Source organism: Pleionea sp. WD8-19 (assembly GCF_055326765.1).
On sequence record NZ_JBUZOU010000019.1, the window covers coordinates 1 to 89,547 of the forward strand.

Sequence of the window (89,547 nt, forward strand, 5' to 3'; positions counted from 1 at the left end):
ACCGGTCAGCGCCTTACCTGATTGAAGTTGTTCTAATGCTTTATTAAAGTCGAATTCTTGAGTCATAGGTCATTCCTGTTTTTAACAGTTTACTGAAATGACACAGATTTCTAAACACTACCTGCGATTCGGCGTGGCAATATCGGTCGACCGATAAAATACTCGTTATCGGATAATTGATCATTCCCTTGTCGCGGTGAACCTTCGGTAATACCTTGACTGTTAGCCAGATTAAAAACGCTCAGATTTATTCGTAACGAATCGGTTTCATGCCATTGCCAGGTGTATCCAAGATCCAAACGTAACAAATGAAAACCATCGAGCTTTACCGTATTGCCATCGTTAGCGTAGTTACTGCCATGATAATTATGCAACAACGCAAAACTCCAAACATCGTCATCGTAAAGTAAACCGGAGTTAACCAACAGCTTTGGTTTTCGTCTTAATTCGTTACCCACCACTTGTGGATCGGCCTGATATTGCGTGAGCTCATGCTGCTGGTACGTCATGTTTCCTGCCACTTTATAAAATTCGCTAAGGTTAAACTCACTTACTAACTCGATACCCCAAGCTTTAGTGGACTGCGTGATCACCAATTCTTCGATTCCACCGCTACCATCATTCACAAAATCCACACTTCGTCGATCGTCAAGATCAGTAAAAAAAAGCGCCGCGCTACCCGACGTATTTGTTGTAAAAAACTTTAGACCCAACTCACCTTGCTGGATTATTTCACCTTGGTAACTTTGTGGATTGCCCTGTTCGTCAAAACGAACGCTTCTCAATTCAGGAAAAAAATAACCGCGAGACAAATTACCATAAAGATTTAAATGCTCCGTTAAACGATAAAGTGAAGCTACGGATAGGGCAAATTCAGTAGTGGCAACATTACCACGCTCAAACTCACCATTGCCGGCATACACCCCACGTAAATCGGGTGCTAACTCAGGCGCCATAGAAAGCTCATGAAATGCTTTGCCTTCTTTCTCTACTTTACCTTCAATACGCTCTAAACGAGCGCCCACATCGAAAATCCAATGCCCATCGTCCATTTGATCAGCAATAAAAATGGCCTTCTTTTTTGCGCTAGCCTTATTGTTACTGTAATCAATACCGGTACCCGTGATGCCGTCTCGCGCAACAATCACTTGAGTACCAGGCGTGCCACTTAATGTTCCATCCACATCGTTAACGGTAAGATTAATCAGCCGGGGTCGATTATTAAACTCGGCCAAATAGCGCGTTAAAACATTTTGATCACGCGCTTGGCTATTAGAGTAAAACGTTCCCATCACCCAATCATGATGAAAACTTCCATAAAGAAAACTTTTTGAATAATTAAGTTCCAGTGAAAAGTCCGTCACCGGTCGGTTTCTATCTAAAATACGATTTGCAAACACACGATAATTCGCAGGCACCAACTCGCCATTGTCAGTAAATCTAAATTGGGCATTAGCACTATCACCAAGATTTCTTGCGAAGAGAAAGTCATTCAAAGACTCTGGCACATTGACAATGCCGTCACCATCCAAAAACAAATTAAACTGGTGCTTATAGTGCGCATACTTCGTTTTCAAATTTAACGTCGAATCGTTTCCAACTTCATTTTCCAGATTAAACGCTAACATCCCACCTTTGGTTACGACACCATCACCAATCGGCGATCGATAATTACCACTCTTAGCTGAGTACGTTATATTTTGAACCTGATCCGTTTGTAAACTGTACACCGTTTGCCCATCGTTTCCTGGCACTCGCTTTTGCGTTTGGCCATTTAACGGTAATGGCAAATAAAACTGAACCTGATCGTCGATGAATTGATAATGCAGTGTCCAGTTGCTAGAGCCATCCGTATACAATCGATTGATGTTTCCTCTCAGTTGTCCTCCTTTCGACGACAACCCAGTATCTATAGGTCCGTCGTCGTTACGAAACGTACCTGACGTTGTGTAAAAATAATTATCGGCTTTAAGTGGTCCACTTAGAACAAAAGCGCCTTTTACACGACCGAACCCTGCCACTTCCGATTCAATGTGCGCTTGCGAAGTATCTTCTCCTTTTTTAGAGATATAGTGAATTAAACCAGCAACGGAGCCAGGACCAAATAAATTAGAAGTACCACCACGTACAAATTCAATGTGGGAGATGCCAGGATCATTACGAAAATAAACGTCATAAGCAGAAGAGTTTAAACCGAAAATACTGAGTGCCGGCGTTCCGTCAATAAGAATGGGGGTAAATTGATATTGTCCCGCCGAAGGTAATCCACGCACTTGTAAGTTAACCGCGACTTCACCACCACCACCTTCAACTTTAACTCCCGGCACATAACGCAAAATATCCGCTTGACTGCTGAAAGACAGCCTTTCCAGATCTCTGGAGTAAATTTGCGTTGCCGATTGCGGCGTATCCGAAAGCAGTCGCTCTTTACGCGTACCAGTAATAACCAAAACAGGCTCTTTTGGCTCCACTTTATTTTTCTTAACTTTTGACTCAGCAGTAACCTTAGTACTGATCAAAGTAAAAAATACTAACAGCAATCCCAACAAAGAGAATGCATTCATTGACGATGACTTTTTGCCCAAGAGAGTGCCAATTATAGTTGAAAATCCTGTCTCGCGATTCCTCGACTATAATCAACTATGTTTTGCAGCAATCTGATGCCTATCCATGGGTTGATGTAATGATATAAAGTCATGTTCTTAAAACTCACTAAAGTTATAACTTTTTTGATAATCAACGCTTACTTGAGTTCTTTTGCTGATGAGCCTCTGGTATTTCTATCGACTCAGTTGAATCCACCGCAAGAGGCAGAAAAGATGCGAAATGTGATATTGCGCGAATTTCATACCCAAGTGCAATATTTACCTTATTCTCATCGTCGAGTTTTTCAAGAGCTTGCGATACCCAATAAAAGCTTTGTTACCCCGCCTTCATTGCTGGGCGGATTGCACGGTGATTTTGTCGATCTTCCCGTTCAAGATGCATTAGAAGACTTGTCATTTTTCTTTCACGAAAACCAAAACGACAACATCAATCCACAACTGCTAGGTCTTGGTCGTGCTGAAGACGGCAAGCAATTTTATCTTCCCTGGATGCACGCCACCTATATCATGGTTACTAACAGAAAAGCATTAAAGTATTTACCTGAGGGTGTTGAACTTGAACGAATAACCTATGAGCACCTGAAACAATGGGCAAGTAATATCAAACAGCATACCGGCAAAGAGTTAATCGGTTTTCCTATTGGTCCCCGCGGCTTAATGTTTCGCTTTTTGCAAGGTTATCTTTACCCCTCCTTTACCGGTCACAGTGTACAAAACTTCAAATCGTCAGAAGCGATTACCATGTGGCAGTGGTTTTCTGATTTCTGGCCTTTAGTCAATCACCGATCACTTACCTTTAACGAAATGTCGGAGCCCCTGCTTTCAGAAGAAGTGTGGATTGCCTGGGACCACACCGCAAGGTTGAGCCATGTATTTAATCAAAAACCCAAGGACTTTATTGCCTTTCCCGCGCCAATAGGTCCGAAAGGACGTGGCTATTTGACCGTATTGGCGGGTCTGGCAATACCTAAAAGTGCAACGCATAAAAAAAATGCAATAGAGTTGATCAATTATCTCCTGCAACCCAAAAAGCAAGTTGAAATGCTTCAATCGTTAGGTTTTTTCTCAGTTTTAATGAATATTGACAGTAACCTACTTGATGAAGGATTGGCATCAATGCAAAAAGCCACACAATTACAATCCAGCGATGAAAACGTGATAACCGGTTTAACGCCTGTGGGCTTAAATAAGCTAGAACAAGAGTTTAATATGCGCTATATGCTGACCTTTACTCGGATCATTTTACGAAAAAAGAACATCGCTCTCGTACTCGAACATCAAAGCCAGGCCATTTCTGACCTACTAGAAAAGGCAGCGATACCCTGCTGGCCACCAGATTCCAGCTTGCAAAAGCCCTGTAAGGTAAAATCGCATTGAAAGTTCGAGAAAATACAAGAGGAAGTTCTCGTTATTTATTGGAGTTTTTGTTAATCGTTTTTCTGGTCATAGTCCTAAGCTTTGGCTGGCACACTTGGCGTACAGTTACTCACATGGAAAGTGCGATACCATTAGAAACTTTAAGTCAACAACGCTACCAGGTAGGGCTCATTCAATCACTCTCGTATTTGACTTCGGTACTCAATGATCTGCGTGCAGAGCCAACCACAGAAAATCAAGTAAATTTTTCCGTAACGCTAGATATCACACAAGCAACACTCTATCGATTCAAACAACTTAAAGGCGAGCAATTTGCGCAAACATTACAAGCTCCTCTTAACGAAGCCGAAAGAATTATTCATGAATTAGTTCGACTTGAAGACGCTCATACAATGCTATCGGTCGATCAAGCCGTTGTTTTTAATGTGCGACTGACTGACGTAATCGTTGCTTTAAGCAGTATCTATTTACGAAATAACGAAAATGCTCTCAATATTTTGAATATTCAAGTTGCGCAAATTAATAAGTTAAGAACCAGCTTGGCTGTTGCGCTAATCATTATCACTTTATTTTTACTGACCATTGCGTACTTTGTGAGGAAGCAAAAGATAACGATTGCACAGCTAACAGAAGCGCGTTCCGATCTCGAAGAGTCCAAGCAATGGTTAGAACTCACCATGGAACAACTAAAGGAAAGCCAAGAAGAATTAAAACGACTCGCCAATTATGACGTTTTAACCGGTTTACCGTCTGTCCGATTGGGTAAAGACAGGCTTTCAAATGCATTAGCCTTTGCCAAACGTCATAATTGCATGATTGCATTGATGTTTCTCGATCTTGACGGCTTTAAAGCGGTGAACGACAACTACGGACATGAAATCGGTGACAGGCTGTTAAAAGAAGTCGCAAACCGAATCTCTCGCTGCATTCGCGAATCCGATACAGCCGCCAGAATCGGTGGTGATGAATTTATAGTCATACTTACGGAAATAACAGAAAAGTCAGCCGTTGAACCTATCGCATCACACCTTATCGAATCAATCTCTCATCCATTGAAATTGAACAACATCGTTATTTCCGTTGGCACCAGTATCGGAATTGCTTTATACCCGGAACACGGCGAACAACCGGAAGAGCTGTTAAAGGCCGCGGATAAAGCCATGTACGACGTAAAAAAATTTGGAAAAAATAACTTTAGGTTTGCAGAGTAATTTCAGAGCGTGACCGCTAAGCTTTCTGCAGAAGAATCAATCAACTATTGCACTTTAAACAGCCTTACTAACATTCATCAAAAGAAATAACAATCGTTCGCAATGCATTAACCGCTTCTATTCGATTTTTAACCATCAACTTTTCGAATATGTTATGAAGATGTCGCTTTACCGTCCCTTCTTCAATGAACAATTTTCGAGCTATACATTTGTTGCTCAGCCCAGTTGACACCAATCGCATGACTTGAACTTCACGAGTCGTCAGGCAATGCTTCACTGTCGTCGAATTGGTCATATTAAGTTTCCATTGAGTTTTTAAAGTCCATAAAAGTTGGCATCGAAAAGGGTTTTAGAAAAGTGAATCTGCGTAAATATCAGCTTCACTTAAGTGAAATGAGCCTAAATTTGAGATAAATGTAAAATATTACAGTTTTATAATGTGATTTTTCACATTATTTTTTGAATCGATATTGATAGGATTTTTTTTGGATAAAGTCGACCATCTTTAAAAACCAGATAACACAAATAATGCAGTACATCATTAAAGATTTAGTTGTTGATGTTTTAAACAAGAGTATTACTTACAACGGTTCAGAAATCACATGCTCAGAACTGACTTTTAATCTACTTTTGCTATTTTTTGAAAGGAATCATGAGTTATTGAGTCATGGCGAAATAATAAGCTCGTTGTGGCCTGGCGTATGTATAAGTGATGACAACTTAAAGCAACGCGTTCGTTTATTAAGAAGTACAATCCCTAGTGAGCTCTGTACAGAAATCCATATTGAAACGGTTCGAGGTAAAGGTTACCGTTGCGTTGCACGCTCACTGTCAGTAAAGAGTGCAAATAAACCAAACTCAATCTATTTTACTCCCGCTGTAGGTATATCGCTTATTATTATTTTGTCTTCAGTCGCTTTATTTCTGCTTCACCACGATAAAAATAACGCGATGCCCCTGCAAAAGAGTTCAAATTGGAGTCTTTTGTTCGAAAAGACTATCGTCCCGAAGGAAAAAAGCCTGGCTTTTTGCCTCGATGGGAAAGACGATTATTTAGATATTCATAATGCAGAAATGTTAAATGTCGACGAAAATGATTTTTCCATTTTTGCTTGGATAAGGTCCACAGGAGAAAAATACCAAATCATTATTGATAAACGATTCGAAAATAAAGTGAGCGAAACGAAAGGCTATGTTTTTTATCTCGAACATGGCTACTTAGCGCTTCAACTCGCAGATGGCATTGGTTCCTGGTACTGCGGATTTCACGAGAACTCCTCTTGCAGTAATTATATATCAAATATCAATGTCGTAGACTCCCAATGGCATCATGTTGGTGTTACCGTCGACCGAGACAGTGAGCAAGGTATCAAATTCTATCTTGATGGCGTTGTTCGTGACTATCGTGATCCTAGACGACGACAACTATCATTAAATAATAGTTCGATTGCGCGCATAGGTAGTCGCTCTTCATACACGACAGGTCTCTTTAAAGGAGAGATTGCTTCAGTCTCTTTCTATGATTATGAAGTATCAACTATGCAGGCACAGTCAATGTATCAAAGGGGAAACCGTCGTAGCTGCGAAAAATCATAGTTTATGAACAGCGGCATATTAATATGTATCGTTCGATACATTGTTGAACTTGTCTATAAACCTTACGCTTTCTCTACTTCAAGTGAAGTGATTGTTTTACAATTTTAGAGGAGCGTAAATTATGAAATTTTTTAAACCATTGTTACTATCCGGTTCACTCATTGCATCATTTGTAGCATCAGCTGCAACAAGTGAAATTGAACCAAGACCAACACCAACTTGCTACGACTGTGTTCAACATAATATTTCAACTCAAGCGCAGTGTACTCAAAACACACGTAACCCTACTTATCAAGCAGCATGGCATCAAGGGTTAAACACCAATGTCGATAATGATATGCTGGGTGGCGATATTGCAGCATATAAAATCAAATGGTCGAACGGTAGCTGGTCTCACTGGTATGTACCCGGTGTTAATGATATTGATCATAAGGTCAATAAAAACAACTCAGCAACTGACAACACCATGCGACGTATTTGGTCTTATTTCTACGATCACACTCACATGTATATCGTCTGTAAATAGTTCGGACTAATGAGAATGAGAGCGCGATTAAATGCTCTCATTCAATAAACCGTCATAAATATTAATGTTGCCAAAGACTATTATGCTCCTCAATCCAGTTCAGCAATCTCACATAAAGATTTAAAGACACAATATTAGGAACTGCATCACCTTTCAAATTCGCAATTATCAATAAACCGAAAGATACGTTTGTTTTTTAAACAGCAAAATTTGTTAATTGTTCGGTTAATTTCTATTCTTTGGGTGTGCCTATGTAGGTAAAGCGCTACTCCTGTTATTCCTGTTGTTACCAGTGCCGAACTTTCTACAAAAGCCAGAATAATAATTGATCCAACAAACCACATTAATAGCAATTCAATAACGCTGTGATTGAAATTGCTTTTAATCACCACTTTCAATATTTAGGTGCCTTATGAAAAAACTAACTTTAATATTGATTGTAGTTGGGTGTTTTTCGCTGTCTTCATCCTTGTTTTCACAATCCTCTAAACTCAATAACTTAGCTCCACATCAACAAAACGTATGGATTACAATAGGTAACGATGCCGTAAAGAAGTTATCAACCCATAAACATAAATTGATTACCACTTTTCCAAACTTAACGAAGAGCATGGATGCAAATGTAACGATTGCATCACTTACTGAGCAAGATATAGGCGAACTGAGTAAGTTCATGCACGACCACTTTAATCGATGCGGTGGTTTTATTTTTCACCAAACTCAACAAGATGCGGAAAATTATTTAAAGCAAAGTTTACAAGTAACGCAAGCAATACAAGTCAATTACACCATTAATAATCCCAATGGTGTCGCTGCTTTACTTGGTGAGTTAAGCGAGCCCAATTTAACCGCTACCGTTAACTCTTTATCAGCCTATAACAATCGTTATTACCGCACACAATCTGGCGTTGATTCCGCCAATTGGATCCATCAGCAATGGTCGAACATTGCTGCTTCACGGCCCGATATTTCAGTTGAACTCTTCAGCCATAATAACTGGGCTCAACCGTCGGTTATCGCTACGGTCACCGGCACGACCAATAGCGACGAAGTGGTGGTCATTGGCGGGCATTTGGATTCGATCAATTCGTCAAGCCCAACAAATGGCAGAGCACCGGGGGCCGATGACAATGCTTCGGGTATTTCAGTGATTACCGAAACGCTTCGCGCCTTAGTGGCCAGCGATTACAAACCCGCGAGAACGGTGAAATTTATGGGTTATGCAGCCGAAGAGGTAGGGCTGCGTGGTTCTCAAGAAATTGCGCAACAACACAACAGTCAAAATATTAATGTCGTGGGTGTGGTGCAATTTGATATGACCGGATATCGAGGCACCGCTAACAAAGACATCGTCTTTATGACGGATTACACCAACGCCGCGCAAAATAACTTTATGATGCAGTTAATTGATACTTATTTGACGGATGTTCAATACGGTACCAGTCGTTGCGGCTATGGCTGTTCCGACCATGCTTCCTGGCACAATCAGGGATTCGCAGCTTCCATGCCTTTCGAGTCGAACATGAGCGACTACAACTCATCGATTCACACGTCTAACGATAGCAGTTTCGACTCGTCTCACGCGTATAATTTTGTTCGATTATCCGCAACTTATTTAGCGGAACTCGCCAAAGGCGGCAACGATGATAATCCACCGCCTCCACCACCGGACGATGATGTTCTAGAAAATAACGTACCGGTTACCGGATTAGCCGCGACGCAAGGCAACGATCTTCGATACACCATGGAAGTCCCTCAAGGTGCAAACAACATCAGCTTTACGATTCAAGGTGGTAGTGGCGATGCCGATCTTTACGTGCGCTTTGGTTCTCCGCCGACCGACAGTACTTACGATTGTCGCCCTTATCGCAATGGTAACAACGAAACCTGTTCCGACTCACAAAGCGGCGGCACCTATCATATTCGGGTAAAAGCCTATACCAGCTTTAGTGATGTTACATTAACAGGTAGCTATTCAACTGGAGGCGGGAGCAATGAACCGATAGACGAAACCCACAGCAACATTAATTTAGCGCAAGGGGCTTGGCAGTATTTTACGGTGGATCTTAACGCGGGTTACTCTAATTTAACCGTGTCGATTTCGGGCGGCAATGGCGACGCCGACCTTTACGTGCGGCATAATGCACAACCGACTACGAGCAGCTACGATTGTCGACCCTATCGTTGGGGGAACAGCGAAACTTGTAGTTTTGATAATCCGGCGGCGGGAACCTGGCATGTGGGTATTCGGGGTTATTCGAGTTCTTCAGGTGTTACTTTGAATATTCAGGGTACTCCTTGAAGGCAGTTTATTGATTTTTAGTTTGGGCAGGGTGTGTTGTTGCGCACTCTGCCGGCTATTCAGTAATGATTTCATTTTATACCAATGAAGTCATGTAACGCATAACCTCAACCCTAGCACCTTATATACAAGCAGCAAAATATCCAATCTTAGAGCGACTTTTTAAACTTCTATTCGCTGGATGCGAGCCAGAAAATATGACGGACACTTCATGTCGAAATAATCGTAAAATATCGACATATTAACTTTACATGTCGATGCCATCGACATGTCAATAACATGAAATTACTTACTCTAGCCGAATTTTAAAGCTTTATTGAGTTCAAAATAGACAACCCTTCGGACATAACCATGAAAATATTTGCGATTAGTATTTCGGCGCAATTCGGGAATCATAGTTTTAATGCTTCCACGCTGAAAAAAGGAAGCATTTTATAAAACTATTGAAAAGTGAATTTTCGCTGTCCTTTACCATAGGCTAACCGTTACAACGCATCTTCCTTAACCTTAAAAACAGAAAAACTCAGTGCAGGTAGCATAACCTGTTGTTCATTAATCTTTCCTTTACCATATAACTGAGCTAACGAACCTAAGTGACTCAAGTATGATTGTGCTTCATCACCCAAATTAAATACCAGTAAATACCGCTCGTCATTCAATTGTCTAGTAAACACAAAAAGTCCACTATCTTCGCTAAAGTACTGGATAAATTGTTCACCTCGACGCAAAGCTTTGTGCTGTTGATAAATTAATGCGTATTCTTTTAATGACTGATAGATAGGATGCGATGAATCAAAATTATCTGCGGCTGTCGTTTTATCGGTACCAATTAAGTTATTGTCGTTATAGCTTGGTGTTTGCGATGGCATCATATCTTCACGCGCACCGCGATCACCCCCATCACCGGTAAAGCCTTGTTCATCACCGTAATAAATGACCGGTATACCACGCGTAAAAAACATGAGCGCATGAGCCAACTTCATTCGTTGAAGTAATTCTTCATCGTTGGCATTAGGCATTGCCTGTTGTAACGCAAAGCCTAGTCGCCCCACATCATGATTACTGACAAAGTTCATCAACAGGTCGGGGCGTTTATAAAGCTTATCTTGCTCAAATAATTCATTTAGATTGCGACTGCCTTTTTGTTCAACTAACACATCTCTCGCTCGAAACTGGAAAGCAAAGTCGAGCACCGAAGGCATTTTTCCTTCGTTGGTGTAGTAGCTGAGTAATTTTGGGTCGCCAGAATACACTTCACCAAAAACAAAAAAGTTAGGGATACCCTGTGCTTTGGCAAAAGATTCTATGGCAGGTACAAACTCTTGCCAGAACTCTATATTGACATGCTTTACAGTATCGATGCGAAATCCATCCGGCTTAAACTCAGCAATTAAATCAGTGAATATTTTTATCATACCCTTGACGACTTCCGGATTGTCGGTATCAATATCATCCAATCCCGAAAAATCACCATAAAGCGAATTTTCGCCGGTCCAGGTGCTATCGCCTTGATTGTGATAATACTCGGGATTATTCAACCACTGCGGTGACTTTATATTTTCATTGCCGTCGGGAATAAAGGGTGTATAGCTGTTGCCAGATTGCTTTTCTACTAACCTACGATAAGGACAGAGTTGTTCGTCAGTACTGAATAAAGGCTTGTCGGGTGTATGACACTCACGGTACTTGATCACATCGGCGGTGTGATTGGTAATAATATCGAAAAATACTTTTATGTTTTTGCTGTGTGCGGTATCGATAAACGACTTAAGGTCTTCATTGGTTCCCAGATGCGGATCAACCTGGGTAAAATCAATTGGCCAGTAACCGTGATAGCCGGCCGAATCCCCCTGCACCGCCTGATTGCGTAAAATCGGTGTCAACCAAATCGCAGTAATGCCCATTTCTTTTAAATAGTCGATTCGACGAGTTAATCCTTTTAAATCACCACCGTGATAATGTCCACTGCTTGTGGGATCAAACCCACCGGAAGAAATTGCGATGGATTTCGAACCTTCATCGTTCGATGGGTCACCATTATCAAAACGATCCGGCAGTACAAAGTAAAAAACATCATCACGAATATCACGACTCAAGTAGTGAGAGACAGTGATTTTTTCTCGAGAATTCACATTATCAGCCAGCTCACCGGGTTCTACAGTCGGCTGTCTTACTTCACAGGCAGACAATATAAGAAGCAAGGCACCTACCATTACTCTTAACGACAATAGGATGTTTTGATATTTCATGTCAGTTTCCGGATGTTTACAGCAATCCGATAACATACACTCGAATTTGGTGATCTTAAAGCAGCAAATCAATGACTACGTATGCATTGGTTTCATTGCCATTTAGCCAATGCGTGTTTCAGCACATATCAGATGCCACTCTGATGTCCTAAAAATATCAGAGTCAATCGACTAAGAGTATTTTTGGTGAATGAAAGTTCCAATACATCGAATGAATTTTGTAAAGCAATGTAATGGCTTTGTAAATATTGAAAACCCGCGTCAAATTTATGAACTATTTCAAAATCCTACTCTCTATTGAACACAAATAAGAGTACAGAAAATGTGCACAAGCTATTCAGCATAAAAAAACATTCGTGTCTTTGGAGCAGGCCATGAACAATCATTATCAAAACAAATACGTATTCAGAACACCGCTATTTTTTATCTCTATCATCAATTTACTTTTGTTGGGTTGCAGTGACTCCAATGACAGCGTTGGCAGTGGCTACCTTCAAGTATATAACGCATCTGGTAACGCACCTGCTTTGTTTATCACGGTTGACCAGGACGACAATGATGACTTTGTCGCTTCAACCAAAGGCGGAATCAGTTACGGTGAAGTCTCTGGATATATTGAATATGACAGCGATAATTACAACATCGATTTTTCATGGCAAGATGAAGCCGATACCAGCGATCTTGAAGTGTTGTTCGAAGAGGATATTTTTATAAGCAGCGATTATATTCGTCTTTTCGTTGTTTCCGAAGACATTAATTCTCCCAACGTTTTGCAGTTTAATATACCAATAATTGATGATGACAATGATACGGATGAAGCACTCTTCAATCTGCGTATTTTAAATATGCATCACAGCTCCGATGACATTCGACTGTATTATTCCGACACCGACGAGACATTTAACGAAGCCATTTTACTAAGCCAGAACAGTTATACAGAGTTATCCGACAACATGAAAATGAATCAGGATACGTATATCTTCTACATTTCCTCATCAAACAGCGATGAAGTATTGTACCAATCCGACGAAATCACCTTTGCAAACACGTCGCAATACATCCTATCTGTCCGGCAAAATAATGGTGCTGGTAGCTCGCCCTATATCATCGATAAAATTTCAACTTTTGCAGATTCTTTTTCCGACGTTGATGCCGAAAGTCAATTTCGAGTGTATAACGGTATCGCACCTCACGATCAAATACCTCACTATAACTTTTTGATCGATTTAGAAGTGGATGAAATTGACCATTCACCAGAAGTCACACAACTGGCAAAAGGTGCGTTCAGTGAACCTGTACCAATCGCTTTTGGCGATTACGGATTAAGTTTGTTAACATCCCACTCTAATGAAGTATTGATTAAAAATCATTTACTAAGCCTGGAACCCAACAGCGATAAAACCGCATTTTTCTACTTGATGGAACAAGCCGTGGATGACGATGGCGATGGTGATGTCGACGAAGACGGTGATGGTGAAGTAGATGAGTACGAAGTTACGATCAACTCATTGGTCGTGAATAACAGCAACAGTGAGAATATTTATTATCATCAAATTAAAATTATCAATCTGGTAGACGACTACGATTCCGTTAACGTCTATTTTGTAAAAAATGACGAAACCATTGACTCCGCAAGCTATCAAGCCAATGTTTCCTATGTCGATGAAAAGTCAGTATTACTGCGAAACAATACGTATCGTGTTCACGTTATCGGTACCGAGGACAGTAGCGAATTGGTATTGGCACAAAGCAACCTAACGCTTAACACAGAGAGTAAAGATCTGTTTTTAATCTTCGAAGAAGATCCGGTAACGTCTTCCGGATACAACATACAGTTTACCCCTCAACAACCTTAAACATATTTAGATGAGCCAACGACTCACCAGTCGTTGGCTGTATCTTAAAATCGACTTTTTCGTAATTTAATAAAACGGTGATTTGCGCCTTCTAGGCACAAAGGTATAGTCATGCTTTCATTTAACATTAAATCGAATTTTTACTTAATTGCTTGCTGTACAGGCGTAAGCCTTTACGCTGGTAACTTACCCACTTCGTATCAAGTGGTTGATCTCGGTGCATTGGAACGAGTGTACGATAATGGTCAACAAAATCAGGGACACTCCTATGGATACGCATTAAATGAAAATAATCGAATTGTAGGCACGTCAGTAGGCGCTTTTAGTTACTACGTTAATCGATACGATAACTATGGGAATCTTATCGATACAGAATTGCAGCAAACGGATATTTATCAGGGAACGGTTTTTGACGTTGATTCACTGCTTGTAACGTCTTTATTACCAAACGATGGCTTGTTTGGGATAGGAATGAGTAACATAGGGACTTACGCCGTCGATATCAATAATGATGGTATGATTACTGGATACGGTTACACCCGCGATTCCGAAAATGATTTTAACACCGATTGTTTTTCTGCCGATGATGAAACGTGCGTAGAGCGTAAACGCACGTTTTACGGACGTGATAAAGCAAGTTTGCAATACATCAATGCTTTTTATCGTAACGATCACCCGCTTGACGACACTATTCCTGAGTTTACCGACAATACCCCTTTTGCTATTAACGATAATTGGATAGTTGGTAGCGCACTGAAAGTGACTGGAAAAAATGAAGTCGAAGGCAACTTTGTGATATCGGCCACCGCTGAACGCGGTTTACTGTACAATCTGACAAATCAGCAGGTTACTTTTGTCGAGCCTTTGGATCCAAGTCATTCTGCCGAATCGAAAGTCTTTGATATTAACACCAATGGTCAGTTTGTCGGCTCCAGTCACGCACTTAGTGGCAATCACCGAGTGCTGCGTGCCATAATGGGGTCAACGGGTAGTGAGCATTTAACCGAAGTGAGCGGACTATCCGGTTCTACCTACGCAACTTTTTGGGGAATTAATAATACCGGTACGTTTGCTGTAGGTCATTCAAACACTAGCAGTAATCTCGAAAGTTTAACCGCTTTCATTTACAACATTAACGGGCAAACAACTCGAAGTATTGGTTACTTGGATGATGACTTACCCTATTCGGAGGCGTTTGCCGTAAACAACGACAATCTAGTCGTTGGTACAGCAAAAGCGACGGCAAACCCAACCAGTTTCAATGCGTTTATTTACAACATTGATGATCTCAACAGTAACGCAATCGACCTCAACACAATGATCGATTGCAATAGCGGCTGGATTTTATCGCAAGCACGCGACATTAATGATCAAGGTTACATTACCGGAACGGGAACATTAACTGAAATACATTCTGATGGCAGTAAGGTCGGCGCCGTTCATGCATTTTTATTGATTCCCCGCGGTACACGCGCCAATCAAAACTGTAACAGTGAAACCGTTAGTGAAACGACATCAGGTGGCGCAACTTGGTGGTTACTGTTTGGATTGTGCTTGTTTATTCCGCGGCAACGTCGTCAAACGAATAGAGATTAACTTTCAAGAAACGTTTTCGGATCGATAGACTCGTTAACAAGTACTTCCGGTTCGACAACAATATTTTTCGACAGCAGTTGTTTGGTCACCATAAACTCTTTTGGCCGGTTAATGCAGTCGGCGGCGATCAATTTTTTATCCCGTAAATACCAGGCAACAAAACTGCGACCTCGTGTATGATCACCACGAATCAACACTTGATCGTAGCCCAAATTCAAACCGGCAATTTGTAATTTGATATCGTATTGATCCGACCAAAACCAAGGGTGCGACGCGTACTCAATGGATTGACCGCAAATTGACGCCGCTGCCGTTTTCGCCTGCTCCATCGCATTGGGTACTGACTCGAGACGCAATCGTTTACCTAATAAGGCGTTGGGATGATTGGTGCAGTCACCGGCAGCCACAATATCCGCATCTTCCGTTTGTGCGAACTCATTGACCCAAATACCGTTATCGGTTTTTAATCCAGCCTGTGCCGCCAATTCTTCATTGGGTTGCACACCAATACCGACAATGATCAGATCAGCGGAATAAGTTTTACCATCGGAACACGCGACTTGGCGAACATGGTCATCACCGATAAATTCAGCCACCTGTTTATTGACAACAATGTCAACACCCTCTTCCCGATGTACGCGAGTGAAAAATTCTGAAACCTGCTCCGCTGTGACACGTTGTAACACGCGCCCGGCTGTTTCAATTATCGTGACGTTATGACCTGATTTGTTTAGCGCGGCAGCGGCTTCAAGGCCGATGTAACCACCACCCACAATGACAATATTTTTTGCACGCGGCAACTCTGCTTTAATGGCATTCACATCGGCATAATTGCGCAAATAATGAATGCCTTTTAAATCCGCACCGGGAACGTTTAATTGTCGCACACGTGCGCCAGTGCAAAGCGCTAATTTGTCGTAAGGTTCTACGTGCCCATCCAGCAAGGTGACCGATTGCTCACGACGATTAATTTGTTTAACCGGACGATTAAACAAAAACTCAATATTCTGTTTTGGATAAAACGCAGGGGGACGCAGGTAAATGTTTTCCAGAGCTTGTTCACCTGCCAGTAGGGTTTTAGAAAGTGGCGGCCGATGATAGGGAAAAGGCGCTTCGTCGCTGATGACCTTAATCGCACCCTGCCAGCCCATTTGTCGTAAACAAACCGCGAGATGAGTTCCGGCGTGACTGCCACCCACAATGACGCAAACTGGCTTTGACATAATTACATCCCTTTCGGTACAGAGCTAGATTAATACTGAGATTCTGGCATGCGCACAATCATCCCATCCATCTCTTCCGTTACAAAAATCTGGCAACTCAGTCGACTGTTCGATGCTGGATTATTCGCTACTGACAGTAACTCTTTTTCCATACCGTCGGCGGTACCGGTTTTATCCAAATAAGCTTCGTCGACGTAAACATGGCATGTGGCACAGGAACAACACCCGCCACATTCGGCAAGAATGCCATCAATCATATTTTCCATGGCACCTTCCATGATCGATTTACCGACGGCTACTTCCGCTTCAAATTCGTTTCCGGCGTGATCTATGTATTTTATTAACGGCATAAGTTTCCTCAAACTCATCTGCAACTGATTCAAAACGTGCCGTATTCTAACCGACTCGGCTCATACAGGCCATTGAGAGTCATCCATGATACCGGATAGACTGCTGTGCGAATCCTCACGCACCTTTTTAGTGCATCAATCTCGTAACCGTCTAATTTGGTGCATGCCACTTCCCTTTTTAAGCAGCTTTTCTATACTCTATTGCACTCCTGCCAGCGCTGTACGGTTTTTTGAGCCCCAAAATGGGGATTGGCACAAGGCTTGCTTAATGCTCGACAACAATTTTTATCCATTCAGACTTACAACCGGAGAACACCATGTCCGTAGAAAATGTGCTTAAGCTCATTCAAGAAAACGAGGTTAAATTCGTTGATTTACGCTTTACCGATACCAAGGGTAAAGAACAACACGTCTCTATTCCCGCCAAATTGGTCGACGCTGACTTTTTAAACGAAGGTAAAATGTTCGATGGCTCTTCCATCGCCGGCTGGAAAGGAATTAACGAATCTGACATGGTGTTAATGCCTGATACCGAAACAGCAACCATGGACCCTTTCTGTGAAGATCCGACATTAAATATTACTTGCGATATCTTAGAACCTGCCACCATGCAAGGCTACGATCGCGATCCTCGGTCGATTGCCCGCCGTGCCGAAGAATATTTGAAATCTACCGGTTTAGGAGATGAAGCCTACTTTGGTCCTGAACCCGAATTCTTCTTGTTTGAAGACGTGCGTTTCCAAACCGACATGTCCGGCTCTTTCTTCAAAGTCGACTGTGAAGAAGCCGCTTGGAATTCAGGTAAAGGCTACGAAGAAGGTAACTTTGGTCATCGTCCACGTGTAAAAGGCGGTTACTTCCCCGTTCCTCCGGTCGACTCTTCACAAGATTTGCGTTCGCAAATGTGTCAAATCATGGAAGAAATGGGCCTTGAAATCGAAGCTCATCACCATGAAGTCGCCACCGCCGGACAAAATGAAATCGCCACCAAATTTAACACTTTGGTAAAGAAAGCAGACGAGATTCAAAAATATAAATACGTCGTGCATAACGTCGCTCATGCTTACGGTAAAACAGCGACATTCATGCCGAAACCACTGGTTGGCGATAATGGAAGCGGCATGCACGTGCATCAGTCGTTCAGCAAAAACGGCGAAAACGTTTTCGCCGGTAATAAGTACGGTGGTCTTTCAGAAGAAGCGTTGTACTACATTGGTGGTATCATCAAACACGCGCGTGCGTTAAATGCGATCGCTAACGCTTCTACGAACAGCTATAAGCGTTTGGTCCCAGGATTTGAAGCACCGGTCATGCTTGCTTATTCCGCAAGAAACCGTTCCGCGTCCATTCGTATTCCTCATGTAACGTCTGCAAAAGCTCGTCGAATTGAAGTTCGATTCGGAGACCCAACGGCAAACCCTTACCTTTGCTTCGCCGCTATGTTAATGGCCGGTCTTGACGGAATTAAGAACAAAATTCACCCTGGCGACGCAATGGATAAAGATCTCTACGATCTGCCTCCAGAAGAAGCAAAAGAGATCCCAACGGTTGCTTCATCACTGGAAATGGCCTTGAATGCACTGGATCAAGACCGAGCGTTCTTAACTGAAGGCGGCGTGTTCAGCGACGACTTCATTGATTCATACATCAAGTTAAAGCGCGAAGAAGTTCAGCGTTTACAAATGACTACCCATCCGGTTGAGTTTGATATGTACTACAGCGTGTAACAAGATCCACTATGATAAAAAAGCCCGATCCGAGTATCGGGCTTTTTTTATAGCAAACTTACCTTATGATCGAATAGTCTAAGCAGTATCGTCGAGAAATATTGAAAGAGGTCATTATGAAAACATCGACTTTGTTCTGGATGTGTATTTTCAGCCTACTGGCATTACCCGTTTCTGCCACAGAGGAAAAACAGCAAGAAGGAGATACTTCGACAACGAAAAAAGTTTACCGTTGGGTCGATGAAAATGGCAAAGTGCATTACAGCGACGAACCACGCGAAAATGCCACGGAAATGACGATTCGTGATGTAAAAACAGTGAATTCCGTTGTTCCATCAAAAGGCCGAGAATTATTGCAACCCAAATCCGTTCCGACTCCCACCTCCGCTAAGGATTTCAAGTACACACAGTTTACGATTACGGCTCCAACCAACGACGAATCATTTTATGCCAATGATGGTATTGTCAAAGTTTCACTGTCCATTTCACCACCCATGCGCGATACCGATACCATCAATGTAAGAGTCAATGGCGAACTTAAACTGGAAAAAATCAAAGGCGCGAGCTTTCAGTTGAATGACTTAGAAAGAGGCACCTACAGCTTGTCTGTTGAACTCAAAGACAAAGACGGACAGCTATTAAAGTCCGATAGCTCGACATTTCACTTGTTAAAGCACAGCCGATTGAATCGAAAAAATTAAACCGTCCGTCATTAAAACGGCACCAATATGGTGCGCCTGGATATCAATGAACTATAATGGTGCAATGAAACCTTCCATTACAGCAGAAATCCAACAGCTGCTCCAAACCTCTGTGATCGTGATCGACGAAGCGATGACGTTGGTTTGGCTCAATGATGCGGCCGAAGCTCTGTTGGGTCACAGTTTGCGTCGCCTTAAAGCACAACCTTTGTTGGCGACGTTGGTCGCCGGCGACTTAACAGAAGACTTACTGCGTCAGTGCTTCACTCATAAAGGGCAGTGGCTGCTGGAAGATGCTACCCTGGTGACAACGCAAGCAGAATGGCCAGGTTGCCATATTTCTCTTAACTATCAACAACTTGATCGTCAACCAGTCGTACTGTTGGAAATCATGTGTGCTCGTGAACAACTCGGTATTCGTAAAGAATACCAGCTGCTCGATCAAAACAAAGTCAGCCTGTCGATGGTGCGAAACTTGGCACACGAAATTAAAAATCCACTCAGCGGACTGCGAGGTGCAGCGCAGTTGTTATCACGTAAAGTTCCTGAAGAACTTGAGCGCTTTACCCAAGTCATCGTTGCCGAAGCCGACCGTCTACAAACACTGGTCGATCGCATGCTGACACCGGCCAAAGTTGAAGCCCCTAAACCCACCAACATTCATCAAATCACAGAGCGCGCCGTAGACTTTATTGCGCTTCAAGCTGAGCCGAAACTGAAACTGGTACGCGACTACGATCCCAGCCTACCGCAAATGCACATTGCCCCAGAGCAAGTGTATCAAGCGTTATTGAACCTGATGAAAAATGCACTAGAGGCCTTGCAAAATGAAAGCGACCGCCCTAAACACACTTCACCTCCTCATCTCATCATACGCACTCGGGCGGTCCACCAACATTCGATTGGCCCCAAACAATATCGCTTAATGGCCCGCATTGATGTCGAAGATAACGGTCCCGGAATCAGTGATGAATTGAAAGACGTTATCTTTTTTCCGACCATCAGTGGCAAACAAAGCAGCGGTCTTGGCCTGGGAATTGCACAGTCGCTGATACGACAAAACCAAGGCATTATCGAGTTCGACTCCAGCCCCGGCCGGACCTGCTTTTCGATCTTTCTGCCTATCAGCCCAATAAGCGAAGAACCAACCGATGACTAACCAAGCGCCCGTTTTAGTGATCGACGACGACAATTCCATCCGCTGGGTATTAACCGAAGCGCTGGAAGATGAAGGCTTTCAGGTACGTACAGCATCCGACGCTCAACAAGCACGAGCATTGCTGCAACATCAGCAATTCAGTGTCGTGTTGAGTGACATTCGAATGCCTGGTGATGACGGCTTTGTTTTATTAAAAGAGCTAAAACAAGCACACAACGACTTACCAGTGATCATCATGACGGCACACTCCGATCTGGAAAGTGCCGTTAACGCCTACGAATACGGTGCTTTCGATTACTTACCCAAACCCTTCGATGTCGATCAAGCGATTGAACTGGTACAACGAGCGGCGCAAAGCCATTCGCAGGAAGTTGAGAGTAAAGAATCGGGAAACCTGGCGAACACACCCGCGATTATCGGAGAAGCACCCGCTATGCAGGAGGTGTTTCGCGCCATTGGTCGCCTGTCACGTTCCAATATTTCGGTATTAATTAACGGCGCTTCAGGCACCGGTAAAGAACTGGTTGCCAGAGCTTTGCACCAACACAGTCGAAGAGCTCAAGGACCTTTTGTCGCACTGAATATGGCAGCAATTCCGAAAGACTTGATCGAATCGGAACTTTTCGGCCATGAAAAAGGAGCATTCACCGGTGCTTCACAACGCTACCTCGGCCGGTTTGAGCAAGCGGAACAAGGCACCCTTTTTCTGGACGAAATTGGCGATATGCCACTGGAAACTCAGACTCGGTTATTGCGTGTTTTATCGGAAGGTTCGTTTTACCGGGTCGGCGGCACTCAGCCGGTGCGCGCTAATGTAAGGGTGATTGCAGCAACCCATCAGGATTTGGCAGCGTTGGTGGACAAAGGAGTATTCCGTGAAGACCTGTTCCATCGCATTAATGTGATCCGAATTCAATTACCTGAATTAAAAGATCGCATTTCCGATATTCCGTTACTGACCCAACACTTTCTCAGCGAAGCTGCTAAAGAACTGGAAGCCGAGCCCAAACAATTAACACGCGAAGCTGAGGCACAACTGATGCAATACCATTGGCCCGGCAATGTACGCCAATTGGAAAACGTTTGTCGCTGGCTGATGGTCATGTCTTCTGGTCGAGAAATCCTGGCTACTGATTTACCGCCCGAAATTCGGCACAGCCGAAACGATCCTTCAACTGACCCCACAACAACCGCTCTCAACTGGCAACAGGCTTTAAAACAGTCGTTAATGTTGAAAGTAGAAGGTGGAGATAAACACGCTCTGGAAAATGTTCAAGACGAACTGGAACACATTCTGATAGAACTAGCACTGAAAATCAGTGGTGGCCACAAACAAGATGCTGCCAAAATGCTTGGCTGGGGTCGTAACACCATCACCCGAAAACAAAAGAAATATAAAACCTGAACACATTTATCATGACATTACGTAGGATGTGGTGGAGCGCAGCGTAACCCATCGGAAATAAATGTTCTAAGTTCTAAGTTTTAAAATTCCAGGTCGAATTTATTGGTATAATCCCTAACCTCTTAAAACTCAGCGCTTGTACCTAAAACCTCATAAGCCCATGCTAAACATTGTCCTTTACCAACCCGAAATTCCACCGAACACCGGTAACATCATTCGCCTATGCGCCAACACGGGCTTTCAGCTGCACTTAATCAAACCTCTCGGATTCGAGTTGGATGATAAGCGCATGCGTCGCGCAGGACTCGACTATCATGAATGGGCCCATGTAAAAATTCACGAAGACTACCAAACGTTTCTCGACAGCGAACAACCTCAAACGCTATACGCTGCGTCCACCAAAGGAACCCAGCGTTACGATCGCGCTCCCTTTAAAGCAGGCGATTATTTGATGTTTGGTCCAGAAACCCGCGGCTTGCCGCCGAACATTCGAGAAAGTCTGCCAAAAGACTGTGTACTGCGTTTGCCAATGAAAGCAGACAGCCGTAGCCTCAACCTTTCCAACAGCGTCGCTATTTTTGTGTTTGAAGCCTGGCGACAGTTGGAGTTCGATGGTTGCCAATAACGCGCTACTTCTCTTTTCAATCGAGATTGAAGCCATCCTATTTTATATTGAAGCCTCCAAAGTCTGACCAATTGTTCAGCTGTTTCTGGCATAATGACTCACCCGTAAAAATACGGCACAATGAACCTAAATCTCCGACCAGCATAACTTTATGAATTCGACCCCATTAATCGAAGTTTACCTCGACAATAACGCGACCACACCCGTTCTTGAAGTCGCCGCCAAAGCGGCGCAAGATGCCATGCAAAGCATCTACGGTAACCCCAGCAGTACTCATATTACCGGGTTAAAAGCCCGTTACATTCTCGACTCCAGTCGAGAGGTAGCCAAAAAAGTTCTGGGGGCAGGTGAAGGCGCTGTCATATTTCTCAGTGGTGCAACAGAAGGCATTCAAACAGCGATATTTTCGGCTTTGTGTCAGGTAAAGCAGAGAATCCAGCAAGAAAGTCGCGATAAGTTCCAATACTTACTTTACGGAGCGACAGAACATAAAGCAGTACCCAATTCATTGGCGCATTGGAATAAAATCCTCGAAATAGGCGCCGAACCACTGGCCATACCGGTTGATGAAAACGGTAAGCTCGATTACGACTTTATCCGTCAACATCTCGATAAAGCCGCGATGATCTGTACGATGGCGGTCAATAATGAAACTGGGGTTATGCAAAACCTTGGCGAACTGGATCAATTGATCCGACAGAATAATCCCGATGTTCTATGGATGGTCGACAGCGTACAAGCCCTTGGTAAGCTCCCATTAAACCTGGCACAAACCAGCATCGATTATGCTCCGTTCAGTGGCCACAAGCTCTATGCACCAAAAGGCATTGGTATGTTGTACGTGCGTAAGGGCGCGCCACTTACCCCCTTCATCGCTGGAGGTGGACAGGAACATGGCCTACGCTCGGGCACCGAAAACCTGCCCGGCGTCGCAGCGTTTGGCGCCATACTGAAGCAACTGCATCAGCCCAACTGCAAATTGTTTCAAGACAGCGACACTTTGCTTAGATACCGCTCTCAATTGGTGGATACATTAAAACAGGCATTTCCAGGTGTAGTTTTTAATATGCCTTTCGACTCTACCGTTCCGACAACCCTTAACTTTTCCATTAAAGATTTTCCCAGTAAGGAAATTCTCGATCTTTTTGATGCCGCTCAAATTCGCGTCAGTTCCGGATCGGCTTGTAGTTCAGGTGTCACACGCAGTTATGTATTAGACGCAATGGGCGTACCCGCCTGGCGCTCCGAGTCGGCCATTCGCATGTCTTTTGGTCCAGCAACCACGCAAGCAGAAATCGACCAAGCCTGTCAGCGAATTTTGCAAGCGGCCGATGCGCTAACGCAATCCTGTTTGATCTTGAACAGTCTTGACGTTGATATGAACTCACCGCGTCAGAATGGATTAATTCAACTGAAGAAAGACGCATCCTGTATCTGGATTTATGCCGATGCCGGTTCCAAATCCTGCATCATCATCGACCCGGTGGAAGAATTAGGAGAACGTCTGGAAAAATTCGTGAAGTGTCAAGGCTATCAAGTAAAAGCGATCCTCGACACTCATTCACACGCCGACCACGAGTCCTGCCGGGTGATGTTACAGCAAATCTTGCGCAATCACCTTGCGTACAACATCGACGAATACGACGAGTTGGGCTGGCCGAAACAGACCTCGTTATCCGTTACCCTCGATAACGGCACATCAGTTCCTGCAATAACCCTAAGCGATAATCTATTGCTGGCAAAACTTGCAACACCCGGCCATACCAGCGACAGTCACAGTTATTTATTAGGCCGTACCGATAACCGACGACTCTCTAAACAACACATTAAGTTTGCATTTGTTGGCGATACCGTTTTAATTGGAGGGTTAGGAAGAACCAATTTTAGCACCAGCTCCAGCGAACAACTTTACGACAGTATTTTAACGCTGCACCAGGTATTGGGTGGCAAATCACTGTTGTGCACCGCTCACGATTACAACAATCAGTTTTCGACCACGTTTGCAACAGAAACCGAACACAATGCGATGTTGCACGAAGTGTTAAGTGGTCACATGGCAAAAAGTGATTTTGCTCATCAAAAAAAGCAATTGGATAAGCAACTTAATGATCAAGTGGGACATGAAATACTTTGCGGTGTCATCAATAACAACTGCAGCTTAGAAGGACTGCACCTGATGCCCGAAGAGCTAGGCGAGTATTTGCAAAATAACCCGAAAGTTCGTTTACTTGATGTGCGTGAAGCACACGAATACCAGTTGTTTCACGACTGGAGTAAACTCAATTTAACACAACAACCGGAAAATGTTCCGCTATCAAAAATGACCGCGTTTATTGGTGAGTTGTTGCAAGAAGATAATGCCGAACAACAAGAGTTATTGTTTGTCTGTCGTAGCGGAGCCCGAAGTGCACGCGTTGCAGAGACATTTCGACGGCTCGGCTTTACAAAAACCCGGCACATTTCCGGTGGTGTCGCACTGAGCTGCTGCTAAAATCAACATTTACGCTTGTAATACGTTAAAAATACAGGACGCTGCCTCAAAGAAGCGTCCATAAAAACAAACCTGGGAAATTACATGAAACGCATTATTTTCGCTTTCGTCCTCCTTGGACTGTCACAAACGTTTTACGCAGAAAAACTCACGCCTGAACGAATTTACTCATCCCCTTCATTAAATGGTGAATCCTTACAAGGTGTGCAACTCTCGCCCGATGGCAGTCGGGTAACTTTTCTAAAAGGCAAACAAGAAGATTACGAACGACTCGATCTCTGGGAGTACCACATTGCCAGTGGTGAAACACGGTTACTCTTTGACTCGGATGATTTGCATCAGGGTAAAGAGCAGCTTTCTGATGAAGAAAAAGCACGGCGCGAAAGACTGCGACTGAGTGGTACCGGCATAGTCAGCTACCAATGGTCGAACGATGGAAAAGCACTGCTTTTTCCATTAGCGGGTGATATTTATTACTGGCGCGTTGGTAACCCGAAAGCGGAGAAAATCATCAATACACCGGCCTTTGAAACCGACATAAAGTTTTCCCCAAAAGGTAATTTCATTTCCTATATTCGCGAACAAAATCTGTATATTTACGACCTCAAGAAAAAATCCGAAAAGCAAATCACCAAAGCTGGAGCGGGTCCGGTAAAGTTCGGTATGGCCGAATTTGTAGCGCAAGAAGAAATGAATCGCATGACCGGTTATTGGTGGTCACCCGATGAAAGTAAAATTGCTTTTACCAAAGTCGATGAAACACCCGTCGAAGAAGTCACTCGCAGCGAAATTTACGCTGAAAACATCAAGTTAATTAAACAGCGTTATCCATTTGCGGGAAAGAATAACGTACTCATTGAACTGGGTATCATCGAAATCGCGAACAGTCAGTTCAAGTGGATCGATTTGGGCGAAAACAAAGACATTTATCTTGCTCGTGTTAATTGGACCCAAGACAGTAATCAGCTCACCTACCAATGGCAGAATCGCGACCAAAAGCGTTTAGAGTTACGCCAGGTTTCTTGGCCGTCTTTAGAAAAAAAACTGCTATTAACAGAAACCAGCGATACCTGGATCAATCTACACGATGATCTTTTCTTTTTAAAAGATGGACAACACTTCGTCTGGGCATCGGAGCGCGATGGCTTCAAGCACCTTTATCTGTATCGGAACGACGGACAATTAAAACATCAAGTAACGCAAGGCGATTGGGTGGTCGATAAGATAGAGCATATCGATGAACATGAGCAAAAAGTTTTCTTTACCGGCCGTAAAGATACGGCGGTTGAACGACACTTATATTCCGTATCGTTGCAAGGTGGTGACATTGAAAAAATATCGCGTCGCAGTGGCTTTCATACCATAAGCTTCGCAAAAGATGGAAAAAGCTATATCGATAACTTCTCAACCATCAATACACCGCCCCAGGTATCATTGCATGATACGCAAGGGAAACGACTGACCTGGCTCGCGGAAAACCGACTCAACAAAGAACACCCTCTCTACCCTTATTTGTCGGACTGGATCAAGCCCAGCTTTGGAAATATCAAAACAGACGACGGTACCAAACTCTATTATCGTTTATACAAACCGGCAAACTTTAATTCTAAGAAGAAATATCCGGCAATTGTTTATCTTTATGGAGGGCCTCATGCTCAACTGGTAACCAATCGCTGGTCTCGCATGTTGCCTCAATACCTAGCACAGCAAGGCTATGCGGTATTTACATTAGACAATCGAGGCTCCAATTATCGAGGCAAAGCCTTTGAAGATCCCATCTATCGAGCTATGGGAACGATCGAGGTAAACGATCAAGTTGAAGGTGTGAAGTTTCTGCACTCCTTGGGCTGGATAGACAAAGACAAAATTGGTGTTCACGGACACAGTTATGGTGGTTATTTGACCTTAATGTCACTGTTTAAAGCTCCAGAGTACTTTAAAGCTGGCGTATCAGGCGCTCCGGTAACCGACTGGCGGCTGTACGACACACATTACACCGAGCGCTACATGGGCAACCCTGAAAAAGATGTGGTGGCTTACGAAAAATCATCGGTATTTCCTTACGCCAAGAACTTAAAAGTACCGTTATTAATTTATCATGGTATGGCTGATGATAACGTACTGTTCAAAAACAGCACCAAACTTTACAAGTTACTGCAAGACAATAATCTGCCTTTTTTTGTAATGGACTACCCTGGTAAAAAACACGGAATTCGGGGCAAAAAGACCAGTATGCACCGGATGAATATGATCCGGCACTTTTTTGATTTACACTTTAATATCAAGCGCTAACTCGATCGCTTGCCGAAAGTTGAGCAACGCTCCACTTTCGGCATCACTTCTCGCTATCTCAAGCAACGTACTTCTTGTATATCCCACTTGAAATAACAGGTCAGTAAACTAAGCTTTTGTTATTCCAATAAGTGGAGACTATAAACCATGAAGAAAATACTCATCGGCTTAATGCTATGCTGTTTACTGCCTTCATACGCCAACGCTGAAACCATGTCCGAGACCAAAGCAACGGCATTGGCGCTCATTAAGTTTATTACTTTTGACGCTCGATTTCATAAACGAGCCAGCAACATACTCATTCATGTGATAGCGGATCCGGAGTTAGCGAAAGAACTGCACAAATATCGAGGCTCTGCCAGCTTACCGCCCTACATTGTTTACACGTCAGACACGTTACCGGAAAATTTGCCCGACATTCTCGTTATTGGTAGTGATAAAGATGTAAAATCCAAACTCGAATACACGTCAAAAAATAGCGTTTTGAGTTTAACGCGCAGTAAATCAGCTTTTAACCAGGGGACATCGGTAGGAATACTGACTGAAAATAATAAAATTGTGATTAAGCTGAATATTGCACAGTCTCTCGAAGAGGGCTCCAATTGGCAATTCGATTACTCAAAGTTAAGCACTCTTTCATTAGAGTTTCGCAAAGGAAACTGAAAAAAGAAACGGGCCTGCAATGGCCCGTTAGCTTACTTTTTAATGCCTTCAATATGCAATTCTAACCAAACATCACCAAAATCTTTCTTAAAATTAAAGTCTGACATGGCAATTTTTGTTGTTCCGGAAAAGCCCGCACGGTAGCCTCCCCAAGGGTCATCGCCTTCACCAATTTTTTTTGCATCAATGGTTATACTTTTCGTAACGCCGTGTAAAGTGAAGTCACCAACAACCTCAATTTTTCCATCGCCTTTCTCTTTAATTTTAGTGCTGACAAAGGTCGCTTGAGGGTATTTTGAGGCGTCCAAAAAATCATCACTTTTTAAATGCTTGTCACGATCGGCATGGTTAGAGTCAAGGCTGCGGGTATCAATCGTAACAGACACTTTAGATGCATCAGGATTTTTTGCATCGTATGAAAATTTTCCTTCAAACTTATTGAAGCGACCGGTTAGCCAAGAAAAGCCAAGATGCTTGGCTTTAAAATTGATCGAGGCATGTGCACCTTTATTGTCGATCACATAGTCTGCGGCTACAGCACTTAAGCTGAATAAAGATGAGGCAATCAACAGTGTTAACGTCTTTCTCATGAAATATCTCCTGTAAAGTTTTAAGTTTTAAGTTTTAAGTTTTAAGTTTTAAGTTTTAAGTTTTAAGTTTTAAAATCAAGATTACAGCATGCGCTTCAAAGTGTTGTCTTTATCGATAAAATGATGCTTCAAAGCACCGGCTATGTGCAATACCACTAAACCGATCAAGCTGTACGCCAACCATTTGTGAATCACTCCCGCTGTATCTTCCTGGTTACTGATTAACTCGCCCAGCGCTGGCACGGCAAACCAGTTGAATACTTCAATAGCCCGACCATCGGCCGTAGAGATCAAGTAACCACTCAAAAACAGGCAAAACAATAACAAATACATAAGCCAATGAGTCAAATGCGCCGTTATTTTTTCCCAGGTATGATGATTGGGTAAAGCAGAAGGCCTCGGATTAACAAGCCGCCAAACAAATCGAAAAACCATCACCACAACCAATAACAGGCCCACACTCTTGTGGTAGTGAGGTGCATCACGATACCAACTGCTGTAATAATCCAGCTCAACCATCCACAACCCCAGGGCAAATAGACCGATGACCGCCACCGCAACTAGCCAGTGGATCAGCTTGGTCATCCAACCGTAGGTGTCAGCTGTGTTTTTTAACATAAGCAAGTAAGGTAAGACATTGATACTTGCAGTTTACTTAAATTTTTTCGATAGGTAAGTAAAGATTTTCGATTTAATGTGTCGAATTATTCGATAGGATAAAACTTTGAACGCCAGGTTACTGAGATACGCACCTGTTTCGATACTTACATCTACTTTAATTATATTGATAAGTTTCGCAAAACCGATAAAATCAAACGCATTTTATTACTTTAGGAGATACTCAGAGCGCCTCATTTATCGAAAACTGGAAGAATCCGATATAGAGTCATGGGAAGAATTTTTTATTGATAACCCTAACACTCCTTATCTTGGCATTCCCAAAGAACTGAGCATTGACGAAATGCCGCGCAAATGGATTGAAATTCAATGGGAACGCTATCAGCAATCGGGGTTTGGCGGACTAGCAGCCATATGTAAAACGTCGGGAGACTTTATTGGAGTCGCTGGGCTTTTGAAAAAGGAAATCAACAACCAAACGGAATATGAAATATCCTACTCACTACTGCCCAAATACTGGCGAAAAGGCTATGGATATGAAATGGCGAATGCCATGAAGCGTTTCGCAAAACGACACAAAATTCATCCACGAGTAATATCCATTATTCATCAGGACAATGTCGGTTCGATTGAAGTAGCCAAAAAAAATGGAATGATTTATTTATTTGACGTTGAATATGCAGAGATGCCTTGCGTGGTTTATGGCGCCAATACCTGAAGCTAACCACTTTGGCTCTGAATATTATTTTGCTATTGTTATCAACCTCGATAAAGTGGCAGAACTTCGAATGGAGTATTGAAAAAGCATTTCTTCGCTAGCTTAAAACCACACCATCATAGCCCGCTTTGTGCTACTCAATAGACAATCCCAAGTTGCCACAGATTGAACCTTCTCCAACAAATTTAAATGACGGTGACACTTTTCGCCAAATTGCGTGGTCGATCAGGATTCACCCCTTGCTTAATTGAAAGATAATAGGCTAACAACTGACAAGGAATAATACCTGCGATACTCATTAATTCAGTATCGACTTTCGGTAATGCCAGCGTAAAATCAAAAATGGGATTATGGGCTTGTCCAATCCCGATAATCGTGCCACCTCTGGCTTTTACTTCCGAGGCAATAGCTACCATATAGTTTTCGTTTTCTTCATCGACAAAACAAATAACAGGCGCATCCTTTTCAATCAACGCCAGTACGCCGTGTTTTAATTCGCCAGCACAGAATGCTTCTGCATGTATATAACTGGCTTCTTTTATATTTAATGCGCCTATTTTCGCTGCCGCCAGGTATTTCCCCTGACCGAGCAAGTAAACGTGTTCGCTATTAATTGCGTCGGCTATTTCGATAAAGTCATTTAAGCCGTCTGCACTAAAATAACGACTTAATGGATTCACAATCGAGGCAATTTGTCCTCGCGCATTGGGAAAATCACCGTTCAAAGCTTGCACAAACAAATAACCAAAAACCAGTTGCGATGTTCCCGACTTGGTTGATAACACACAAACTTCCGGACCGCACTGACTGAAAAAGGCAAAGTCCGACAATCGACTCAACATGGCACCCACCATATTCACAACGCTGGCAATCACAACACCTTTGTTTTTCGCTGCCTGCACCAGGCGTAACGTATCAGCCGTTTCACCACTTTGGCTAATTGCCAGCAATACATCGCCTTTTTCCATTTGGCTTAAAAAACCTTCACCTTCATAAGCAGGCACACAGGTGACTTTAATAGAGGTTGAATGTCTTATCATCCAACCTACTTGTTCACCCACAAAATAGGCAGCACCCGCACCGGTAATATACAAATGCTGCGCATCACGAACAGTCTTCACTAATTGCTCCATCTGCAAACAATCGATTTGCGCCGCCTGATTGACAGTACGCCACTGCTCACAAATTTCTTTTAACATAAAATGGGGATATTCCTGTTTATCCACCAAAGGTTGATCCGTTGCCAATTGTTGCCAATGGCATTCGACCAAGGCATTTGTTTTTAAGTCGAACAGTTGCGTTTGCGATTGCTCACAAATCAACATTTGACGCTCGTCGACCAATAAACATTCTTGCGTATGGTTTGCAAAAGCGTTGCAGTCCGAGGCTAAAAAAATACCATCCTCTTTTCTTCCCGCAACCAAAGGAGAACCATTACGTATGCCGATTAATAATGCGCTATCCGTTGCAAGCAACACCAAGGTATTGTGTCCACTCAACCGGTTAAAGGCTGCGGCTAACGCTTCCGCATAATGACTCGCTCTTTCTTGACTTGATGATGCTGCCAGATACTTTTCAACCAAACGTAAAATAACTTCCGTATCGGTCTCACTGTAGAAGTTCACGCCTTCGCTGAGTAATTCATATTTCAACGATTGGAAATTTTCCACTACACCGTTATGGACCAATGCAAAACGGCCGCATGTCGATATATGCGGATGACAATTGGTTAAATTCACACGACCATGGGTCGCCCAACGGGTATGGCCGAGTGCATAGGACACATCAAACTGAAATTGATCCGCATCAGCGGTTTGCAACGAATCCAAAGACTTAAACGTTTCCAGCCGTTGCTCCACCGGAAACGCAACACCCCAGGAGTCGTACCCGCGATATTCCATACGCTGTAACCCAACAACGACATCACCCAATGACCGATTACTGCCCAAATAGCCAAATACACCACACATTTGTCACTTCTCCACTGACAATTTATTGATATTTATCTAAACCACGAAATTTCCTCCAATTAAAAGTATCTGATTAAATACAGGTAATTAGGAAGCTTGCAGAATCCTACCGAACTGATAGGCTTGCTAACAGATCATTTGTCAGCAATAAATTGACAATTTAATGCACGAGAAAAATGTATGAATATCAAGCAGGTTTTGGCTCAGCTGGATTTTGATGAAAAAGAAGTGGATATTTATTGCGCGCTATTGTCGCTGGGCTCCGCTTCGATCCGAGAAATAGCCGACAAAGCTCAGATTAACCGAGGCACTACTCATGAGCTGTTAAAGCGCATGAACAAACGCGGTATTGTGACCTATTTACCTAAAGGAAAAAGGCGTCACTTTTGCGCGGAGGAACCGGAAAAGTTAATGACTTTGGCATCAGAAAAGCAGGAGTCGTTACGTCATGCTTCGCTGCAACTGGCCAACGATATTATTCCCAGTTTAAATCGGCTTAAGCCAGACTCCAACTCGCCCAAAGTTACCTATTACGAAGGCGATGATGGCATCGAAAGCGTCTTAAAAGACATATTAAAAACTGCGGAAAAAAGTCCTAATCGCAGTTACAACGTATATTCTTCAAAAGCGATACGTCAGTACCTTTATCGCCCCTTCCCTAACTACACCATGCAACGTGTAAAACGCAACATACGAGTCAAAGCCATCGCGATCGGTCCCGGAGGCGAGCAAGCTCCTTTATCGGAACGGAAATGGATAGGCGACAACAACAGTGGTGCACAAGCCAGTTATGTCGCCATTTATCCACCAAAATGCGCGATGATTTCTTTGCAAGAAGGAAATTATCCAACGGCAGTCGTTATTGATTCCAGAGCCATCAGCGAAGCCATGAATGTGTCGTTTGAAACCCTATGGAGGCTGTTATGAGTGAATGTTTACCGTCAATTAACTGCACTCATTTCATACAACATTCGGTCACACGTTTCCTACATTGCGAAATGTCTCTTGAAACGTTAGGATAGCGCACTAAAACAATCCATAATAAAATCAATATGTCATTTTTAAATGTAAAATGCATTGCTGTTCAATATACACTCCTTACTTTTTTTAGCGTTGCCTCTCATTTTACCTTTGCAAAAGAGTTAGCTATTACATTCGATGACTCTCCACGTTCAGCAAACGGCTACTTTGATGGAAAAACCCGAGCGAATCGATTAATTAAAGAGCTTAAAGAACACAACGTTCCGCAAGTTGCGTTTTTCTCCGTCAGCAATAAATTGGATGAAGAAGGAATAGCTCGGCTTAAACTCTACAACGACGCTGGGCATGTTATTGCCAACCATACCCATAGTCACCCCGATATCAATAAACTTTCCCTAAAAAACTACTCCAATAATATTATTCTTGCCGATAATGCACTTAAACAATTTAAGAACTTTCAAAAGCTATTTCGTTTTCCCTTTTTAAGAGAAGGCGACACTTTGGAAAAACGCGATAGCATTAGACATTTATTAAAAACAAAAGATTATATTAACGCTTACGTCACATTAAACAACTACGACTGGTACATGGAAAATCTGTTTCAAAAAGCCATTAAAAATAAAACAGGTATAAATTTTAAAGACTTTAGTCGCTTTTACGTTCAGGTCTTAATGGAAAGCATCGAGTACTACGATCAAATGGCCATTAAACATATCGGACGGTCACCAAAACACGTACTCCTTTTGCACGAAATGGATATTTCTGCACTTTTTATTGGTGATTTAGTCGATCATCTTAGAAACAAAGGTTGGATAATTATTACTCCAGATGAAGCTTATACTGACGATATTGCACAATATCAAACAGAAAACCTATTCAAATTCAACCCTGGCCGTATTGGTGAAATAGCAAAAGATAAAGGCCAGCGTAAAGGCTTGTGGCACAAAAGTCTGGATGAAAAATACTTGGATAATCTATTCCAGAAAATGGTGCTTAATAACGAAAAAGTCGTGAGTGCTCCATGATTTTATATACGCTTCAAAAATTTGTATTTACACTCATGTTATCTGCACTTTGTTTGAATGCGATTGCACTTGATAAGTCGAGTGTAGCAAAAAACATTCAACCGGAACCTGAGAAGTTTATCGCATATAAACAGAAAAAGCTGGCTTTTACCCACGCAACATTGATTGATGGCTCTGGCACAAAGGCTCAAACGAACCAAACCGTTTTGATCGAAAATGGCCGATTTTCTGCGATTGGTAAAAGTAACAAAATTCGCGTACCGAGTGATTTTTCGGTGGTTAATTTGAAAAACAAAACGCTTATTCCTGGCCTAGTTGGTGTCCATAATCACATGCATATACCGGGTCAGCCATTCGATGGCGACACCATCGCCAAACTTTATCTAGCGGCAGGCTTAACTACCATTCAAACGTGCGGTTCGGCGTATCCGGAAGAAGAGCTGGCTTTAAAGCGTAGCATTGACCAGTTGAGTGATTTAGGCCCTGAAATTGTAACCAGTGGTCCCTACTTTGATGGTCCTAACGGAAATCCTCATATGATCAGGACTACAGAAAAAAGTGACATTAAAGACATCGTAAGGAACTGGACACAAGCTGGCTCAAGGTGGTTTAAAGTGTATCGACATATTGAACCCAATCAGCTAAAACACATTATTGACATCGCACATACTGAAGGGGCTTTGGTAACCGGACACCTTTGCTCTGTGACCTTTGAAGAAGCTGTAAACATGGGTATCGACGGTATTCAACATGGACTCAATAGCGCAAGTGACTTTAGGACCAATAAAGAATACGGCAAATGCAACGGCGGACGTGAGTATATGGATCAATTGGATATTGTGAGTGAACGCGTTAAAAATCTGCACCAATTAATGATCGACAAACAAGTCTTCCTTACTTCTACATTATCCATATTTGAGTCCAGCATTTCTCACCGTTCAACAACAGATAAACGCAGCATAGAACTGATGTCCGACTCAACGAAAGCGCGTTATTTTAATCAGTTAGAAAAAAAACGAAATCTGAAGGACATCAAACGAGAAGAAAGACTTAAACGCATTATGGCCTTTGAATATCAGTTTTTCAAAATGGGCGGACTGCTGGGAAGCGGAGTAGACGCAGGTCGATTTGTACTGCCTGGTTTTGGTGATCAAAGAAATTTTGAACTCTTTTTGGAAGCAGGTTTTACAACCGAAGAAGCGGTTCAAATTTTAACGGGTAACGGAGCCAAAATTCTTCGTCGAAATGATATAGGTACGATAAAAACGGGCAATCGAGCAGACTTTGTTGTTTTAGACGGTGATTTAACAAAAGACAGTCGTGTTATTCAAATGGTTGATACGGTGTTTAAAGCAGGTTTAGGCTACGACTCTCAGTTAATGGTTGAGAGCTTAAAAGGCAAAGTAGGTATTTAGCTCGCAATCGGGATGAGTTATACGCTTAATTTTATAGTGATTTAGCAGACTCAATCGCTACAATTAACCTAAAGCAATCGGTGAGTTCACTAATTCCTATTCGCTTTTAAGAATAAATACCTCTTTCTGATCAAGATAATCCGTAAGAAAAACAACGATAGCCACAAGCAAACTCACACCAATAAAGGGAATGGATAACCCGTGCAGTTTTGACGCGACAAGCTCCAAGGAATTCGCAAGATACACGACCAGCACAGCAAAACCTAACACAGTAGCAGCCCAGAATATTACTTTTTCCAGGCCAGCACTTTCTTTTCGTTTACGGGCCAGCATCACAACTTGCTCCGCAAAGTTACCAGGAATGGTTGGCACCGGTGAATCCTGAATCGCGGCATAAATTCTCTGGTAATCTCGCGCGGAACCGGTAACCTTCGACTTTGCAACATTAAGCTTTTCGGCGTCCTGCTGGAATTGGGTTTCACGTTCAATCGTCTGCTTGTTCAAAACGAATCTCCAAATCGTGCATATAACTTTTTACGTAATTGCAGCCGAGCACGAAATAAGTGGCTTTTGATAGTCCCTTCGGGTAAGTCGATAATTTCAGTCATTTCTGTAATCGACAGTTCATTGAAATGATAGAGCGTTAACAAGGTGCGTTCGAGCGGAGAGAGTTCTTTCAGCAGCTCTTCGACTCGACGATTCAACTGTTCATCACTGATTGTTAGCTCCAGCGCTTTATCAGAATCTGGAATGTTTTCGAATACTTCAGAATTCACTTCTGGAAATAACGGCAGTTGCTGTTTTTGTAGGTAACGCACCGCAATGTTGTAGGCAATACGACCTATCCAAGTGGATAAAGCGCTTTTAAATTGAAACTGATGCAATTGCTGGTGCACTTTTAAAAACACCTCCTGACAGAGTTCACGAGTATCTTCCGGGTGTTGTACCATGCGATAAATAAGATGCCAAATAAGCGACTGATGTGCTTGAACCAGTTTTTTAAATGCTCCGGGGTGATCAGCAAGTACATTGGCTACCAACTCTTGATCAAGTGACGAAGACAAAACAGTTCTTTCTCCAAGAATTAAGCATGGTGTAATGTTTCCTTAGATACAGGTACTGGGTCTATCGGTATTCGACCCACAGTGCAGAACTGTCGATTTACGTTTAACTCATTGTCACATGCAGTCATACATCAAAAAAGGTTCCTTACCTTTATTTTGAGTGATTGTTATAGTTTGATGCGTTACTTTGCCAACCGGTTGCAAAAAAGTTAAACGATTTTACAAAAATTGCAACCAATACTCCTATTTTGGTATCTGTTATGATAATTGCCTCAACCAATGGAAAAGCTTATGGAAGAAATTATATCCTTGTTAATACCCATAGTAGGCTTTGTATGCTTGCTGGGTATTATTAAAATCGTTACCGACAGTCGTTTGCGCCGACGATTAGCAGAGACCAATGCCAGCGATGACGTGGTTAAAAGCATGCTGGATGCCGATAAAGCTGTCCGACGCGAAAGCACCTTAAAATGGGGTATTGTCTCGGTAACGTTAGGTACCGCATTTGTCATTGTCGATATTCTTGGGCTTGGTCCGGAGTCGCCGTCCACTTATGGGGTATTAATTATTGCTGCAGGCATCGGATTGTTATCGTTTTATAAATTAGCACGATCTCATTAATCTGCACTTGCCTTTTGAATTCACCCTCTTTTATTGGAGCGTTTTGGCAAAAATGCTGAACGCTCTGTAGAGCGGTAGTAAGCTATCTCTCCCCTTACTTAGTTCAGCCAACTAAAAGTTGCTCACTTTCTAGCGTTTAAATCCTACCTCTTCACTATGGTTTGCAAAAAATTGCAACCGATAAGTTTCCGAACGCATCTAAATCAATCAACAATTAATATTATTAAATGAAATGCCGATTAAAGGAGCTTTACATGAATCAAACCGTTCTCATCGTGTTTGTGCTTGCATTGATGCCCGTCTATGTAACCGCACAGTCGTTACCCGGTTCATTACAGATAAACAACGTTACGATAATCGATCCTGAAAGCCGAAGTATCAAAACCAACCATTCGGTTTTCATCGAAGGTGATCGTATTAAATTCATCGTTCCATCCAACCGCGAAGTTCCCTTCAATGCCAACACACATATTGATGGGAAAGGAAAGTTTCTTATACCTGGTTTCCTAGACATGCACGTGCATTTAGCGCATCCTCATTTTTCGAAATCGTCGCTTACATTAATGCTCGCTAATGGAATTACTGGCGTTCGTGAAATGACCGGCGATTGCTGGGAACCCAAAGGCGAAGTGTTTGCCTGCGCAGATGACTATCGAAAATTACAAAAAGAAATTGAATCGGGAGGTGTCTTCGGCCCAAGGATCTTATCACTATCCAGTGCTATCGTTCGGGGACCAATATCGCGGACACCACCTCACGTTCCGGAAGGCGCTGCTGATTTTGCAACACCTGCCAATCCCTCACAAGCCATAAAACTGGTTGAATATCTGTCAAAACGAAACATTGATTTTATTAAAGTTTACAACCACCTCGATAAAGAGACTTACCTTGCGATACTTCAAGAAGCAAAGAAGCATAATATGCAAGTTGCAGGACATATTCCCCTTTCAACCGATGTTTTAACGGCAGTCAGCAACGGCCACAAAGCGATTGAGCATGCGAAAGCACTTGCTTACGACTGCAGTCGTTATGGCGTCACTTACCGGCATAATATGAACAAACTGCTGACAGATTCTGACGACGAACTTCCAACAGAGACTGAGTTATTAAATCAAGTGATGGAAACGTTTCAACCTCAGCATTGTAATGCTCTACTCAAGCAACTTGCGAAATACCAAGTCTGGTATGTACCAACCCATGAAACACGAGAAATGGACGCATTGGCTACATTGGCTACCTATCGTAATGACAGTCGCCTGGATTATATTCCATCGCAACTCAAGGGCTTTTGGTACAACGATTTAGCCAACACGGCCAATGCCACTGAATCCGAAGCGACGATTTATCAATCGTTTTATCAACATGGTTTAACCTTAACCGGATTAGCTCACAAAGCGGGTGTGAAAATTCTCGTCGGCACAGACAGCAACGACACCATGTCCTTTCCTGGCTTTAGCTTTCACGATGAACTCGTGCACTTATCCAAGGCAGGAATGTCGAATATGGAAATTCTTCGTTCTGCAACCACTCTTGCTGCAGAATTTTTAAACCTATCCGATTTTGGCGGAGTCACCAAAGGCAAATACGCTGATCTCATTTTACTAAATCGTAATCCGTTAAAAGACATTCGAAACTCATTATCCATTGATACGGTTATCTTTAACGGAAAAGCGATTCAGCGCTCACAACTTGACGCAGCACTGACAAATATTAAAAACTCAGTAATAGATGAAAAGCAAATAAAACACTCAATTAAAGTCAATGAAAATATTCTCAACCAATACGCTGGACGTTACGAAGTCCCCTCTTCCAAACTCATGATAACCGTTATCCCTAGTGAAAATGGTATCAAGGCCGAAGCGAAGGGTATGCCGATAATTGACTTTTATCCTGAATCAGACTCTTTATTTTTTATGAAAGAAGATGATACTAAATTTGAATTTGTTCGAGATGGGCAAAAGGTAATTGGACTGAGAGTGATTTGGAAAAATGGTAAATCTGAGTTGGCACCACGAGTCAAAGACCTTTAAACTGTGAAGCTTTATTCGCTTAAATGTCTCGATGTAAAAAAATTATCAAAGATACTTTATGCATTAAACTGAGAAGTGTTAGATGAGACGATTGTCAAAATAGGGTTCAACATTAAATGCACCTAAAGTTTGGGTAAGGAGTCCAGAGCCCTAAAAAGCCAATAAAACTTATCGTGTTGAATCCGTATCGTTCCATCAATCGCTTCGACTTTTACAGATTTTCACATAATCCAACAAATAGACTACAGATCGGCGCCTAATGTAGAAGTAGTATTATTCGAACAATAAATGCCTAAAGGAGAGCAAAATGTTCAAGCCTGTTGTGGTAATCTTGTCTTTGATACTATTGGGCTGCGAGCCTATCGACTCTGAGGATTCAATGACCGTGAGCCATACCCATGATTTTGATAACAATACTTTTCGAGCTGAGATAGTGCTGCAAGATAGTTTTCAGCAACCAACCCATATTTTTAATGTAAACGATGATATTCACCTTCAATATCGACTTACAAATATATCCGATACAGAACAAACATTAACATTTAGTAGCGGCCAACGTATTTCATCGCTAGTCACCGAAAACAATAATGTAAAGTTAAATATTGATTCAATGTTTGTGTATATTCAAGTACTCGGAGATGAAAAGTTTGCGGCTGGTGAGACCAAAGCATTCGACCTTAATTTTCGCGCAGATGCTTTAGGCTCTGGAAGTTATCGACTGATAGGCTCTGCGTCACTTGCGGATGTTGAGGCTGAATTTATTCGCAGTAATCCAGACAACCAATTCGTTGACGGAATGGACTTTACCATACAGCCATAGCGAGTGAAAAACCTCTTCTCAACTTCAATATTCGAGCTTTGGCACAGATTATCTGTACCAAAGCTCGAAAGTATAACCAACACAGCCTCTATGAAGCGTTTGATCGATTATTACCATTGACCATTTGATACAAGGCTGGCAATACAAACAGTGTTAATATGGTTGACGTGATAATACCTCCGATGACAACTGTCGCTAGTGGCCTTTGCACTTCGGCACCGGTTCCGGTGTTCAATGCCATGGGTACGAATCCAAGACTGGCGACTAATGCCGTCATCAGCACTGGACGCAAACGAATCACCGCGCCATCAATAATCGAAGCTATCAGCTCACCACTTTGATGCCAGCGCTTTCGAATAAATGCAACCATCACCAAACCATTTAAAACAGCGACGCCGGATAGCGCAATAAACCCCACGCCTGCCGAAATCGACAAGGGCATATCACGTAACCAAAGTGAAAAGACCCCGCCGGTTAATGCTAATGGCACACCCGTAAAAATAATCAAAGCATCTTTTAACGATCCAAAGGCAACCATTAAAATGCCTAGTATGATCACCAAAGTAATGGGCACCACAATAGACAATCGTACGCTTGCGGACTCCATTTGTTCAAAAGTGCCACCATAATCTAACCAATACCCACTGGGCAATTGGATATCCGTATTTATACGTTGTTTCATTTCTTCGACAAAAGAACCAAGATCACGCTCTCGCACATTAGCGGTTACGACGACTCGACGCTTGCCATTTTCACGGCTGATTTGAGCAGGCGCTGGGTTTTGTTCGATTGAAGCAACTTCCCCCAACGGAATATAACCTCCTGAAGGTAAAGGGATCGGTAATGTTTCAAATCGATCAATATCATTTCGCAGTGGCTCTGGTAATCGAATGGTAAGCGAAAATCGCCTATCCCCTTCATAAATTAAACCCACATCTTCGCCGCCAATACCGGTAGCTAACATTTGCTGCAAGTTCTCAACATTTAAACCGTATCGAGCCAATTTCGTTCGTCTGGGTTTAATGGTTATCATTGGCAATCCGGAAACTTGCTCAACTCGCGCATCGGCGGCTCCGTCAACTCGTTCGACTACCATTAAAATTTTGTCGGCGATACGTTTCAATTGCTCCAGGTCGTCACCAAATACTTTAATGCCCAAGTCTGAACGAACACCGGAAATCAACTCGTTAAAGCGCATTTGAATCGGTTGCGTAAATTCGTAATTATTACCTGGAATTTTCTTTATTTTACGCTCAATCAACTCGATCAGTTCCTGCTTAGGCATGTCTGGATTACGCCAAGAATTGCGAGGCTTTAATAGCACAAACGTATCCGCTACATTTGGCGGCATGGGATCAGTCGCAATATCTGGCGTACCGATTTTTGAAAACACTTTTTTCACTTCTGGAACTGTTGACAATTCCGCTTCAAGAATTTGCTGCATCCGTACCGACTGCTGAAGGCTGGTTCCTGGAATACGCATGGCATGCAAGGCAATATCGCCTTCATCAAGTTGTGGTATAAACTCGGAACCCAACGTTGTCATTAAACCGACAGAAGCAACGACAATCATTATCGCAAACGAAATAACTGCTAAACGAAACCGAATAGCCCATTCCAACAAAGGACGATACAAGGATTTGCTGGCACTTATGAACGAATTTTCTTTTTCGCTCACTTTCCCTTTTACGAATACCGCAACCATAGCGGGAACCAATGTCAGCGACACGACCATCGCAGCCAGCAACGCCATGACAACCGTTATCGCCATAGGATGAAACATTTTTCCTTCAATACCGGTTAACGTAAAAATGGGAATGTACACGACTGTTATAATGGTCACGCCAAACAGAGCCGGACGAATCACTTCCGTGGTCGCTTCATAAACCACTTGCAATCGATTTTGCAAAGTCAACAATCCACCATTGCGGGTTTGCGATTGTGATAGCCGCCGAACGCAGTTTTCAACAATGATCACGGCACCGTCTACTATCAATCCAAAATCGAGCGCGCCCAAACTCATCAAATTTGCGGAAATCCCAGCTTGTACCATACCGCTAATGGTAACCATCATTGACAAAGGGATCACTGCCGCAGTAATTAATGCCGCACGAAAATTACCAAGTAACAAAAATAGAATCGCGATAACTAACAGCGCACCTTCCATTAAGTTTTTTTGTACGGTACGAATGGTTTTATTGACCAGTTCCGTACGGTCATAAACCGTTTCTGTGTAAATACCATCCGGCAAGGTTGCTTGAATGGCATCGAGTTTTAACGCCAGTTCTTTTGCTACTTGCTGCGCGTTTTCACCGACTAGCATCATTGCTGTTCCCAATACGGCTTCTTTACCATCACTGGTTGCAGCACCGGAACGAAGTTCCTTTCCAATGGCCACTTCGGCTACATCTTTCACACGAATAGGCGCGGTACCGTGTTGGCCAATTACGACATTTTCAATATCTTCAATGTTTTGTAATTGGCCAGGTGCACGAATTAATAATTGTTCGCCATTGTGCTCGATAAACCCAGCACCTCGATTGTCATTGTTCGCTTTCAGTGCTCGAGAAACATCGAAAAGAGAGACTTGATGCTCTAGCAACTGTTTCGGATCCGGCAATACATGATACTTTTTGTCGAAGCCACCGACGGTATTAATTTCCACAACACCAAAAACTTGAGACAACTGGGGTTTAATGATCCAATCCTGGATTTCACGCAATGCAGTCGTATCGAAGGGCTTGCCATTGTCTTGCACCGCATCCGGCTTTGCTTCAACGGTGTACATAAAGATTTCACCGAGCCCAGTTGCAATAGGCCCCATTGTCGCTTCAATACCGGTGGGTAATTTATTTTTAATAACGCCGAGTCGCTCATCAATAAGATTACGCGCAAAATAAATATCCGTACCTTCTTCAAATACAGCCGTGACTTGCGACAAGCCGTAACGCGACAGCGACCGAGTGTATTCCAATTTGGGCAAACCATAGAGCGCCGTCTCAATCGGAAAAGTAATGCGTTGTTCCGTTTCCAGAGGTGAGTAGCCAGGTGCCTCGGTATTTATTTGAACTTGCACATTGGTAATATCAGGTACAGCATCTATCGGTAATTTTTGATACTGCCAAATCCCCATCACCATCAGAATGAGGATAAAACTGATCATCACGAAACGCCGCTCTATGGCAAGGCGTACAATAGAATTTATCACGTTCGCCTCCTTTAATGAGCGTGTCCGGCACCGAATTTTTCAATATCGGCTTTGATTAAAAAACTGTTATCGACCACATAGGTTTCACCCAGCTGGAGTCCAGATAAAATTTCCACATAGTCATGGTCACGTTGCCCTAGCACCACCGGCCGGGCTTTGAACTCGTTACCCAATTTTACAAACACCACCGGTTTATCATTGATGATCTGTACGGCTCGATTCTCGACTCGAACTAAAACACGCTTCGTTTCAACAGAAATATCGGCACTGACCAAATCACCGGGTGTATGTCGATTGTCACGATTATCAAAAGCGACCCGAGCAAGTAAATAGGGCTCGCCAGAAGGCCCTGGAATAAGGTGATGAATTTTCGATACGATGGTTTTATCATCATCCATGACACGAACAGTTTGGTCGCTTTGCACTAACTTTCGTTGGTTGTGAAACACTTTTAATTCCGCCCATAATGACTGATTGTTCAATAAGTTGAACAAAGGTTTATCGTTCGTCACCTCGCCAACATTCACCATCCGATGTTGAATCATGCCTGCAATCGGCGCCTTGATAGAATAAGTTTGTAAACTGTCATTCGATTCGATGGTGGCTAACACATCTCCGGCATTCACGTGATCGCCAATATTGACGTTTACGGAACGCACTACGCCAGGAAATCGCGCTTTAATATTCGCAATGTGCTCAGGAGACGCTTGCAGTCGCCCAAAAACCTGAAGGCGTTTTTCGATAAGTCCGCCACTGGCTTGTGCAAACGTCAATCCATTTTTCCGCGCCATTGCATCGTCGATCACAATGCGATTTTCGTCATGTGCTTCCGATTCTTGGTGATGGTCATGATCGGCCGAAGCAAAAACCGTTGACATCGCTGATAACCAGATACCGATAAAAAGAATAAGTTGATTCGATTTCATTTTACTTTCCCAAATACGTTGAAGCTTGTCCGAAGTAAGCATCTTTTGACAATGGCTGAGCCGTGATTTGCTCAATCAGTGTTTGATTACGTAACACCTGAGTCGCGGCATCAATCAGAAATTGACGAGCTGATAGCAGCTCTTTTTGAGCAACCAGCCATTCCAGATAACTGTATCGACCACGCTCGTAAGCTTGTTTTGTTTGCGTGAGTGATTCCTTTAATGCTGGTAAAACAACCTTCTGAAGTTGTGAGACAACATCAAATTGCTGTTGTCGAATTTGATAGGCTTGATATAAGCGTGTTTTCAAATTGAGTCTCTGCGTTTTTCGTTGCAATAGAACTTGGTCACGTGATGCCATTGCCGCTGTAGTTTGTCCTTGATTACGTTTTTCAGAAAACAGTGGCATAGAAAAGCCAACGGTCAATGCCGCGTCGTTCGATTCTTGAAATTGTTTAACACCAATCTGCCAACGAACATCGCTATCGGACTGACTTTGAATTAACCTTAGCTCCGCCTCTCGTAAACGATATTCGTTTGCATAAATATTAAGAAACGGGCTTTGTTCTAACTGTTGAAATAACTCCTCGAAAGGTTTTACACTCGCAAACAAAAATAAGTCACCATCGACTTCATGAAAGTCGACCTGTTCCGCCCCCCAAAAGTTTGCTAGAGCTCTCTTTTGGCTTTTCCATTGAGCAAGAATTGCAGACTCTTCTAATTGCGCTCGAGACAATGCCGCTTGTGCACGTGTCGCTTCTGCGGCAAAAGCAGCGCCTTTATTAACGCGCTTTTGTACAACCGACAAAGTATCGGTGGCAAATTGAGTTGCTTGCTGAGCCAACTTAAATTGCTCTTGCAATGACAATACGCTAATAAAGGTTTGTGTGGCTTCACCCAATACGTCTAGCGCGCGAACTTGCCGCTGAACTTCAGCTAAATCGTATTGCGATTGAACGACTTGAGTACGTTTTTCCCGCTTATCACCGAGTTCAATCACGGACGATAAAGTCAGCGTAAACTCCGTTTGTTCTACTTCAGAAAAATGACCGCTGCCGAGAAAATCATCAGCGGAAAAACTCAGTTCGTACGCCGGATCCTGGTCGGCAGCTTGTTTTAAGCCTTTCAGTTGACGAGATACTAAATCAAAAGCTCGTAGTTCCGGATTTTGCTTCAGAATACGTTGCATCACGGCTTTTAACGAAAGGGATTGTTGCGTGGGCATTGCGGCTTGTGACGATGAAAGAGTAATACAGAAAAGACTCACACCGAATAACGCCATAGCCCACAAACGCTGCCCAATTGTAGCGTTGCGAAATAAAAAAAGCATATTATTTTCCTATTAAATTCGAAAAATTAACAATGAGTAAACTGTGGAAATTTTGATTTGGCGCTAAGCCGATGGGGGGCGATAAATACTCTCGGGACTTTTACGAATATAGGAAGTAATTGTTGAAAATAAGGAAGTTACTTGATGGTTAAATACAGATTCTAAACCGACTGTGATCAGGCTAATGTGTGGCGCGTGGCAATGATGACAGTTATCACATTGCTGCTCGACATTTTCGCCGGTTTCTACAGCGTCTGGCGGTTCATCGATAGGGTTATTATGGAGTGTAACGGAGCCGTGGTGAATGCCTTCAATTTGAGACTCTCCAAAGTGCAGATCCAACTCTGCCAGCTCTTGTGTTACCACTAAAGATTGCACCAGTATTAACGCTACGGTCAATACAGCAACAAAATCTCTAAAGGTCGAGCGATAGTGGGTCATAGGTAAATAATTGGGTGTTCAATAAAGTCCATACATTAAAATACTATTCAATCAGGTATTTTAACGTGCAGCTATAATAGCTTAATCGTTTGCTGATTACCAGATGCAGGCAATACATACTCACGCATACCAATCCGAAACGTTTCAAAGAACGCGCTCTTATGTCCGTTACTCTAATACGATTGCTCGCGAGAAAATAACCAATAGCTCGAACATAAAAACATTATCGCGCAATGCCACCGGGTCGAATGCCATCCTTCAAAGAGAAATAATCGCCAACGGAACCTACGACCATCTCATTTCTATCGGCGTTTAATAGTTTCCGAAGTGAATACAACGAGTTGAGCCCAGTGCAATGCGCACCAATCATTTTTGTCATACCAAATAGCTTCAGCTTTTCAGCAACCCATTGCAGGTGTTCGTCACTTGCGTTGACCAAATGGAAACCACCGATTGCAGTATCTACTTTTCCGGGATGAATTTTCGAAACAATATGTTCCATGGTATTTATGATTCCGGCGTGTCCACATCCAGAGACCAAAATAAATCCATCTTGGGTATCGACCACCAGCGAGAGATCTTCCGGGATATTGTCTTCTACAATGCCATTTTCTGTTTCAATACGGCCACTTCTTCCCCAATTTTTCTCTGGATGCGTTCGTGAGACATTTCCGGTTAACCACACGCCTGGAAAGATTTCCTGTGCATCAGAGTATTCAAAAAATCGTACACCATCCTCCTGCAATATTATTTTCATCACCGCCATTTTATTTTCGCGATTAATGCGATTACTGAAAATACCTCGTCCTACATGAACTTTCGACAATGCTTTTGAGTTTTTTACTTTCAGTGCCTTGCGCAATGTTAATATGCCACCGGTATGATCACCATGATTATGACTTAAAATGACATCTTCAACGTCGGACAAATCAATTCTTAGTTCACGAGCATTTTGCAAAACCGTTTCGGGCCGATTTCCGGTATCGAAGAGTATTTTTCTTCCGTCCACTTCTATTAAGGCAGAATAACCCCACTCACCGATCCCGCGATTGGCCAGCATAGTGGAAAGTGTTGTGACTTTTAAATTAGAAACTTTATGAAATTTGTTCTGCTCGGAAGCATACAGGTTTGAAATAAAACTCGTCAAAAATATAAAAGGGAGTAACTGCTTAATCATAAGTTGTCCATTTTTCAGTTCTTTTACAGGCAGTGTAAAGGTAGGTACCGGCCTCATTCAATTCAAAAATCGCGACAATTTATTAACCGATGCAGCAAATGCTCAAATTATCAGCAATATACTATCTAACCTCAACTTAGGATTTGCCTCCGATAGTTGAGAAAATGGTAAAAAAACCAAACCTCCTGCAAATACATCCGTCATAATCCCCATATGAACAATGAACAACAACTAATAATTCAGGCAAAAGCCGGTGATTTGGGGGCTTTTCAGCAACTTGTCGAGGCATACAGTCACAAGTTGTATCACTGTGCCTATCGTATATTGAACGATCAAGGGCATGCAGAAGATTGTGTGCAAGAGGTGTTTGTAAAGGTGTACCAGAAACTCGATACCTTCGATAAACGCTCCAAGTTATCCACCTGGTTGTATTCCGTTACGGTCAATTCCGCCATCGATTTGCAGCGCAAACTCGCCAGACACAACCACCAAGAAATGCCCGAGTATGAGCAGATCACCGATACGCAAGGTGAGACACCTGAAAAAAGCCATTGGCGAACGAGTCTTGGCCAAACCATACAAAAAGCGCTGCATCAACTCTGTGATGATGTGCGTTTGGCTTTTCTACTACGGCACTATGAAGGCCATAGCATCGAAGAAATCAGCGAGATACTCGACATCAATCCAAACACCGTTAAGAACCGGATTTTCCGTGCCGTTTCACGTTTAAAAGAAATTCTACATCCCAAGATGGATGAACTTCAGGTAGACCATTATGAATCTCATCAATAACGAACAATTGATACTTTATTACTACAACGAACTGAATTCGCAAGACGCCGCAAAAGTACGTCTTGCATTATCAACGTATGACGTTTTGCAGCAAGAGTACAATGAACTCTGCAATGTGCTTGATCAGAGCAAACAATTGCCAATACCCGCTCCCGGTAAACAGTTGAATCAAAATATTATGGCTGCCGTTCATCAAGTCGCCACAATAGAAAAAGTCGCAACTAAAACACAAACAAACAAATCCTCTCAACCTTGGTGGCTATTTTTCGGGCAGCCCAATCTGGCGATGGCATGCGCGGTAATGTTAGTTGCTGTAACAGTATTTTTACTCGGCCGCTGGTCTGTGCCCGATTTACCGAGCGAACAATTGGCTAATCACGATTCCAAAATGCCCACATTAAACGCAGAAGCCAGCCAGAGAATATTACTCTCCAATGTCAGCCAGCACTTAGAATCGAGCGATCGGTTACTCACTTTAGTCAGTAACGGTAATGGCGATTTGCCAGAACAAATCGAAAGCCGACGCCAGTTGATTGAAGAGCTGGTAGCGCTTAATCGACTTTATCGCCGATTGGCTGAACATGCTGGCGACTTAAGACTGGCGAATACCTTACAAAGTGTGGAGTCAATTTTAATCGAACTTGAAAACACTCCGGTAAATTCCAATAGCATGGATAAAAAGAGCGAACTGGAAAGCATTCGTGGACGCCTTGAAGATTCCGATCTGTTGTTTCAACTGCGTGTGACCAATAAAACAATCAAAAACAATCTTATTTAAACCAAACCTGAAGAAACAAGCGCCCGTCTTAATGTTGAAGGCAAAACAAAAGTATTGAAAAAGGTGATAGGTATGATGAGAAAACACTTTGCTAGCAACACGATGATTTCACTGGCCGTTGCAGCCGCACTTTCAATATCGGTTGCGGCGGCTACAAAAGACGAACTCTACAATCAAGGACAACAACAACTCGATCAAAAAAACTGGTCAGCCGCGCAAGAGTCGTTTAAAAAAATCATTAACCAGAAAAGTGATAAATCGGATGCTGCACTCTATTGGTTAGCCTACGCGCAATACAAGGAAAACCAAAGCCAACAAGCGATAAAATCATTAGAACAGTTAACGCAAAGTTATCCGGAAAGCCGCTGGATAGACGACGCCGAAGCACTACTGGTCGAAATTCATGATAAACACGGCGACACTTTACCGGTCACCGATGATGAGATGAAATTATACGCTATTGATTCCTTACTTCATTCTTCGCCAGAAAAAGCAACCGCAATGCTGGAAAAAATCATAAACGGCGATCACTCCATTAGAATTAAAAAACGAGCGCTGTTTGTATTGAGTCAAACCAACAGTCCGGAAGCATTTAATGTATTAGCCAATCTTGCAAAAGATAAAGACAATAATGCATTAAAACTTTACGCCATTGATACGCTCGCCCTATCGGGTTCAGAATCCGCAGCAAAGGTACTGGAAGACGTTTACCAGTCTTCTCAAAATGCTGAAGTAAAAGTTAAAGTGCTTAAAAGCTTTATGGTTTCGGGTAATAGTGATCGATTGTTGAAAATAGCCACTGCCGAAATAGATGAGGCACTCAAAAGCGAAGCCATCAAACTGTTAGGTGTTATGAATAAACCCCAACTGCTAGCCTCTTTGTATTCGAACAGCAACTTTAAGGATTACAAGCAACAAATAGTAAAGGGGCTTGCCATCAGCAATGCGGCAGACGAGATCATTAATATTATTAATAACGAAAAAGATGAGGAACTGAGATTACAGGCAGTTGAGTTAATGGGCATTATGAGCCAAGAGAAAAGTGGTGAATACCTGGTTAATCTGTATCAGAAAAATAGCAGTGAAGCGGTAAAAGAAAAAGTAATTAAAGCACTTTTTGTACAATCGAATGCCAAGTCACTTATTGCAATTATTAAGCAGGAACAATCCCCGTCGTTAAAACGAGAGGCATTAAAAAAGCTTTCCATGATGAATGCCGACGAAGCCGTTGATTTTTTACATCAAAATATTAATTAAGGAGTTGATGATGAGTAATTCAATTGCAATGCTATTACGGACGGGTTTCATTTCATGTTTAAGTTTGACCTCAATTTTAGTTAACGCAGAATCAGATAATAAAACTCAATCCTTTACCGTAAGTAAATCCTTGCGAGAAACTATCAACACCCTTCCGGGTAGCGAGGAGCAATGGCTAAAGTATCAGGTAGAGATGGAACCCAACAATGGAACGCCCTGTTGCTTTACCAGTTCAGGAAACATGGGATGCAGTCTGGACGATTTAAGCGAAAGTCGTAATGCACTTATTTCTGGCATAACGCATTTGGAAAATCAACCGGACTCAAAACTGCTAACACTTTACATTAAACAGAAAAACGGTACGCCAGAACAACTTTTTTACGTAGGGGAAGCCTGCCCGGTTCATATTGGAAATCAATCAGTGGTAGAGCTTACTCAAGTTTCTAATCGAGCCAGCGTCGATTACCTTTCCAACTGGGTACAAGAGAGTCATCAGGATGAGCAACGCAAGCTATCACAAGCTGCATTATCAACCATTGCTTTACATAAAGGAGACACGGCGCAAAATAAGCTAGAATCCCTGACGAACACTGCGAATAAATCCATCCGTCACAATGCCATTTTCTGGTTAGGTGCAGCACGTAACCTGGCGGGTTATAACGCCTTAAAAATAATACTGGAAGACAACCATCGTCCGATAAATGATCGTACTCATGCAGTATTTGCATTAAGTGAAAACAGTTCGCCCGATGCCATGAATTACTTGATAGCACTTGCGGAAAATAGTGATATTGAAAAACTACAAGGCGAAGCTTTATTCTGGCTGGCTCAAAAGCAACATCCCAAAGCGTTAAACGCCATCAAACGGGTGGTTGATAAAACAGGTTCCAAATACATTCAGAAAAAAGCGGTTTTCGCGCTATCGCAACTGGATTCGGATGAAAGCTGGCAGCTACTTAATTCTTATGCGACGAAACATCGGTCTGAAGTAGTTCAAAAAGAAGCCATTTTCTGGTTGTCACAAAATAAAGATCGACAAGCGCTGAGTACACTTCTTGAAATTGCTCAAAGTAAAAATACTCAAAAGATTCGAAAAGCCGCAGTGTTCTCTATCTCTCAGCTTGAGAACGAAGATGCAACGGAAGGCTTGATAAAGTTAATAGAAAGTAAAGAAAATCGATCAATTAGCAAGAAAGCGCTGTTTTGGCTTGGCCAGTCTGAGGACCCAAAGGCGACGAGTTATTTGGAAAGCGTGTTGACGGCTAGTATTGATTAATCAAGATGTTTGCCTCACCGGTGAATAAAAATGGGAGAGGCAATTTGTGTATGAATTATTAACTTATTGGTTAACACTCAGCAGAAGTTTTAATGGCGTTTCTTTTTTCTATTTCTATTATGAATACACTGCCTTGTATTTGGACTCCTCCCGGAAAGTAACTAACTAAAGTTTTCCTAGAGGCATTTATGTACTGGCTAGTTTGCTTATAGTTGACCAAGAGTGCAAACCTTCACCTGCAGTTGAGTACATTAAATGTTGCCTTGGTAAAGAATGGATATCAAATTCAAAAGGCAACAATATAAAAAGAAAGAACAAGGATAATGTTTGATTATAATTTAGGTAGCCACAACACTGTTGTTGCTTGATATATACCTGCAATCAAGGTTGTTGTAGAAATAAATATTATTGAAGCGACAAACAACTTAACTTTCATTTTTTGACTTGTCTTTGCAAAGAAATATAGCTCAAGTATAATTAAAGGAATTAAGTATTGTGCAAAGTTTAAAAAAGTTAAAAATGGGCCTGTAAAACTAATAAAATCAATACCCGCGCCTTCGGTTAATTCTACCCATAACCAAAGTGTTACTCGTGAAAACCAAACACCGTTCATCACAATAAACAAGCGTAGAGCCCATTTCTTGTGGATATAAATTTTTCTTCTTATAGCATAAAGAATGGTTTTTGTGGCGAATATCAAGATTAGCAACGCATTTAAACTAAGTCCTAGATGCATAGATACATCACCAACAGCACCTCGTACCCAAACCATGTAAAGCCCTGATAAACTAACTATCACTCCAGTCAGAACGTAAATACGACCATTCCAGTGATGAAATGTTGGAAATAGCTTACGGATACTAACGATAAACTGTAATGGCCCCAGTGAGAGGATGGTAACCGATAATAGAAGATGTGAAGCTATAGCCCAATTACCTAAGTTGTCGTTTTTAATATAAGATTTTGGAAGATGACTATTAGCCAAGCCAACAAGGCCGTCGGAATAAACTAATCCTCCATAATAGACAAAAACATAAACAGCAAACAACCATAAGCCAATTGCCGCAACTGCGAAGCAAGCCGTTTTAGAAAAATGTAAGAGTTTGTCCCCAAGAATATTTGATGACTCAATTTTATTTAACGACATAGCAGTTTCACTCTGCTTTTTATAAAAATTTTTATGGCCTTGTATACTATTATCAGATATTAATAATAGCAATATCACAATTTTAGTATAATTGTTTCAATTCTTGTCTATACTTTACTGAGTATCAGCGTTAATAAAATTTTGTTTAATCCTGGTACAGAATAAATTCGCAAAGACAAGTTTAATGATCGACCTACCTATCAAATTACTCGATCCAATGTAGAACACGGATATATTTAGGATTATGTGTTAAATTTCCAACTTAAGTTGGCTTGAAACAACACCAAAAAAACTCAATTTTATAATCTCAGATTTATATAAAAAAGTATGAGCGAAATGCAAAGAACTCTCAGACTATTTTGAGTCCAATATTTACGTTAGGTTAAGAGATGGATTCTCGATAAATTATTAATTAGAGAAACTTTTTTATGATCCGTCGATTTGAAGCTACAAAGCACTGTTAGCACAATTCACTTCATATTGTTTTCTTCGTCTTAAAATTTAGAAGTTAATGGAAATGACCAGCCTCCTTGTAGTTAATAAGGGAAACAAAGTAGTAAATCTCGATTGATCCTCCAATCAGGATAAAAACAGTTGCTTAAAAATGAGCTTCATTGAAAGGACATACTTTAACATTCCCGCATTCCAACTAAATTCATTATTGTAACCACTTGATATTCATTAATATTTTAGCGTCAGCAAGAAGTCAGCGAAAAGTCATTAGAACTTCAGGTATCTTCATTTCGATTGGATTCTAATAAAGCGCACTGCGTATAAGCGCATAGAACCGTTGAAAACCCAGAGGGTACTTATGACCATCAATTTTAAAATCAAAAGCTTGTTTGCTGTAGTACTACTAATGAGTTTTAGTAGTTTTGCCGACATAAACACTAGCCGCGCACCAGAGGCTACAGTTGCCGAAACAGAACTTTCGTTCTGGGATCTTCCACACCTTAAGAAAGCCTTTATTGATACGTCACCGGCAAACAAAAAAGACGGTTTAGCCGTTGGCGATATGAGTGTTAATGACGGAAAAAAGGCTATGGTTTTTCAGCTGGCGCAGGAAATAGCCGACAAGAAACATGGTAACTACGACAGCTTGCTTATCGCCCACCAAGGTAAGCTAATCTTCGAGTCCTATTATTTACGCGGCCGCATCAACCTGCCCCACGGCCAGGCGTCAGCCGTAAAAGCTTACACCAGTTTGGCACTGGGCCGCGCTATCCAGTTAGGCTATCTGACCATGGCCGACCTCGACAAACCACTCATTAGTTTTCTGAAAGATCTGGATAAGACAAAACTTGTGAAAGGCGCAGAAAAAATCACACTCCATAAGGCATTGACTATGCAAGGGGGATTGAGCGTCAGCAGAGAAAAATGGGAGGAACTTGAGAAAAACCCTGAGGAATTAAAAGGCCAGGGATTGGTTCAGACTCTTCTTGAACATAGTGGGCCGATCACTGAAGAATCTCAAACCTATTTATATGGAAACCACAACCCCATGCTGGTGATGTCGGTGATTGACGCCGTTGTGCCGGGCAGTGCCCAGGAATTTATTAAAAATGAAGTTCTCGGTAAATTAGGCATCACAGACTATAGCTGGGAGACTCACGTTAGTGGCTTACCGGAAGCCGGTTGGCGTGTCAGTTTAACATCGCGCGATATGCTCAAGTTGGGAGCATTGGTCCTCAATAAAGGTCAATGGAATGGCGAACAACTTATTTCTCCAAAGTATCTCGCCAAGGCTACCAGCGGCATAGTTAAACCCACTCAAGACTGGATGCCGGATAACTATCGCTACGGCTATTTTTGGTATCAAACGCCAATATCCGTTGGAGACAAAAGCTACAACGCTACGCTTGCTTGGGGCGGCGGTGGGCAACGCGTGATCGTGATCGCAGATCTTGAGCTGACGATTGTGATCACTGGCCATGATCGGGAAGACACGATATTTACTCAAATTTCAAAAAACGTGGTACCGGCATTTGTGAGATAAGGAATAAACCATGAAATCTTTTTTACTTTTTAGTCTCTTTTGGATTTTTACTTTGTGCATGAGTGGCAATAGTTATAGCCAAGCTAAATTTCCAGTTTTGAAAGGCCACTACCTTGGGCAGACGCCGCCAAGTAAGATACCAGAAGTATTTGGCCCCGGAGTTATATCCACCAAACGATGGCAAATACTTGTTCTTCAACCGCAACGTGGGTGAGTTTGCATGGACATCAGCGTCAGGCGAAGTCGAGATGAGACCAGACGTAGATATTTTCTGGGTGGATGCACAGATTATCGAACAGCTTAGGCCCAAACGATGATCCTTTTTGCACTCGCAGAACGAGCGACGTCTCAATGAGGCATATTTTCTGCGAGTGTTGAAAATGTTCTACTCAAAGGATTGCTACCCACTCTTTTACCAGTAAATGAGCGGGTAGTCATGCGGGTTTTACAGCCTTTTTGTTAAAACAAAAATGAACTCGTATTTTAATATTTTCGTTGGCTGTTGTTTATATTTTCGAACTCGACATCCAATATTAAAACTTGAATTCAAGCGGTAATATTAAGCGTCAACTGTCTCCTTTGAAAATTACTACCGCATATTCACGCTTTCAAGAAATCGAGCGATTTCGCTCTGACTGTCTTTATTGGCAACTTTATTGGATTCTTCCGTTCCACCAATCACGAATTTCTCATCAAGTAAATGACCGGCACTCTCATAGTTAATATGCTGACAAATGTCTTTATTAATCTCGCTGTTCATTCGAGCACATACCGATGTGGCCATTTTATCGGCAGGCCAAATTTCATCTTGACCGCCGGTTAACAACAAAACAGGCGAAGCTATTTTTTCTGATTTAATGGAGGCCTGAGAAACTCGCTCTTTGTTTTTTAGTGAGTGTTCATAAAGATCCACTAACTTTGAAACTTCTGCTCCCGAAGCAAAAGGCACAAAGGGTATTGGTTGCTGTTCAATACTCCAGCTTGATGACGGTGTCTGGGTCCAGTCTTTTAAAATGCCGGCCCAAATGACAGAACTTGGTGCAATACCGACAACCCCTTTATATTGATCATCGCGAGACGCTAATAACAACGATAACTCTGCTCCTTTTGACCACCCCACAACGATAATGCCATCGTTTCGAGTGTCTTGTTGAGCCAGTAACCATTTTTTAGGTGCTTCAAAGTATTCCAGCGGGATCATCTCCAACTCTTGCGGTAATCCCTCTTCTTTGAAATAGGCCAGAGACAATACAGAATAACCTAAAGTAGCTATTTTATTGGCAAGATGTGTTGGTTTACCGCCTCCGGATCCTCCAAGAACTAATACACCGTATTGATTTTTGTTTGAAGAATTGTAATATTCAGCGACAAACTTAGCATTTTGCACCGGTTTAAACTCTATGGATTCCGCGTTTGAATTAATAGCAACTAAAAGCGACAAAAAATAAAAAGCGATGATGGATTTCATTAATTAAAATGCCCTAAGTTTAGTTGATTTAATGTGATGTTCAGGCCGACTGTTTTTTCCAGTCGTCGGTTAGCATACCAGAAACCCCCCAGTTCTCTTCGTCAATTTCTTGAATAACGACATGGGTGTATTCCGGCTTTTTACCCAATACACGTACTAAAGAGTGGGTTACATCTTTCACGATTTCCGCTTTTTGCTCCCTCGTCACTCCTTTAGTGACTTGAATGTTTACATAGGGCATGGTCTATTCCTTTGATTTATTGATTTTCTAGATTACGGCCGAAAATTATATGTTTTTAATACAAGTAAGTAACTTATTAATTGTATTAAAATGTTAGTGATATCTCCCCTTAACTTATTATCGATATAATTATCAACCAATGGTTAAATATCGCTCGAACAATATCTTCTTTAGCTGTCCTTTTGCCAACTCTGCAATTCAATAATATTCCCTTCCGGATCACGAACGTATTGAAAAGTGACCATACCCGCACCAACAATTGGGTTTGATACAATATCGCCCACCATCGAACCACCGTGTTGCATAACCTTTTCCGACATTTTTGTAACGTCGTCTACTGCAAAAGCAATATGAGAAAATCCCAATGTATTGGCATATACCCTTGGTGTGTCAGAAACTTCGTCGTACTGAAAAATTTCCAGTGTCGGTCCTTGATCACCAAAACCCGGTAATCTTAGATGAATACCACGTATTCTTGCATTTTCAACGGCAGTGCCTTTTTCCAACCACTCACCCGCAAGATCCCTCTCGGGTAACACGGGCTTACACTGAAAGACCGCTTGATAAAACTCGGACAGTTTTTTCCAGTTTTTGGCGATAAGGTTAGTATGAGCGTATTTGATCATCAGTTTACTTTTAAATTGAGGTCTATTTGTTCAGCAATTTAACACAGAATGAAAAACTCGCCCAATAAGGGCGAGATTTCTACATTGGCGATAGCTCAATCACAGAAGTACTTTAGTAACTGCTCTCTGCTTCATCGTATTCAATACCTTTCTCTTTAGCTTGCTTACGAAGCGTTGTGTAAAGTTTCTCATCTAAGGAATATTTACTTTTATTCGACGCCATCAGTTGTTCTTTAATAAAATGATCACGTTTTACCGTTAACTCGCTCAAACTCTTTTTTAAGCTTTCACGTCGTTCTTTTGCTTCAGCAATAAACGCTTTTTGCTCCTTTCGATTCAAGTGTTTCATTGTATCGGGGAGGTGCTCTTCGGGTATATCGCTTAATTCGACATCACCACGTTCCAGTTCGGAAACCAACTCTCCATCTCCAGCAAAATTAACTGCACCACTTTTTGAAAGATTAAACTTGGCTCGACGAGCCTGTGCAGCAGAGGATGCCCCTTCATAAACTTTTTTACTCGCTTCGAGTTTCATGGCCTGTTGCGCTTGTTTTTGCGGGGAGCCGTAGTACACACGGGTAGCATCTAATGCGGTTGATGTTTTTGCAATAGCATCATCAAAAGGTGTTTTGATCGTTATCGCACTACCGTTCTGTGCAACGCTGAAAGCATCACCCGAACCTAAACGAGCTATTTGATTCCAAAAACTTGTGGTTGCAGAATTTTCACCACACTGAATGGTGTTAACCAAAATTCCTTTTCGTTTGGCTTGCGCTACGCTGGTTTCGAAAGGCACATCATCCTGATAATCGGTGTGTGGAGGCGCATCACCCACCAAGAAAATGACCTTGTAACTGTTAGGATCTTGGCTCCAACTCATTTTATTTACGGCTTCATTCAAGGCCTGATTCACACTTTCTGGCCCGTCACCACCTCCAGCCGCACGAAAATCCATTAATGACGCATAAACGGTATCGATGTCTTGCGACAAATCAATAACCCGAGTGACGTAGTCATCCCCACGATCACGATAGCCCACCAAACCAATACGGATTTCCGGTGCCGGCTGTGCCGCTGCCATAGTAGAAGCAATTGCCCAGATTTTTTCTTTCGCTGCTTCAATCATGCCGCCCATACTACCGGTAGTATCGAGCGCAAAAACCAGCTCCACCTTGGGCCTTTGCTGACCATTTACGAAGAGTTTGGGCTCTGTTTTTGGTAATTCCAAAGTTGCTGGAGTCACTGAAAATTGTTTGCTCCTGGCTACGGTAACCACTGCAGCAAAAGTCAATGAGCAAAGTAAAATGGCTAAGTATTGAGTTTTCATCAGGGCTCTCCGGTATTAAGTAAACAGTCGACGCATTGCGGCTTCGGCAGACTGACGTGCACTATCAAAGTTGCGATAATCGATCGTTGCAATCCTGTTATGCGGCGTTGTTTTCGAAAACCAATGAGGCAAAAAAACAAAAAAGGATTGCGAAAGGAAGAAACACCAGCTGCTGAGAAATAAATTGTCAGTTGCCATATGCGCCAACACTGCGATAACAAAACCGGATGCAATAAAAAGCAAATCAATAAAAAAGAGCAATACGCCATGACGACAATAAAAACTGCGCGACAAAGACACAAAAACAAGTTGAATGAGAATGAACCCCATAAAGCTGACTTGAAGTATTAGCAGCAACAAAGTGCTTAGTACCCAACTGGCAATAACAAACAGTCGACCCGCTTTTATTGAGCTGTGCTTCATTAAATAAATCGAATAAATAAGCGCAATTGTTGCTAATGTCATTAGAAAAGCGGTCGTATTGGGTAGAAACAATGCCGCCCCTTGATGCCCGATAACCATGAGAACACTTAACATTAGGCCGAATAACACTTGTCGAACAAAGCCAGGTGGAGAACTTCGGTTTTCAAAGAAGGATTTCATGACGCTCTCCTTTTCTGCTTTTCTGCCAGGAGCGCCAATTCAATTTCCTCTTCGCTAATGGCTGAGGATGTTGTCCATGAATGAGAGCCTACATCAATACCGTTGTCATTTCCGATCGGATTCGACAATAACTCGAGTTTTTGCTGTATCTGTTGATACTGCTCCTTATTTTCATCGAGTAAGGCTTGTTGTTTTTGCAATTGCTGTTCGAGTTGCTGACTTTTCATTTCACATTGACGAATGGTCTTTTCAGTTTGCAGTTGCCGACGTAAAACACTTCGTGCGAGATCATCGTTGTTCTCGTCAAAACACAACGCCAACTCCTGTTGATATTTATTAAGCGCCTTCTTCAGCTGTTGTGCGTATTGCTCCACTTGCTGCTTTTCATCTGAAATTTGCTTTTGTTTCAACTCCTGGCATTGAATTTCGGCTTTCATGTCTCTAAACGCCTGCTTGAGCAAAATTTCCGGCTCTTCCAACAAATCCACTAATGCATGCATATCGGCAGTAAACAATTTACTTACCCGGTTTATAATGGCCATAAACGCTCTCCTTACTTTGGGTTTAACGATTCGTTATTCAGTGTAAGCAAGACCATTGCTTTTAGTTAGACCAATTTTGGTAAACAATAAGATGAGAAATTTACCTAAAATTTACCTGCAAACGAACATGGCTCTTGTTAGTATTAACTCATGACAAACAGGCCTTCTATGAACACACCCATGAAGCTATTAATTGTTGAAGACGAAGCTGCTATTCGTAACGGATTAGTGGACGTGTTTATTTATCACGGCTATGAAGTGGAAACCGCCGAAGACGGTACCCATGGCTTGAAAATGGCGCTTTCCGGGCAATACGATCTGATTCTGTTGGATGTGATGTTGCCCGGAATCAATGGTTTCGATATTTGCCGAAAAATTCGCGAACAAGACAAAGAACAACCCATCATTATGCTCACCGCCAAATCGGGTGACGATGAAATCATTCAAGGGCTAACACTGGGTGCCGATGACTACGTTGCCAAACCATTTTCTGTCGCTCAACTGGTGTTACGTGTGCAGGCCGTGTTACGCCGTAGTGGAAAAAGCAAATCGATTGAAAATCAAATTCAACTCAACGAACAAGTGTGTATCGACACACAAAACCTAAGTGCGCAAATCGACGGCGAACATGTTGCTTTCACCCGTAAAGAAATGGAAGTGTTGCAATACCTTCAAGCTCATCACGAACGTCCGGTTCCCAGAGAAGAGTTACTGAATAAGGTATGGGGTTATGATATCAATCTCGACTTGGAAACTCGTACCGTCGATATTCACATTGCTAAGTTACGCCGAAAAATTGAACCTGAACCGAAAGAGCCGATTTACCTAATCACTGTACGTGGTGCGGGTTATCGCTTACTTTCTCAACGTCAACAGGCAAAATAATGCTTCAGACTTCAATATTGAAATTGCGGTTATTATTTATCGTTTTCTTTTTAGCGTTAGCCATTCCATCGGCTATATTAAGCTGGAAAGCTTACGACCAATTAAAATGGGAAGCTTTTCATCAACACCGAACCCAGGCCGAAGCACTTTCGACTCGCATCGATAGCCAATTGGAACATATTGTATCAATTGAAGAAGCTCGTTCGACTGCAGACTATCAGTTTTTAGTCGTTAGTGGTGAACCAGAAATCGGTACATTAGTGCGTTCCGAACTTTCCAGCTTTCCCGTAGAGTCAACTATTCCTGGCGTCATCAGTTACTTTCAGGTTGACGCTAGTGGACAATTCACAACACCGTTGTTGCCTCAAGACAAATTGCAGTCGTTACACTACGGCATAAACCAACAACAATTGAAAATGCGAGACAAATTACAGCAGAATGTTTTGGGTATTTTAACGCAAAATCAAATCATTTCCACGTCACCTCAACGGTTCACGCAAATAGAAGAGAAACAAAGCACTTTTAATGCAGGACAACGTAAAAGAGAAGCTTCCAGTAACGTTCTTGAATCACCAGAAGAGACTTTTCATGATGAAACGGATACAAAAGAATCATTATCGGTACACTCAGACGCCTCAATTCAAGCCAGTGGCGCTTTTTTTCATCAACAAGAGTCAGCGGAAAAATCGCTCACTACGTTTGATCAGTTAAAGAAGCTGAAAGACGATAAAGCAAATGCTCGAAAAGGAAAAGGCTCGAGTCAGGAAACCAAACTAAAAACCCCCTCAAAATATTTGAAAAATAATCGTCAACAAGAATCATCAGATCTTTTTTTACCACAAAAGAAATCTCGAGAGGTTCGCCAGGAATTAAATTACATCCCCCAACAGTCGGCTGACAAACCACAATCGCCATTGGAGACGACCATTAATATTGCGCTTTTTTCAAGTAATGTACAGCCTTTCGACTTTTCCATACTTGAAAGCGGCCATCTCATCTTATACCGTCAAGTTTGGCGAGAACAAAAACGTTTGTTTCAAGGCGCAATAATCGATCAAAATTTATTTTTTAAATCAACTATTGGAAATTATTTTCAGAATTCTTCTCTCTACCCATTAGGCGATCTTTTCGTTTTCTTTCGAAACGAGCCTCTTACCAAGCTCGATTCGAAACGCTCGCTCGGCGACACTTACTGGGGGTCTGAAATCAATAATAGCTTACTCTATCAATTTAGGCTTTCTGCACCTTTTGAACAATTGCAACTTGCATTTACGGTCACCGATTTATCAGACAGCGCTAGTACCATGATAATACTTTGGATCATTGGTTTATTGGTGTTGGTACTTATTATAGGTACGTGGCTTATTTATCGATTGACTTATCGACAAACGGAGCTCGCTCAACAACAACAAAATTTTGTGTCATCCATTAGCCATGAACTCAAAACGCCTTTAACGTCCATTCGCATGTACGGAGAAATATTAAAACAAGGGTGGGCCAGTGAGGACAAGAAACGCAGTTACTATAATTATATTTTTGAAGAAAGCGAACGACTATCACGATTAATCACCAATGTACTTCAATTGTCTCGCATGAGTCGAAATGAACTTAGTGTAAATTTAAAACCAACAGCAGTATCTGAATTAATTGACCACATTCATTCAAAAGTTGATTCTCTGGTGTCTGCTGCTGGATTTCAATTAAACATTGAGGGTCAGCTTGAATTCAACAACTTAAAAATCTTTGTCGACATGGATGCATTTTCACAAGTCATGATTAATCTGGTCGATAATGCACTAAAATTCTCGTCTAAAGCAGAATTAAAGTCCATCGATATTAATGTCAAACGGCGAAGCGACCACACTATTGTTTTTTCAGTCAGAGACTATGGTTCTGGCATACCAAAACATCAGTTAAAAAAGATTTTTCAGTTGTTTTATCGCACCGAAAATGAAATGACCAGAGAAACGGTCGGTACAGGAATTGGGTTGGCATTGGTTCAGCAGCTGGTTCTCGCTATGCAAGCAAAAGTCGAAGTCATTAATCGTTCTCCCGGCGCTGAATTTCAGGTTATATTTAGCGCCCAAACGCCAAAGTAATCCGTGTTGGATTTCTACGATTGATTTTAATGTCTGCGCCAATTTGGTCGGACAGTGAATAGACTAAAATAAATCCCATACTTTCCGCTTCTTCTATATCAAAGTCATCGGGCAGACCTTTGCCAAAATCACATACTTCCAATTCATAGTGGCCATTAAAGCTGTTTCTGAAATACACATGCAGCTCTCCTTGTGTAGATAGATAAGCGTGCTTAAATACATTCGTACACAGTTCATTAATAATTAATCCTAAAGGAATGCTGATATGAATAGGCAATAATATCTCGTCAATCTCCATGATTACTTTAAACTGCTCGGGCTCCAGTAGATAAGACTGAGTTAAATTAGCGAGTAGCTCTGGAATTACTTGATTAAAATTAACACTGTAAAAGTTACCCGATTGATACAACGTTTGGTGAATCAAAGCCATCGATTTAATTCGATTTTGACAATCGTTCAGAATCTCCAGTAAAGTTGATTCTGACACCTGTTCCGATTGCAAGCCTAACAAACTATCAATTATTTGTAAGTTATTTTTTACACGATGATGGATTTCCGAAAGCAGAACTTCCTTTTCCATCAATGCATTTTTTAAATACAGTTCCTGCTGTTTTCGTTCAATAGAATTATTGCAAACCCGACTTAACAATCGCCCGCTTAAGTCTTCCTTTGCCAAATAATCTTGGACACCATTATGAATTAAAGATTTGGCAATATTTTCATCATTAATAGAAGTCAACACTACGATAGGTGTATCACCCTTTAAATTTCGTAAATTCTCGATCGTTTCCGAAATGTCAGAGTCCGGTAAACTTAAGTCACACAATAGAATATCGAAATTATCATGTAGCAAACAATCAAGGCCAGATCTAAGTTCATTCTCGCGTATCAGCGTTAAACGACCTGTATAAATTTCCTGAAGATAATCCTCAATTAAATCGGCGTGATCATCGTTATCTTCAATAAGCAATACGTTCATTTAAGCCACTGTACTATTCATAGCTATTCGGTGTTACCGAGTTATCGGGCGCATCGGTAGTTAATACCCAATACAGATTCAGATCGCGTATTTTTTTTGTAAAATCATCAAATTGAATTGGCTTGTTAATGTAGCTATTTGCACCTAACTCAATACATTCATTAATCTCTTTCAGCCGAGTGGAAGTACTGAGCATGATGATAGGTAGCTTCCGAAAGCATTCGAGCTCACGTATCGCTTTTAGAGTATTGGCTCCATCGAGTTTTGGCATTTTTAAATCTAATAAAATTAGCTTTGGCAGTGGCAATTGTTCATCGTTGTATGGTGATTTTTTCAAAAGATAATTCAGCGCCTGTTCTCCATTACGTACATGAATAATTTTATTTACCATGTGGAAATCGTTTAATGTCTCGATAATCAATTCTGCATGATCTGAATTGTCTTCGACCAATAAAATGGTTATCGGTTTAACATTGTTCATGATGAAAAACCTTAATCATTCGGTTTATTCTCTAATGGAAAACCTAAAGAAAACGTACTTCCCAAACCTGGATGTGAGTTCAGAAGAATTTCACCCTGATGTTTGTCCATAATGGTTTTGACAATTGCCAAGCCAACACCGGTACCTTCGCCGACTTCCAAACGCTCAAATATTCTGAATATTTGCTGTTGATATTTGGGTTCAATACCTATTCCATTGTCGGTAAAATGAAGGTAAACCTTATTATTGGCCTGCTCTGTACTAATTACGACGCGTAACGGTCGTGCTGGATCACGATATTGCATTGCATTCGTCAGTAAATTTTGTACACACTGAGAAACCAAGCGTTCATTACACCACAAAGGAAAAAGAGGCTCTTGCAACTCTATTCTCGCATCGTTTCGTAGAATCATTCCTTCCAAAGTATCCATCACTTTTTGAATTAACTCTTTGGTCCTAACCAGTTCTTTTTCGAGCGTCTGTCGGATCACTCGAGAGAGTTGTAATAAATCAGAAAGCAACCCCTCCATATGGTTTACATTCGCCAAGATGCGGCTTAATTGATGACTTTGCTTTTCATTAAGTTTATCACTCAGGCTGTCACACAACCGGCGAGTAAAACCACTTATGGTAACTAAAGGTGATTTAAGATCATGAGAAACCGTATAAATAAACTGCTCCATTTCATGATTTTTTTGTACCAATTGTTTATTCATATTTTCTAATAACTGTCTCGCTTGTTTTCTGTCACTGGTATCCATCATCGATACCACTAACTGATACCCCTGCTTTGACAACATGGGGCTGAAACTGATTTCCAGTGGTATATACTCACCAGAAATGCTAACGCCTTTGAACTCTTTTTCTTCACCGATAGGATCTTCATGCGATGAGAAAAACTCTTGTACTCGTGTTGCTATCTCCGGAATGAGATCATCGATAGATTGTCGAATCAGTTGACCTTTCGGATAACCAAATATGTTTTCAGCTTTCGCATTCGCTTGCACAATTTTACTTTTCTTATTTATGACAAGCATAGCGTTGGATGCGTATTCAATGATTCGATGCAGATCTTCACTGGCGCGATGAATTCGACGACTGAGCAAGTGATGCGAATAGATTATATAAAACAACAGCACATCGACAATCCCACCAGCGATAGCGACATAGGCAGGTTGTTTGGACTCGGGTAGTTGCTCCAAGAAGTTCGGTGGTGTATAAAACATCAGTGTCCAGGGCCGTCCTTGTAACTCGACCGATATGCGACGTTGAAATATGTTTTTTTCTGGAATCGCTTGGCTATTATTGGAACTGGAATACATTAATGCATTCGACAAAACTGAAGCGCCATCATAAATGTCAAACTCGATATCGCTGTCTTCACTTCCCAAAATGCCCTGCATTAAATTTCCGACTCGAAAAGGCGCATATATCCAGCCGCTAAAGCGTTCACGACGCTGCTCAACAGTATTGGGTATTTCTCTGGTTGAATACACAGGCAAGTACATTAAAAAACCGCTTTGGACATCTTGTTCAGTTTCCTGCACCAAAGTGATAATACCGCTGTTGGAGGCAACACCCAAATCTCTCGCTCGCTCCATAGCAACACGACGCATTGTGTTCGACCACATATCGTATCCAAACGCTCTTTGGTTACGCCAATCAAAAGGCTCTAAGAATATTATGGCGGAATACATTGACCTTTCGCCCACAGGCTTAACCATGTAATCAGAAAATCCTTCTTCGCGTATTGACTGAATATGAGAGCCGAGCTCCGAGGGCTTTATTGGGATACTAAAGCCGATCCCTTGTATTCCTGGCCAATTCTGCTCAAGGTTTAACGTCGATACATAGTTGGCAAACTCATGTCGTCTCACTTTGTTACTCGTCGCATTCATCAGTCCCACACCGCCCCATAACACTTGTTCGTAGACACCCAGCCGGTCTTTTATCGCCGTTTCAATTTCTATTGCTCTAAACTCAAAACGGTCCAACGCTCTTTTTTGAACAAAAGAGTCCGCTATAAAATAGGCAGCGATGGTCAAGCACAAGGAGACCAGCAGCACAATCCAAGCTGTTATCGTATTGTGAAATATCTCAGCAACCCGAATAATTTTTTGATTAATCGGTGTTGTGTCAATTAAGCCTTGTAGTCCCGTCATTATTTTCCAATAGGTAGGACACGCAATTACAGGATTAACATTTTCGGTTTCTTAAAAAGCATAGTTGAGCTCTGAAGAAATTCGAATAATCCGGAGCATTAAGCAAAGAGATATTCCATTCGGCCGTAAATATCTCCATGCTAAATATCTTCTAGCGAGATTTAGTCTAAATCGGTAATAAATAAAGCCTCGAGTTAACTTCTACCAGAGATGAAGAAATGAACGTCTTAATAAATTGAGGTAATAAAAAGAGACAAATTATTGAACAATGAGTAGAGTTTCGCTCTTTGGTCGCGCTCTAACGGAATGGTTCTAACCGACTAATTGTAAATAAACCAGAGCACTCAGAGTAATCCAAACACCCATCATCAATTTCAATCGAGCGGCACCTAGCCAATCAGCAATAAAGCGTGCAATAGCTCCACCGACTAGAGCCGCCGGAGCGGCAAATAACAAAATGTAAAAATTAACCTGGCTCTCATTCAAATGAAAAATTACGCCAACTAGTACGGTAGCCGATGATACACATACCGCCACAGCAATCGCTTGTTGTACTCGGAACTTCATAGCGAGTAATAGTATTGCGATCAGTTCGCCCACACCAATTGATAACCAAGCAGTGATCATTCCGCCAATGCCGGCAACCATTACAATAATCACTTTTTCCAAAGCGCTTAACGGATTATCACGTTCTAAATTCGATTGCTTAAACAGCCATGGGCTTAATACGATGTACAGCCCAACCACCAATGAAAACAATGAAAATAACAGATGGATATCCAGTTGAATACTGGGCAAAAAATACTGAGCAATCACCAAACCGACAATCGATCCAAAAACACTCAAGCCAACACTCTCACCGAAGCCGACCCAGTGATATTTTTGCTGGTGAATTTCACGTCTTGAAAAACTGAGCCAAGATAAAGCGCCAGATGTCATGCCAAAACACTGAATGGCAAAGCTGGTTGCCAGCGCCTGCTCAGTGCCAATTCCCAACAAAGTAAATGCAGGTAAAAAAATAATTCCGCCGCCAGCACCGGTTGCGTTGGCAACCGTTGCCGCAGCTAAACCAATCAGGAAAAAATGGCCGTATTGTGAAACCCAGTGCTCAAGCGGAATGACCTGTTCATTAAATACAATACAAAGCAAGTAAAGCGATAATAAACTGAATCCATAAAAAAACCAGCGAGAAGAATTAGAAGCAAGCAGGTGCACGGCTCAAACTCAAAATAAATAATACAAACTGAGCCGTATTTGCTCTGCGTCGGGAGTCATTCCGAACTCACATTGTTCACATCCATTAAACGATTGCCACTCAACACGACTGGAAAATCGCTGTGTCCAGTTTTGAATGGACTCCAAGCGCAACAAGTAGCTGCGATCATCGAGGTTAGATTGATGACTGAAACGAAATTGCACCATTTGTTCGAGACGAGTATTACTCAACATAAAATAAGCGTACTTTTGACGAAGCTGGCCATTATTCATTAAATTCAGCATATTCGCCAGCAATTCGATACTGGTCGGGAGATTATTGTTTCCAGCGACATCGCTATTGGCCTGAAGTAACTGCTCACTTATGCGGCTCCACTGTTGTTCTGTGTAGCCATGCTGATTGTATAAAAAGTCCAGCGAAATATCCCACTCCTTATAGGCAAGGTTCGCACCCAATATTAGCTTTTGATAACCCGCTTCTTCGAAAACCCAACGATTCAGATCGTTTGGCAACTCGCGCTGTTGCTGATAAGTCCATTCCGTCTTAAAGGTTACAGCGTCATTGAGCAACTGGCTCCAGCTCATAGCGACACTGGCTTCTTGCCGCTCAACTTTGTGAATGATTATCGACAGGTCCAACGGTTGTTGAATTGCAAATCGCAGAGCCGCTTGACGACTCGCGTTTTTGGGCGGGTTTAATTCGCTATCGACAGCGTCGGCTACCAATAGCGATATCGTAGCGTCCTCATAACGCTCACTGTATTCCATTAAATCCCATCCTTTCATTTGTTTGCGATCGTCTGGATCGTAATTTGGTCTGTCATAGTAAGGCCTTAAAAGGTTAGCGGGTGTCCATTGAAATCCTTGACTCCATTGAATTTTTTTTCGACCGATAACAAAGGAGCGATTTTGGTTTTTATTGCTAATTTCAAAGTAGCCTTCCAATAATGTCGATTCGTCCTCGGTATCGGTTAACTCGTTGTCAAAAGCCTGGTACAAACTGGAAGAATGAAACTGTAATTGTTCATTAAACGGAATTTTAAGATCCCACTGTAACCCCTGAATACGTTGTTCTTCGCTGAAGCGGAAAATATCAGGATTGACCACGGTTTGCTCTGACAAAGTATTCTGCTGCCAATAACTGAACCAATCGAGTTGCCAATCAACGTTTCGCTCATTTTGTGTTTCAATTTTAAGGTCGCCGAAAGGATCTTGATAACTTTGGGCATGGATTGGGTTACTTACCCAAACCGACACGGTAAAAATAATATTAAAGAAGTATCTGACGGATTTCATAGTCGCGACAAACTGTCTTTGTTAAACAGAGCCTGACTTAAAGGCTTTTTTTGATAGTTATCGAACATCATCCAGGTATGATGGCCTTCTCGCAACGGGTCCACCAACAACAACTTATGCAACTTAGTTTCACCTTCGTATTCTTTGAAGTCTTTGTAGTGCGCTACTTTCATCAACTTGCCGCTTAATGCGTAATATTCGCTTTTAATCGGTAAGTGGGGAGCTTGAGGTTGCAACCAAAACTTAACCTGATAATACAGTTCCGATTTTTCTTTTGCCGTTAAAAGCAGCTGCCAACTTTGCTCATTTTGCGCTTGCCAGTTGGCGGTGTAATTATCACTGTAATTCACACCCACCACGTCGCCGTTACTGGTTTCACCGAGCAATCGTTGTGCGGGCGCCACTCGAATGACTCGTCGAGTATTAGGAATATGTAACCACATATCGCGACCTTCTTTTAATAAGGCGCGCCCCTGCTCTCTTTCAGGAGATATAAACTCTACCAGCGAACGATCATCCAGCACTTTCACCGCCAATTGATTTTGTTTTTTGTCGCCTGACGGTCGAACACTGATATTGATAATATCAAACGTGAAGCCAGTATTCCGATAACCGCGCAATTGATCCAACTGATTCAGCAACTGTGACAGTTGCTCATCCCCGTATACCGCGTTAATAAAAAGAAAAACTATTATCAACCCTTTTTTCATCATGACTTCCCAACCATTCAAACAAAACGTAAGGCATCGGCAACCGACAAACGAGTGGCTTTAAATGCCGGATAAATACTGGAAATAATCGCAACCGCTAAACCCACCATTAACGTTTCGTAAGTCATGGCCTGTTCCAATATAATTCGAATCGGATAACTTTGGCTGCTACCCGGCGGTGTCGGCATCATCCATCCCGTTTGCGTTATCAATTCGGCCAAAAGATGTCCGGATACTACGCCTATCACACTGCCCAATACGCCGATGATTGCAGCCTCCAATAACAACAGTTGCATCACACCCCAAGGCGTACCACCCATCGCGCGAATGGTACCGATTTCTCGGGTACGTTCCATAACCGCCATTAACATGGTGTTGGCAATACTCAGCGCGACAATAAACAACACAATAATCTTTATAAATCCAAAAATGCTATTAAATAAGCCCACAACCTCGTGATAGTAACTGGCGAGTTGCGACCAAGATTTTATCTCCAGTGGCAGATTTTGCTCAGTAAATGCCTTTTTCAGTTGTGCCATCACTTCAGTGGTTTGTTCGGTTTTTTCCAGTAACAGCACCATTCGCGTAATTTTATCGGTATACATAAGTTCCTGTACCAATGCTAAGTTGGTACGAATAAAACGCTGATCCACTTCGCGAACTCCGGTCGATACCACACCAGTAATCTGAACATCGGCCGCATTAATGGCACCGTCTGCGGTGGACGATAACAACGTTAAATAGTCTCCGACCGGCATTGACAAACCATGGAACAAACCTTCACCCAACAAAGCACCTGAGTGATTGTCGGCAAACAGATCCTCACCTTCTTTTAAACTGACCGCCGAGCTTAATAAGGCTTCCTGATCAGGCAACACGCCTTCACCAACAATAGCGATCGAACGCTTACCGTTACTCAACAATCCACTAAAGTTGAGGCGTTCGGTGATGAGCAAAACTTCGGACATTTGTTCTAATATTTGATAGGTCTGTTCAACCGTTTGCCGATCCATTAGGTACTTTTCAGGCTCCGACGCACCAAACTGATTGAATCCTTTTGCGTAAATTTGAATATGTCCAAGTTGGGAACGAATCAAATTTTCCCGCATACCTTGATACATGGAGTTAATGAAACCACCGAACAGCAACAATGCAACGCACCCTAGAATAATCGCACTAAGCGTAATCACGCTGCGCCGATAATTTCGAAACACGTTGAGCAGTGCCATTTTGAAATTCAATATCACGCTTCAATCTCCGCTAGCATGGTTGCAGATTTTTTAGACCAAGGCGCTATTGCAGCAGACTTGACTGACTCAAACATTTGCAATGCTTTGTTTGTTTGCCCTTTTTTAAAATAGGCGGTCGCCAGATGAAAACTGATCATGGCATGAAAGGCCGGGTCTTGAACCAACGTTTTGTGTTGTTGTATAAACTCCAAATCGTTAATCGCAATATGAGCACGATTTAAAAATTGGGGCATCGCTGCATTGGCAATACCACGCTGCATTCGCACACCTAAATGATTGGGAGCACGTCGAACGGCATTGTCCATAATACGTATCCCACGACGCGAATACAGAGAAAGCCGAGCATAATCATCCATAAAGAAACTCGACAAGTAAGACGTTAATGCACCGAAAGCCGCTTGTATTTCATCGTCTTCTTTATGTTTAGCCACCGCTTGTTTTATGTTTGTATAACGCTCGAGCAGTTGTTCACGTTCATTAAGTTCTTCATCGTAACAATGCGTGATACGCACTAATAATGCGTGTCGAGTTTGAAGCTGAGACTCGGGCAATTGTTGCAAATACTCGTCTCGTGCATCGGCCGTTGCGGGTACCATCGTTGGCAGTGTCACCGAATCTGCGCCAACGGTTAAGGAGTTTAAAAGAAACAAAAGCAGCAATAGTGTGGTCAAATACCGCATAATAACTCCTCGGTTTGTGCTTTCGGATTTAGCTCAGAAGACGGTGACGGCCGCTGTATAGACGATTCGCGACTTAAATGGCCATCTTGCATTTTAAAAACCTGAGTAGCGAACGGTGTAAAATAATCGTGATGGCTGGCAATAATAAACGTAGTACGCACGTTCCGATTGAGGTCACTCAGCAACTCAACAATTGATCGCGATGTTTTTGAGTCTAGGTTTGCAGTTGGCTCATCAGCAAAAACAACGGCAGGTTCGGACACAATCGCTCGCGCAATAGCGACACGCTGCATTTGTCCACCGGACAACTGCGCAGGTCGGTGCTTATAAAATTGACTTAAACCGACTTGGTCAAGCGCTACCATAGCCTTTTTACGGGCATTTTTTACACCCAACAAAGATAAGGGGTATTGAACATTTTCCAGTGCATTAAACACCGGCAACAAATTAAAGTTTTGGAAAATGATACCCAATTTTTTTCGTCGTATTAAGGTTCGCGTACTTTCACTGCCACGGGTAAAGTTTTCTCCATCCAAAATCACCTCACCGGATGATGGTTTTTCGATGCCACCGAGCACATTGAGTAAAGTGCTTTTTCCGCTACCACTTGCTCCCTGAATGACAACAAACTCTTGTTGTTGTATGCGCAAACTGACTCGGTTAAGTGCTTTAACCGTTTCTTTACCTAAGATGTAATGTTTTTCAACATTGATCGCTTGTAGAAGCATGGGTTTACTCTATCGTAATTGCTTGGTTAACGATTGGCATTGTTGCTTTGCACTGACCGGACAACCGCCAATAGCGTCAAGCTGACTTAAGTAATCTTTGGATTGTTCAACAAAAGATTGACTTTGTTGCTCATCGGTTTGCAGCGCTTTTACCCAATACGCATTCGCCAATGCGGTATATACGTGTTGAAACACATCGTTCGGCAACTGACCTTCCGAATGAGACATTTGAGGAAGTAACCAGGATTCGTCTTCAAATACCCGTTCAAAATCGTCGTTGATATCACCCAGGTAGCCAAATGTTATCAGCCGATTTAAACGGATCAGAATATTATTGGGATCTTGATCAACCGCTTGATTCAAACCTTCAATTGCCGTTTGCAGTTGCATCAATTTATAGATACCCATGGAAAAATCCATCATCGCACCGGCGCGCTTGGCCTGATTAGAATGGTAAAAGGCTTGCACCATGGCATCTTGCGGATAAAGTTGCTGCGCCTTATCCAGAAATTGATGCGCTTGATCCAACCGATTGTGATTGGAGTAAAGCGAACCCAGATATATTAACGAGTCTTTATCATCCGGCGACTCAGACAAGGAAGTCAGATATTCCTGCTCCAATATACGATCATTCTCATTAAAAGGAACTTCCGGAAAATCGATTGGCGCTGCACCTGAGAGCCAGGCAATGGTATTACCCACTACCAACGAAATAGCAATGAATATCAGTATTTTTTTAAACATGAACTTTGCCTCTAAATGACTTTATCACTAAATCACCACCGAATTATCGAGTAACTGACGATCCATTTCACGCAGAGTGGTGTGTTCATCAAACACCAGGTTTTCTGGACTCATAACATCCGGATAAAGTTGCTCACAAATCAGTATCACTTCTACGATATTCAGTGAATCAACCCCCAGTTCGGCCAACGGAGTATCGGCATCCACCAAATCTTTGTTGAGCATTTGTGCCACTTGAATTTTAAGTTCATTCAAATTGGATTCTACGAGTTCTGACATGATGTCTCCTTGGTTTCTAATTGATTATTCAATGCTGTAAAACTTAATATCTAAATACTTAATAATACTCTTCGATGTGATTCAAAAAATTCGAATGCTATAGATTCCAATTCCAAGGATTCATGGATGGATTCACCTCGACTGTTTGAATGATTTTATGAGTTTTAAACATGACTAACCTGCCTAGGGTTAAAAAATAATTTCATGTTTCGTAAAACAGTTATTCAACATTTATTAACCAGCCCTGAAAGCGAATTAAATGATCTAACGACAACATTGCCAGACACACTCGGTCCACCAGCAATGGCGACACACTGTGTTTTGCAATAACGGATGCACTTAATGGTGGTGCTAGATTCAACATTTGATTCAGACCCGGATGATGCCCGTGCCAAAATAATCGTTGGCAAGATTCGTATATATTTTGCAAAGGAGGATCCTGCCATTGAAATTGACTGACGGCCGACCTCTCTTCAGCTACCCGATCGCTATGAACATCAATCAATTCGCAACGCGAACCTTCTATAATTGAAAGTGACTCTCGTATATCCGAACGACATTTCGGCCATAAATATTTACGCAAATACCATTGCACAAAAGACTCATCTTTCACATCAACACCCATATACTCGGTCTGTAATGCGTCTCGTTTTTGTAAGAGGTGCTGTCGCAACTTGCGTTTTGAAATGGTTTTTTTTAACAGCGGTGCCAGCGTTTCGATTTGTGTTTTTATTTTTGCGTTATCGAATTGTTGAGTATCACAGGAAATAGTGAGTGGAAAAATAAACTGCTTTGCCTGAGTAAAGTGGGCACGATAACTTTGATAGCAACTTTGATAATCGGCAAACAACGTGACCGTTCGAGCTAGCAAGGGAATGTAATCGTATGCACTTATCGGCTCTTGCGTCTCAACTTGCTGCCGCTCTACCTTTATGGAGCAAGCCAGTTGAGTGCTTTCTATCGCGCTCCCTTGTCGCCAAGTCAATCGTTTTTGCTCGACGAATTCCGGCCCGTTCTGAAAATCCCAAATGAACACTTCATTGACCGGTATTGACTTGAGGTTTTCAATTAATGTTTCTTGTTGACTGAGACTCTGCCAACAAATCATTTCCAGCACGTTTAATGGGTTGCAAACAATTTGTGACATCTCTGACCAGCAGCGAATATTATCACTTAAAATCAACTGATTGTTTTGGTGTCGAAAATATAGCGGATAACTGGAATCCATGGATCGGAAAAGCAACAACTGTTTGCTTAGCGTATTCCAAATCACCAATGAAAAATCACCCTGTAAGCGTTCAAACAATTTATGACCCAATTGTTGATACGCCACTTTTAGACTGTCGCAATCGTTTCTTCGCAATTCGATATTCAGTGACCTTTTAACGTCACTTAAATTAGAAACTTTCCCCCACAGGACAATCGTATCTTCCTGCTGAAAAGAAAGGCGATAATCCCAAACCAGGTGCTCTGGCCAAACCGTTTTTTCAGTAATTTGTTTATTGTTTAAAGCAACCGGCGTTTGCAACATCAGGCGGCTTCCTTTTTCAAAAGGGTGAGTTGTTGTGCCCATTGACCCATTGCGTGTCCACTCGCTGCAATCACGCTCATATGATTACAACGGGGTAACACTTCGAAATGCTTCATTTGATTGGGGCTCACGTACCAATGATATAGGGACCGCAGCGTATCAGCAGCAATGACTTCGTCCTCTTCACCAACGCAAAAAAAACTGGGCAGCGATAACGCGCTGTATAATTCCGGATAGTTGCGCACGCTGTAAGCCTGCAGCAAACGATAACTGTAACTCATCGGTTTTTGTTGCGAGAGTGCCGCAATAGCCGGAAACTCCAGCACTTTGCTATGACGCAGGAAGGGCAGTAGTGAAGCCAACACGTAACGAAACGTTCGTAACCTTGGCAAATAGCGATTCGCTTGTTCGTGCATTTCGCGATAATAAGGTCGCTTGCGTCCGTATTTTAAGCGGTACATCCAATCACTTTTTGAACGATCGTAACGACTGGTTTCGGTACACTCCATCAATGCGGGGGCAATGGTGAAGTAACCAAGAAAAGGATTGCTGTCGAAGGCGTATAAATAACGCAGTGCAATCAACGAACCCGCAGAGTGTCCTCCAAGTATTATTGGTTGACCATCACAAGCTTGCAAATGACTGCATAAGCTGTGCAAGTCTTGCTCAAGCTGGCCCACGTAATCCACATCACCAGGAACACCCTTGGATTCACCATGACCACGCCAATCGGGTAAACAGACATTTAACCGGTAACGATTCAATATGCGAGCCAGCGTAATGTAACGTTTACTGTCGAGGCTACTCCCATGCAAACAAATCACTGTCGCTTGTGCATTTTCTGCAGCAAACCAACGATAAGCGAGTTGCGTATTATCGGATGAATAATAACGTAACATCAGGCAGACACCCCTACTGCGGTATGATTATCTTGAATGGTTCTGGATGGCGTTAGCGTTTCAAATAAGTGCTGCCAGCTACCAGTCCGTGACCATTGAAAATAATGATCATCGATACCGCGAAACACACGCGATGGATATTTCATTAATGCTTTTAGACTCGAATAATAATTATCACTGAGCGATTGTTGCTTCAATGCGTGTATCTGTTGCAATTCGGTAAGCAAATCGTATTCAAATCGCTGAGCCTTGTTTACAACGAAGTGCTCTGAATAACGATTCTGATTTGAAAGTTGTATCACACCAATGCGACCACCACCGCCGAGCGTAAGCAATAGCAAAGCGGTTTGTTGCAATTGCTCTCGGTAGGTTTCTATTTCAAGCAGAGGTTTTAAACTCAAGCTGTGTGATGCATCCTGTTCAATACTGGGCAACCAACCTTCGCAGTCGAGGCCGTCTAGCAAAGCATTGGACCATTGCGATTGAATGGAAAATGACACGATACGAGCATGAGGCATCGAGCCTGATACCAGTTCTCGCAAACGCATTAACATAGTGCGCGCCGAATCAATACCCGGAGCCTGATTAAAAATATGACACTTTTTAACGAACAAAGTGTTTTCATTGGAAGAGTTGAGATCAACCGATAACGAAGACTCGTTCGCTGACTTACTCATCAGCAAGAGGCCAACTCCGGTTTGCACTTTTAAACCGTCTTGATCCGGTTCAATACCGATACCAACTGCATTCAAACAGTCTTGTTGTAATTGTTGATTTAACTCCAACACCAAAATTAAAATATTTTGTAATTTCGAGTTGGCAAACGCAAGCATCGCCGCGTGTACGCTGGTGCAAGCAGCACCTATAAATTCGACACGGCAACCGAGGTTTTCAAGCCGTAAAATCAGGTTGGTAATTTGAGGATCAAGCAATAAGCTGATTTCTCCGGCCGATACCAGATAAATGGTTTCCGGGATTTTTGGTAACTGCCCCATTTGTTGCAATAAGAGTTCACACCCCTGCTCACTGGAAGAAACACTTTGCGCCCAATGTCGATACAAATACATGACGTTAAATTTCCCGTATACCGACTTGCGCCAGATAAATTAACAAGGGTTTCAATGCGCCTTCACTCGATGTGTTATGCAATCGCAATCGAATGCGGTTATCCCCTTCTTGCAAACGAAATCGACAAATCGCATCGTCAATCACCAGGCAACATTGATTACTGTCTGTTAATCGTCGCTCTTCGTCGTGTATGTCTTGCAGCAACAAAACTTTCGGTTGTAACAACGAACGCGACAGTCGTGTACCACTCGGCATCGAAACTGAAATCAGAATCCATTGCAGATCATCAATGTTTTCCAATGCAATATCGGCAAGATTGGACAAAATTTCAAAATAATCGGCGAAGCTGAGAAACACTCGTGTTTCATTGGTCGGCAAACTGGTCATCATGTGAAAGTCGTGTTCCCGATTGAGCGGCATCATTCGCGCCTGAGCCAAAGAAACGCGATTCGGAAAAGGTGCACGTGTTAATTGGCCGAGAAAACTTTGTGATTTTATGTTCATGCCACGACACCCTCTTCCTGACTAAAAAGAATTCGTGTTTCCGGTGTTATTGACACTTTAGCGAGACAATAATAACCGTTTAATGCAATGGAGCAGGCCAACAAAGTTCGCGCTTCAGAAATCTCTTGTTGCTCAGCATAATTGATCATTGCCAGCCAGGGATCACTACCAAAACAGTGACCAAACCGCTCATGACAATCAGGCAGCCGTTGGCTATTCACTAACATGCGATCGAAAATGGAGCGGATGTGCTCAGGAAAAAAGGGGAGTGCTAATGGCAACTCCGGCTGCTGTGTCGATAAACGACGTATGATGGTGGCAAACTCCGCCGTCGTGTTGTAAGTGGTGGCACATCCGGTGATCACATCATCGCTGCAATCGCCTTCCGCTTCGATCACCAAGGTGCAAATACCAAAGCCAGAATCACCCCAGTTTTCATTCGCTTGCCAAAACTCCAGCCCCATCAGATTGGCATCAACAATGGTTACCATCATTAATGGTTTTATGTTTTGTTGCTGAGAATCTTTTTCCGGATTGCTTTTATCTAACTTATTTTGAGTTAGCTTGCTCTGAGTTAGCTGATTTTGAGTTAAAAAGTAACGCAATGAATAACCCCAAGAGGCGCACTCGTATGCATTGACGTAAGAGCTCGGCGCCAAATTACCGAGCGTTTGAAACTTTTCCGCCAAATGACGCCACTGAATAGCACCCGAGGTAAACGGTAATTCGATCATGGTCGAACAAAGAAAATGCCGCTCAATTGACGAACGTTGCGGTTTGGATAATTGCGCAGCAACGGTTTGCGTTTGCAAGTTAATTTGCTCAATCAATTGATCCGCTGCCCATTGCAAATTATCCGTTGCCGGTTGCTTCAGATTAGGTAAAGAATGAAACGCCAGCGCTTTGACTTGCAAACTCATCGGCGACGCCCCCGTTGTTTTTGATAAATTTCATAAAAACAACGGTAAGAGCTGCCTTCCATTTTACTGAATGCTAACAAGTCGCGTTGATCATCAATCGCTTTTACATATCCGTTGTTGACCAATGCGACCAGCAGTTCGTTACTGGTAAATTTTAACGCCAATACGCGATCGACCGAATGCATAGAAAACACAGTATCGTCAATTAATGCCGAAGAAAGCGCCAACAAATAGTCGCAAGCTTCAGCGTATTGATGCTCCAGTTGTAAACGATCCTGTTGTTGCAAATAGAGCAAATGATGCATTAAAGACTTTACCAGTCGTGGGCGACATAGCGTTAAAAAGCGATTCACCGCACCGAGGCCACCCTTCATTAATAAATCCGGTTGCTCCACCGAAACTTCACCCTGCACATTACCCAGTTGCAAGGCACCATCGAGAAAAGGTTTACCAATCGCTTGCGTTTTCAATTGTTTGGCACGTTCCGGATCAATTAATACCGTAACCGGATACGGCTTACCGAGTTGACGCGCCACCATCATCACAAAACCTAATTGTTGCGCTTCAATGCCCCATTTTTTATGAACCTGCAATCGCATTCCATTTTCATCAGACAGCAATTGTGTTTGCCAATGTGCCAGTGACGGTCCACCCGCATCGGTCATCAAAAAATGTCCGAAGTAGCCTTGATCAACCCACTGGGCAACGGCATCGTTTTGTTCATCACTGCCAGAAAGATTCAACATAATGGACCCGAATAGGCCAATGATTGAATGTAGGTGTGGCGCCAAACCTTCCGTTTTTACGGCGTTAACCAGTTCATCTATGGCGTATTGTTGCTCAAATTGCGGCAGTTGCTGAGCAACCGCCGATTCTCGTAATTCGGCCAATGGTGCAAAGGGATCTTCAATGATCATTTCCGAGTCCAATAAGCGTGTGGTGGTGTGTCGAATCAGTTGCTCAACACTTTCAGGTAACGCGAGCTTTTGCTCCAGATAATCGGTAATGTAGCGACTGAAAATTTTTCCGGTATTAAATTCTGATTGATTGATTGCATCCATCACACTACTCCACCAAGTAAACCTGAGCTTTGGGTAAACTTAAAAATTCACCCAAACTGTAACTTTCGTTGTAAGCCCCACAATTGGCAAACAGTAAAGCATCGCCTGTCGATGGTAATTTAGTCCCCGTCGGTAACATGCCGATCACATCGTCTCGATTGCAGGATGTACCAACAATGTACGCTTTATCTTCCAGTTGCGTTTTATTATCTTGGGACTCTATGTTCATGGGTAACACAACCGGTTGATGGTAACGTCGGAAGCTGTTTTCGGTTTGCGCTAATAAAAAGTTTTGTTTCATGCCACCATCAGCAATTAAAAAATATTTTCCTTCCAGTTGCTTGGTGGCTCTTACACGCGTCATAAAAAAACCTGCACTTGCCATTATGGCGCGGCCCGCTTCATGTACCACTTGAATGTGCGACGGAAATTCAGTAAGCAACTCTCGATAACTGTTAAAATCGAATGACGCATTTTCCGAAGCACTGTCAAATCCACCGCCCAGGTTAACCAGGGAGATGTGCGAAGCTAACACTCGTTCAAACTCTTGAACAATAGACAGCGCAGCCCGAGCGGTGGACATGGCAGTTTTGGTAAAGGTATAAGAACCTTTGAATATATGAAATCCAGCAATGTCGATGCCCATGGCTTTGGCATCAAGAAGACACTGTTTTGCCGTTGGCCAATCCATGCCAAAGTGGTCACTTCGCACCGATTCATGATCCGGATAAAAATGCTTTAATACACAGCTGTTTAAACGCAATACAATGGGGTTGATCGGGCGTTTGCCGACAAACTCTTGCAACATGGTCAGCTGTTGTGGGTTATCGATGATCAAAGTCGCTTTCGAGCCCAGGGCTGCTCGCATGCTTTGATTATCCATCGACGGGTTATTAAAGTATTTAACACCCTCTCCGCCAGCGATGAGGTTCAGCTCTCCTACCGATGCAACTTCAATTCCGTCACCAAAGCAATGACCACAACGAACCAGTAAATCCACACAATGGTTGGCTTTTAACGAATAAATTAAAGGTGTACCTAATTGCTCTTTGAGTGCGTTAATATTCGCCTCAACTTCCGATACGCTGTACAGATAACAGGGCGTTTGAAACTGGCGCGGATTGTCTTTCCACAGGCTGTTAATTTTTTGTTGTATGTCACTCATCATTTATTGTTCCATCGCCATTTGTTTGAGTTGGTTTTTATCGATTTTGCTGTTGGTCGTCAGTGCCATTTCCTCGACAAAACGAATTTCTCTCGGTAAGTAATCACTGTCGAACGCCGTTTTCAACCAGAGTTGAATTTCTTCGACGTGGGCATCATCTTTTTGATGCAATTGAATCACCATCAATGCTATTTCATCACCGTAGCGATCTTCCGTACCCACCACGGCGCATAAATTAACATTGGAATGCTGCTCAACTTTGTTTTCGATTTCCACCGGATACAAACAAAACCCGGCTTGTTTTATCAAGTCTTTGCTGCGCCCTTTAAAGTAGAAAAAACCATCTTCATCACAACAAAACAAATCACCCGTTGCGAGCCAGTTGTCATCTCGATAACGGCCTGGAATAATTCGTGCACCACTGCCAGAATGATCGTTTTGATACGATTGCATCAAAGTACTGCCACGAACAAAAAGTTCGCCAACTTCAAAGGCTTCGGCTTCACGGTATTGTCTCTTATCGCACTCCACAAAAACGCGTGCATCCAATCCGGGAATGGGTTTACCTACTGAACCGATCTTGCGCTCCCACAACTCTGGCTCGAGGTAAAGCGCGCGCTTACACTCGGTTAAACCGTACATAGCAAAAACATCTAAATGCACGCACAACTTTTTCCATTCTCGAATCGTAGACTCAGAAAGATGGCCACCCGTATTGGTTAATTTTTTTAAACGACTCAAATCGGCTCGAGCAATGCGTGCAACTTTGGCAATGGCTGTTGCCATGGCCGGTACTATAGGAAGTAAAGAAATATCTAACCGATCAATTAATGCCACAACTTTCATGGGATTAAAACGACCTTCAAGTAAGGTAAGTGAACAATCGCAATGTATGGCAAACAATAATTGATATAATCCGTAGTCAAAGGACAACGGTGACAAGCCTAAAATTTTATCGTCTTTTTCAATTTTTAAATAATGGCTAATAGAACTCATGGCTGTGATCACATTATTGTGCGACAACATAATACCTTTGGGTAAACCGGTGCTTCCCGAGGTGTAAATAATTAGTGCCAAATCACTTCCACTTAATCGGTGTGGCCGATTTAACTTGAACAATCGAGTCTCGGTTTGATATTTCGAGTTTTCCTGCCAGTTTTTACCGTCCCAAATCGCTTTCGCATTACAATCGTTAGCAATATGCTGAATGGACTCTTTCGCCATGTCTTTTTTAACCGGCACGACCACCATGCCGTAGTGCCAGGCTGCTAATAGTGCTGCAATACTGTTAATGGAATTATCAATTAACAAGATCAATCGATCGCCGTATTCGCAATGAACCGGTGCAGACGCAATCGCTGCCGATGCCGATAACAAATCAGTAATGGCAAGACTTTGTTCCGAGTCGGATGTTTTGATTTCGCCAGTAAAACGATGGTTTATGATCTTCAAATAGAGATCCGATAAAGTAAATACCGCCATAATTCGCTACTCTCCTCGGCTGTTCATCGGTAGACATTTATGCATATGCCAAATCGGCTGAAACAAAGGTGGCTTGTTCTGCCCTTAACGCACTTTCATCTTCGCTGCGGATCACTTCGGCAATCGAAAACACATTGGGCAGTTGATTGCTGATAAAAAACTGCGCCGTTAAAATTTTGCTTTGATAAAACGACCGGTCATCGTCACCAAGTTCTTCGTCTTCCAATTGCGCTATTGCGATTTGTGCACCTTCCAACAATAACCAGGCGATGGTCACTTCGGCCATCATTTGTAAAAATCGAGTCGATACACCAAAAATCAATTCCATTTTCTGTTGCTTGATCCAGGTACCCATCAATGCATGAATGTCACACAAGGTATTGCGCGCTCGATTCAGTTGCGCGCGTTGTGATTGCAACTCGCTGCAATGGCGATGGGAAGACAGGAAGTCATCAATGCGTTGGTTATAAAGGTGCAGTAATTTAGAGTCGCGCCCCATGGCTAACTTATCGCGGATCAAATCTGCCGACTGCATAAAGTTGGTGCCTTCCCAAATGGATAATATTTTGATATCACGGGCGTATTGTTCTAATGGATGATCGGCGATGTAACCATGCCCGCCGTACACTTGAATAGCCAGTTCGGCAACGCGCCATGCTTGATCGGAAGTGTAAGCTTTCACAATAGGTGTGAGCAGATTAACCAATCCCTGATGATTAAAATGTTCTCGCCGCCAGGGTGCAGCTTTGTCTTTGCATTCAGCGTTGTCGGCTTCCATTGTCATTGCCATACTGTGATGAAACGCCAGTTTAACGATCAGCGCGCGGCAACCTTCTACCTTACTTTTCATTTCCAATAACATGCGGCGCACATCAATGTGTTGAATAATAGGCACACGCGGAGCTCGTGGATTAAAAACATTGCGAACGTCACTGCCTTGAATTCGAGCGGTCGCGTATTCCACTGCGTTCAAATAGGCACTGGATGCCATTCCTAAGGCATAAACACCGGTTGCTATTCGCGCCAAGTTCATCATGGATAACAACTGGTATAAACCGATGTTTTCACGATTACCTAGCAGATAGCCGTAACAGTTTTCGTCGTCACCAAATTGTAAATGTGCCGTTGCGCATCCGTGCAATCCCATTTTTTGTTCCAGTCGCAAACAACGTACATCGTTATCAGACCCGTCTTCTCGTTTACGCGGTACGACAAAACAACTCAATCCTGAGGTTCCTGGCGGTGCTCCGTCTACCCGAGCCAAAACAATGTAAACAATGTTTGATGTGAGATCGTGCATTCCGCTGGATATGAATATTTTTTCGCCTTTGATGCGATAACGACCATCGTCCATTCGATACGCTTTCGTACGCAACGCGCCAATATCACTACCGGCTTCTGGCTCCGTCATGCACAGGCAAGCACTCGATTCCGCTTTGGCCAATTGCCGACAATATTTTTGCTTGAGCTCCTCTGTGCCGTATTTGTCGATCAAATACAACGCAGGATTACAAAAGCCGGAATAAATCATAAACGCGGGATTTGCACCCATTAATATTTCATTGATCATTTGACCAACAATGTATGGCGCACCCAGTCCATCGTACTCTTGTGGTGCGCCTAATTGATTCCAACCGGCGTTCATAAACTCCGGCCATACTTCAGTAAAGCTTTGCGGTACTTGCACATTGCCTTCGCTGTCTAACGAACATCCCTGTCGATCAGCAGACTGGTAACGAGTGCCCAAATGGCGATACGCAAATTCACGTGCGTGATCCAACAAGGTGTTCACACTGTCGCGTGAAAATTCCTGATAAAACTCGTGCTTCAACAAGCTTTGGTCAACTTGAAATTGCTCCCACAATAAAAATCGCAGTTCTCTCAAATCCACTTTATACACATTACGCGTTAACATATCGTAGACTCCTTAGCCTTGGGATCAATCGCACTCATCTTAAGCACACTCCATTTCTCCTTTGGTAAGCTTTACGGGTTGCTGCATGATGTCGTCATCAACAGCGCGACAAAACTTTAAGAACACAGGCACCGTAAACGGCATGGCGATATACTCCTGTTCCTGCTTCCAAATCCTATTCGCCAAATCGTGTACTTTTTTCAATTCGGATTCTTCCAGATCGGTTTCAACCACTTGCAACGCAACTTGGTCTGTTTTAAAGGACGCTTCTGTCACTTCAACCACTACCGTGTGATCACACTGTTCCATCACCTCGTCGGCTAATGTTTGAGAAAGCTTTTCTAACAGCGAAGGTAATTCGGATTTAGAAAACAGGGGTTGTGCGATAATCTCCGGAAAACTCAAGCACTGCTGTACCAATCGGCGCGACGAAAAGCCAGGTAAATCGAGTTTTACTTCGGTAACTTTTAAGAAGATGTAACTCCAGAGCTTAATTCGCAGATCAATACGCCAGCCATCTCGATTTTTGTCGCCCATTTGAAACACAAAATATTTGTATAAGTCTGAGCCAGAGTCGAAGAATCCTTCGTCGTTTTTTCGATAGTAACGATCTTCTGCTTTTAGTAATTCAATGGTTGTCAGCAACTGCTGTTGCAATATTTTCTCAATAGCTAAATAGCCTTTGCGCAAAAAATCTTTCTTTTTCCAATAATCAAAATCGCGATAATAATCGGCCATGTAATCCCAGGCCGCTTCCAGAAAGTAGGCTGCCGTGTTGTAGGCGATCACTGGCGAACAGAGTTCAGCGCAATCCAGTATTGGATAGGTGTTGCACACATGCGCGTACAAGAGTTGATAAAATTCGTGCGCGATTTGATTGGCCGTTGCGACTTTTTTCGAACAAATATTTTCTTCTATTGGCTGACCACAGGAAATATCTTCCAAGATCAAATCGCTTAATAAGTCGTTTAAAATGGCAATTACATCGCCGCCACCACTAAATAACGGATCGAGAAAAAAAGCCGCAAACCCGGTAGCACCAAAGCGTTGTTCACTCACGAATTGGTCCGCTCGGTAAGCGAGCTGCAACCAACTTTCGAAGTCTTCGAGATTCGCGTCGTCTAATAACTCGCTGAGTCCTTTGTGCTGACTTAAAAACGCTAAAAAATCTTCTTTTTTACGTGGGATTTTTGGCATGCGTTCGCGATCAGCTACCACACCGATACTGGTGGATCCACCACTGAGTGGTATTACCCAGATCCAATACCCATCGCCTGAAAAATGAATCGTAGATAAAAATCGACCGAACGCTTTCTTGCGCCAACTTTCGTCGCCAATGGAGTCAATATCTTTTACGTTGCTGAATCGTCCCCACGCCGATGCGTGTTTTGGAACATCAAAATCGTTATGCCATTGTTGTTGTTGCGTTATCAAACGACGTCGACCACTGGCATCGATCAACCAGCGTGCTTCGATCGTCACCGTTTGCTCCTGATATTGATAAGCAACTTGGTGACGACCGCTTTCCAATTCGACCTTTGTGACCTTAGCACCCTGCAAAACGGTAATACCCGCTTCGCGATTCATTGCTATTAAGTCGCGTTCAAAAATGGCGCGGTCAATTTGAAATGCTGGATGCGGTGGAATAGCGGTAGTACCGTGTTCACTCATTTGAGTTAACGGTAAATCGTGTTCAGGAGTGTCGTAAAAAAAGCGAAGGCCATTTTTCGGCAAATGATTGCGATACAGGTAATTCACCAGCCCTAATCGTTTTACGAAATAGCGCCCAGTTAATTCAACCGTTGCTTCGCCGACTTTTGCAAAATATTCGGTTTGTGCTTCTAAAACCAGAATGTTGAGTTGATTATTACTGCGATTTAATTGTCTCGCCAGCGTTAAGCCGGCCCAACCACCACCTACAATAACGACATCGAAAGCGTCGCTATGACCACAAGCGTTTTGCATTACTTACCCCACGTCAAAATAAATTGCGTAGAAGCTAAAGCACCGCCCGTTATAAGCTACAACACTAAAGCTGATCCTTCAGCCAACTTCAACTTAAGATGAGATGTCAAAAGCTACTTGTATGGCTCGCTGTTATCTTTGTTTTCCGGATTTTTTGTATCTCTTTTTCAAGATACTCATCCGATCTCTTAGCGAGTAAAAAGTAGTAAACGATAACTGGCTCTTTGTCGTCAAGCGTGAAAATGTCACACAAAAATTGGCATAATAAGTTCTAGCATCACATTTATGCGATATATAAAGGCGAAAGAAAGTAGGCTCGTTGAAGAGAAAGCGCGACTACTCAATCATCCATAAAAACCACTTCCCTAAAAAATACCAAAACTATACAAGATAAACTTCCAGCAAATCCACCGAAGATCAAATGGATGCTATTCCGCTACAACAGTAGCCATTAGTGATTTCCCATCCAACACCTACCAACCATACAAGTAAGCGTATTTCTGCGCTTTATACCGAGTCAAAAAAAGGCTCAATCCCACTAATGACAGCTTATTGAAGTAAAATAGATATTTATAACCGACTGTTATTTAGTCAATTTGATTATGCTTGACATACTTCGGATTCAATTCTACGCACTGGTTCACAAGATTGAACAATTACCAAATAACGGGTGAAGATCACATTTATTGATATTTTATCTCACATATGAAATTCTCAATAATCCACTGCATTTGCCTACAGAAGCCTCAACTTGTATAGGCAGGCTTGTCATTGGAGAGTGGAATTAACTTGTTGCGCAACAAGCACCTGCTCTCATCACATAAAACGAGACCTGCTTCATTCTTTCTCACGGCATCTCATGGAATGAATTTTTTTTCAAACCTTTTGAACTACCTTTAACTTATGAAATACGCATCGCAATTCGTAAAGCACCGATGAGCTCCATCTCTCCACCCTTTGCTGTTGCCCAGTCAAATCAACAGCTCGACGCTTACTTCTATAGTTTACAACTGAGTCGTGCACGACCGGTTGCTATGGCGATATGGTTGTTTTTTATAGCGGTTACATTGTTAAGCCTGATTTATGACTTTGTACTGACAGCACATGCTCATTCTAACGTTGCGATACTGAAAGGCCTTTTGATTGCACTACTTTTTATTTTCCTTATATTAACGTCCGAAAAGGTAGCGAGACGCTTTCGACTCTCAATTCCGACATCTTTCATCCTTGGCTTTTTCTGTTTTTCGCTGATCAACAGTTTGGTGTATATCCTTTATCTTTCACAACCGTGGATCAACAGCCTTTTCTTGACGTTATTCTTGTCGGCGTTAGTCGTTATTCAATTAGGTATTGTGCCGGTTATTGGTGGCGTGATCATAATGATGGTACTGCCTTTAATCATTTTATCCGGATCGAGTATGGAGACTTCGGAGTTGATTGGTATTGCCTTGTTTCACTTGTGCTGGTGCATCGCAGCGATTGCATCGGCCTATTTGCTACAAGAGCACAACAAGCGCTTGTTTTTATTTGAGCGGCAACTTTACGAAATCAATCGTATGGCAGTAAAAGCTCAGGAAGATGAAGCGCGCGCCAGCCAAGAAAAATCACGCTTTCTCGCCAATATGAGCCATGAAATACGAACACCGCTCACCGCGATTATGGGTTATGCTGAGTCACTGATAAAAGACCCCTGCAGCTTGCAGGAGATCCAACAGGCACTGGATATCATTTATCGAAACGGACAATACCTATTGACCTTAATCAACGATATTCTCGATCTTTCTAAAGTAGAAGCCGGTAAGCTAGAAATCGAGTCGAAGCCCTGCTCATTATTCGAGTTAGTCGATAATATGGAATCATTGCTCGATAAACTTGCACAGCAAAAGAATATAGCGTTCCAAATTAATTACCGCTATCCACTTCCCGAAACCATAAACAGCGATCCACTGCGTTTACGTCAAATTTTATTCAATTTATGCAGCAATGCGATTAAATTTTCCGATGCTGGACAAGTGACCTTAAGTGTTGAAGCCAGCGAAAACTTACAGGTTTTTTTGTTTCGAATCCGTGACAATGGTATTGGCATGGACGAACAAACCAAAAAGAATTTATTTCGACCTTTTGTCCAGGGCGACGTGAGTACCACCCGGCGCTATGGTGGGACCGGTTTAGGTTTGTACATTTCTTATCAATTGGCGAAACGTATGGGCGGTGATATTTGCGTAGAAAGCACCCCAGGTAAAGGCAGTGAGTTTACTTTAATTATGCCTCTATCATTACCCATTAGCGGTATTTGGCTTGAGCAAAAGCCAACGGCTTACGCGCATGACGCTAACGAAAGAGAACAGCTGCCATCGTTATATGGCAACGTTTTATTAGCGGAAGATCAAAAAGACAATCAACGCTTAATTCAGCAACTATTGATACAGTGCGGTGTTAAAGTTTGGACCGCCGACAACGGCGAGCAGGCACTGGAAATTGCATTGGCCGAAGATCTGGATTTGGTTTTAATGGACATACAAATGCCAATTATGGATGGGCTCGAAGCCATCCGCTTGATCCGTGCTGCCGGTTGTCAAACACCTATTATTGCGCTCAGCGCCAATGTTATGGCCTCAGACATCGAAAAGTACCAACAAGCCGGTTGTGTGGATTGCTTAACCAAGCCGATCGATCGGCAACATTTTTTCGATACATTAAAACAATATCTGGTTAAGCGGGGCGAAAACACTTCAGCCAGTAAATTTGTCGATAGCGATGCTTATCGTAAACTCATCGAAAACTACTTACGCCAATTAAGGCTCGATCTCATCCAGCTCAAACAACTGGTCCCACAAGCGGGATTACTTTCTCTAAAGCAATTGACTCATCGAATTAAAGGCTCTGCGGGAAATTTTCAGCTGGACAATATCAGTCGTTTTGCCGCGGAAATGGAACAATTCATTCAACACTTTCAGAAATCGATGGATCTTTGCGTAAAAAAAATGGAGCAAGCTCTGGATAAGGCCGTAAAGGAGCGTGCTGATGATTGATGAGAACTTATTAAAACCGCCGCGACAAATCCTTGTTGTTGATGACGCATTTGATGTAAGAGCCATCTTAAAAGAAATTTTACGGACCGAAAACATTGAGCAAGTAGACGAAGCAAAAGATCAACCGACGGCTCTGGCAAAACTCGCCAAGTTTAGCTATCAACTTGTGTTTCTGGATATCGATTTACCGGGTGGCAGTGGCTTGTTGGTATTACAACACATTAAACAACATTACCCGAAGGTCAAAGTCATTATGGTCAGTGCGCATAACACCGCGCAAAACGTTCGCACGTCTATTGTTCAAGGTGCCGATGGCTTTGTGGTTAAACCCTTTTCACCACAAAAGATTATTTCTATGATTCGTTCTATTCCTCTAGCACCTGTTCCTCGGTCTGATGAGTGAGATTGATTGGTTCTCAATTCACGCTACTTCTATCTCGTTGTTTTAATGAACTATTTAGTTATTTTTAAAAAATAACAATACTAATTAATACCACGACGCTGACCTCCCTTGCTCCCAAAGAATTTAGTGCAATTGCCTTACAGTCCTTGCAATAAGCGGGCTGATGGGATTTAATCTCAGCTTTACGAATCGAAATACTCCGATGGAAACTTAGAGTAGATACTCTTACGGCTTCGTTGGAATATACTGTTAGGCGCAATCATGAATCATTGCCAAGCACATAGATCCGTTACTAACGAAGTCAAAGAATTTTTGATGAACGTAGATGGCGTTGGTGAAGAGTCTATAACTGACTTTCTTCTATGGAAGTGGGCTTTAATCGATAGGAAATTTAGATCGATCAAAGTTTCATCTTTTACTAGACAAGAAGAAAGTAGTATTTCTGGCGCTGACTTTGAAATGGAAGTTTGGCTTGTGGGGAGTAAATTAAATTACCCGCTGGTTTTCCAGGCAAAAAAATTTGTTAAACCCTACGATGGCTATGTTAATAAGCTTAACTACCCAAAGAATACAAAAAATCAAATGAGCACCTTGCTAAAGTATGCAAGTAAAAATTCAAAAATTCCTTTTTACGCGTTTTATAGTATTCCTGATAAAAAAACAGAAGCAATGTGCCGCCACAACGATGTTGAAGATTGTGGTGTATTTATGGCACATGCAAAAATAGTCGAAGAATTCGCCGATGGTAAGCATGGAAGGAGGGTTTCAAAGAATGATTTGCTTGGTGTAAGCAACCCGTTTCACTGTATTTTCTGCTGTCCAATCGCATTCAGAGGCTACTTTGAAAAATACTTTCCATCTATAGATGGTGAGCTTAACGAGCAAAATTTACCTGAATATGTTCGTTACCTTCTTGAGGCTCATGAGCTAGAAATAAGTGAAGAACGGGTGAGAACCTTCATCAAACAGTTTAACTTGGGTAAATTTAGGCATATCGCTGTATATGATATTCGTGAACTAGAAGAATCGCCTAATCGGGTAGCCGGAGGTATCTAGCCTCCAGCCCCCACACCACCCTGCAAGCGGGTCCGCACAGGGCGGTTCATTTAAATTATCCGTTAGGATAATGAACTTTGATCCATCCAGTTCGTA

75 protein-coding genes are annotated in these 89,547 nt (G+C 42.3%); 32 read left to right on the forward strand and 43 right to left on the reverse strand.

Annotated elements, in window-relative coordinates:
- Positions 1 to 110 precede the first annotated feature (110 nt).
- Entirely contained in the window at positions 111 to 2,564 is a 2,454-nt protein-coding gene (locus ACTUJY_RS17930; protein WP_463617505.1) for a TonB-dependent receptor domain-containing protein, read from the reverse strand.
- Between the two features lie 255 nt (positions 2,565 to 2,819).
- Between ACTUJY_RS17930 and ACTUJY_RS17935 the strand changes: the two genes are divergently transcribed.
- The gene (locus tag ACTUJY_RS17935) at positions 2,820 to 3,983 is read left to right on the forward strand and encodes an ABC transporter substrate-binding protein (RefSeq protein ID WP_463617506.1); all 1,164 of its coding nucleotides are present in this window, start codon (positions 2,820 to 2,822) and stop codon (positions 3,981 to 3,983) included.
- Positions 3,980 to 5,194 carry a diguanylate cyclase domain-containing protein gene (locus ACTUJY_RS17940; RefSeq protein WP_463617507.1) on the forward strand — a complete coding sequence of 405 codons (1,215 nt, stop codon included), beginning with the start codon at positions 3,980 to 3,982 and terminating at the stop codon, positions 5,192 to 5,194. Before ACTUJY_RS17935 ends, ACTUJY_RS17940 begins: the two co-directional genes overlap by 4 nt.
- A gap of 67 nt (positions 5,195 to 5,261) precedes the next feature.
- On the opposite strand, the gene ACTUJY_RS17945 is transcribed toward ACTUJY_RS17940, so the two are convergent.
- Positions 5,262 to 5,489, reverse strand: a complete 228-nt coding sequence (locus tag ACTUJY_RS17945) for a response regulator transcription factor (RefSeq protein ID WP_463617508.1) — start codon at positions 5,487 to 5,489, stop codon at positions 5,262 to 5,264.
- A 233-nt stretch (positions 5,490 to 5,722) separates the two neighbouring features.
- On the opposite strand from ACTUJY_RS17945, the gene ACTUJY_RS17950 reads away from it, so the two are divergent.
- The 3 genes from ACTUJY_RS17950 to ACTUJY_RS17960 all read left to right on the forward strand — a co-directional run bounded on the left by ACTUJY_RS17950 (position 5,723) and on the right by ACTUJY_RS17960 (position 9,618).
- Positions 5,723 to 6,790: a LamG-like jellyroll fold domain-containing protein gene (locus tag ACTUJY_RS17950; RefSeq protein ID WP_463617509.1), complete on the forward strand. Its 1,068-nt coding sequence runs from the start codon at positions 5,723 to 5,725 to the stop codon at positions 6,788 to 6,790.
- 121 nt (positions 6,791 to 6,911) lie between these two features.
- Positions 6,912 to 7,316: a hypothetical protein gene (locus ACTUJY_RS17955; protein WP_463617510.1), complete on the forward strand. Its 405-nt coding sequence runs from the start codon at positions 6,912 to 6,914 to the stop codon at positions 7,314 to 7,316.
- 412 nt (positions 7,317 to 7,728) lie between these two features.
- Positions 7,729 to 9,618, forward strand: a complete 1,890-nt coding sequence (locus ACTUJY_RS17960; RefSeq protein ID WP_463617511.1) for a M20/M25/M40 family metallo-hydrolase — start codon at positions 7,729 to 7,731, stop codon at positions 9,616 to 9,618.
- A 485-nt stretch (positions 9,619 to 10,103) separates the two neighbouring features.
- Here the strand turns inward: ACTUJY_RS17960 and ACTUJY_RS17965 are convergent, their stop codons facing one another.
- Positions 10,104 to 11,867, reverse strand: coding sequence for an alpha-amylase family glycosyl hydrolase (locus tag ACTUJY_RS17965; RefSeq protein WP_463617512.1), 1,764 nt, complete (start codon positions 11,865 to 11,867; stop codon positions 10,104 to 10,106).
- Between the two features lie 374 nt (positions 11,868 to 12,241).
- Between ACTUJY_RS17965 and ACTUJY_RS17970 the strand changes: the two genes are divergently transcribed.
- Positions 12,242 to 13,723, forward strand: a complete 1,482-nt coding sequence (locus ACTUJY_RS17970) for a hypothetical protein (protein WP_463617513.1) — start codon at positions 12,242 to 12,244, stop codon at positions 13,721 to 13,723.
- A gap of 111 nt (positions 13,724 to 13,834) precedes the next feature.
- Positions 13,835 to 15,319 (forward strand): DUF3466 family protein, encoded by a 1,485-nt coding sequence (locus ACTUJY_RS17975; RefSeq protein WP_463617514.1) that lies wholly within the window; start codon positions 13,835 to 13,837, stop codon positions 15,317 to 15,319.
- On the opposite strand, the gene ACTUJY_RS17980 is transcribed toward ACTUJY_RS17975, so the two are convergent.
- Complete coding sequence (locus ACTUJY_RS17980) at positions 15,316 to 16,542, reverse strand: NAD(P)/FAD-dependent oxidoreductase (RefSeq protein WP_463617515.1); 1,227 nt, start codon at positions 16,540 to 16,542, stop codon at positions 15,316 to 15,318. The two genes, ACTUJY_RS17975 and ACTUJY_RS17980, sit on opposite strands and share 4 nt — an antisense overlap.
- A 29-nt stretch (positions 16,543 to 16,571) precedes the next feature.
- The gene (locus ACTUJY_RS17985) at positions 16,572 to 16,892 is read right to left on the reverse strand and encodes a 2Fe-2S iron-sulfur cluster-binding protein (protein WP_463617516.1); all 321 of its coding nucleotides are present in this window, start codon (positions 16,890 to 16,892) and stop codon (positions 16,572 to 16,574) included.
- Positions 16,893 to 17,209: 317 nt separating this feature from the next.
- Between ACTUJY_RS17985 and glnA the strand changes: the two genes are divergently transcribed.
- The 8 genes from glnA (at position 17,210) to ACTUJY_RS18025 (ending at position 27,955) form a co-directional block, all read left to right on the forward strand.
- Entirely contained in the window at positions 17,210 to 18,619 is a 1,410-nt protein-coding gene (gene glnA / locus ACTUJY_RS17990) for a glutamate--ammonia ligase (RefSeq protein ID WP_463617517.1), read from the forward strand.
- A gap of 116 nt (positions 18,620 to 18,735) precedes the next feature.
- Entirely contained in the window at positions 18,736 to 19,320 is a 585-nt protein-coding gene (locus ACTUJY_RS17995) for a DUF4124 domain-containing protein (RefSeq protein WP_463617518.1), read from the forward strand.
- 46 nt (positions 19,321 to 19,366) lie between these two features.
- Positions 19,367 to 20,479, forward strand: a complete 1,113-nt coding sequence (gene glnL / locus ACTUJY_RS18000) for a nitrogen regulation protein NR(II) (RefSeq protein WP_463617519.1) — start codon at positions 19,367 to 19,369, stop codon at positions 20,477 to 20,479.
- Positions 20,472 to 21,884 (forward strand): nitrogen regulation protein NR(I), encoded by a 1,413-nt coding sequence (ntrC, locus tag ACTUJY_RS18005; protein ID WP_463617520.1) that lies wholly within the window; start codon positions 20,472 to 20,474, stop codon positions 21,882 to 21,884. Before glnL ends, ntrC begins: the two co-directional genes overlap by 8 nt.
- 160 nt (positions 21,885 to 22,044) lie before the next feature.
- On the forward strand, positions 22,045 to 22,509 hold the full coding sequence (gene trmL / locus ACTUJY_RS18010; RefSeq protein ID WP_463617521.1) for a tRNA (uridine(34)/cytosine(34)/5-carboxymethylaminomethyluridine(34)-2'-O)-methyltransferase TrmL: 465 nt from the start codon (positions 22,045 to 22,047) through the stop codon (positions 22,507 to 22,509).
- Between the two features lie 151 nt (positions 22,510 to 22,660).
- Positions 22,661 to 25,000 carry an aminotransferase class V-fold PLP-dependent enzyme gene (locus ACTUJY_RS18015; RefSeq protein WP_463617522.1) on the forward strand — a complete coding sequence of 780 codons (2,340 nt, stop codon included), beginning with the start codon at positions 22,661 to 22,663 and terminating at the stop codon, positions 24,998 to 25,000.
- Between the two features lie 84 nt (positions 25,001 to 25,084).
- Entirely contained in the window at positions 25,085 to 27,292 is a 2,208-nt protein-coding gene (locus ACTUJY_RS18020) for a S9 family peptidase (protein WP_463617523.1), read from the forward strand.
- 147 nt (positions 27,293 to 27,439) lie between these two features.
- Entirely contained in the window at positions 27,440 to 27,955 is a 516-nt protein-coding gene (locus ACTUJY_RS18025) for a hypothetical protein (protein ID WP_463617524.1), read from the forward strand.
- Positions 27,956 to 27,987: 32 nt separating this feature from the next.
- Here the strand turns inward: ACTUJY_RS18025 and ACTUJY_RS18030 are convergent, their stop codons facing one another.
- Together ACTUJY_RS18030 and ACTUJY_RS18035 are read right to left on the reverse strand one after the other, a co-directional pair.
- A complete protein-coding gene (locus ACTUJY_RS18030) occupies positions 27,988 to 28,545 on the reverse strand; it encodes a YceI family protein (RefSeq protein ID WP_463617525.1) in 558 nt (185 codons plus the stop codon).
- Positions 28,546 to 28,626: 81 nt separating this feature from the next.
- Positions 28,627 to 29,163, reverse strand: coding sequence for a cytochrome b (locus ACTUJY_RS18035; RefSeq protein WP_463617526.1), 537 nt, complete (start codon positions 29,161 to 29,163; stop codon positions 28,627 to 28,629).
- A 166-nt stretch (positions 29,164 to 29,329) separates the two neighbouring features.
- On the opposite strand from ACTUJY_RS18035, the gene ACTUJY_RS18040 reads away from it, so the two are divergent.
- A complete protein-coding gene (locus ACTUJY_RS18040; RefSeq protein WP_463617579.1) occupies positions 29,330 to 29,881 on the forward strand; it encodes a GNAT family N-acetyltransferase in 552 nt (183 codons plus the stop codon).
- Between the two features lie 185 nt (positions 29,882 to 30,066).
- Here the strand turns inward: ACTUJY_RS18040 and glmS are convergent, their stop codons facing one another.
- Positions 30,067 to 31,851 (reverse strand): glutamine--fructose-6-phosphate transaminase (isomerizing), encoded by a 1,785-nt coding sequence (gene glmS, locus ACTUJY_RS18045; RefSeq protein ID WP_463617527.1) that lies wholly within the window; start codon positions 31,849 to 31,851, stop codon positions 30,067 to 30,069.
- Positions 31,852 to 32,031: 180 nt separating this feature from the next.
- Here glmS and ACTUJY_RS18050 point away from each other — a divergent pair, with 180 nt between their 5' ends.
- The 3 genes from ACTUJY_RS18050 to ACTUJY_RS18060 all read left to right on the forward strand — a co-directional run bounded on the left by ACTUJY_RS18050 (position 32,032) and on the right by ACTUJY_RS18060 (position 35,272).
- Positions 32,032 to 32,778, forward strand: a complete 747-nt coding sequence (locus tag ACTUJY_RS18050; protein ID WP_463617528.1) for a TrmB family transcriptional regulator — start codon at positions 32,032 to 32,034, stop codon at positions 32,776 to 32,778.
- A 125-nt stretch (positions 32,779 to 32,903) separates the two neighbouring features.
- Positions 32,904 to 33,857: a polysaccharide deacetylase family protein gene (locus ACTUJY_RS18055; RefSeq protein WP_463617529.1), complete on the forward strand. Its 954-nt coding sequence runs from the start codon at positions 32,904 to 32,906 to the stop codon at positions 33,855 to 33,857.
- Positions 33,854 to 35,272 carry an amidohydrolase family protein gene (locus ACTUJY_RS18060; RefSeq protein ID WP_463617530.1) on the forward strand — a complete coding sequence of 473 codons (1,419 nt, stop codon included), beginning with the start codon at positions 33,854 to 33,856 and terminating at the stop codon, positions 35,270 to 35,272. The genes ACTUJY_RS18055 and ACTUJY_RS18060 overlap by 4 nt, the downstream gene beginning before the upstream one ends.
- 96 nt (positions 35,273 to 35,368) lie before the next feature.
- On the opposite strand, the gene ACTUJY_RS18065 is transcribed toward ACTUJY_RS18060, so the two are convergent.
- Together ACTUJY_RS18065 and ACTUJY_RS18070 are read right to left on the reverse strand one after the other, a co-directional pair.
- Positions 35,369 to 35,776, reverse strand: a complete 408-nt coding sequence (locus ACTUJY_RS18065) for a hypothetical protein (protein ID WP_463617531.1) — start codon at positions 35,774 to 35,776, stop codon at positions 35,369 to 35,371.
- Positions 35,773 to 36,336 carry an RNA polymerase sigma factor gene (locus ACTUJY_RS18070; RefSeq protein ID WP_463617532.1) on the reverse strand — a complete coding sequence of 188 codons (564 nt, stop codon included), beginning with the start codon at positions 36,334 to 36,336 and terminating at the stop codon, positions 35,773 to 35,775. The genes ACTUJY_RS18065 and ACTUJY_RS18070 overlap by 4 nt, the downstream gene beginning before the upstream one ends.
- A 291-nt stretch (positions 36,337 to 36,627) precedes the next feature.
- Here ACTUJY_RS18070 and ACTUJY_RS18075 point away from each other — a divergent pair, with 291 nt between their 5' ends.
- The 3 genes from ACTUJY_RS18075 (at position 36,628) to ACTUJY_RS18085 (ending at position 39,807) form a co-directional block, all read left to right on the forward strand.
- The gene (locus ACTUJY_RS18075; RefSeq protein ID WP_463617533.1) at positions 36,628 to 36,957 is read left to right on the forward strand and encodes a DUF6249 domain-containing protein; all 330 of its coding nucleotides are present in this window, start codon (positions 36,628 to 36,630) and stop codon (positions 36,955 to 36,957) included.
- 254 nt (positions 36,958 to 37,211) lie between these two features.
- Positions 37,212 to 38,987, forward strand: a complete 1,776-nt coding sequence (locus ACTUJY_RS18080) for an amidohydrolase family protein (protein WP_463617534.1) — start codon at positions 37,212 to 37,214, stop codon at positions 38,985 to 38,987.
- A gap of 307 nt (positions 38,988 to 39,294) precedes the next feature.
- Entirely contained in the window at positions 39,295 to 39,807 is a 513-nt protein-coding gene (locus tag ACTUJY_RS18085) for a BsuPI-related putative proteinase inhibitor (RefSeq protein WP_463617535.1), read from the forward strand.
- An 88-nt stretch (positions 39,808 to 39,895) separates the two neighbouring features.
- Here ACTUJY_RS18085 and ACTUJY_RS18090 read toward each other — a convergent pair whose 3' ends face one another.
- From ACTUJY_RS18090 to ACTUJY_RS18110, 5 genes are all read right to left on the reverse strand, one after another.
- Positions 39,896 to 43,015 (reverse strand): efflux RND transporter permease subunit, encoded by a 3,120-nt coding sequence (locus tag ACTUJY_RS18090; RefSeq protein ID WP_463617536.1) that lies wholly within the window; start codon positions 43,013 to 43,015, stop codon positions 39,896 to 39,898.
- A gap of 11 nt (positions 43,016 to 43,026) precedes the next feature.
- Positions 43,027 to 43,941, reverse strand: a complete 915-nt coding sequence (locus tag ACTUJY_RS18095; protein ID WP_463617537.1) for an efflux RND transporter periplasmic adaptor subunit — start codon at positions 43,939 to 43,941, stop codon at positions 43,027 to 43,029.
- A 1-nt stretch (position 43,942) separates the two neighbouring features.
- Positions 43,943 to 45,271 (reverse strand): TolC family protein, encoded by a 1,329-nt coding sequence (locus ACTUJY_RS18100; RefSeq protein ID WP_463617538.1) that lies wholly within the window; start codon positions 45,269 to 45,271, stop codon positions 43,943 to 43,945.
- Positions 45,272 to 45,334: 63 nt separating this feature from the next.
- Positions 45,335 to 45,712 carry a hypothetical protein gene (locus ACTUJY_RS18105; protein ID WP_463617539.1) on the reverse strand — a complete coding sequence of 126 codons (378 nt, stop codon included), beginning with the start codon at positions 45,710 to 45,712 and terminating at the stop codon, positions 45,335 to 45,337.
- Positions 45,713 to 45,935: 223 nt separating this feature from the next.
- A complete protein-coding gene (locus ACTUJY_RS18110; RefSeq protein ID WP_463617540.1) occupies positions 45,936 to 46,889 on the reverse strand; it encodes an MBL fold metallo-hydrolase in 954 nt (317 codons plus the stop codon).
- A 213-nt stretch (positions 46,890 to 47,102) separates the two neighbouring features.
- Between ACTUJY_RS18110 and ACTUJY_RS18115 the strand changes: the two genes are divergently transcribed.
- From ACTUJY_RS18115 to ACTUJY_RS18130, 4 genes are all read left to right on the forward strand, one after another.
- Positions 47,103 to 47,681, forward strand: coding sequence for an RNA polymerase sigma factor (locus ACTUJY_RS18115; RefSeq protein WP_463617541.1), 579 nt, complete (start codon positions 47,103 to 47,105; stop codon positions 47,679 to 47,681).
- A complete protein-coding gene (locus tag ACTUJY_RS18120) occupies positions 47,665 to 48,459 on the forward strand; it encodes a hypothetical protein (protein ID WP_463617542.1) in 795 nt (264 codons plus the stop codon). The genes ACTUJY_RS18115 and ACTUJY_RS18120 overlap by 17 nt, the downstream gene beginning before the upstream one ends.
- 72 nt (positions 48,460 to 48,531) lie before the next feature.
- A complete protein-coding gene (locus ACTUJY_RS18125; RefSeq protein ID WP_463617543.1) occupies positions 48,532 to 49,716 on the forward strand; it encodes a HEAT repeat domain-containing protein in 1,185 nt (394 codons plus the stop codon).
- Between the two features lie 10 nt (positions 49,717 to 49,726).
- The gene (locus tag ACTUJY_RS18130) at positions 49,727 to 50,992 is read left to right on the forward strand and encodes a HEAT repeat domain-containing protein (RefSeq protein WP_463617544.1); all 1,266 of its coding nucleotides are present in this window, start codon (positions 49,727 to 49,729) and stop codon (positions 50,990 to 50,992) included.
- 331 nt (positions 50,993 to 51,323) lie between these two features.
- On the opposite strand, the gene ACTUJY_RS18135 is transcribed toward ACTUJY_RS18130, so the two are convergent.
- Entirely contained in the window at positions 51,324 to 52,139 is an 816-nt protein-coding gene (locus ACTUJY_RS18135) for a DUF2306 domain-containing protein (RefSeq protein ID WP_463617545.1), read from the reverse strand.
- Between the two features lie 811 nt (positions 52,140 to 52,950).
- On the opposite strand from ACTUJY_RS18135, the gene ACTUJY_RS18140 reads away from it, so the two are divergent.
- Positions 52,951 to 54,135: a serine hydrolase domain-containing protein gene (locus ACTUJY_RS18140; RefSeq protein WP_463617546.1), complete on the forward strand. Its 1,185-nt coding sequence runs from the start codon at positions 52,951 to 52,953 to the stop codon at positions 54,133 to 54,135.
- A gap of 589 nt (positions 54,136 to 54,724) precedes the next feature.
- Here the strand turns inward: ACTUJY_RS18140 and ACTUJY_RS18145 are convergent.
- The 6 genes from ACTUJY_RS18145 to ACTUJY_RS18170 form a co-directional block, all read right to left on the reverse strand.
- Positions 54,725 to 55,603, reverse strand: coding sequence for an acyl-CoA thioester hydrolase/BAAT C-terminal domain-containing protein (locus tag ACTUJY_RS18145; RefSeq protein ID WP_463617547.1), 879 nt, complete (start codon positions 55,601 to 55,603; stop codon positions 54,725 to 54,727).
- Between the two features lie 40 nt (positions 55,604 to 55,643).
- A complete protein-coding gene (locus ACTUJY_RS18150) occupies positions 55,644 to 55,844 on the reverse strand; it encodes a tautomerase family protein (RefSeq protein WP_463617548.1) in 201 nt (66 codons plus the stop codon).
- A 170-nt stretch (positions 55,845 to 56,014) separates the two neighbouring features.
- On the reverse strand, positions 56,015 to 56,470 hold the full coding sequence (locus ACTUJY_RS18155) for a VOC family protein (protein ID WP_463617549.1): 456 nt from the start codon (positions 56,468 to 56,470) through the stop codon (positions 56,015 to 56,017).
- Positions 56,471 to 56,582: 112 nt separating this feature from the next.
- The gene (locus ACTUJY_RS18160) at positions 56,583 to 57,797 is read right to left on the reverse strand and encodes a vWA domain-containing protein (RefSeq protein ID WP_463617550.1); all 1,215 of its coding nucleotides are present in this window, start codon (positions 57,795 to 57,797) and stop codon (positions 56,583 to 56,585) included.
- A 15-nt stretch (positions 57,798 to 57,812) separates the two neighbouring features.
- Positions 57,813 to 58,400 (reverse strand): hypothetical protein, encoded by a 588-nt coding sequence (locus ACTUJY_RS18165; protein ID WP_463617551.1) that lies wholly within the window; start codon positions 58,398 to 58,400, stop codon positions 57,813 to 57,815.
- Positions 58,397 to 58,942, reverse strand: coding sequence for a PspA/IM30 family protein (locus ACTUJY_RS18170; protein ID WP_463617552.1), 546 nt, complete (start codon positions 58,940 to 58,942; stop codon positions 58,397 to 58,399). The genes ACTUJY_RS18165 and ACTUJY_RS18170 overlap by 4 nt, the downstream gene beginning before the upstream one ends.
- 168 nt (positions 58,943 to 59,110) lie before the next feature.
- Between ACTUJY_RS18170 and ACTUJY_RS18175 the strand changes: the two genes are divergently transcribed.
- Positions 59,111 to 59,827 carry a response regulator transcription factor gene (locus ACTUJY_RS18175; RefSeq protein WP_463617553.1) on the forward strand — a complete coding sequence of 239 codons (717 nt, stop codon included), beginning with the start codon at positions 59,111 to 59,113 and terminating at the stop codon, positions 59,825 to 59,827.
- Positions 59,827 to 61,926 (forward strand): sensor histidine kinase, encoded by a 2,100-nt coding sequence (locus tag ACTUJY_RS18180; RefSeq protein WP_463617554.1) that lies wholly within the window; start codon positions 59,827 to 59,829, stop codon positions 61,924 to 61,926. The genes ACTUJY_RS18175 and ACTUJY_RS18180 overlap by 1 nt, the downstream gene beginning before the upstream one ends.
- Here the strand turns inward: ACTUJY_RS18180 and ACTUJY_RS18185 are convergent.
- The 21 genes from ACTUJY_RS18185 to ACTUJY_RS18285 form a co-directional block, all read right to left on the reverse strand.
- A complete protein-coding gene (locus ACTUJY_RS18185) occupies positions 61,904 to 62,905 on the reverse strand; it encodes a histidine kinase dimerization/phosphoacceptor domain -containing protein (protein WP_463617555.1) in 1,002 nt (333 codons plus the stop codon). The genes ACTUJY_RS18180 and ACTUJY_RS18185 overlap by 23 nt on opposite strands.
- Before the next feature lie 13 nt (positions 62,906 to 62,918).
- A complete protein-coding gene (locus ACTUJY_RS18190; protein WP_463617556.1) occupies positions 62,919 to 63,386 on the reverse strand; it encodes a response regulator in 468 nt (155 codons plus the stop codon).
- 11 nt (positions 63,387 to 63,397) lie between these two features.
- Positions 63,398 to 65,548 carry a CHASE domain-containing protein gene (locus ACTUJY_RS18195; RefSeq protein ID WP_463617557.1) on the reverse strand — a complete coding sequence of 717 codons (2,151 nt, stop codon included), beginning with the start codon at positions 65,546 to 65,548 and terminating at the stop codon, positions 63,398 to 63,400.
- Between the two features lie 312 nt (positions 65,549 to 65,860).
- Positions 65,861 to 66,763, reverse strand: a complete 903-nt coding sequence (locus ACTUJY_RS18200) for a sulfite exporter TauE/SafE family protein (protein ID WP_463617558.1) — start codon at positions 66,761 to 66,763, stop codon at positions 65,861 to 65,863.
- Between the two features lie 9 nt (positions 66,764 to 66,772).
- Complete coding sequence (locus ACTUJY_RS18205; RefSeq protein ID WP_463617559.1) at positions 66,773 to 68,059, reverse strand: hypothetical protein; 1,287 nt, start codon at positions 68,057 to 68,059, stop codon at positions 66,773 to 66,775.
- Positions 68,056 to 68,769, reverse strand: a complete 714-nt coding sequence (locus tag ACTUJY_RS18210) for an outer membrane lipoprotein-sorting protein (protein ID WP_463617560.1) — start codon at positions 68,767 to 68,769, stop codon at positions 68,056 to 68,058. Before ACTUJY_RS18210 ends, ACTUJY_RS18205 begins: the two co-directional genes overlap by 4 nt.
- 17 nt (positions 68,770 to 68,786) lie before the next feature.
- Positions 68,787 to 70,016, reverse strand: a complete 1,230-nt coding sequence (locus tag ACTUJY_RS18215; RefSeq protein ID WP_463617561.1) for an ABC transporter permease — start codon at positions 70,014 to 70,016, stop codon at positions 68,787 to 68,789.
- Positions 70,013 to 70,699, reverse strand: a complete 687-nt coding sequence (locus ACTUJY_RS18220) for a hypothetical protein (protein ID WP_463617562.1) — start codon at positions 70,697 to 70,699, stop codon at positions 70,013 to 70,015. Before ACTUJY_RS18220 ends, ACTUJY_RS18215 begins: the two co-directional genes overlap by 4 nt.
- On the reverse strand, positions 70,687 to 71,427 hold the full coding sequence (locus tag ACTUJY_RS18225; RefSeq protein ID WP_463617563.1) for an ABC transporter ATP-binding protein: 741 nt from the start codon (positions 71,425 to 71,427) through the stop codon (positions 70,687 to 70,689). The genes ACTUJY_RS18220 and ACTUJY_RS18225 overlap by 13 nt, the downstream gene beginning before the upstream one ends.
- A 9-nt stretch (positions 71,428 to 71,436) precedes the next feature.
- Complete coding sequence (locus tag ACTUJY_RS18230; RefSeq protein ID WP_463617564.1) at positions 71,437 to 72,171, reverse strand: tetratricopeptide repeat protein; 735 nt, start codon at positions 72,169 to 72,171, stop codon at positions 71,437 to 71,439.
- A gap of 27 nt (positions 72,172 to 72,198) precedes the next feature.
- Positions 72,199 to 72,450 (reverse strand): acyl carrier protein, encoded by a 252-nt coding sequence (locus ACTUJY_RS18235; RefSeq protein ID WP_463617565.1) that lies wholly within the window; start codon positions 72,448 to 72,450, stop codon positions 72,199 to 72,201.
- Positions 72,451 to 72,670: 220 nt separating this feature from the next.
- Positions 72,671 to 73,981 carry a hypothetical protein gene (locus ACTUJY_RS18240; RefSeq protein WP_463617566.1) on the reverse strand — a complete coding sequence of 437 codons (1,311 nt, stop codon included), beginning with the start codon at positions 73,979 to 73,981 and terminating at the stop codon, positions 72,671 to 72,673.
- On the reverse strand, positions 73,981 to 74,880 hold the full coding sequence (locus ACTUJY_RS18245) for an alpha/beta fold hydrolase (RefSeq protein ID WP_463617567.1): 900 nt from the start codon (positions 74,878 to 74,880) through the stop codon (positions 73,981 to 73,983). Before ACTUJY_RS18245 ends, ACTUJY_RS18240 begins: the two co-directional genes overlap by 1 nt.
- Complete coding sequence (locus ACTUJY_RS18250) at positions 74,880 to 75,947, reverse strand: hypothetical protein (RefSeq protein ID WP_463617568.1); 1,068 nt, start codon at positions 75,945 to 75,947, stop codon at positions 74,880 to 74,882. The genes ACTUJY_RS18245 and ACTUJY_RS18250 overlap by 1 nt, the downstream gene beginning before the upstream one ends.
- Positions 75,948 to 75,951: 4 nt before the next feature.
- The gene (locus tag ACTUJY_RS18255; RefSeq protein ID WP_463617569.1) at positions 75,952 to 76,452 is read right to left on the reverse strand and encodes a hypothetical protein; all 501 of its coding nucleotides are present in this window, start codon (positions 76,450 to 76,452) and stop codon (positions 75,952 to 75,954) included.
- Positions 76,449 to 77,372 carry a hypothetical protein gene (locus ACTUJY_RS18260; protein WP_463617570.1) on the reverse strand — a complete coding sequence of 308 codons (924 nt, stop codon included), beginning with the start codon at positions 77,370 to 77,372 and terminating at the stop codon, positions 76,449 to 76,451. Before ACTUJY_RS18260 ends, ACTUJY_RS18255 begins: the two co-directional genes overlap by 4 nt.
- Positions 77,369 to 78,433, reverse strand: a complete 1,065-nt coding sequence (locus ACTUJY_RS18265) for a hypothetical protein (RefSeq protein ID WP_463617571.1) — start codon at positions 78,431 to 78,433, stop codon at positions 77,369 to 77,371. Before ACTUJY_RS18265 ends, ACTUJY_RS18260 begins: the two co-directional genes overlap by 4 nt.
- A 4-nt stretch (positions 78,434 to 78,437) precedes the next feature.
- Complete coding sequence (locus ACTUJY_RS18270) at positions 78,438 to 79,601, reverse strand: type III PLP-dependent enzyme domain-containing protein (RefSeq protein ID WP_463617572.1); 1,164 nt, start codon at positions 79,599 to 79,601, stop codon at positions 78,438 to 78,440.
- Complete coding sequence (locus ACTUJY_RS18275; protein ID WP_463617573.1) at positions 79,602 to 81,080, reverse strand: class I adenylate-forming enzyme family protein; 1,479 nt, start codon at positions 81,078 to 81,080, stop codon at positions 79,602 to 79,604.
- A gap of 37 nt (positions 81,081 to 81,117) precedes the next feature.
- Positions 81,118 to 82,995 (reverse strand): acyl-CoA dehydrogenase, encoded by a 1,878-nt coding sequence (locus tag ACTUJY_RS18280; protein WP_463617574.1) that lies wholly within the window; start codon positions 82,993 to 82,995, stop codon positions 81,118 to 81,120.
- Between the two features lie 39 nt (positions 82,996 to 83,034).
- Positions 83,035 to 84,960, reverse strand: coding sequence for an NAD(P)/FAD-dependent oxidoreductase (locus ACTUJY_RS18285; protein ID WP_463617575.1), 1,926 nt, complete (start codon positions 84,958 to 84,960; stop codon positions 83,035 to 83,037).
- A 935-nt stretch (positions 84,961 to 85,895) separates the two neighbouring features.
- Here ACTUJY_RS18285 and ACTUJY_RS18290 point away from each other — a divergent pair.
- The 3 genes from ACTUJY_RS18290 to ACTUJY_RS18300 all read left to right on the forward strand — a co-directional run bounded on the left by ACTUJY_RS18290 (position 85,896) and on the right by ACTUJY_RS18300 (position 89,451).
- Positions 85,896 to 87,992, forward strand: coding sequence for a hybrid sensor histidine kinase/response regulator (locus ACTUJY_RS18290; protein WP_463617576.1), 2,097 nt, complete (start codon positions 85,896 to 85,898; stop codon positions 87,990 to 87,992).
- Positions 87,985 to 88,395: a response regulator gene (locus ACTUJY_RS18295; RefSeq protein WP_463617577.1), complete on the forward strand. Its 411-nt coding sequence runs from the start codon at positions 87,985 to 87,987 to the stop codon at positions 88,393 to 88,395. Before ACTUJY_RS18290 ends, ACTUJY_RS18295 begins: the two co-directional genes overlap by 8 nt.
- Positions 88,396 to 88,656: 261 nt before the next feature.
- The gene (locus ACTUJY_RS18300) at positions 88,657 to 89,451 is read left to right on the forward strand and encodes a DUF6615 family protein (RefSeq protein ID WP_463617578.1); all 795 of its coding nucleotides are present in this window, start codon (positions 88,657 to 88,659) and stop codon (positions 89,449 to 89,451) included.
- The last annotated feature ends 96 nt before the right edge of the window (positions 89,452 to 89,547 follow it).

Coding starts and splice junctions, on each gene's coding strand:
- ACTUJY_RS17930 (WP_463617505.1), bottom strand. CDS start 2,564: ATGAATGCATTCTCTTTGTTGGGATTGCTGTTAGTATTTTTTACTTTG.
- ACTUJY_RS17935 (WP_463617506.1), top strand. CDS start 2,820: ATGCGAAATGTGATATTGCGCGAATTTCATACCCAAGTGCAATATTTA.
- ACTUJY_RS17945 (WP_463617508.1), bottom strand. CDS start 5,489: ATGACCAATTCGACGACAGTGAAGCATTGCCTGACGACTCGTGAAGTT.
- ACTUJY_RS17950 (WP_463617509.1), top strand. CDS start 5,723: ATGCAGTACATCATTAAAGATTTAGTTGTTGATGTTTTAAACAAGAGT.
- ACTUJY_RS17955 (WP_463617510.1), top strand. CDS start 6,912: ATGAAATTTTTTAAACCATTGTTACTATCCGGTTCACTCATTGCATCA.
- ACTUJY_RS17960 (WP_463617511.1), top strand. CDS start 7,729: ATGAAAAAACTAACTTTAATATTGATTGTAGTTGGGTGTTTTTCGCTG.
- ACTUJY_RS17965 (WP_463617512.1), bottom strand. CDS start 11,867: ATGAAATATCAAAACATCCTATTGTCGTTAAGAGTAATGGTAGGTGCC.
- ACTUJY_RS17970 (WP_463617513.1), top strand. CDS start 12,242: ATGAACAATCATTATCAAAACAAATACGTATTCAGAACACCGCTATTT.
- ACTUJY_RS17975 (WP_463617514.1), top strand. CDS start 13,835: ATGCTTTCATTTAACATTAAATCGAATTTTTACTTAATTGCTTGCTGT.
- ACTUJY_RS17980 (WP_463617515.1), bottom strand. CDS start 16,542: ATGTCAAAGCCAGTTTGCGTCATTGTGGGTGGCAGTCACGCCGGAACT.
- ACTUJY_RS17985 (WP_463617516.1), bottom strand. CDS start 16,892: ATGCCGTTAATAAAATACATAGATCACGCCGGAAACGAATTTGAAGCG.
- glnA (WP_463617517.1), top strand. CDS start 17,210: ATGTCCGTAGAAAATGTGCTTAAGCTCATTCAAGAAAACGAGGTTAAA.
- ACTUJY_RS17995 (WP_463617518.1), top strand. CDS start 18,736: ATGAAAACATCGACTTTGTTCTGGATGTGTATTTTCAGCCTACTGGCA.
- glnL (WP_463617519.1), top strand. CDS start 19,367: ATGAACTATAATGGTGCAATGAAACCTTCCATTACAGCAGAAATCCAA.
- ntrC (WP_463617520.1), top strand. CDS start 20,472: ATGACTAACCAAGCGCCCGTTTTAGTGATCGACGACGACAATTCCATC.
- trmL (WP_463617521.1), top strand. CDS start 22,045: ATGCTAAACATTGTCCTTTACCAACCCGAAATTCCACCGAACACCGGT.
- ACTUJY_RS18015 (WP_463617522.1), top strand. CDS start 22,661: ATGAATTCGACCCCATTAATCGAAGTTTACCTCGACAATAACGCGACC.
- ACTUJY_RS18020 (WP_463617523.1), top strand. CDS start 25,085: ATGAAACGCATTATTTTCGCTTTCGTCCTCCTTGGACTGTCACAAACG.
- ACTUJY_RS18025 (WP_463617524.1), top strand. CDS start 27,440: ATGAAGAAAATACTCATCGGCTTAATGCTATGCTGTTTACTGCCTTCA.
- ACTUJY_RS18030 (WP_463617525.1), bottom strand. CDS start 28,545: ATGAGAAAGACGTTAACACTGTTGATTGCCTCATCTTTATTCAGCTTA.
- ACTUJY_RS18035 (WP_463617526.1), bottom strand. CDS start 29,163: ATGTTAAAAAACACAGCTGACACCTACGGTTGGATGACCAAGCTGATC.
- glmS (WP_463617527.1), bottom strand. CDS start 31,851: ATGTGTGGTGTATTTGGCTATTTGGGCAGTAATCGGTCATTGGGTGAT.
- ACTUJY_RS18050 (WP_463617528.1), top strand. CDS start 32,032: ATGAATATCAAGCAGGTTTTGGCTCAGCTGGATTTTGATGAAAAAGAA.
- ACTUJY_RS18055 (WP_463617529.1), top strand. CDS start 32,904: ATGTCATTTTTAAATGTAAAATGCATTGCTGTTCAATATACACTCCTT.
- ACTUJY_RS18060 (WP_463617530.1), top strand. CDS start 33,854: ATGATTTTATATACGCTTCAAAAATTTGTATTTACACTCATGTTATCT.
- ACTUJY_RS18075 (WP_463617533.1), top strand. CDS start 36,628: ATGGAAGAAATTATATCCTTGTTAATACCCATAGTAGGCTTTGTATGC.
- ACTUJY_RS18080 (WP_463617534.1), top strand. CDS start 37,212: ATGAATCAAACCGTTCTCATCGTGTTTGTGCTTGCATTGATGCCCGTC.
- ACTUJY_RS18085 (WP_463617535.1), top strand. CDS start 39,295: ATGTTCAAGCCTGTTGTGGTAATCTTGTCTTTGATACTATTGGGCTGC.
- ACTUJY_RS18095 (WP_463617537.1), bottom strand. CDS start 43,941: ATGAAATCGAATCAACTTATTCTTTTTATCGGTATCTGGTTATCAGCG.
- ACTUJY_RS18100 (WP_463617538.1), bottom strand. CDS start 45,271: ATGCTTTTTTTATTTCGCAACGCTACAATTGGGCAGCGTTTGTGGGCT.
- ACTUJY_RS18105 (WP_463617539.1), bottom strand. CDS start 45,712: ATGACCCACTATCGCTCGACCTTTAGAGATTTTGTTGCTGTATTGACC.
- ACTUJY_RS18110 (WP_463617540.1), bottom strand. CDS start 46,889: ATGATTAAGCAGTTACTCCCTTTTATATTTTTGACGAGTTTTATTTCA.
- ACTUJY_RS18115 (WP_463617541.1), top strand. CDS start 47,103: ATGAACAATGAACAACAACTAATAATTCAGGCAAAAGCCGGTGATTTG.
- ACTUJY_RS18120 (WP_463617542.1), top strand. CDS start 47,665: ATGAATCTCATCAATAACGAACAATTGATACTTTATTACTACAACGAA.
- ACTUJY_RS18125 (WP_463617543.1), top strand. CDS start 48,532: ATGATGAGAAAACACTTTGCTAGCAACACGATGATTTCACTGGCCGTT.
- ACTUJY_RS18130 (WP_463617544.1), top strand. CDS start 49,727: ATGAGTAATTCAATTGCAATGCTATTACGGACGGGTTTCATTTCATGT.
- ACTUJY_RS18135 (WP_463617545.1), bottom strand. CDS start 52,139: ATGTCGTTAAATAAAATTGAGTCATCAAATATTCTTGGGGACAAACTC.
- ACTUJY_RS18140 (WP_463617546.1), top strand. CDS start 52,951: ATGACCATCAATTTTAAAATCAAAAGCTTGTTTGCTGTAGTACTACTA.
- ACTUJY_RS18145 (WP_463617547.1), bottom strand. CDS start 55,603: ATGAAATCCATCATCGCTTTTTATTTTTTGTCGCTTTTAGTTGCTATT.
- ACTUJY_RS18150 (WP_463617548.1), bottom strand. CDS start 55,844: ATGCCCTATGTAAACATTCAAGTCACTAAAGGAGTGACGAGGGAGCAA.
- ACTUJY_RS18155 (WP_463617549.1), bottom strand. CDS start 56,470: ATGATCAAATACGCTCATACTAACCTTATCGCCAAAAACTGGAAAAAA.
- ACTUJY_RS18160 (WP_463617550.1), bottom strand. CDS start 57,797: ATGAAAACTCAATACTTAGCCATTTTACTTTGCTCATTGACTTTTGCT.
- ACTUJY_RS18165 (WP_463617551.1), bottom strand. CDS start 58,400: ATGAAATCCTTCTTTGAAAACCGAAGTTCTCCACCTGGCTTTGTTCGA.
- ACTUJY_RS18170 (WP_463617552.1), bottom strand. CDS start 58,942: ATGGCCATTATAAACCGGGTAAGTAAATTGTTTACTGCCGATATGCAT.
- ACTUJY_RS18175 (WP_463617553.1), top strand. CDS start 59,111: ATGAACACACCCATGAAGCTATTAATTGTTGAAGACGAAGCTGCTATT.
- ACTUJY_RS18180 (WP_463617554.1), top strand. CDS start 59,827: ATGCTTCAGACTTCAATATTGAAATTGCGGTTATTATTTATCGTTTTC.
- ACTUJY_RS18185 (WP_463617555.1), bottom strand. CDS start 62,905: ATGAACGTATTGCTTATTGAAGATAACGATGATCACGCCGATTTAATT.
- ACTUJY_RS18190 (WP_463617556.1), bottom strand. CDS start 63,386: ATGAACAATGTTAAACCGATAACCATTTTATTGGTCGAAGACAATTCA.
- ACTUJY_RS18195 (WP_463617557.1), bottom strand. CDS start 65,548: ATGACGGGACTACAAGGCTTAATTGACACAACACCGATTAATCAAAAA.
- ACTUJY_RS18205 (WP_463617559.1), bottom strand. CDS start 68,059: ATGAAATCCGTCAGATACTTCTTTAATATTATTTTTACCGTGTCGGTT.
- ACTUJY_RS18210 (WP_463617560.1), bottom strand. CDS start 68,769: ATGAAAAAAGGGTTGATAATAGTTTTTCTTTTTATTAACGCGGTATAC.
- ACTUJY_RS18220 (WP_463617562.1), bottom strand. CDS start 70,699: ATGCGGTATTTGACCACACTATTGCTGCTTTTGTTTCTTTTAAACTCC.
- ACTUJY_RS18225 (WP_463617563.1), bottom strand. CDS start 71,427: ATGCTTCTACAAGCGATCAATGTTGAAAAACATTACATCTTAGGTAAA.
- ACTUJY_RS18230 (WP_463617564.1), bottom strand. CDS start 72,171: ATGTTTAAAAAAATACTGATATTCATTGCTATTTCGTTGGTAGTGGGT.
- ACTUJY_RS18235 (WP_463617565.1), bottom strand. CDS start 72,450: ATGTCAGAACTCGTAGAATCCAATTTGAATGAACTTAAAATTCAAGTG.
- ACTUJY_RS18240 (WP_463617566.1), bottom strand. CDS start 73,981: ATGTTGCAAACGCCGGTTGCTTTAAACAATAAACAAATTACTGAAAAA.
- ACTUJY_RS18245 (WP_463617567.1), bottom strand. CDS start 74,880: ATGTTACGTTATTATTCATCCGATAATACGCAACTCGCTTATCGTTGG.
- ACTUJY_RS18250 (WP_463617568.1), bottom strand. CDS start 75,947: ATGTATTTGTATCGACATTGGGCGCAAAGTGTTTCTTCCAGTGAGCAG.
- ACTUJY_RS18255 (WP_463617569.1), bottom strand. CDS start 76,452: ATGAACATAAAATCACAAAGTTTTCTCGGCCAATTAACACGTGCACCT.
- ACTUJY_RS18260 (WP_463617570.1), bottom strand. CDS start 77,372: ATGAGTTTGCAAGTCAAAGCGCTGGCGTTTCATTCTTTACCTAATCTG.
- ACTUJY_RS18265 (WP_463617571.1), bottom strand. CDS start 78,433: ATGGATGCAATCAATCAATCAGAATTTAATACCGGAAAAATTTTCAGT.
- ACTUJY_RS18270 (WP_463617572.1), bottom strand. CDS start 79,601: ATGATGAGTGACATACAACAAAAAATTAACAGCCTGTGGAAAGACAAT.
- ACTUJY_RS18275 (WP_463617573.1), bottom strand. CDS start 81,080: ATGGCGGTATTTACTTTATCGGATCTCTATTTGAAGATCATAAACCAT.
- ACTUJY_RS18280 (WP_463617574.1), bottom strand. CDS start 82,995: ATGTTAACGCGTAATGTGTATAAAGTGGATTTGAGAGAACTGCGATTT.
- ACTUJY_RS18285 (WP_463617575.1), bottom strand. CDS start 84,960: ATGCAAAACGCTTGTGGTCATAGCGACGCTTTCGATGTCGTTATTGTA.
- ACTUJY_RS18290 (WP_463617576.1), top strand. CDS start 85,896: ATGAGCTCCATCTCTCCACCCTTTGCTGTTGCCCAGTCAAATCAACAG.
- ACTUJY_RS18295 (WP_463617577.1), top strand. CDS start 87,985: ATGATTGATGAGAACTTATTAAAACCGCCGCGACAAATCCTTGTTGTT.
- ACTUJY_RS18300 (WP_463617578.1), top strand. CDS start 88,657: ATGAATCATTGCCAAGCACATAGATCCGTTACTAACGAAGTCAAAGAA.